The sequence below is a fragment of the Ponticaulis sp. genome (assembly GCF_029210165.1).
Lineage (GTDB): Bacteria > Pseudomonadota > Alphaproteobacteria > Caulobacterales > Hyphomonadaceae > Ponticaulis.
Window position 1 is genome coordinate 6,354 of record NZ_JARGNT010000002.1, and the last position, 115,343, is coordinate 121,696.

102 protein-coding genes and 6 tRNA genes are annotated in these 115,343 nt (G+C 54.4%); 69 read left to right on the forward strand and 39 right to left on the reverse strand.

Annotation, left to right across the window (positions count from 1 at the left end):
• The first annotated feature begins 80 nt into the window (after positions 1–80).
• The 4 genes from P1U45_RS12050 to P1U45_RS12065 all read left to right on the forward strand — a co-directional run bounded on the left by P1U45_RS12050 (position 81) and on the right by P1U45_RS12065 (position 3,097).
• Complete coding sequence (locus P1U45_RS12050; RefSeq protein ID WP_301059301.1) at positions 81–839, forward strand: molybdopterin-binding protein; 759 nt, start codon at positions 81–83, stop codon at positions 837–839.
• 85 nt (positions 840–924) lie between these two features.
• Positions 925–1,704: an enoyl-CoA hydratase gene (locus P1U45_RS12055; protein ID WP_301059302.1), complete on the forward strand. Its 780-nt coding sequence runs from the start codon at positions 925–927 to the stop codon at positions 1,702–1,704.
• 15 nt (positions 1,705–1,719) lie between these two features.
• The gene (locus tag P1U45_RS12060) at positions 1,720–2,931 is read left to right on the forward strand and encodes an acetyl-CoA C-acetyltransferase (protein ID WP_301059303.1); all 1,212 of its coding nucleotides are present in this window, start codon (positions 1,720–1,722) and stop codon (positions 2,929–2,931) included.
• Positions 2,932–3,010: 79 nt separating this feature from the next.
• Positions 3,011–3,097, forward strand: a tRNA-Leu gene (locus P1U45_RS12065).
• Between the two features lie 396 nt (positions 3,098–3,493).
• Here P1U45_RS12065 and P1U45_RS12070 read toward each other — a convergent pair.
• Together P1U45_RS12070 and P1U45_RS12075 are read right to left on the reverse strand one after the other, a co-directional pair.
• Positions 3,494–4,732 (reverse strand): acetyl-CoA C-acetyltransferase, encoded by a 1,239-nt coding sequence (locus tag P1U45_RS12070; protein WP_301059304.1) that lies wholly within the window; start codon positions 4,730–4,732, stop codon positions 3,494–3,496.
• Positions 4,733–4,884: 152 nt separating this feature from the next.
• Positions 4,885–6,942: a 3-hydroxyacyl-CoA dehydrogenase NAD-binding domain-containing protein gene (locus P1U45_RS12075; protein WP_301059305.1), complete on the reverse strand. Its 2,058-nt coding sequence runs from the start codon at positions 6,940–6,942 to the stop codon at positions 4,885–4,887.
• 299 nt (positions 6,943–7,241) lie between these two features.
• Here P1U45_RS12075 and P1U45_RS12080 point away from each other — a divergent pair, with 299 nt between their 5' ends.
• The 3 genes from P1U45_RS12080 to P1U45_RS12090 are packed head-to-tail and all read left to right on the forward strand — an operon-like array spanning position 7,242 to position 12,584.
• Positions 7,242–7,868 carry a hypothetical protein gene (locus tag P1U45_RS12080; protein WP_301059306.1) on the forward strand — a complete coding sequence of 209 codons (627 nt, stop codon included), beginning with the start codon at positions 7,242–7,244 and terminating at the stop codon, positions 7,866–7,868.
• Entirely contained in the window at positions 7,825–9,312 is a 1,488-nt protein-coding gene (locus tag P1U45_RS12085) for a DNA polymerase Y family protein (protein WP_301059307.1), read from the forward strand. Before P1U45_RS12080 ends, P1U45_RS12085 begins: the two co-directional genes overlap by 44 nt.
• The gene (locus tag P1U45_RS12090; RefSeq protein ID WP_301059308.1) at positions 9,309–12,584 is read left to right on the forward strand and encodes an error-prone DNA polymerase; all 3,276 of its coding nucleotides are present in this window, start codon (positions 9,309–9,311) and stop codon (positions 12,582–12,584) included. Before P1U45_RS12085 ends, P1U45_RS12090 begins: the two co-directional genes overlap by 4 nt.
• A 5-nt stretch (positions 12,585–12,589) precedes the next feature.
• Here the strand turns inward: P1U45_RS12090 and P1U45_RS12095 are convergent, their stop codons facing one another.
• The 7 genes from P1U45_RS12095 to P1U45_RS12125 form a co-directional block, all read right to left on the reverse strand.
• Positions 12,590–14,170: a sodium:solute symporter gene (locus tag P1U45_RS12095; protein WP_301059309.1), complete on the reverse strand. Its 1,581-nt coding sequence runs from the start codon at positions 14,168–14,170 to the stop codon at positions 12,590–12,592.
• 21 nt (positions 14,171–14,191) lie between these two features.
• Complete coding sequence (ggpS, locus tag P1U45_RS12100; protein WP_301059310.1) at positions 14,192–15,730, reverse strand: glucosylglycerol-phosphate synthase; 1,539 nt, start codon at positions 15,728–15,730, stop codon at positions 14,192–14,194.
• On the reverse strand, positions 15,723–16,478 hold the full coding sequence (locus tag P1U45_RS12105; protein WP_301059311.1) for an HAD-IIB family hydrolase: 756 nt from the start codon (positions 16,476–16,478) through the stop codon (positions 15,723–15,725). Before P1U45_RS12105 ends, ggpS begins: the two co-directional genes overlap by 8 nt.
• A 14-nt stretch (positions 16,479–16,492) precedes the next feature.
• Positions 16,493–17,548: an NAD(P)H-dependent glycerol-3-phosphate dehydrogenase gene (locus P1U45_RS12110; RefSeq protein ID WP_301059312.1), complete on the reverse strand. Its 1,056-nt coding sequence runs from the start codon at positions 17,546–17,548 to the stop codon at positions 16,493–16,495.
• Positions 17,549–18,063: 515 nt separating this feature from the next.
• Positions 18,064–19,971 carry a DEAD/DEAH box helicase gene (locus P1U45_RS12115; RefSeq protein ID WP_301059313.1) on the reverse strand — a complete coding sequence of 636 codons (1,908 nt, stop codon included), beginning with the start codon at positions 19,969–19,971 and terminating at the stop codon, positions 18,064–18,066.
• A 137-nt stretch (positions 19,972–20,108) separates the two neighbouring features.
• Positions 20,109–20,909, reverse strand: coding sequence for a response regulator (locus P1U45_RS12120; RefSeq protein ID WP_301059314.1), 801 nt, complete (start codon positions 20,907–20,909; stop codon positions 20,109–20,111).
• 44 nt (positions 20,910–20,953) lie between these two features.
• Positions 20,954–21,808 carry a response regulator gene (locus P1U45_RS12125; RefSeq protein WP_301059315.1) on the reverse strand — a complete coding sequence of 285 codons (855 nt, stop codon included), beginning with the start codon at positions 21,806–21,808 and terminating at the stop codon, positions 20,954–20,956.
• Between the two features lie 249 nt (positions 21,809–22,057).
• Here P1U45_RS12125 and P1U45_RS12130 point away from each other — a divergent pair, with 249 nt between their 5' ends.
• The 6 genes from P1U45_RS12130 to P1U45_RS12155 all read left to right on the forward strand — a co-directional run bounded on the left by P1U45_RS12130 (position 22,058) and on the right by P1U45_RS12155 (position 30,334).
• Entirely contained in the window at positions 22,058–25,510 is a 3,453-nt protein-coding gene (locus P1U45_RS12130) for a PAS domain S-box protein (RefSeq protein WP_301059316.1), read from the forward strand.
• A gap of 33 nt (positions 25,511–25,543) precedes the next feature.
• Positions 25,544–25,960, forward strand: a complete 417-nt coding sequence (locus P1U45_RS12135) for a response regulator (protein ID WP_301059317.1) — start codon at positions 25,544–25,546, stop codon at positions 25,958–25,960.
• A 22-nt stretch (positions 25,961–25,982) separates the two neighbouring features.
• Positions 25,983–26,810 (forward strand): response regulator, encoded by an 828-nt coding sequence (locus P1U45_RS12140; protein ID WP_301059318.1) that lies wholly within the window; start codon positions 25,983–25,985, stop codon positions 26,808–26,810.
• A gap of 365 nt (positions 26,811–27,175) precedes the next feature.
• Positions 27,176–28,402, forward strand: coding sequence for a hypothetical protein (locus P1U45_RS12145; protein WP_301059319.1), 1,227 nt, complete (start codon positions 27,176–27,178; stop codon positions 28,400–28,402).
• 43 nt (positions 28,403–28,445) lie between these two features.
• Entirely contained in the window at positions 28,446–29,054 is a 609-nt protein-coding gene (locus P1U45_RS12150) for an ANTAR domain-containing protein (protein WP_293618956.1), read from the forward strand.
• On the forward strand, positions 29,051–30,334 hold the full coding sequence (locus P1U45_RS12155; protein WP_301059320.1) for a CmpA/NrtA family ABC transporter substrate-binding protein: 1,284 nt from the start codon (positions 29,051–29,053) through the stop codon (positions 30,332–30,334). The genes P1U45_RS12150 and P1U45_RS12155 overlap by 4 nt, the downstream gene beginning before the upstream one ends.
• Positions 30,335–30,343: 9 nt before the next feature.
• Here the strand turns inward: P1U45_RS12155 and cobA are convergent, their stop codons facing one another.
• From cobA to P1U45_RS12200, 9 genes are all read right to left on the reverse strand, one after another.
• Entirely contained in the window at positions 30,344–31,093 is a 750-nt protein-coding gene (gene cobA, locus P1U45_RS12160) for a uroporphyrinogen-III C-methyltransferase (protein ID WP_301059321.1), read from the reverse strand.
• Positions 31,094–31,097: 4 nt separating this feature from the next.
• The gene (locus tag P1U45_RS12165; protein ID WP_301059322.1) at positions 31,098–33,797 is read right to left on the reverse strand and encodes a nitrate reductase; all 2,700 of its coding nucleotides are present in this window, start codon (positions 33,795–33,797) and stop codon (positions 31,098–31,100) included.
• Positions 33,798–33,832: 35 nt separating this feature from the next.
• Positions 33,833–34,165: a nitrite reductase small subunit NirD gene (nirD, locus tag P1U45_RS12170; protein ID WP_301059323.1), complete on the reverse strand. Its 333-nt coding sequence runs from the start codon at positions 34,163–34,165 to the stop codon at positions 33,833–33,835.
• A 14-nt stretch (positions 34,166–34,179) separates the two neighbouring features.
• Positions 34,180–36,624 carry a nitrite reductase large subunit NirB gene (nirB, locus tag P1U45_RS12175; protein ID WP_301059324.1) on the reverse strand — a complete coding sequence of 815 codons (2,445 nt, stop codon included), beginning with the start codon at positions 36,622–36,624 and terminating at the stop codon, positions 34,180–34,182.
• A gap of 10 nt (positions 36,625–36,634) precedes the next feature.
• Positions 36,635–37,561 (reverse strand): GAF domain-containing protein, encoded by a 927-nt coding sequence (locus tag P1U45_RS12180; RefSeq protein ID WP_301059325.1) that lies wholly within the window; start codon positions 37,559–37,561, stop codon positions 36,635–36,637.
• 11 nt (positions 37,562–37,572) lie between these two features.
• A complete protein-coding gene (locus P1U45_RS12185; protein WP_301059326.1) occupies positions 37,573–39,303 on the reverse strand; it encodes a nitrate ABC transporter ATP-binding protein in 1,731 nt (576 codons plus the stop codon).
• 15 nt (positions 39,304–39,318) lie between these two features.
• Positions 39,319–40,437: an ABC transporter permease gene (locus tag P1U45_RS12190; RefSeq protein WP_301059327.1), complete on the reverse strand. Its 1,119-nt coding sequence runs from the start codon at positions 40,435–40,437 to the stop codon at positions 39,319–39,321.
• 88 nt (positions 40,438–40,525) lie between these two features.
• On the reverse strand, positions 40,526–41,824 hold the full coding sequence (locus P1U45_RS12195; RefSeq protein WP_366145003.1) for a CmpA/NrtA family ABC transporter substrate-binding protein: 1,299 nt from the start codon (positions 41,822–41,824) through the stop codon (positions 40,526–40,528).
• Positions 41,825–42,362: 538 nt separating this feature from the next.
• A tRNA-Ser gene (locus P1U45_RS12200) sits at positions 42,363–42,452 on the reverse strand.
• Positions 42,453–42,629: 177 nt separating this feature from the next.
• Here P1U45_RS12200 and P1U45_RS12205 point away from each other — a divergent pair.
• From P1U45_RS12205 to P1U45_RS12215, 3 genes are read left to right on the forward strand one after another with little or no spacing between them, the layout of a single operon-like run.
• Positions 42,630–43,022 (forward strand): NADH:ubiquinone oxidoreductase subunit NDUFA12, encoded by a 393-nt coding sequence (locus tag P1U45_RS12205; protein WP_022695302.1) that lies wholly within the window; start codon positions 42,630–42,632, stop codon positions 43,020–43,022.
• Positions 43,015–43,479 (forward strand): MlaD family protein, encoded by a 465-nt coding sequence (locus tag P1U45_RS12210; protein ID WP_301059329.1) that lies wholly within the window; start codon positions 43,015–43,017, stop codon positions 43,477–43,479. Before P1U45_RS12205 ends, P1U45_RS12210 begins: the two co-directional genes overlap by 8 nt.
• Positions 43,479–44,267 carry a DUF2155 domain-containing protein gene (locus P1U45_RS12215; protein WP_301059330.1) on the forward strand — a complete coding sequence of 263 codons (789 nt, stop codon included), beginning with the start codon at positions 43,479–43,481 and terminating at the stop codon, positions 44,265–44,267. The genes P1U45_RS12210 and P1U45_RS12215 overlap by 1 nt, the downstream gene beginning before the upstream one ends.
• Here the strand turns inward: P1U45_RS12215 and aat are convergent.
• Genes aat through aroQ form a run of 4 tightly spaced genes read right to left on the reverse strand, consistent with a single transcriptional unit; the run spans position 44,198 to position 47,150 of the window.
• Positions 44,198–44,863, reverse strand: a complete 666-nt coding sequence (aat, locus tag P1U45_RS12220) for a leucyl/phenylalanyl-tRNA--protein transferase (protein WP_301059331.1) — start codon at positions 44,861–44,863, stop codon at positions 44,198–44,200. The genes P1U45_RS12215 and aat overlap by 70 nt on opposite strands.
• The gene (gene accC, locus P1U45_RS12225) at positions 44,860–46,206 is read right to left on the reverse strand and encodes an acetyl-CoA carboxylase biotin carboxylase subunit (RefSeq protein WP_301059332.1); all 1,347 of its coding nucleotides are present in this window, start codon (positions 46,204–46,206) and stop codon (positions 44,860–44,862) included. Before accC ends, aat begins: the two co-directional genes overlap by 4 nt.
• 9 nt (positions 46,207–46,215) lie before the next feature.
• Positions 46,216–46,695 (reverse strand): acetyl-CoA carboxylase biotin carboxyl carrier protein, encoded by a 480-nt coding sequence (gene accB / locus P1U45_RS12230; RefSeq protein WP_301059333.1) that lies wholly within the window; start codon positions 46,693–46,695, stop codon positions 46,216–46,218.
• Positions 46,696–46,706: 11 nt separating this feature from the next.
• On the reverse strand, positions 46,707–47,150 hold the full coding sequence (aroQ, locus tag P1U45_RS12235; RefSeq protein WP_301059334.1) for a type II 3-dehydroquinate dehydratase: 444 nt from the start codon (positions 47,148–47,150) through the stop codon (positions 46,707–46,709).
• A gap of 69 nt (positions 47,151–47,219) precedes the next feature.
• Between aroQ and thiS the strand changes: the two genes are divergently transcribed.
• From thiS to P1U45_RS12265, 6 genes are all read left to right on the forward strand, one after another.
• The gene (thiS, locus tag P1U45_RS12240; RefSeq protein WP_363258463.1) at positions 47,220–47,420 is read left to right on the forward strand and encodes a sulfur carrier protein ThiS; all 201 of its coding nucleotides are present in this window, start codon (positions 47,220–47,222) and stop codon (positions 47,418–47,420) included.
• A gap of 1 nt (position 47,421) precedes the next feature.
• Positions 47,422–48,213: a thiazole synthase gene (locus P1U45_RS12245; RefSeq protein ID WP_027441691.1), complete on the forward strand. Its 792-nt coding sequence runs from the start codon at positions 47,422–47,424 to the stop codon at positions 48,211–48,213.
• Positions 48,214–48,266: 53 nt separating this feature from the next.
• A complete protein-coding gene (locus P1U45_RS12250; RefSeq protein WP_301059335.1) occupies positions 48,267–49,493 on the forward strand; it encodes an MFS transporter in 1,227 nt (408 codons plus the stop codon).
• A 136-nt stretch (positions 49,494–49,629) separates the two neighbouring features.
• A complete protein-coding gene (locus P1U45_RS12255) occupies positions 49,630–50,154 on the forward strand; it encodes a hypothetical protein (RefSeq protein ID WP_301059336.1) in 525 nt (174 codons plus the stop codon).
• A gap of 3 nt (positions 50,155–50,157) precedes the next feature.
• Entirely contained in the window at positions 50,158–51,654 is a 1,497-nt protein-coding gene (locus tag P1U45_RS12260; RefSeq protein ID WP_293607901.1) for a sodium/proline symporter, read from the forward strand.
• A gap of 102 nt (positions 51,655–51,756) precedes the next feature.
• Positions 51,757–53,301, forward strand: a complete 1,545-nt coding sequence (locus P1U45_RS12265; protein WP_301059337.1) for an NAD(P)/FAD-dependent oxidoreductase — start codon at positions 51,757–51,759, stop codon at positions 53,299–53,301.
• On the opposite strand, the gene P1U45_RS12270 is transcribed toward P1U45_RS12265, so the two are convergent.
• Positions 53,302–53,898, reverse strand: a complete 597-nt coding sequence (locus P1U45_RS12270; protein ID WP_366145004.1) for a DNA-3-methyladenine glycosylase I — start codon at positions 53,896–53,898, stop codon at positions 53,302–53,304. It abuts the gene before it with no gap.
• Between the two features lie 4 nt (positions 53,899–53,902).
• A complete protein-coding gene (locus tag P1U45_RS12275) occupies positions 53,903–54,718 on the reverse strand; it encodes a hypothetical protein (protein WP_301059339.1) in 816 nt (271 codons plus the stop codon).
• A gap of 134 nt (positions 54,719–54,852) precedes the next feature.
• Between P1U45_RS12275 and P1U45_RS12280 the strand changes: the two genes are divergently transcribed.
• Positions 54,853–56,199 (forward strand): dihydroorotase, encoded by a 1,347-nt coding sequence (locus P1U45_RS12280; protein WP_366145005.1) that lies wholly within the window; start codon positions 54,853–54,855, stop codon positions 56,197–56,199.
• Positions 56,200–56,221: 22 nt separating this feature from the next.
• Positions 56,222–57,001, forward strand: a complete 780-nt coding sequence (locus tag P1U45_RS12285; protein ID WP_301059341.1) for a potassium channel family protein — start codon at positions 56,222–56,224, stop codon at positions 56,999–57,001.
• Between the two features lies 1 nt (position 57,002).
• Here P1U45_RS12285 and P1U45_RS12290 read toward each other — a convergent pair whose 3' ends face one another.
• On the reverse strand, positions 57,003–57,293 hold the full coding sequence (locus P1U45_RS12290; RefSeq protein WP_301059342.1) for a thermonuclease family protein: 291 nt from the start codon (positions 57,291–57,293) through the stop codon (positions 57,003–57,005).
• A gap of 231 nt (positions 57,294–57,524) precedes the next feature.
• On the opposite strand from P1U45_RS12290, the gene P1U45_RS12295 reads away from it, so the two are divergent.
• Positions 57,525–59,411: a feruloyl-CoA synthase gene (locus P1U45_RS12295; RefSeq protein ID WP_301059343.1), complete on the forward strand. Its 1,887-nt coding sequence runs from the start codon at positions 57,525–57,527 to the stop codon at positions 59,409–59,411.
• Between the two features lie 17 nt (positions 59,412–59,428).
• A complete protein-coding gene (locus P1U45_RS12300; RefSeq protein ID WP_301059344.1) occupies positions 59,429–60,988 on the forward strand; it encodes an acetolactate synthase large subunit in 1,560 nt (519 codons plus the stop codon).
• On the opposite strand, the gene P1U45_RS12305 is transcribed toward P1U45_RS12300, so the two are convergent.
• Positions 60,985–61,398 (reverse strand): TIGR02301 family protein, encoded by a 414-nt coding sequence (locus P1U45_RS12305; RefSeq protein WP_301059345.1) that lies wholly within the window; start codon positions 61,396–61,398, stop codon positions 60,985–60,987. The two genes, P1U45_RS12300 and P1U45_RS12305, sit on opposite strands and share 4 nt — an antisense overlap.
• Before the next feature lie 108 nt (positions 61,399–61,506).
• Positions 61,507–61,938, reverse strand: a complete 432-nt coding sequence (locus tag P1U45_RS12310) for a MucR family transcriptional regulator (protein WP_022695321.1) — start codon at positions 61,936–61,938, stop codon at positions 61,507–61,509.
• Between the two features lie 185 nt (positions 61,939–62,123).
• Between P1U45_RS12310 and glyA the strand changes: the two genes are divergently transcribed.
• The 10 genes from glyA to P1U45_RS12360 all read left to right on the forward strand — a co-directional run bounded on the left by glyA (position 62,124) and on the right by P1U45_RS12360 (position 71,274).
• Complete coding sequence (gene glyA / locus P1U45_RS12315) at positions 62,124–63,434, forward strand: serine hydroxymethyltransferase (protein WP_301059346.1); 1,311 nt, start codon at positions 62,124–62,126, stop codon at positions 63,432–63,434.
• A 3-nt stretch (positions 63,435–63,437) separates the two neighbouring features.
• Complete coding sequence (nrdR, locus tag P1U45_RS12320) at positions 63,438–63,920, forward strand: transcriptional regulator NrdR (RefSeq protein ID WP_022695323.1); 483 nt, start codon at positions 63,438–63,440, stop codon at positions 63,918–63,920.
• A gap of 5 nt (positions 63,921–63,925) precedes the next feature.
• Entirely contained in the window at positions 63,926–64,576 is a 651-nt protein-coding gene (locus tag P1U45_RS12325; RefSeq protein WP_301059347.1) for a RibD family protein, read from the forward strand.
• Positions 64,577–64,579: 3 nt separating this feature from the next.
• On the forward strand, positions 64,580–65,182 hold the full coding sequence (locus P1U45_RS12330; RefSeq protein WP_301059348.1) for a riboflavin synthase: 603 nt from the start codon (positions 64,580–64,582) through the stop codon (positions 65,180–65,182).
• Positions 65,183–65,220: 38 nt separating this feature from the next.
• Positions 65,221–66,573 (forward strand): 3,4-dihydroxy-2-butanone-4-phosphate synthase, encoded by a 1,353-nt coding sequence (gene ribB / locus P1U45_RS12335; RefSeq protein WP_301059349.1) that lies wholly within the window; start codon positions 65,221–65,223, stop codon positions 66,571–66,573.
• A gap of 1 nt (position 66,574) precedes the next feature.
• Positions 66,575–67,006: a 6,7-dimethyl-8-ribityllumazine synthase gene (gene ribH / locus P1U45_RS12340; protein WP_301059350.1), complete on the forward strand. Its 432-nt coding sequence runs from the start codon at positions 66,575–66,577 to the stop codon at positions 67,004–67,006.
• Positions 67,003–67,503: a transcription antitermination factor NusB gene (gene nusB / locus P1U45_RS12345; RefSeq protein WP_293607916.1), complete on the forward strand. Its 501-nt coding sequence runs from the start codon at positions 67,003–67,005 to the stop codon at positions 67,501–67,503. Before ribH ends, nusB begins: the two co-directional genes overlap by 4 nt.
• The gene (thiL, locus tag P1U45_RS12350) at positions 67,500–68,444 is read left to right on the forward strand and encodes a thiamine-phosphate kinase (protein ID WP_301059351.1); all 945 of its coding nucleotides are present in this window, start codon (positions 67,500–67,502) and stop codon (positions 68,442–68,444) included. The genes nusB and thiL overlap by 4 nt, the downstream gene beginning before the upstream one ends.
• Positions 68,445–68,479: 35 nt before the next feature.
• Positions 68,480–68,917, forward strand: a complete 438-nt coding sequence (locus tag P1U45_RS12355; protein WP_301059352.1) for a hypothetical protein — start codon at positions 68,480–68,482, stop codon at positions 68,915–68,917.
• 197 nt (positions 68,918–69,114) lie between these two features.
• On the forward strand, positions 69,115–71,274 hold the full coding sequence (locus tag P1U45_RS12360; protein WP_301059353.1) for a sodium-translocating pyrophosphatase: 2,160 nt from the start codon (positions 69,115–69,117) through the stop codon (positions 71,272–71,274).
• A gap of 68 nt (positions 71,275–71,342) precedes the next feature.
• Here P1U45_RS12360 and bamE read toward each other — a convergent pair whose 3' ends face one another.
• Complete coding sequence (bamE, locus tag P1U45_RS12365) at positions 71,343–71,807, reverse strand: outer membrane protein assembly factor BamE (RefSeq protein ID WP_022695332.1); 465 nt, start codon at positions 71,805–71,807, stop codon at positions 71,343–71,345.
• Positions 71,808–71,879: 72 nt separating this feature from the next.
• Here bamE and P1U45_RS12370 point away from each other — a divergent pair, with 72 nt between their 5' ends.
• The 6 genes from P1U45_RS12370 (at position 71,880) to P1U45_RS12395 (ending at position 75,546) form a co-directional block, all read left to right on the forward strand.
• Positions 71,880–72,422: a ubiquinol-cytochrome C chaperone family protein gene (locus P1U45_RS12370; protein WP_301059729.1), complete on the forward strand. Its 543-nt coding sequence runs from the start codon at positions 71,880–71,882 to the stop codon at positions 72,420–72,422.
• Positions 72,423–72,498: 76 nt separating this feature from the next.
• Positions 72,499–73,551 carry a phosphate acyltransferase PlsX gene (gene plsX, locus P1U45_RS12375; protein ID WP_301059354.1) on the forward strand — a complete coding sequence of 351 codons (1,053 nt, stop codon included), beginning with the start codon at positions 72,499–72,501 and terminating at the stop codon, positions 73,549–73,551.
• Positions 73,548–74,519 (forward strand): beta-ketoacyl-ACP synthase III, encoded by a 972-nt coding sequence (locus P1U45_RS12380; RefSeq protein WP_301059355.1) that lies wholly within the window; start codon positions 73,548–73,550, stop codon positions 74,517–74,519. Before plsX ends, P1U45_RS12380 begins: the two co-directional genes overlap by 4 nt.
• Before the next feature lie 53 nt (positions 74,520–74,572).
• On the forward strand, positions 74,573–74,881 hold the full coding sequence (locus P1U45_RS12385) for an integration host factor subunit alpha (RefSeq protein WP_022695336.1): 309 nt from the start codon (positions 74,573–74,575) through the stop codon (positions 74,879–74,881).
• Between the two features lie 11 nt (positions 74,882–74,892).
• Positions 74,893–75,405 carry a MerR family transcriptional regulator gene (locus tag P1U45_RS12390; RefSeq protein WP_301059356.1) on the forward strand — a complete coding sequence of 171 codons (513 nt, stop codon included), beginning with the start codon at positions 74,893–74,895 and terminating at the stop codon, positions 75,403–75,405.
• Between the two features lie 63 nt (positions 75,406–75,468).
• Positions 75,469–75,546: transfer RNA gene (locus P1U45_RS12395), tRNA-Pro, on the forward strand.
• A 31-nt stretch (positions 75,547–75,577) separates the two neighbouring features.
• On the opposite strand, the gene P1U45_RS12400 is transcribed toward P1U45_RS12395, so the two are convergent.
• Positions 75,578–77,941 (reverse strand): AsmA family protein, encoded by a 2,364-nt coding sequence (locus P1U45_RS12400; protein WP_301059357.1) that lies wholly within the window; start codon positions 77,939–77,941, stop codon positions 75,578–75,580.
• Positions 77,942–78,092: 151 nt separating this feature from the next.
• On the opposite strand from P1U45_RS12400, the gene P1U45_RS12405 reads away from it, so the two are divergent.
• Positions 78,093–78,169, forward strand: a tRNA-Asp gene (locus tag P1U45_RS12405).
• Between the two features lie 69 nt (positions 78,170–78,238).
• Here P1U45_RS12405 and P1U45_RS12410 read toward each other — a convergent pair.
• Complete coding sequence (locus tag P1U45_RS12410; protein WP_301059358.1) at positions 78,239–79,105, reverse strand: alpha/beta hydrolase; 867 nt, start codon at positions 79,103–79,105, stop codon at positions 78,239–78,241.
• 237 nt (positions 79,106–79,342) lie between these two features.
• On the opposite strand from P1U45_RS12410, the gene tig reads away from it, so the two are divergent.
• The 4 genes from tig (at position 79,343) to lon (ending at position 85,560) form a co-directional block, all read left to right on the forward strand.
• Positions 79,343–80,680: a trigger factor gene (gene tig, locus P1U45_RS12415; RefSeq protein ID WP_301059359.1), complete on the forward strand. Its 1,338-nt coding sequence runs from the start codon at positions 79,343–79,345 to the stop codon at positions 80,678–80,680.
• Between the two features lie 222 nt (positions 80,681–80,902).
• Positions 80,903–81,532, forward strand: coding sequence for an ATP-dependent Clp protease proteolytic subunit (locus P1U45_RS12420; RefSeq protein WP_293607926.1), 630 nt, complete (start codon positions 80,903–80,905; stop codon positions 81,530–81,532).
• Positions 81,533–81,724: 192 nt separating this feature from the next.
• Positions 81,725–82,993, forward strand: coding sequence for an ATP-dependent Clp protease ATP-binding subunit ClpX (gene clpX, locus P1U45_RS12425; RefSeq protein WP_301059360.1), 1,269 nt, complete (start codon positions 81,725–81,727; stop codon positions 82,991–82,993).
• Positions 82,994–83,151: 158 nt separating this feature from the next.
• Positions 83,152–85,560 (forward strand): endopeptidase La, encoded by a 2,409-nt coding sequence (lon, locus tag P1U45_RS12430; RefSeq protein WP_301059361.1) that lies wholly within the window; start codon positions 83,152–83,154, stop codon positions 85,558–85,560.
• 50 nt (positions 85,561–85,610) lie between these two features.
• On the opposite strand, the gene P1U45_RS12435 is transcribed toward lon, so the two are convergent.
• The 3 genes from P1U45_RS12435 to P1U45_RS12445 form a co-directional block, all read right to left on the reverse strand.
• The gene (locus P1U45_RS12435; protein ID WP_301059362.1) at positions 85,611–86,444 is read right to left on the reverse strand and encodes a carbon-nitrogen hydrolase family protein; all 834 of its coding nucleotides are present in this window, start codon (positions 86,442–86,444) and stop codon (positions 85,611–85,613) included.
• 75 nt (positions 86,445–86,519) lie between these two features.
• Positions 86,520–86,595, reverse strand: a tRNA-Asn gene (locus tag P1U45_RS12440).
• A gap of 266 nt (positions 86,596–86,861) precedes the next feature.
• Positions 86,862–86,935, reverse strand: a tRNA-Cys gene (locus P1U45_RS12445).
• 171 nt (positions 86,936–87,106) lie between these two features.
• Between P1U45_RS12445 and P1U45_RS12450 the strand changes: the two genes are divergently transcribed.
• The 6 genes from P1U45_RS12450 to P1U45_RS12475 all read left to right on the forward strand — a co-directional run bounded on the left by P1U45_RS12450 (position 87,107) and on the right by P1U45_RS12475 (position 94,390).
• Positions 87,107–87,757, forward strand: a complete 651-nt coding sequence (locus P1U45_RS12450; protein ID WP_301059363.1) for a protein-L-isoaspartate O-methyltransferase — start codon at positions 87,107–87,109, stop codon at positions 87,755–87,757.
• A 66-nt stretch (positions 87,758–87,823) separates the two neighbouring features.
• Complete coding sequence (locus P1U45_RS12455) at positions 87,824–89,086, forward strand: TolC family protein (RefSeq protein WP_301059364.1); 1,263 nt, start codon at positions 87,824–87,826, stop codon at positions 89,084–89,086.
• Between the two features lie 129 nt (positions 89,087–89,215).
• Entirely contained in the window at positions 89,216–89,776 is a 561-nt protein-coding gene (locus P1U45_RS12460) for a DUF2497 domain-containing protein (RefSeq protein ID WP_022695347.1), read from the forward strand.
• Between the two features lie 73 nt (positions 89,777–89,849).
• Positions 89,850–92,873, forward strand: coding sequence for a valine--tRNA ligase (locus P1U45_RS12465; protein WP_301059365.1), 3,024 nt, complete (start codon positions 89,850–89,852; stop codon positions 92,871–92,873).
• Between the two features lie 42 nt (positions 92,874–92,915).
• Positions 92,916–93,902 (forward strand): DUF3137 domain-containing protein, encoded by a 987-nt coding sequence (locus tag P1U45_RS12470; RefSeq protein WP_301059366.1) that lies wholly within the window; start codon positions 92,916–92,918, stop codon positions 93,900–93,902.
• Between the two features lie 92 nt (positions 93,903–93,994).
• A complete protein-coding gene (locus tag P1U45_RS12475) occupies positions 93,995–94,390 on the forward strand; it encodes a hypothetical protein (RefSeq protein ID WP_301059367.1) in 396 nt (131 codons plus the stop codon).
• On the opposite strand, the gene xth is transcribed toward P1U45_RS12475, so the two are convergent.
• The 3 genes from xth to erpA form a co-directional block, all read right to left on the reverse strand.
• On the reverse strand, positions 94,387–95,166 hold the full coding sequence (gene xth / locus P1U45_RS12480; protein ID WP_301059368.1) for an exodeoxyribonuclease III: 780 nt from the start codon (positions 95,164–95,166) through the stop codon (positions 94,387–94,389). The genes P1U45_RS12475 and xth overlap by 4 nt on opposite strands.
• Before the next feature lie 3 nt (positions 95,167–95,169).
• Complete coding sequence (locus P1U45_RS12485; RefSeq protein WP_301059369.1) at positions 95,170–95,838, reverse strand: nitroreductase; 669 nt, start codon at positions 95,836–95,838, stop codon at positions 95,170–95,172.
• 79 nt (positions 95,839–95,917) lie between these two features.
• Complete coding sequence (erpA, locus tag P1U45_RS12490; protein WP_027441700.1) at positions 95,918–96,250, reverse strand: iron-sulfur cluster insertion protein ErpA; 333 nt, start codon at positions 96,248–96,250, stop codon at positions 95,918–95,920.
• Positions 96,251–96,310: 60 nt separating this feature from the next.
• Between erpA and P1U45_RS12495 the strand changes: the two genes are divergently transcribed.
• From P1U45_RS12495 to secF, 14 genes are all read left to right on the forward strand, one after another.
• Positions 96,311–97,498, forward strand: coding sequence for a deoxyguanosinetriphosphate triphosphohydrolase (locus P1U45_RS12495; protein ID WP_301059370.1), 1,188 nt, complete (start codon positions 96,311–96,313; stop codon positions 97,496–97,498).
• Between the two features lie 65 nt (positions 97,499–97,563).
• Entirely contained in the window at positions 97,564–98,430 is an 867-nt protein-coding gene (locus P1U45_RS12500; RefSeq protein ID WP_301059371.1) for an SPOR domain-containing protein, read from the forward strand.
• Between the two features lie 3 nt (positions 98,431–98,433).
• Positions 98,434–99,468 (forward strand): beta-N-acetylhexosaminidase, encoded by a 1,035-nt coding sequence (nagZ, locus tag P1U45_RS12505; protein ID WP_301059372.1) that lies wholly within the window; start codon positions 98,434–98,436, stop codon positions 99,466–99,468.
• Positions 99,468–100,307: a ScpA family protein gene (locus P1U45_RS12510; RefSeq protein WP_301059373.1), complete on the forward strand. Its 840-nt coding sequence runs from the start codon at positions 99,468–99,470 to the stop codon at positions 100,305–100,307. Before nagZ ends, P1U45_RS12510 begins: the two co-directional genes overlap by 1 nt.
• Positions 100,300–101,076, forward strand: a complete 777-nt coding sequence (gene scpB / locus P1U45_RS12515; RefSeq protein ID WP_301059374.1) for an SMC-Scp complex subunit ScpB — start codon at positions 100,300–100,302, stop codon at positions 101,074–101,076. Before P1U45_RS12510 ends, scpB begins: the two co-directional genes overlap by 8 nt.
• Before the next feature lie 68 nt (positions 101,077–101,144).
• Positions 101,145–101,342 (forward strand): twin-arginine translocase TatA/TatE family subunit, encoded by a 198-nt coding sequence (gene tatA / locus P1U45_RS12520; RefSeq protein WP_293607944.1) that lies wholly within the window; start codon positions 101,145–101,147, stop codon positions 101,340–101,342.
• A 17-nt stretch (positions 101,343–101,359) separates the two neighbouring features.
• A complete protein-coding gene (gene tatB / locus P1U45_RS12525) occupies positions 101,360–101,677 on the forward strand; it encodes a Sec-independent protein translocase protein TatB (RefSeq protein WP_022695360.1) in 318 nt (105 codons plus the stop codon).
• Complete coding sequence (gene tatC / locus P1U45_RS12530) at positions 101,661–102,491, forward strand: twin-arginine translocase subunit TatC (protein ID WP_293607945.1); 831 nt, start codon at positions 101,661–101,663, stop codon at positions 102,489–102,491. Before tatB ends, tatC begins: the two co-directional genes overlap by 17 nt.
• 53 nt (positions 102,492–102,544) lie before the next feature.
• Positions 102,545–103,864: a serine--tRNA ligase gene (gene serS / locus P1U45_RS12535; protein WP_301059375.1), complete on the forward strand. Its 1,320-nt coding sequence runs from the start codon at positions 102,545–102,547 to the stop codon at positions 103,862–103,864.
• Entirely contained in the window at positions 103,864–104,637 is a 774-nt protein-coding gene (gene surE / locus P1U45_RS12540; RefSeq protein WP_301059376.1) for a 5'/3'-nucleotidase SurE, read from the forward strand. Before serS ends, surE begins: the two co-directional genes overlap by 1 nt.
• Before the next feature lie 8 nt (positions 104,638–104,645).
• Complete coding sequence (locus P1U45_RS12545; RefSeq protein ID WP_301059377.1) at positions 104,646–105,305, forward strand: protein-L-isoaspartate(D-aspartate) O-methyltransferase; 660 nt, start codon at positions 104,646–104,648, stop codon at positions 105,303–105,305.
• A gap of 83 nt (positions 105,306–105,388) precedes the next feature.
• Positions 105,389–105,721: a preprotein translocase subunit YajC gene (yajC, locus tag P1U45_RS12550; protein ID WP_293607949.1), complete on the forward strand. Its 333-nt coding sequence runs from the start codon at positions 105,389–105,391 to the stop codon at positions 105,719–105,721.
• A gap of 84 nt (positions 105,722–105,805) precedes the next feature.
• On the forward strand, positions 105,806–107,344 hold the full coding sequence (gene secD, locus P1U45_RS12555) for a protein translocase subunit SecD (protein WP_301059378.1): 1,539 nt from the start codon (positions 105,806–105,808) through the stop codon (positions 107,342–107,344).
• A gap of 10 nt (positions 107,345–107,354) precedes the next feature.
• A complete protein-coding gene (secF, locus tag P1U45_RS12560) occupies positions 107,355–108,377 on the forward strand; it encodes a protein translocase subunit SecF (RefSeq protein ID WP_301059379.1) in 1,023 nt (340 codons plus the stop codon).
• Between the two features lie 75 nt (positions 108,378–108,452).
• Here secF and P1U45_RS12565 read toward each other — a convergent pair whose 3' ends face one another.
• Complete coding sequence (locus tag P1U45_RS12565; RefSeq protein WP_301059380.1) at positions 108,453–109,055, reverse strand: superoxide dismutase; 603 nt, start codon at positions 109,053–109,055, stop codon at positions 108,453–108,455.
• 68 nt (positions 109,056–109,123) lie between these two features.
• On the opposite strand from P1U45_RS12565, the gene P1U45_RS12570 reads away from it, so the two are divergent.
• Complete coding sequence (locus tag P1U45_RS12570; RefSeq protein WP_301059381.1) at positions 109,124–109,792, forward strand: squalene/phytoene synthase family protein; 669 nt, start codon at positions 109,124–109,126, stop codon at positions 109,790–109,792.
• A gap of 3 nt (positions 109,793–109,795) precedes the next feature.
• Here P1U45_RS12570 and trmFO read toward each other — a convergent pair whose 3' ends face one another.
• The gene (gene trmFO / locus P1U45_RS12575) at positions 109,796–111,193 is read right to left on the reverse strand and encodes a methylenetetrahydrofolate--tRNA-(uracil(54)-C(5))-methyltransferase (FADH(2)-oxidizing) TrmFO (RefSeq protein ID WP_301059382.1); all 1,398 of its coding nucleotides are present in this window, start codon (positions 111,191–111,193) and stop codon (positions 109,796–109,798) included.
• 229 nt (positions 111,194–111,422) lie between these two features.
• Here trmFO and P1U45_RS12580 point away from each other — a divergent pair, with 229 nt between their 5' ends.
• Positions 111,423–112,244, forward strand: coding sequence for a hypothetical protein (locus P1U45_RS12580; protein ID WP_293607955.1), 822 nt, complete (start codon positions 111,423–111,425; stop codon positions 112,242–112,244).
• An 18-nt stretch (positions 112,245–112,262) separates the two neighbouring features.
• On the opposite strand, the gene uvrA is transcribed toward P1U45_RS12580, so the two are convergent.
• A complete protein-coding gene (gene uvrA, locus P1U45_RS12585) occupies positions 112,263–115,172 on the reverse strand; it encodes an excinuclease ABC subunit UvrA (protein ID WP_301059383.1) in 2,910 nt (969 codons plus the stop codon).
• Between the last annotated feature and the right edge of the window lie 171 nt (positions 115,173–115,343).

Consider the following 115,343-nt stretch of genomic DNA (forward strand, 5'->3'; position numbering starts at 1 on the left):
TTATATCACAGTATCTCTGATTGTGCGTCGTTATCCGCCAAACTTAATACGTGTCACTACACATATGGGACGAAACCATCATGACTCAACGAAAGACTGCGGCTGTTCTGCTCATTGGTGATGAATTGCTGTCCGGTCGGACGCGCGACATCAACCTTCAGAACATTGCCGGTTTCCTCGCCCCGATTGGCATTCAGGTCGCTGAAGCGCGGATTGTGTCAGATGATGAGAGCGCGATCGTTGCCGCTGTGAACGCGTTGCGTGAGGCATACGACTATGTGTTCACAACGGGCGGCATTGGCCCAACTCATGACGACATCACTGCTGACTGCGTTGCCGGGGCGTTCGGTGACCCGATTGACGTGCGTGATGACGCATTGGCGATCATTCGCGAGCGGTATGAGCAGACAGGCGTTGAACTGACTGAGGCGCGCATGCGTATGGCGCGTATTCCTGACAGTGCGTCTCTCATCAAAAATCCTGTGTCCGGTGCTCCGGGCTTCCAGCTTGGCAATGTGTTCGTCATGGCCGGCGTGCCGTCTATCGCGCGCGCCATGCTCGAAGATGTCGGGCCGCGTCTTGAGGGCGGCGAGGTGATCAAATCAGCCAATCTGCGCGCTAAAGGCATGCGTGAGGGCGATGTCGCGGCCTATCTGAGCAAAGTCGCAGAGGACCATCCGGATACATCTATCGGATCTTACCCATGGTATGGCGGCCCGAAGGATAGCGGCGTGAATATTGTCGTCCGGTCTGCTGACGAGAACGCGCTGGATGCTGCAATGCAAGCCGTAGCGAAAATGATCACAGATGCCGGCTTTGAGCCGGTTGCGGGCGATTAGAATAGGTCGCTACACTTGACCTGACGCGGCGCTACGCTCATTGACGCTGCAAAGCACAATATAAATTCTGTCGAGGGGAGACTGCATGTCTGAAAACGTCATTCTTGTTGAGAAGAAAGGCGCAGTTGCGCTTGTTACGCTGAACCGTCCTGAAGCTCGTAACGCACTCAGCCGCGCGCTGCGTGAAGCGATCTGCGAAACATTCGATACGCTGGCTGAAGACGAGAGCATTCGCGCTGTTGTTCTTACCGGTTCTGGCGATAAGGCGTTCACCGCGGGCGTCGACCTGAAAGAAGCCGGTCAGACCGGTTTTGCGCTGGGTGCTGACGGCGGCAACATTGATATGGCGAAATCACTCGGCAACTATCCGTGGCCGATCATTGGCGCAATCAACGGCTATGCCATCACGGGCGGTTTCGAGCTGGCGCTGATGTGTGACGTGCTGCTTGCGTCTACCAACGCACGTTTCGCTGACACGCACGCGCATGTCGGCATCGTTCCAGGCTGGGGGCTTTCCCAGAAGCTCTGCCGTCTGATTGGTACGTCCCGCGCCAAAGAACTCTCTTTCACAGGTAACTTCCTTGATGCTGAGACAGCAGAGCGCTGGGGCCTTGTGAACCGCGTTTATCAGCCGGATGAACTGGTGCCTGCAGCCCTACAAATGGCTGAAGACATGACGAAGACGCAGCCTGTGCTGCTGAAAAAATACAAGGCGCTCATTGATGACGGCTTCGCAATGCCGTTCGGAGACGCGCTGAAGGAGGAAATTCGCCGGTCCGCTGAACACGCGGAAAGCGTGTCAGCAGAAAGCGTAGAGGAAGCGCGCAAAGCCGTCACAGAACGCGGCCGGACCCTGAACAAATAAATCGAGGACGATGAGATGAGAGACGTTGTAATTTGTGAGCCGCTTCGCACGCCGGTTGGCGCGTTTGCTGGCGGGTTCAAGAATGTAGCTCCTGAAAAGCTTGCGACTGCGGTCGTGAAGCAGATCATGGAAACAACAAAGCTTCCGAGCGAGCTGGTTGAAGATGTGCTCTTCGCCAACTGCTATCCGACAATGGACGCACCAGCTTTCGGTCGCGTGGTATCTCTGAATGCTGGTCTGCCAGTCACAGCGTGTGGCTATCAGATCGACCGTCGCTGCGGTTCTGGCCTTCAGGCTGTGATCAATGGTGTGATGCAGGTTGCTTCCGGCGGTATGGATTGTGTGATCGCGGGCGGTGCTGAGTCCATGTCTCGCGCGCCTTTCTACAGCGTGGATATGCGCTGGGGCGCGGGCGCGCCAGGCGTGATGATGCATGACGGTCTGACACGTGGCCGTATCACAGCTGGCGGTGACAACTATCCTGTCGAAGGCGGTATGATCGAAACTGCCGAGAACCTTCGCAAGGAATACAATGTGTCCCGTGAAGCGCAGGACGAGCTCGCAGTTCGTTCGCACAAGCGTGCGGCTGCGGCTGAAGCTGAAGGCAAGTTCGCGGAAGAGATTGTGCCGATCACCGTGCCGAACCGTAAGGGCGACATCGTTGTCGATAAGGATGAGCACATCCGCCACGACTCAAACCTTGAGTCTCTGACGAAGCTCCGTGCGATCCGCTCCAAGATTGATCCGGAGTCTACCGTTACTGCTGGTAACGCCTCTGGGCAGAATGATGGCGCAGCTGCGTGTCTCATCATGACGCGCGAAATGGCTGAAAAACACGGCGTTAAACCAATGGCTCGCATGAAGTCATGGGGCCTTGCGGGTGTTGGTCCGGCTGTCATGGGTATTGGCCCTGTTAAGTCCAGCCTCGGCGCGCTTGAGCGTGCTGGTCTTACGCTTGCTGACATGGATCTGATCGAGCTCAACGAAGCGTTCGCGGCTCAGGTTCTTGGCTGCACGACAGCGCTGGGCCTCGAAGGCGACGACTTCGACCGCATCAACGTAAACGGTTCGGGTATCTCGCTCGGTCACCCGGTTGGCGCGACAGGCGTTCGTATTCTCACGACGCTCCTGCGTGAAATGGATCGCCGCGAAGCGAAATACGGCCTCGAAACCATGTGTATTGGTGGTGGTCAGGGCCTCGCTGCGATTTTCGAACGCGTCGAGTAAAAATTATTCAGTGTGCAGCGCCTTTTTCAGAAAAGGGGCTGCACATTCTCTTCCGAGTCCGATAATAAGGTCGCCTGTTGCGGGCATGGCGGAATTGGTAGACGCGCCGGACTTAAAATCCGTTGACCGTTTGGTCGTGCCGGTTCAAGTCCGGCTGCCCGCACCAGTTTTCCTGAATTTTTGAAATCAAAAATTCAAAATCGATCCAGTGAATCGATTTTAGGAAAACTTTTGTCTGATTTGCCTCACGCCGCACAGCGGCTCCGGCCGGGCGGGCAAAGCCCGACGGCAGGTCTGCCGCTGTATGGTTTTGAGCTCAAAATTGGTTGTCCCTTCGCGATGGATCGCGCTCAGGGCTGTTTTCCTGAGCCTCTATCGTTTCCACGAAAGCTTTTCGTCATTTGCCTCACGCCGCACAGCGGCTCCGGCAGGCGGGCAAGGCCCGACGGCAGGTCTGCCGCTGAATGGATTTGAGCATTCAGATAAAAACACGGCGTCTGAGCTTTCACCCAAACGCCGTGCTGAACAGATGCAAAGCCGCAGGCTTTGCTGATATGCCTGATTACATACGCTCGATTACGATGGCTGGTGCCATGCCGCCAGCGGCGCACATGGTAACGAGACCATAGCGGCCGCCAGAGCGTTCCAGCTCGTCCAGAGCTGTGCCGATGAGCATTGAGCCTGTTGCACCAATCGGGTGACCGAGTGCCATCGCGCCGCCATTGATGTTCACTTTCTCGCGGTCCAGTTCTAGATCACGGATGAACTTCTCAGCGACGACGGCAAACGCCTCGTTGATCTCCCAGACATCGATATCGTCTTTGGTGAGACCCGCTTTGCCGAGCACTTTTTTAGCCGCGGCAACCGGTGCGTTCAGCATGAGGGTCGGGCAGTCGCCCATATTCGCCATCGCGACGATTTTTGCGCGTGGCTTCCAGCCTTGCTTTTCGGCGTAAGACGGAGAGGCGAGCAGAACCGCGCCTGAGCCATCAACAACGCCGGATGAGTTGCCCGCATGGTGGATGTGCTGAATGTCGAGGTCCGGATACACCTTGTTGATCAGCGAGCGATATGTGTTGCCGTCTTCATCGACGGGAATGTCCGCGAGCATGGTGAAGGCAGGCTTGAGGCCAGCAAGGCTTTCCATGGTCGTGCTAGGGCGTGGGAATTCTTCCTTGTCGAGCGCGACACTGCCATCCTCGTGATAGACGGGTACGAGCGATTTTTCGAAACGGCCTTCTTCGATGGCGCGTGCAGCGCGTTTCTGGCTCTCTACAGCGAGGGCTTCAGTGTCTTCGCGGGTGATACCTTCCATGGTTGCAATCGCGTCTGCACAGACGCCCTGATTGGACTGTGGGCGCAGGGCGCGAAGGGCAGGGTTGTCAGCGTCCAGAAGCGGAAGTTTGCCTGGCTCTGCGCTGGAGGCGGTGTAGCTCATCATTTCCGTGCCGCCTGCAATGACGAGGTCTTCCATGCCAGACATAATAGAGGCGGCAGCCATGTTCACGGTAGAGATGCCGGAGCCGCAGAAACGGTCGAGGGTCACGCCGGAGGCTTTGAGGTCATATCCCGCGAGTAGAGCAGACATACGGCCAAGGTCCGCGCCTTGCTTGCCGCGCTGGGAAGATGTGCCCCAGATAATGTCATCGACTTCTTCCGTCTTCAGATTGTTGCGCTCGGCAAGGGCTTTGAGAACCGTCGCGCCCAGATGTTGAGGATGGAATTCGGCAAGCGCGCCTTTTCCGACCTTGCCCACGCCGCGAGGTGTCCGGCAGGCATCAATAATATAAGCTTCAGGCATCGTTTCTTCCCCGTATGGTGTTTGTCTTTACGTGCGCGGAAAGTGTTGGGGAAATTTCGCGCCTGATCAATCCGTGACGTAAAGGCAGGGGGCAAAGAAAAAGGCCCGCGCAATGGCGGGCCTTCTCTGGATGTTTGAAACTGACCGTCAGCTCAGTTGAATTTCTCGCCTTTAGCGACCTTGTCGCGGAGAAGCTGAGAGATGGTGACTTCGTCGCCGAACTTGTCAGCATGCTTCTCAAGGCCAGCCAGAATTACGTCGAGGCCGACAGTGTCCGCCCAGAACATCGGGCCGCCTGTGTAAGGAGGCCAGCCATAACCGTTCATCCAGACAACATCGATGTCTGACGCACGTTGAGCCATGCCTTCTTCGAGGATTTTCGCGCCTTCATTGACCATCGGGTAGAGCAGACGCTCGAGGATTTCCTGATCGTCGATCTGGCGTGGTGTGTTGCCGGACTTTTTGATGAAGGAATTGATGATCTCTTCGGTTTCTGCAGACGGTGTGCCACGGCGAGCTTCGTCATAGTCGTAGAAGCCTTTGCCGGTTTTCTGACCGCGACGGCCACGTTCGCAAAGCACTTCGCGAACTGTGGAAGAAGAGGTCTTTTCCGGATCCCAGCCAATGTCAAGACCGGCAAGGTCAGCCATCTGGAATGGCCCCATAGGCATGCCGAATTCAGTGAGAACGCGGTCACAATCCCAAGGCTTAGCACCTTCGAGCAGCATTTGCTGGCCCTGTTGCTGACGCTTGGCCAGCATGCGGTTGCCGATGAAGCCGTGGCATACACCCGCAACAACAGCGACTTTGCCGATCTTCTTGGCCAGAGCCATAGAGGTCGCCAGAACCGTGTCGGATGTTTTCTCGCCGCGAACGATCTCGAGAAGTTTCATGATGTTCGCAGGAGAGAAGAAGTGGAGACCCACAACATCTTCCGGACGTGATGTGCACGCTGCGATCTCGTCGACGTTCAGGTAAGACGTGTTAGATGCGAGGATTGCACCTTTCTTCACAACCTTATCGAGGTTGCCGAAGACGTCTTTCTTGATGGACATCAGCTCGAAGACAGCTTCGATCACGAGGTCACAATCACCAAGGTCGTCCATTTTGAGCGTAGGTGTGAGAAGCGACATAGCTTTCTCGACCTGCTCTTCAGTCATGCGACCGCGCTTTGCAGAGTTCTCATAGTTCTTGCGGATGATGCCGACGCCGCGTTCCAGAGCTGCTTCTTCGCGCTCAAGGATGGTGACCGGAATACCAGCAGAGAGGAAGTTCATCGCGATGCCGCCACCCATGGTGCCAGCGCCGAGAATACCGACCTTCTTGATGTCGATCAGCGGTGTATCCTTAGGGATATCGTCGATTTTGGATGCTGCGCGCTCAGCGAAGAATGCGTGACGCAGAGCAGCAGATTGTGTGCCGGAAACCAGCTTCATGAAGAGCTCACGCTCTTTCTGAAGGCCTTCTTCGATTGGCAGGTTCACAGCTGCTTTGACAGCTTCGATACATGCGATCGGAGCTTCGTAACCGCGGATCTTGCGACCATTCTTCTCAAGGAAGTTAGAGAAGACGGACGGATCAGCCGCTGCTTCTTTCAGCTTGTCTGTGCGTTCGCTTGTGCGTGGCAGGTCAGCCGAGCCGGCAACAGACTTAGCAAATGCAATTGCTTCTGCTTCGAGGTCAGCATCATCAACCAGCTTGTCGACAAGGCCGTTCTCAGCGCCGCGGGACGCTTTGATCGGCTTACCAGTAACGATCATGTTCAGCGCTTCTGCAACGCCGATAACGCGTGGAAGGCGTTGTGTGCCGCCTGCGCCTGGCAGAATGCCGAGATTTACTTCAGGCAGACCGAGCTTCGCAGATTTGGCTGCAACGCGGTAGTGACAGCCAAGAGCGACTTCGAGACCGCCGCCAAGAGCTGTGCCGTGGATGGCTGCAACAACAGGCTTCGTGCTGGCTTCGATTGCGTTGATCACGTCTGGCAGGGAAGGAGGAACCGGTGGCTTGCCGAATTCAGTGATGTCTGCGCCAGCAAAGAATGTGCGGCCGTCGCAGCGGATCACGACTGCCTTCACGGAGTCATCAGCCAGTGCTTCTTCGATACCAGCTTGCAGGCCAGCACGGACAGCTTGTCCGAGCGCGTTCACTGGTGGGTTGTTGGAAACGATTACCAGGACTTCTCCGTCCTTGTGAGTGGTAATGACACTCATTCGGGTTCTCCTTTGTTTCTTAAATCCGGTGGCCGTATGGCGGTCATCCGGACCTCTCCCCAAGAAAGGTTAGATAGGGTGCTATCCCCATGTAAGCGACAAATAAACCAAAAACTTGGGCTTCATGTCGAATTTATTTGCCTCAGAGCGACATGCTTTGAAGGCATAGGCGCAATTCTTTTGCGCGGCCCGTGTTTTCGGGGCTTTGAGGGGCGTCTCACATGTTTGTGTGGAAAAGCGAAAAGGGCAGAAACCCTAGCTTGACTCGTTACGCAAGAAAAGAACATAACAAGAACATAATGAGTAATACGGACCTTAAATATGCAGATCGGGGAATGGTTTTCGAGCCCGGTCGTCATGCCAGCGTCAGGCTGGAAGATGGCGTCTTTGTAGCCAGAGGCAAGCTGCATGAAGTGTGTGGCAATGGTTCGCTTGGCTTTGTGGCCTGTCTGGTAGGGCTGGTCGAGGGACCGGTGATCTGGGTGGGCTATAAAGGCCAGCGTGCGACACTGAACCCTGACGGTCTGGCCGCATTCTTTGATCCCTCACGGCTGATAATGGTGCGGGGGCTGAACCGCGCAGATGTACTCTGGGCGGGTGAGCAGGCGCTACGCCATCGCGGGGCAGGGTGTGTCGTGATGGAGCTTGGTGACGGGCCTGATCTGCGTGAGAGCCGGCGTCTGCAGATTGCTGCAGAAGAAGGCGGCGCACTGGGGCTCGCAATGCTTGCGGGCCGGGCACAGACCTCGGCAGCGCATATGCGCTGGCAGTGTGACGCACAGAATAACCGGGATTATCCGGCCAGGTGGGACATAACAAAAAGCAAGGACGGTCAGCGTGGAAGCTGGCGCGTTCGATATACTAATCGGGTGAGAGGCGAAAATGCGCCGGGTCTTGTGTCTCTGGCTTCCGCATCTGCCGCTTGAGCGGCTTGTCCGTAAGGGGGATGCGCGCACAGAGGGTCCATTCGCGATTATTGCCGAGCAGAAGAGTGCATGGCGTGTCACGCACGCTAACGCGCTCGCTGTGCAGGCTGGTGTGACCGAAGGGCAAAGCCTTCCGGATGCGCGGGCGATCTGCCCTGTGCTTCTGAGCGAGCCTGCTGATCCACCGCGTGAACAGGCGTTTCTATATGCGCTGCGTCGCTGGGCAGATCAGTTCTCTCCATCTGTAGCGCTGCAGCCGCCCGAGGCGCTGCTTTTGGACATTGCCGGTGTCTCGCATCTTTTCGATGGCGAGCGGGCTATGGCGGAGCATATTGCCGAAGCTCTGACGGATATGCAGCTCACCTCCCGTATCGGGATTGCAGATACGCGGGCGGCAGCCTGGGCGCTTGCGCGTTTTGGTGACGGAACGTTGCAGATTGCACCTCAAGGTCAGGTAAAGGCTGTCATCGCGTCCATGCCGATAGAGGCGCTCGATTGTCCGGAAGCGAGACGTCAGGAGCTGAAGCGTACAGGCTTTAAAACAGTGGGCGATCTCTATGCGATCAGGCCTGCCGATCTTGCGCGGCGCTATGGCATCGAAGTTGTGAATGCCCTCTCTGCGCTGACAGGCTACCGGCCCGATCCGGTGGAGCAGAGCGCTCTTGAACCGAGCTATGCGGCACGTATGAGCCTGCCAGAGCCTATCGGGCTGGTGAGTGACCTTCAGGAAGTACTCAAGCGTCTTGCCGAACAGGTCTGCGCACGCTTGAGGGACAAAGTGATGGGCGCGCGTCAGTTCTCGCTGATCGTGCGCTGCGTCGATACCGGAGACCATGTGCTGGATGTCGGCTTTGCCAAGCCGTGTGATACGCCAGCCAGTATTGTGAGCCAGTTCACACATCCGCTCGGAAAGCTGAAAATCCAGTTCGGTGCGGACTGGTTTCGCCTGTCTGCCGAACAGGTTGAGCCGGTGCGTAACCGCCAGATGGTGCTGGAACATGCTGACGCGGAAACAGATGCAACGGCGCAGCTGATCTCGACGCTCGGAAACCGGCTTGGCTTTGACCGGATCGAGCGGTTTCTGCCGCGTAATGCGCATTTGCCGCCACGGCGGTTTTCTGTGACGGAGGCGACGCGCGGTGCGGCAGGTGCAGGGTGGATATCAGATCGCGATGAGCGCCCGGTGCTTCTGTTTCAGGAAGCAGAACCGCTGGAGGTGGAAAAGCCCGGCAGGCCTCCGCAAAGTTTTGTCTGGAAGCGTGACACTTATCATGTGGAAGCGGCGAGCGGGCCGGAACGCTATACGCCGGAATGGTGGCAGGACCGCGATTTGCGGACGCGCGATTACTGGCGTGTGCAGACAGAAGAGGGGCCTCGCTTCTGGCTGCTGACCTATCCGGGGGCACAGCCTGCTTCATGGTATCTGGCAGGGTGTTTCGCATGAGCTATGCAGAACTCTATGCCATCAGCAATTTCACTTTTCTGACAGGAGCATCACACCCTGAAGAACTGGTGATACGTGCGCGCGAGCTCGGCCTGTCGGCTATCGCCGTGACAGACCGGAATAGCTTTGCAGGTATTGTGCGCGGGCATGCGGCGGCGAAGGAAATCGGTGTGCGCTATATCGTGGGCGTACGGCTAGTGCTGTCTGACGGTGCGGAAATCCTCGCATATCCTGAAAATCGCGAGGCCTATGGTCGCCTCTGCAGGCTGCTGACGACAGGCAAACGCCGCAGCGAAAAGGGAAGCTGCGAGCTGCATCTTTCTGATGTGTTGGAGTATGGCGAAGGCTCGGTTCTGATTGTGCCAGACCAAAAGCAGGCTTCTCGCATAGGGAAGACGTTGGCGAAGGCTTTTCCTGACCATGTCTTTATCGGGCTGGTGCCGCGCTATAACGGCGAAGACGATGCCCGCTTCAGAGAGGCCGCGCGTTTTGCCAGACGTGCAGAGCTGCCGCTAGTGTCGCTCGGAAATGTGCTCATGCATAAGGCCGCGCGTGTGCGGCTTGCGGATGTCCTGTCCTGTATTCGCGAAAAGACGACGATCGACAAGCTGGGGCAACTGGCGCAGCGCAATGCCGAACGCAGATTGAAATCAGAATTCGAGATGCGGCGGCTATATCATGACTGGCCACAGGCGCTGGCGAATGCAGAGCGTATTGCAGACAGATGCCGGTTCTCTCTCGATGAGTTGAAGTATGAGTATCCGGATGAAGTCACGGACGGTGTCGCGCCGGATAAGCGCTTGCGTATGCTGACCGAGGCCGGGCTGAAGCGCCGCTATCCCGATGGTGTGCCGCTTCATGTGCGCGGGCTTGTCGAGAAAGAGCTGAAGCTGATCGGTGACCTCGATTATGCCCGATATTTTCTCACCGTGCATGATGTCGTCGAGTTTGCGCGCAGTCGCGGTATTCTCTGTCAGGGGCGTGGCAGTGCAGCGAACTCGGTTGTCTGTTATGCGCTGGGCGTTACGGAAGCCTCGCCGGATATGATCACGATGGTATTTGAGCGGTTCATCTCCGAGGCGCGAAACGAGCCGCCGGATATCGACGTGGATTTTGAGCATGAGCGCCGTGAAGAGGTTATTCAGCACCTGTTCGAGAAGTATGGCCGTCACCGCGCGGCGCTTTGCTCGACAGTGATCCACTTTCGCAGTCGCGCTGCCATACGTGAGGTGGGTAAGGCGATGGGCTTGTCGGTGGATGTGGTGAGTGCGCTGTCTTCGCAAGTCTGGGGCTGGTCAGAGAGCGGGATCAGTAATGAGCGTGCCAAAGCCGCAGGGCTCGACATCACCGATCAGCGGCTTCGTATGACGCTGGAACTGACTTCGGAGATTATTGGCTTTCCAAGACACCTCTCACAGCATGTTGGGGGCTTTGTGATTACGCGCGGCCGGCTCGACGAGTTCTGCCCGATTGAGAACGCCGCCATGCAGGACCGGACGGTGATCGAATGGGATAAGGACGATATCGACGTTCTGGGCATGTTGAAGGTGGATGTGCTGGCGCTGGGCATGCTGACCTGTATTCGAAAGGCGTTTGACCTTCTGAAGCTGTGGAAGCGTGAGGATTACACGCTGGCGACTTTACCCAAGGAAGACCCGGCCATCTACGATATGCTGTGTGAGGCAGATACGATCGGTGTGTTTCAGGTGGAAAGCCGTGCGCAGATGAATTTTTTGCCGCGTATGAGGCCGCGCTGCTTTTATGATCTGGTGATTGAGGTCGCGATCATTCGGCCGGGGCCCATTCAGGGCAATATGGTGCACCCTTACATAAAGCGCAGGCGAGGTGAGGAGGCGGTGGTCTATCCTTCGGATGATTTGAAGCCTGCATTGGGTAAGACGCTGGGTGTGCCTTTGTTTCAGGAACAGGCTATGCAGATTGCTCAGATTGCTGCCGGATTTACCGCCTCGGAGGCAGATGCCCTGAGGCGTGCGCTGGGCAGTTTTCGCGGACCGGGGTCTGTCGAAAATTTCCGCGAGCGCTTCATGAAGGGCTGTCTGGATCGCGGCTATGATCTGGAATTCGCGCAGAATTGCTTCAACCAGCTTGAGGGATTTTCCGGATATGGCTTTCCAGAGAGCCATGCCGCCTCGTTTGCCTTGCTGGTATATGCGTCCAGCTGGATCAAATGCCACCATCCGGAGGTCTTCTGCTGTGCGCTTTTGAACAGCCAGCCCATGGGGTTCTATGCGCCTGCGCAGATTATCCGCGATGCGCGTAGCCATGGGGTGAAAGTGCTGCCGGTCTGCGCTGAGCACAGCTATTGGGAGAATGTGCTGGAGCCTGTCGGGGATGGTTCTCTGGCGGTACGGCTCGGCTTTCGGCAGATCAAAGGTTTTTCCGAGGAGGATGGCCTCTGGCTAGCCTCTGCTCGTGGCAATGGCTATCGCAGCATTGAAGCCATCTGGCGACGGGCAGGGCTTTCGCGTCCGGCGCTGTCTAAACTGGCGGGCGCTGATGCCTTTGCCGAATATGGTCTGACGAGGCGTGACGCGCTGTGGGAAGTTCAGGGGCTCGGTGGAGACAAGCCGCTCCCTCTTTTCCGCGATACCGGTGAAGGACTGGAAGATGGCCCCGTTATTCTGCCTGTCATGGATACGCGCGAAGAGGTATTTGAAGACTATGTCGCCATGCGCCTCACACTGAGAGAGCATCCGGTAAAGCTTTTGCGGCCTGATATCGGGCGATTCCTGCCTACATCCCAGCTGCGTGACACGCAGGATGGCGCCTATGTGACGGTATGCGGGCTTGTGATTACCCGTCAGCGCCCCGGCACGGCAAGTGGGGTGATCTTTGTGACCCTTGAGGACGAGACGGGCACGGCAAATGCTGTGGTCTGGCCGAAGACATTCGAGCAGTATCGCAAGGAGGTTATGGCGGGGCGCCTTCTGCGTATCAGAGGGCGTTTGCAGCGCGAAGGCATCGTCACGCATGTCATGTCGGCGGTGATAGAAGATCTCTCATGGATGCTGGATACGCTTGGCTATTCTGCGCGCGCCGATGATCAGATTGATCCGACTTATTCGAACGCAGATGAAGTGAAGAAGCCTGTGCCCGTCCAGCCAAAGGATAAGAAGCAGGTCACAGGGCGGCCTCTGCCTGAAGAGGTCACATACGAGCTACAGAAGGCGCGTCATGCTGCTTATGGTACGGGTGCGCGCCATCCGCGGGAACAGGCGAAGAAGCTATTCTATAGCCGCGACTTCCATTGAGGCGGTTAGCGGAACAGCCAGATCACGAAAAGACAGGCAATCAGAACGAGTGGCGCATGCAAGCGATAGTCGAATAGCAGTTTGCGGTCTCTCATAGGATTGAGATCTGACAGTTTCCAGACATTGTCGGTGGTTGGAAGCATGGATTTCTTGTCTGCGAAACTGATCCCTGCACACAGGATGACTAGGAAGATGGTTGTATAGCCTGAGAGCATCAGGAAGTGCGGCAGGACATCCGGTGTGCCAGTGCTGACGCACCATGCCCGGTAGGCGAATGTGGCCGCGCCGATCAGATGTCCAATGATCAATGTTGCAATGGCGGCGCGACCGGTGACGCCCTTCCAGAACAAGGCGAGTGTCATCACAGCGACTACCGGTGGAACAGCATAGCCGAACACCTGCTGGATATATCCGAAAACGCCCGGAAATTCCCGGATCACCAATGGCCAGAGTGCTGCAATGGTGATGAGGCCGGCGGTGGTCATACGGCCTGCATTGAGGATTTTCTTCTCGCTCCAGTTCTTTTCGGAGACCTTCAGAAAGTCATACAGCATCAGCGTAGAGGCCGAGTTCAAGGTCGAGTCGACGGTAGACATAATGGCCGCGATCAAGCCAGCCAGAACAAGGCCGGTCATGCCCGCTGGAAGGAAGTCTGCGATCAGTGTCGGAAAGACGAGGTCACTATTCTCAAGGCCCGGAATGAGCGAGAAGGCGAGGGCGCCAGGGATGGCCATTACAAACACCGGCAGGATTTTTAGAAGACCGGCAAAACTCGCGCCGCGGCGCGCCTGCTCCATGTCTTTCGCGCCGAGTACGCGCTGCATGACATATTGGTTGGATGACCAGTAGAACCAGCCAAGAATGGGCACACCAAGGATGAGACCCGGCCATGGCAGGGCGGCGTCATCAGCAGGGCGAACAATTGATAAATGGCCATCTGGCAGAGAGGCCTGGGCCGTATTCCAGTCAAATCCGAACTGGCTGAAAACGGCGTATGTGATGCCTGCGGCGCCGATCAACAGAACAATGGCTTGCAGCACGTCGGTGTAGACGACCGCACGAAGCCCGCCCGCCGCAGTATACAAGCCAGCAAAGGCAGCCAGCGCGATACACATAGGCACGAACGGAATGGCAGGGAAGAACGCCTGCAGAACCACAACGCCCGCATAAACGCTGGCGGCCATATCTACAAAAACGGTCAGGAAAAGTGTGACGCCCGAGAAGTATCTCTGGGCCGTGGGGCCAAAGCGTCGCCCAAAGAATTCCGGGATAGTGGTGATCCGGATGCGCAGGAAAACGGGAATGGTCGTAAAGGCCATAATGGCGAGCAGGATGCCCGCCATAAGCTCGTAACTGGCAACTGAAATACCGGACGCATAAGCCTGGCCGCTCACGCCGATCAGTGTCGTACTGGAGATATTTGATGCGAAGAGCGAGAACCCGATCGTCGCGAAACCCAGAGAGCGACCTGCAAGAAACAGATCCTCTCCGCTTTTCATATTACGGCTGACGACCCAGCCAATTACGATCACGATCGCGAAATACCCCGCGATCACACTCCAGTCTAACAGTGTGAGCGTAGCCATAATGCTTTGCGAAGAGGCAGATCAGGCTGCCTCGTCCGCCTTACCTCCTTTGAGCGCGCGAAGTTTAGTCTTCTTGAGCTGGTTAAAGAGTTTGAGGACGTGGTCGGACCAGAAATTGATGTCCCATTTCTCTACCGTGTTTAGCAGCGATTTGCTTCGCTCGAGACGCTCTTCCTTGGACATATCCACTGCGCGATCAATTGCCTCGTCCATGCTCTGTGCAGAGTATGGATTTGTGAGAATCGCATCCGGCATCTCCACCGCAACGCCCGCGAATTCGGATAGAACGAGGGCACCGGGACCACCTTGTTTTGCTGCGATGTATTCCTTCGCGACGAGGTTCAGTCCATCGCGGATTGGTGTAATCCAGCATGTGTCTGCAACCCGGAAATACGGAACCAGTTCAGCAAACGGAATTGGCCGCATGGATAGCATAATCGGCGTCCATCCGAGCGTGCCATACTCCCCGTTGATCGCGCCAACGAGGCGCTCAATCTCTTTTTGCGCTTTCTGATAAATCGTCATGTTCTTGGCGGCTGCTGCGCACACCAACATGAGTTTTACCTTACCGCGTAATTCAGGACGGCGGGCGAGAAGGCGCTGAAAGGCCTCGAGCAGCTGTTTGGCACCCTTTGTATAGTCGACGCGCCCGACAGAGATGATGAAATGCTGATCGCCAATTTCATTTTTGATCTGCGCGACCCGTTCGCCTGCATCATAACGCGACAGGTATTCTTTGATGAGCGTCGGGTTGGTTCCGATCGGCCATGCATCCACCATAATCGTCCGGCCGTTATGCTTAATGCTCTTCGTGACAGAAGGCTCAGACAACGCCATGCCAGAAGAGACCAGTGGCGGCTCGACCGGTTCTTTTTCGCCCAGTTCTACACCGCGGAGTGCGCGCGCGACGCCGCAGAAGTTTTCTGAGTAGCGCGGAATGTGGAAACCGAGCAGATCGGTCTGCAGCAGGCTGTCCACGATCTCTTCGCGCCATGGAAGGATGTTGAACACATCAGCGGCAGGAAACGGCGTATGGTGGAAGAAGGCGATACGCACATTCGGTTTGATCTTGCGAATGAAGTGCGGCGCCATCCAGAGATTATAGTCATGGATCCAGATCAGGCCGTCATCACTGACTTGCTCACATGCGGCTTCCGCAAATAGGCGGTTCACTTCTTTGAAGATATCCCAATCGGCTTCCTCGGTAGAGAAGAGCCATGGGAAGGTATGAAGTATAGGCCAGAAAGCGACCTTTGACGTCACATGGTAGAAGGATTTTACCTGTTCCGCGGTCAGAGCAATTCGGATGACTTCATAGTCGCCATGTTCGTCGTTGATCTGAACCGAGCGATTGAATTTCGCCTGCTCACGGGCGTTGACCTGTTTCCACGCAACCCAGGAGCCTTTCTCAGCATTTCCGCAGAAGCTTTTGAGCGTCGGAACGATGCCGTTCGGGCTCTTATTTTCTTTGAAAACGGTTTTGCCGTTTTTGACTTCCTCTTCATACGGCTGGCGGTGATAGAGGATTACCAGATCAGACTTCTTGATCTTATCAGACATTTGGCAGCTCCAGTTCAGCCAGAAATTCGAGTTTGCGTTTGAGGCCGTCGAATACGCCGCCGGCGCCGTCAAATTCGGAAAAATGTACGTTTGGCAGGCCGCTGATCGACGCGAGCAGCGCTTCTTCTGCGTTGGCGACGACGACGCCGTCCATGCCGGTCTCGAACAGAGAGCGGTCGTTCAGCGTGTCACCCGCGACAAGGATTTTCTGTGCAGGCAGGTCGTGCGCTGCGATGAATTGCTTGAGCGTTGGGCCCTTCTGAACGCCGCGCGGCAGAATGTCGAAATAGATGCCATCTGACATGAGCACGTCATAGCCTTCGGCTTCGAGCGCTTCGGCCGAAACTTTAGCTGCGGCTTCATCTTCGTAGAAATAGGACACGCGACGGCCGCCAAACCCTTCCTGCAATTTGAGGTGGGGCGCATCGCCGAGAATGCGGGACGCATGATCGGCGCCTTTCCAGCGTTCATCGATCCATGATTCAACCGCGTCGATTGGTGAGAAGTCGATACCGCTCACGACTGTGGTGCCTACGTCACCGATGACGGCGTCCGGTCGTGGGACGTCCTTCTGTGTAATCTCGTCTATGAAATCGAGATCGCGTCCTGTGACGAAGACAAGACCCAGCCACTCCCTGTTTTGTTCAATATAATTATACAGGTCGTCTTTTTGCTGGGGCGTTCCTCCCAAAAACGTACCGTCGAGATCTGTTGCCAGTACGACGTGTTTTTGAGTGAGATCAGGCATAAATTCAGGCCTCCTTATGATGCCATGAGTTCGTCCACACGCTCAGGAGCGTTGGACTTGAATAGGGATGGTATGAGCTGGTCGGGTGCAATCTCGCCATTCACGATCTGGCAGACTGTTGCGCTAATCGGAGCGTCCAGTTCGAAGCCTGCTATCAGCTTGCAAGCATTGAGAACGCTGCTCACACCTTCAAAGGTTTTGCTTTGCGTGCTGAACGCCGGATCAGCAAGTGAGCGACCAAAGCTGTAATTACGCGATTGAGGGTCTGTACAGGTGAGGGCAAGGTCACCGGCACCGGCCACGCCAAGCAGGGTCGTTGCCGAGCCGCCCATGGCTTCGGCAAGAGAGGCTGCTTCCTGAAGGCCTCGTGCCATGATCGCGGCGCGTGTGTTTGAGCCGTGTCCAAGTCCATCGGCAAGACCGCATGCGATGGCGATGATGTTTTTCATCAGGCCACCAATCTGCGCACCCACAAGGTCCTCGACTGGCTCGACCTGGAAGGCCGGCGTGCTAAGGCGCGATGACATAAGCTCTGCGGTGGCCATATCACCAGCGAGCACGACTTGTGTCGGCTGACCGGCGGCAACTTCTGCGGCGAAGCTCGGACCAGAAAGGAACATCGGCTCTGCGTGAGGAATGTTGTCTGTAATGGTCTTAGTCAGAAGCTGGTTACGCTCCGGATCGAGGCCCTTCGTGCAGGATACGACAGGCGTACCTTCAGCAATGCGGTCGCAGATAGATAACGATACTAACGGCAGAGCTTTTGAAGGCACCACGAGGAATACCGCGTCAGCGTCTGCGAGGGCTGTATCTACGGAGTGGGTCGGAATGATATTTTGCGGCAGAGTGATATCGCCGATATATTTCCGGTTCTTTCGGGTTTTCGCCATAGCCAGCATTTGTGGCTCGTTTCTTCCCCATAACGTCACTTTCAGTCCCGCGCGCGCGAATGCGATGGCCAGCGCTGTTCCCCATGCCCCGGCTCCGAAGACGGCAACCGATTCCAGCTTTTGAGTGCGGGATTTGGTCGTGTCAGTGCGGAGGAAGTCTCTCAGGTCGAAGTTCAGCAATGTAGTCAGTCCTTTCATGGAATGGGGGAAGTTGGGAAACACGCTTTCTCAGCTGGCGATAAGCTCCCGTGCAGAAGTTGAGGCACGCGTGATCGGGCCCGCGTTAAGCGGGCTGACAGGCGTCGCAGTGGGAAGAAGAAAAAAACCAATCGGTGGGGCAGCAAACCTGGCCTCGTAACCGGCCTTGGTGTGCCCGCGCTTGAGAGCGTCGTGCTTTATTTTGCTGACGGCTAGGATTGGCTTCGCCTCACAGTTTCCGTTGAACTCAAGTCAACATAGTCTGAGGCGAGTAAGGGTTCCAAAATTCTCAGAAAATAGTTTCGGTCTTGCTGCGTTTACCCAATTCGTGTGCAACAAGGCTCAATATTCGATCACTGAAAACTGGATGTGTGTTTTCCGAATAATTCGTATGATCGAATCGCAGTTCTTCAGAAAACTGAGTATATCCGGCGAAATACTTCACGGTCACTTGAAGTGTGACCTGTCCATTTCGCCAGATCTAGTGGTGTATAGAACTAGTCGCGATACTGCTTCTTTGGGCTGCGCTTTTTCTCACCATTCGGCCCGCGTGGCTTTTTAGGGCCTTTGCGAGATGGTTTTTCGTCAAAATTGTTTTGACTTGGGCGTTCACGACGCTCGCCACGATCGCTTCGACCGGCGCGATCACCACGTTCAGTACGTTCTCTACGCGCAGGGCGTTCGCGTGGGCCATCGTCCCGGCGGTTCCCGCGGCGATTAGACGGACCGTTGTCGTCCTGGCGTGCAGTCATGTCTTCAGGACCTGAAACACGCTGGACGTACAGGCTCTTGTCGATGATTTGCTCTGCGCCGGCGCGATCCATCAGTTGAGCTGCAGCGTCCGGGCGGAGTTCAACATGGGTTTCGTTCGGGCTGATCCGGATCGAACCAATCTGATCGCGTGAGAAGCCGCCATTTTTGCACAGCATAGGGACAAGCCATTTCGGATCTGCGCTTTGGCGTCGTCCGACACCCAGAGAGACCCATTCGCCATTCTCAAAGTCAGAGCGTTCGCGTGGACGGCGTTCTTCACGGCGGTCTGCTGTGCGACCATTGCGGTCGCGGCTGTCCTGCAGCCATTTTGAAGGATCGTCAGGTGTGTCGATATCTTCAGGCAAGGCCTGACCTGCACGCGCGAGTCGAACCAGTGCAGCAGCAAGCTGATGCGGCTCGAAGCGAGCGTTAAGTGCGTCCACAAGTTCGCGCTCAGCGTCGGCAATGCCTTCTTCCAGAGCCGGGTGCGAGAGCACGCGCGCGTCCAGATTTTTGCGGATATCGTCCGTTGTCGGCGGTAGCGTCCAATTGCCTTTGATATCGGCGTCGCGCATGACGCGCTCGGCGCGGCGGCGTGCGCGTGTTGGAACGATGAGGACTGAAGCGCCCTTACGTCCAGCGCGTCCTGTCCGGCCTGACCGGTGAAGCAGCGTTTCTTTATTGCTTGGAAGGTCAGCGTGAATGACGAGATCGAGGCCAGGCAAGTCGATGCCGCGGGCGGCGACGTCTGTTGCTACGCAGACCTTCGCACGTCCATCACGCATCGCCATAAGCGCGTTGCTGCGTTCTTTCTGGCTGAACTCACCCGAGAGCGCGACAACCGGGAAGCCACGATTGTTCAGGCGTGCAGTCAGCTTGTTCACACCATCGCGCCGCGAACAGAAGACGAGCGCATTTGGGGCGTCATGATAGAGGAGTAGGTTGATGACAGCCTTCTCGACGTCTTCAGGGGCAACGACGACAGCGCTATAGTCGATGTCGATATGCTGCTCACGCGCGGAGATCGTGTTCAGACGCATCGCGTCGTTCTGATAATTCTCAGCGAGGCGTGCAATCGGCTTGGAAACTGTTGCGGAGAACAGAAGCGTGCGGCGTTCTTCCGGCGCAGATTCCAGAATTTCTTCCAGCTCTTCACGGAAGCCCATATTGAGCATTTCGTCAGCTTCATCGAGGACGACCGCGCGCAGGCTGTCCATGACCAGAGAACCACGGGAAATGTGATCGACGAGGCGACCAGGCGTGCCAACCACAATATGCGGGTTACGAGACAGCGCCCGGCGCTCGTCGCGCATATCCATGCCGCCAATACATGATGCAATCTGGCCACCTGCCGGCTCGTAAAGCCATTCAAGTTCTTTGCGGACCTGAAGCGCCAGTTCGCGTGTCGGCGCGATGATGAGTGCCAGTGGCGCATCGGACACGCCCAGAACGTCAGCGTCATCAAGAAGAGAGCTAGCGAGTGCGAGACCGAATGCTACCGTTTTGCCGGAGCCTGTTTGAGCTGATACCAGCAGGTCGCGTTCTCCAATCTCTGGAGAGAGAACTGCTTCCTGAACCGGTGTGAGGGTATCAAAGCCTTTTTTCTGCAAAGCCGCGGCAAGAGGCGCTGCAATCTGCATTTCTGCGGACATATATAATCTTTCGAAGAGCGGAAAAACCTGACGCAATCAGTGCGAAACACAGGCTCCGAGCGGCCCTCATACGCTGTTTAGCCGAAATTTCCAACCATGGATGTGATTTTCAGCGTTTAAAGCGGGTTTGGGCAAAATCAGACGGGCTCAACCGCGTCCAGAATGTGGAGAATGCTCTTTCGAAGAATCTCCGGTGAAACGGGCTTCTTCAGAAAACGGTCGGCGCCGTTCAGAAGAGCAGATTGCATGGCTTGATGGTCTTGTTCGTTGGTGAAGAAGATCATCGGTGTATCCTTGCGCAGCGGGCTGGCGCCGTTGCGAACACATTGAAGAAGCTCGAGACCGGACACCGGCTGCATTTCCCAGTCTGTGATGATGATGTCAGGCTGGATAGTGCTGGCACGATTGAGAAGCGCCAGACCAGAGTCCGTGGTTTCAATCTGTGTAATGCCCAGGTTTTCAAGCGTTGCACGCATTACCGCCTGCACGTGCTTGTCATCATCTGCGAGAATAACTTTCAGCCCGGATAAGCGCTCGTCGGTATTTGTGCTGTCCGCTGGACTATCAGCATGTTCTGACATGATCTGAAGGACGCGCGAATTGTCAGGTGTGATCTCATCCAGCGTCGGAGCGAGCACTTTCAGCATATCGGACGCTTCAGTGAGCGCCTGAGAGATAGCGAAATCATTCTTTGTCAGCGCCTTGCGAAGCTTCTTGTCGATTTTGGCAATCGACGTACCAAATTTGCGAAAACCCATACAGTGCGCGGCACCCGCCATCCGGTGAAGCTCCGCGCTAAGATTGGTCGCGACGATATCCGGAGATGCTGTGCTGAAGTTACCATAGGCGGCCAGCGTGTTCAGGCTCTCGAACTGATCCCGGATCGACTCGCAATAGCGCGCGACGATTGGAATGAAGCGATCAATATCTCTGGTCATGTTGAGTCAGCTTTGTTTGAGGTGCCTAGGCGCGTCTGGTCCGCTTAGGCTACAGCATTGAGTTTCTTGCGAATGTGGTACTTTTTCTCGACGGTTTGTGCGACGGCCGTCCAGATGGCGTTTGGTAGAACAGGTTTGGTGAGCACTTTGTTTGCGCCGCTGCGAGACAGGAAACGCTGTTGGGCTTTTTCTTTCTCGGACGTGAAGAAGATCACAGGTGTGTTTTCATCGACCGAAACTTTGCCCCCGCGGATCAGTTGGAGAAGTTCATGGCCGTCCAGTGGTTCCATATGCCAGTCGGTGATGATCAGCGATGGCTGAAAGGCATGCAGTAAGGACAGAACTTCAGAGCCTGAGTTGGCGACAATCACGTTTTCGCAGCCCATGCTCTTAATGCATGTTTCGACCATTTCGCGGACGTGCGGGTCATCCTCTGCGATCAGAATGCGCTCTTTCGCCAGAATGCGTTGGAGAGATTCTGAAACTTCGGCCGAGTTAGTCACGCCAACATCGCAGGCTTCATCGAAGCTGCTCAGGTTCAGGCGCTGGAGAAGCTTGGAACGGGCAGGGTTCAGATTGGAAGAAAAGTCTTCCATATTACGCACTTCTGAGCGGATGGATGTCAAACACATCACCAGCTCATTCTGGGGCATGGTGTCAGCCTTTTTAAGGCGGCTTGCAAAATCGTCAAACGCGCGGCCGATATCTTTATAGCCCATGCAATGCGCCGCGCCTGCCATGCGGTGAACAAGACCAAATACATCGCTGGCGCTCTCGCTGGAAATATTACCGGCTTCCAGAGCATGATCGAGTGTTTCGGAAAGCTCTCGCAACTGCCTTGAAAAGTCCGAGCAATAGTGCGAGATCAACGTTTCGAGTTTTGATGTTATCTGATCCATACGGCAGCCTCCCTTTTTGAGTGCGACCTGAAGTTAGCTCAAAAACGTTAATTGAACTGACGATCTCGTTGAGGTTTTTACTTCTACATGTCTGGTCTTTATTAATTAACATCCTGTTTCCGGTCAGGCTTTCCTTAAAGTCCGCGCAAATAGCCTCGAACTTTCTGATCTGCTTAACCCGCTATTAGGTTTCCAGAGGTCGGTGTTAACCAGTTCGTGTCATTCTCGTCTCGTTAAGATGAGGAAGCTATGGCTTTGACATACCTGAAACAGCTCTCATTACGATCTAAGATCGTTGTTTTATCGGCGGTCTTTGCGCTGATGTCTTGTTCGCTGATCATCTGGCAGGGGGCTTTGCGCGCCCATGATCTGTCCGTTGCGAACGCGCAGACATTATTGCGGTCGGAAGCGCAGAAACTCGCTGTCCAGGTTGAGAGTGAGCTTGAGTTCATCGTTGAAGAACTCAATTTCGTCGTACGAACGCCACCGATCGAAGGCATTATCCGTAGTCAACGCAATGGCGGTGTCGATCCGCTGGATGGGTCTACGACGGCGCTCTGGCGTGCGCGCCTGGAGCAAATTTTCACCGCGATGATGGTCAACCAGTCATATTACAGTCAGTTGCGATACGTTGGCATTGAGAATAACGGGCGTGAAATCGTCAGAGTCGACCAGTCTGGCAGTGTGCGTTGGTCGGTTGATGAAGCAGATCTTCAGGAGAAGGCAGGCGAGCCATACATAATGGATGCGATCTCGCTAAACCCAGATGAGGTGCGCCTTGGCGAGATTAGTCTCAATCGCGAGAACGGGGTGATCGATCCGCGTCGCATCCCGATGATGCGTGTGATTACGCCAATTTTTGACGAGAATGATCAGTTGTTTGGTGTCGTAATAGCGAACGTGAATATTGAGCGTCTGATGGCTCATGCATTCGACGAGGCGCGACCCGGATATCCCGCTGTCGTTATCAGCGATAACGGTGAAGTCTTCGAGTACGATCCTGTGCGGCAACAAAGCAGGATGTATTTTACCACAGATCAATCCAGTCTCTATTCCGTCATCTCAGGTTTTGAGGCAGGTCCTCTGATGGATGAAACAATTGAGACGGACGGCCTCGCAGGTGTTCGTCTTGCAGTTTCCGACTTTGGCGGCGCGACGGGACTGTCTTTCGATGTTGCTGTTCTAAGTCGATGGGAAGCTTTGGGAGCGGCATGGAGTAATATTCTATCAGAGAGCTCACTTGTGGCGCTCCTGGCGCTTTTGGTAGGTGTTGGTCTGGTTGCGCTTTTTGCGGGATATCTAACGGAGCCACTTCAGAAGATCACAACGCAGGTAAAAGATTTCGGGATTGGACAGCTCAATCAGGAACTCGTGCTGCCCGTTGAAGCGCCCGGTGAAATCGGAAAGTTGGCGCGCGCGTTCTCAAGACTCGTAACGGACCTTCAGGATAATCAGGCGCGAACAGAGAACATTGTTGCGCACTCGGTCGATGGGATGATTGTTATCAATGAAGTTGGTGAGATCGTGTCCTTTAATCGGGCCGCAGAGAAGATTTTCGACTATCGGCGGTTCGAGGTTATTGGGCGAAACGTCAAAATTCTGATGCCGACGCAGGATGCGCAGAAGCACGATCAGTATCTGGAATTTTACCGGTATCGCGGTGAAGCATCAGTGATCGGTAAGGGGCGTGAGATTACCGCGGTAAAAAAAGGCGGCGAAGAATTCTTTATCGAAATCTCGGTCAGTGAGTTCTACCAAGGTGAAGCACGTTATTTTGGCGCAACTGTACGCGACATTAGTGAGCAGCGCCGTTCAAAGATTGAGCTTCTTCGTCAGAAGGAGACACTGGAGTTCGCGCTCGATGGTGGTGGTCTAGGTATCTGGCAATGGAATATACCGGGTGAGCGTTTCGAATTCTGCGATCGCGCGTCTGGTATGGTCGGGCTGACGCCAGCCACTATGAACCGCCCGAACTTTGACTGGTACGAACTGGTCGATCCGTCACAACGTGAGCGCGTTACCCAAGCGTTGCTGAATTATGTGCGCGGTCTTGCAGATCGCACGCAGTTGGAATTTCGTATGCTCCATACTGACGGCCATTACGTCTGGGTACAGCATACGTTCAAAGTGTCTCGCAGAGACTCTCTTGGGGTGCCGGTCGAGGTCGTAGGCATTCAGCAGGATATCACCGAACGTAAGCGTCACGAATTGGCCTTGGAAGAGCGTACAGACAAGCTTGAATTGGCGGAATCGGTTGCTGAGATGGGGCATTGGAGCGTGGACCTCAGAACCAATAAACTTCATTGGTCGGAAGGTGTGTTTCGAATCTACGGTATTGACCCGGAATGGGGGGAGCCTGAACTGGAAGATGCTATCGAGTTTTATCACCCTGATGACAGAGCAGTAGTCGAAGCCGCCGTTAATTCAGCCATTGAAGAAAATAAGCCTTTTGAGTTTCAGTTGCGCATTGTTCGCGGCGACGGAGAAATTCGTCATGTGATTTCTCGTGGTGAATTGAAAGAGGGGCCGGATGAAGACGAGCGCGTACTTTTCGGCATTTTCCAGGATGTGACCGAAAAGGTCGAAGCGGAGCTTCAGATCAAGGAAAGTGAAAAGAAAATCCGCACAATGATGAACAGCATTGTTGACGGTGTTGTGACCGTGAACAGCGAGAATATCATTGAGGACTGTAACCCGGCCTTTGCGAAAATATTCGGGTACGACAAAGACGAGTTGATAGGAGCAAGTCTTACAACTGTCATACCTCCGGAATATCGGGAACCCCATCTTTCCAGCCTGGAAGATGCCGTGGAAACGGGCGATTCCAAGTTGTTCGACAAAACTCTGGAGCGCCTTGGTCTTCATAAATCAGGAGAAACAATTCCGCTTGAAGTGGCGGTTAGCCGTTCTCGAGCAGCAGGTCGCTTCCTCTTTTTCGGCATCGCCCGGGATATTTCCGAGCGTAAGAAAATGGAGACGCTGAAGAACGATTTTGTCTCCACAGTAAACCACGAACTTCGTACGCCGCTTACGTCTGTTTATGGCTCATTGGACCTCCTCCAGAAGCTTGCCAAAGATCAGCTTGATGAGCGCTGCCAGCGTCTTGTTACGCTCGCTCACCAGGGGTGCGGGCGTCTAAGCTCGCTCGTGAATGATATTCTCGATCTTGAGAAGATCGCTGCGGGCAAGATGGAATATCTGATGGAAGATGTTCAGCTCGAGCCGCTGATCGACGACATTGTCGAGCGTCATGAGGCGCTGGCTGATCGGTTTGGCGTGAGCTTCAAAATCGAGCACGCGGAGACCGAAACGCTGGTGAACCTCGACGCGAGCCGCTTCAATCAGGCGCTGGTCAATCTCATGTCTAACGCCGCGAAATTCTCTCCAATGGAGGGTGAGGTCGTCATAAGAAGCGAGTTAATCGAGACGGGTAAAATCAGAGTGTCTGTCAAAGATAACGGCCCCGGTATTCCTGCCGGCTTCCGCGACCGGATATTTGAACGCTTCGCCCAGGCGGACCGCAAGGCGACGCAGAAGAACGCGAGCGGCAGCGGGCTCGGCCTCAACATCACCAAATCTATCATTGAAGCCTTTGGCGGTGAGGTCGATTTCGAGACTGCCGAAGGTGAAGGAACGACATTCTACATGGACCTTCCGGTAAAGGCCCAATCCAACCTGACATATCTGACACAGGCCTCTTGAGGCCGGACCGCATAACCAAGGAGATTTCTGAAGATGAAGCCCCTGAGCAAAATTCTGTATCTGGAAGACGATCCACACATCTCGGAGATCGCACTGATCGCACTTCGGGATATTGCAGGCTTTGACGTGCATCATTGCGGACAAGGTCAAGATGCAATCAATAGTTTTACCGAATTTCAACCCGATATGCTTTTACTGGATGTGATGTTGCCTGACCTCGATGGGCCGCAGGTTCTTGAAGCAATCCGAAAGCTTGATGGCGGTGCATCTGTGCCAGCTATCTTCATGACGGCAAAAGCCCAGAAGCATGAGCAGGATGCGTACATGCAGCAGGGCGCAATCTCCGTCATTGTAAAACCGTTTGATGCGCTCACGCTTGGTGAAACGCTTCAATCACTCTGGTCGTCGCGCGGTAGTCAGTCTGCCGGAGAGCCGCACTTCGTCGCATAGGCTGAGTATTCAGGAGGCCGCCATGACAAACGTAAGTGTCCCGTCTGATATTGTGAAAAGATACTGCCATTCGCTACCGGCGCAGTTTGAAACGGCAGCGCAGATGCTGCTTTCACTGGTGACGGGGCCTGTTGATGATCGGGAAGTGCATGACCTGTATGGTGAGTTGCACCGAATGGCCGGCACCGCGCAATGCATGGGGTTTCCATTCTTCGGCGATGAGCTGGCGAAAATCGTTTATGATTTCGAAAAGTGCATCTCAGGCGGTCTCAAGGCGGATAAGGTTTTTCTGGGCTCGGTCGCTACGCGCTTTGATCGGCTCAGCAAGCTTCTCGAATACGTGACGACGCGCAATTCTCTGCTTCTTCGTGATCTGGAGCCTCTGGAAGGCGTAGCTGAAACCCGCTTCATTAAAGCGCGTTACCAGCAGGTGTTTTCCGCGCAGCGTGTTCTGTATTGCGATGATGATCCGGCGCTACAGCAGCTTATGTCTGTTATCCTGAATGATCTTGGTGTGAAGGCGGTTGAGACTGCATCTGATGGACGAGAACTGCTTCACAAGGCTTTGAAATTCAAGCCAAATCTGGTGATTACAGACTGGCAGATGTCGCCTATGGATGGGCTCCAGCTGCTTCGCTATATCCGGCAGGGTAAATCCGCGATTGATACCAACTGCCCAATCATCTTTTTGTCCACGGTCAAGACGGTGAACAAGATCGAACAGGTGGTTGGTGAAGGCGTGGCGCGCTTCCTCGTGAAGCCGTTCAACAAAGCCTCGATTGCGCGCGCGATTTATCAGATCGCATCACCAGACGGTAAGTCTGAGACGAAAGTTCGCAAATCTGCCTGACAGCCATTTAGCCTGCGAGTGTGGTCCGAGGCAGTGTCGAGAGTTTTCGAAATCATGGTGTCGGGGGATGGTAATGCTCAGCTTTGAAGCAAAAATAAGCTCTCCAAGCACGAATACTGGACTTTGCTGGTAACCTGATGGCGGGCCACGAGTATTGGCTTGAAAAGTTTTCAGCACTCAGAATAGTTCAGGTTGTCAGCTTTGCAGCGCGCATAGCCTCACGCATTCGATGAAGAGTGCAGACCTTCGGTGAAGAAGAAACAGAGCGCCGTCCAGTTCTACGGGCGGTTTTTTGACTTTCTTGTTCTGGCCTGGATCACTTCCAAATTTCGAGATCGGCCAGTCCTATTCTGAGGACTTCACTCATGTCTGCAACTAAATACGCAGTTTCAGCGCTCCCGTTTATCGCGCTCGCATTTGTTTCACCAATCGCAGCGGCTCAGGACGAGCCGACAGCTTTCGAGACTGCACTATCGGAAACGAAACCAATCTTTCAGGCGCGACTCCGTTACGAAGGCGTAGATCAGACCGGCTTCGCGAATGACGCCGATGCACTCACATATCGTTTCCGTGCAGGGTTCGAGACTGGCGCGTTTTTCGACACCAAGTTTCTTCTCGAATTCGACCACATTGACGACCTTGTCGATGACTTCAACTCGACAACAAATGGCAACACTGCCTTTCCAGTCGTTGCTGATCCGCAAGCAACTGAACTCAACCGCCTCCAACTAACGAACACGAGCCTGCCAGACACGACAGTCACGCTGGGGCGTCAGCGTATCATTCTTGACGACTCCCGCTTTGTGGGGAATGTCGGCTGGCGTCAGAACGAACAAACGTTTGACGGATTGCGCGTTCAAAATCAGTCACTGGGTGAGCTCAAGCTGGATTTCAGCTATGTGAACCAGGTGAACCGAATCTTCGGTGACGAGTCTCCTGCAGGGCGCTGGGAAGGTGACATCACGCTTGTGAATGCTTCACATCCGACCCCTCTCGGAAATCTCACTGGATTTGCGTACTTCCTTGATATGGATGGCGCGGCGATGGGTGTTTCTTCCCAGACGCTTGGTGCACGCCTGAATGGTAGTCAGGAGCTGGATGAAGGCCGTCTGGCGTATGCGGTGTCTTATGCAAATCAGACAGATTATGGGTCCAGCCCGTTTGATTATAGCGCCGATTACTACACCCTCGACGCACGATACACCGTAAATTCCTTCACTTTCGGCGGCGGTATCGAAACACTTGGTGGCGACGCGCAGCGTGCTTTCCAGACGCCTCTTGCGACGCTTCATAAGTTTCAGGGCTGGTCCGATAAATTTTTGGTCACGCCGGTGAATGGTGTGGAAGATATTTATGCAACTCTGGCATATCGCGCTGGCGACGTTGGTTTTCTGAACGCGTTAAACCTTTCAGCCACCTATCATGATCTCTCTGCAGATGTGGGCGGGATGGATTATGGCAGCGAGCTGGACCTTGTGGCGTCCGCACGTGTCGGTGATGTGAATGTTACGCTGAAATTTGCAGACTACAGCTCTGACGGTTTTGCGACCGATACTTCAAAACTATGGATCCAATTTGACTTCGCTCTCTGATCACGACCAACAAATCAAGCCGGTACCGCAGGGGCCCACGAAAGTGGCGCCTCTGCGCGTACTGCTGATCGATGACGACCCGGAGCGGGCCAACATTGTAGAGGTTGGTCTGTCTGAAAACGCGGTCGTGCACATCGTTTCACACATTCACGGGCGCACGCTTCTGGATGAGATTGCGAGCATCGCACCGGACGTAATCATTATGGACTGTGAATCGCCTGATCGCGATACCATCGAAAGTCTTCGCATGGTGGCTCAGTCCAATCCCAAGCCCATTGTTATGTTTGTCGAGGAAGAGGGCTCGGCCCAGATGAACGAAGCGATTGAGGCGGGGGTAAGTGCCTACGTGATTGATGGCCTCACGCCGAAACGCGTGAAACCCCTGATCGAAACCGCTATTGCTCGTTTCAAGCATATGGACAGCCTGCGCAGTGAACTGCGCAAAACCAAAGAGGATCTCGCTGCGCGAAAGACGATCGAGCGTGCCAAAGGTTTGCTGATGCAACACCATGGTATGACTGAGGATCAGGCCTTCGCGTCCATGCGGACCATGTCGCAACAACAGGGTAAGCCTTTGAAAGATGTCGCTGAAAGCGTGCTGACGATCATTGGAATGCTTGCCGGTACGACCGGAAAGGCGAATACGCCATGACAAAACAACAGCTTAATATTGGCTTCGTGCCGCTGACGGACTGCGTGACGATTGCCGCAGCGCAGGAGCGTGGGATTTTTCTGGCCAATGGCCTTGAAGTAAAGCTGAAGCGCTTTGTGTCCTGGGCGGCGATGCGCGATGCGCTTGGTACAGGGGCCATAGATGCAGCGCAAATGCTCTCACCTATGGTCGTTGCGTCTGCTGCAGGGCTCGGCCCGTTCCCTCGGGAGTTTACCTCCGCGTTCACCATTAACCTGAACGGCAATGCGATTACCGTATCTACATCGTTGTTTGAGCAGATGTCGCAAATTGCGCCTGAGACGATTACACGACGTCCGATGTCAGCCTATGCGCTCAAGCAGGTGATAGACAGGCGCCGTGACGAAGGTCGCCGCAAACTCGTTTTCGCGCATGTTTATAATCACTCCATGCATGCGCTTGAGCTAAAATACTGGCTCGCATCTGCCGGAATTTCGCCGGAAACGGATATCGAGATTGTTGTGATTCCACCATCTCTCATGGTCGATGCGCTCGCCTCCGGTCAGATCGATGGTTATTGCGTTGGCGAACCGTGGAATAACAAGGCGGTTGTCGCTGGCATTGGTCGAACCGTGATCACGTCCGGGGAAATTTGGTCGAATGGTCCTGAAAAGGTTCTGGCGGTTCGCAAGGCATGGGCAGAAGAAAACGAGATGGTGCATCTGGCGCTTGTCTCCGCGATGCTTCAAGCGTCTGCATGGGTCGACGATATGGACAACAGGTTGACCGCGGCTCAGATCGTCTCCGGTCCTGATTACGTTAACGTCCCGTTTGATGAGATTGTCGGTTCTCTGACCGGCAAGAACCGTCAGACGGGTGGCGAACTGCGCATGGATATGCCGGACTTCAACGTGTTCCATAGATACGCGGCTAACTTCCCCTGGCGGTCTCACGCAAAGTGGATCCTGTCCCAATTGATCCGATGGGGAGATCTGCCCGATAATCTTGATGTGGACTTTGTTGCCGCACAGGCATTTCTTCCAGACGTCTATCGCAAGGCCGCAGACGCAATGGGCGTAGCTTGCCCGTCGGCAGACGAAAAAGTCGAAGGCGGGCATCAGCATGCATGGTTGTTGACTGATGCGACAGCTCCGCTCGCTATGGGGTGCGATCAGTTTATGGACGGCCGGATATTCGACCCGTCAAATCTTGATGGTTATCTCGCTGGCTTTTCAGTGCGCCATGTAGAAATCCGCCTTGGCGAAAGTGACCGGCAGCAGGTTTCCAGCATAGCGGTTTAAAAGGTCGGGTTAGGCGAGTTCGGAGGCCTGCCCCGTATCCGCTATCGCCGCGCTCATTGGATAGCGGATAATTAGGATGGCGGGATTTTTCACAGCATGTTCACGTGCGTCCATGGCAAGACGGTCGAGGCGCGAAGAAACGTGCCGGACGTCTGGCTTTCCCGCATTCTCAATCCAGTCGCATTGCAATGAACCGGGAACGCCCTTTGCCATAAGCGCAGTCTGAATGCGCCAGCTTTGTGCGACGCTCATATAGAATGCTGCACAAACGCTTGGGCGAACGACAGAGCACCAATCAGGGTCTTTGCCATCTTTTGAAGATTTCCCTGTTGTAACCACAAAGCTCTGAAGTTCGGCCCTCTCGGTGATCGGTATGGACCATTCAGAAGCCGCAGCCAGAGCCGATGTGACACCCGGGACGATTTCGATTTCAGCGTTCCTGGAAACTGCGATTGCCAGTTCTTCGGAAGCTCGGCCGAACACCATAGGATCACCCGACTTCAGGCGTGCGACGGTCAGCCCCTGTGTGAGCGCTTCAGAAATTCGGGCATTGATATCGACCTGTTGACGGCCCCCATCTCCGCAACCTTTTCCAACATATTCGAGGGTGCTGTCAGGGCTTGCGAACGATAGAACTTCCGGGTCCACGAGCCGATCGTAAAGGATGAGGTCTGCAGTTTTGATCCGCTGCATAGCTCGTAGTGTAAGCAGGTCCGCTGCTCCGGGGCCGCATCCGATAAGAGTGAGTTTGCCTGTCATTGTCTTACTCCGCTGCGATGCTTGCTGGCGTGGATGGGGGAGCTTTCGCTGCCGCTGCACGAAGCAGGGCGCGTATTTCAGGTTTGCATGAACCGCATGTAGTGCCTGCGCCTGTTGCAGCACCAATGCCCTCAACGCTTTGCGCCCCTTTATTGATCGCGTCTTCAATCTGATTTACGCCGACGCCGTTACATGAGCAGACGAGTCTACCCGTACCTTCTCCCGAAGGCGGACGCCCAGCGAGAATGCCCAAGCGAATTTGTGGGGTGATGGTTGTTGTAAGCAGAGAAGAAAGCCAGGCGCGATCAGCGAAAACCGGACCGCTTTCGGACAGAGTGATGAAGAGTTCCAGCCTGTCTGCTTCAAACATAGCTGCTGCGTGCTGTCCGTCATGCGTTTTGAACGTGATGGCGGTGTCTGAGGCGATTTTATCAATCATTTTGTCCGCTGGTTCAGATCCCGCGATTTCATAGCGAAATCCCTCGGTCGATGTTGCAACAGCCCAGTAGTCGAGGGCACTCAGAATGTCGTCACTGAGAGGTTGGCGAGAGACCAGAAAACCGTACCAGGCGGGTAAAAGCGGTTTGATGGCTATGGTGCCGTGCTTGGATTCAGGCTGGCCCGAGATGGGGTCGGTATTCGGCGCGATCAGCGCATCAACTCGCGCCGCTGAGCTGTTAGCCGCTGACCAGTGCATCGGGACAAATACAGATTTGCGTTGCATCCGTTTGGTTATCAGCACCCTCAAAACCGCTTCACCATAGGTGTTGGAGATGCGGGCAAGTGAAGCCGTCGAAAGGCCGAGTTGATCTGCGTCTTTCGGGTGGATCTCCAGATATGGCTCAGCGATATGCCCGGATAGCGTGGAAGATTTTCCGGTGCGGGTCATGGTGTGCCAATGGTCACGTACGCGCCCGGTGTTGAGGATAAAAGGCAAGTCGTCTGAAGGGAGCGAGGCCGGTACGGCGAACGCTGTCGCAATAAAACGCGCTTTATGGTCTTGTGTGTAGAAATGGCCATCCTGAAAGAACCGGTGGTCTGAACCGGTGTTGTCCTCTCCGTGACGAGGCGCGTCTCCAGCGGGAGCCGGCCATTGGAATGGCTTCAGTGTGTCGTACTCAGGATCACTTGTGTTGGCATACGCGCCGATGTCAAAGTCACGCAGTCCTTCATTTTCGTAGGCAGAGAGAGCGGCATATTCCCGGAAGATGGAAGCCGGTCCGTCGAAATCGAAGCCGTCATAGCCCAGTCGCTTGCCGAGATCGCACAACGCCCACCAGTCGTGACGCGCTTCGCCCGGTGGCTTCAAAAAGCTGCGTTGACGGGAAACACGGCGTTCCGAGTTGGTGACGGTGCCGGTTTTTTCTCCCCATGTTGTCGCGGGGAGAACAACATCTGCCAGAGCGACTGTGTCTGACGTTGTTGCGACGTCAGAAACAACGACGAGGGGGCAGGCGGCGAGCGCGGCCTTTACCTTGTCGGCGTTCGGGAGAGAAACCACGGGATTGGTCGCCATTATCCAGATTGCTTTGATCTCGCCACTAAGGACGGCGTCAAACATTTCTACGGCTTTGAGGCCCGGACCGCTTGCAATACGAGGTGCCTTCCAGAAGCGTTCTACGCGAATGATATCTTCCGGAGCAAAATCCATATGGCAGGCGAGCTGGTTGGCCAGGCCGCCGACTTCGCGTCCGCCCATAGCGTTTGGCTGGCCTGTGACGGAAAATGGTCCCATGCCAGCTTTGCCAATCCGGCCGGTCACAAGATGGCAATTGATAATGGAATTGACCTTGTCCGAGCCTGCAGAGGACTGATTGACGCCCTGAGAGTAGATGGTGACGGTTCGTTCGGTTGCAGCAAAAAGCTTGAAGAATGTCTGCAGATCACTTTCGGACAAACCGGTGAGTTTGGCTGTTTGCGGCAAGGTAAATTCGCCGGCTACGGAAAGCGCATCGGCGTAACCGTTCGTATGTGTTTCGATGAAACGTTCGTCACGAGCCGCGCTTTCGGACAGGTAATGGAACAGCGCGTTGAAAAGCGCTACGTCCGCACCCGGGGTTATGGCCAGGTGAAGGTCTGCGCCATCCGTGGTCGCAGTCTGGCGCGGGTCGATAATGACCAGCTTTGTGCCACGCTTTTCACGTGCCGACTGAATGCGTTGATAGAGAACAGGGTGACACCAGGCCAGATTGCTTCCGACCATCACAATCAGATCGGCTTCTTCCAGGTCCTCGTAACAGCCCGGAACTGTATCCGTTCCGAATGCGCGCTTATGGCCTGCCACTGACGAGGCCATGCAAAGGCGGGAATTGGTGTCGATATTGGAGGAGCCGATAAAGCCCTTCATCAGCTTGTTGGCGACATAATAGTCCTCTGTCAGGATTTGCCCTGAGACGTAGAAGGCAACACTGTCGGGACCGTGTTGACGGATGGCGTCGCGGAAACCGCGCGCCACTTCGTCCATTGCGTCCTCCCACGAAGCCGTTTGCCCATTCACGCTCGGTTGCAGAATGCGATCCTGCAGAGACAGGGTCTCACCCAGTGCCGAGCCCTTGACGCAGAGACGACCGTAATTTGACGGGTGATCTGGATCACCACGCACAATAGCGCTCTCGCCATCTGAAGATGGCTGAACAAGAACCCCGCAGCCAACCCCGCAATAGGGGCAGGTTGTGGCTATCTCTTTGTTCACTGGCTCGGTCATGGAGTGCTCGATCGAAATCTTTTCAAAGAGGGAGATCAGGACGCAGTTGCGAGGCGCAAATGCACGCGCCCGCCGTCACGAATTTCGACCGGAAAGGTGCGGATCTGACCTTCGTCGGCGCCGCGTGTTTTGCCGGTGGATAAATCGTAGACCCAATTGTGAAGAGGGCAGGTCACTGCGCAGTCATGCACAATGCCTTCGCTCAGCGGGCCGCCCTTGTGCGCGCAGCGGTTTTCCACTGCGAACACTCGGTTGTCGGCGGTCCTGAAAATCGCGATATTCAGTCCGTCTTTTTCGACTCTGCGCGAACCGCGAACCGGAATGTCTTCCACTTCGCAAATGTCGAACCAGCGCTCAAAAGGTGCCATGCCGTCCATCCTTCTCACTCAACCAGTTCAAGGGTTTTGAATTCATGCGCATCGACACCGCCCGTAGCGCGTTCCGCCCAAGGGTCGGTCTGGCTGAATTGCTGTGCGTATTTGAAGCGTTCAAACAGCGACTTGCGGTTTTCAGAGTCGTCGACGATCTGTTCCTTGACCTTATCGACGCCTCCAATCCTCGCTGACCATTTGAAGATGCGTTCGAGATAGAAGCCCTGTTCGCGATAGAGCTGAAGAATGGCGGAGCACATCTCGATCGCTTCTTCTTCGGTCGCAACGGTGGTCAGGAGGTCGGTTTCGCGAACTTCCATACCGGCGGCACCGGCGAAATGGATCTGATAGCCAGAGTCCACACAGACCACGCCGATATCCTTGCAGGTGGCTTCGGCACAATTGCGCGGACAGCCAGAAACGGCGAGCTTCACTTTGTGCGGTGTCCACGAGCCCCACATCAGTTTTTCAAGCTTAATGCCGAGGCCCGTGGAGTCCTGCGTCCCCACACGGCACCACTCCGAACCGACACATGTCTTCACCGTACGAAGTGATTTGCCATAGGCATGGCCAGAGACCATGCCGGCCGCGTTGAGATCCGCCCAAACGCCGGGAAGGTCTTCCTTCTTCACGCCAAGCATGTCGATACGCTGCCCACCCGTATATTTGACCATTGGAATGTCATACTTATCGACCACGTCCGCCACAGCGCGAAGTTCTGCTGCGGTCGTTACGCCACCCCAGGCACGAGGCACGACTGAATAGGTGCCGTCTTTCTGAATATTGGCGTGAACCCGCTCGTTGATGAAACGAGACTGGTTGTCGTCGACATATTCGCCCGGCCAGCTAGCCAGCAGATAATAGTTCAGGGCAGGGCGACACTTGGCGCAGCCACAACTCGTTTTCCAGCTCAGTTCCTGCATGACTGCGGGAATCGATTTCAGCCCCTGTGAAACGATCAGACGACGGACTTCGTCATGACCGAGTTCAGTACAGCCGCATACCGTCTTCTTGGCCGGTGCAGCAAAGGCGTCGCCGAGTTTCCATGCAAGCAGGCTTTCGACCAGACCGGTACACGTCCCACAGGAACCAGACGCTTTCGTGCAGGCGCGAACACCTTCTAGGTCGCTCAGACCTTTTTCATCAATTGCCTGGGTGATCTGCCCCTTCGATATGCCGTTACAACCGCAGATCTCTGCCTCATCCGGCAAGGCTGCAACGGCCGCCATAGGGTCCAGGGGGGACCCTCCAGCGTAGGACTGTCCGAAGATGAGTGTGGCTCGGTCTTCGGCGCTAATTTCCTCGCCTTTTTTGATTTTATCGAAGAACCACGCTCCATCGGCGGTTTCGCCATAGAGTACGGCACCAATAAGTTTGTCGCCTTCCAGCACGAGGCGCTTATAGATGCCTCGTGCAGGGTCACGGAAGACGATCTCATCGCGTCCTTCGCCGTCTGCGAAATCACCGGCTGAGAACAGGTCTACGCCCGTAACCTTCAGCTTGGTCGCGGTTTCGGTATGGATGAAATCAGTGTCTTCGGCTTCTGCGATCAACGCATTGGCAAGCACCTTTGCCTGATCAAACAATGGCGCAACGAGACCATAGCAATTGCCTTCGAACTCGACACATTCGCCAACGGAGTAGATGTTCGGGTCCGACGTCTGCATTTTGCAATCGACGAGAATGCCACGTCCAACGTCCAGACCAGCTTCTTTGGCGATTGCAACGCTCGGGCGAATGCCAACGGCCATGACGATCAGGCTGGCAGGAATATCAGTTCCGTCCTCTAGACGAATGCCCTCAACCTTGCCGTCGCCGTAGATTTCCTTGGAGTTCGCGCCAGTGCGGATTTCAATGCCGCGACCAGCAAGCTCTTTTTCCAGAAGATAGCCAGCAGACGGGTCAAGCTGACGTTCCATCAGCGTAGGCATCAGGTGCAAAACGGTGACTTCCATACCGCGGAGACGGAGGCCCGCCGCAGCTTCAAGGCCGAGAAGACCGCCGCCAATGACAACAGCTTTCGCGCCCGGCTGGCATGCGTCAATCATGCCGTTGGTGTCTTCAAGATCGCGATAAGCGAGCACACCTGGCAGTTCATGCCCCGGCATCGGAATGATGAATGGGCTGGAGCCAGTCGCGATGACCAGCTTGTCGTAAGCCACCATGCCCTTCTCGCCGAGCACGGTTTTATTGGCGCGGTCTACTGAAATGATCCGCTCGCCAAAACGACAGGTTATGCCTTGTTCGGCGTACCAGTCATCGGTGTGGGTGACGATTTCCTCATAGCTCTTCTCGCCGGACAGGACCGGGGAAAGCATGATGCGGTTATAGGTGCCGCGTGGCTCGGAGTTGAATAGGGTGATGTCATATGCATCTGGATTGGCATCAAGGAGATGCTCCAGAAACCGGCCGGCAGCCATGCCTGCGCCAATTATGACGAGTTTTTCTCGGGACATATCCTTTTCCTCAGCAATACCAGGCGACGATGTGAGAGAGCTCACCGCCTTGATGGATAGGAAGGACAACGACAGAGTCGTATCCGGCGGTTTCAGCACTTTTGGAAGCTATGGCTGGGACGCCATTTGCGAGTACGCGTCCGATAATGCCTTTGAAGGCTTCGGCGCGGCGTGGGTTCTCATCGTCCCAGAGGGCACCTTCTTTGGCGCAGATGCCATCCAGCATCAACGCGCCTTTTGAGGCTCCAACCTTCACTGAACGGGCATCCCAGATTTCAAATCGGTTCGCGATTGGAGTGCCGCGCGCGGACAAGAGCGTCAGGACATAAGGTGTCTCCGATGGTGTAGGGACCGGAATTCCGATGCCGTTTGTCAGTCCGGCGCGACCTGCGCTGTCGGCGCGGACGAAGCGGTAGCCCGATCCAAGGTCACGCATAAGCATTGGTGTTTCAGATGCCCAAACGCCACCCGGAAGGCCCTGGCCCCGCGGGAAATGGGTGTGCTGTGATACCCATTCAAAATGTTTTGCTGCGCCGTAATAGCCATCTTCGAGGATTAGCATGCCGTTGTTTTCGGCCCACACTTCAATAGCACCCATACGCTCTTCATCGTCGGCGCAAAGCACGACCAGAATAGCTTTGAGGACCTCTCCGGCGAAGACAGGTACGGCCACAGCACTCGTCAGACCTGCGGTTCTGGCCTCTTCGGTTCGCTTAAAGTACGAGCCGTCGAACTCTTTCAAAACCACCGGCTTGGCGTCTGCCCATGCTTTGCCGGGCAGGCCTTCACCTTTTGAAAAGCTGGTTTGGCGGGAAGCCTCTTCAAAATCGGAAAGCGCGCCGTAATTGCCTGCCGCGAGCTCAAGCTTATCGCCGTTAGGTACCCAAATTTCCGAGACGGAGATAAAGGTCTTTATGTCTATTTGGGGAATGGTCATGGATCCGTCCCTCACGCTGCAGCTTCAGATGCGGCGTCAGAAGTCGTATCACCGGCTGGCTGTTCTTCACCCGGAGGCGTTGGGTTCGCGCCGCCTTCATACTCTTCAAGGAAGCTCAGAACCTGTTCGCGATAAGCGTAATAGTCTGGGTGCTCCAAAAGGGCTTTGCGCGTGCGAGGGCGTGGCAGATCCACTTCCAGAACCTTGCCGATGCGTGCGTTTGGTCCGTTGGTCATCATGATGATGCGGTCGGACAAAAGAATGGCTTCATCCACATCGTGCGTGACGCACATCGCGGTGACCTGCGTGCGTTGCCAGACCTCCATCAGAACTTCCTGAAGTTCCCATCGTGTCAGGCTGTCCAGCATGCCGAATGGTTCGTCGAGAAGGAGTAGCTTTGGAGACAGAGCGAACGCCCGGGCAATACCGACGCGTTGGCGCATGCCGTTGGACATATCTGCGCCAAGCTTATCCATCGCATCACCAAGGCCGACCTTGGACAGATAGTACTCAACGACTTGCTCACGTTCGGCCTGTGCTGCGTCTGGGTAAACACGGTCTACGCCGACTGCTACGTTCTGCTTAGCTGTGAGCCATGGGAAAAGGGAAGGTGCCTGAAACACCACGGCGCGGTCAGGGCCCGCTGCAGAGACCTCTTTATTGTCGAGGATAATACCGCCACGAGATACTTCGTTCAGTCCGGCGGTCATCGTCAGAACTGTAGATTTTCCGCAGCCCGAGTGACCAATGACCGAGACGAACTCACCTTTTTTGATCTTGATATCGAATCCATCGACAACCGTGAGTGGGCCTTTAGGTGTCGGGTAGACTTTATCCACCTGTGAATACTCAAGAAAGCGGTGCTCCGCGACACCAGACGTCTGAGCCGCTTTGGTGTAAGCCTTCGGTTTGCCGAATGTGATGGGTGTGACGTCTGGAAGCGGACGTTCAATTTCCGCGCGCTTTTTGGCGACGCCGACATCCATCAGATAGGCGGTCACGTCACGACGAAGTGTCTTGAACGCGTCATTATGGTTCATTTCTGTGCGGTCACGCGGACGTGGCAGATCAACTTTAAAAGACGGTCCAAAAGTTGCGTCAGGGCCCGGATTGAGCGGAATGATCCGGTCTGCAAGGAGGATCGCTTCATCAACATCATTCGTGATCAGAACGACGGTTTTCTTGTCATTCGACCAGATGTCCGTGATCTCGTCTTGAAGGTTTGCACGGGTGAGTGCATCCAAGGCGGATAGAGGCTCATCCAGCAGAAGGACTTTTGGGTCCATTGCCAGTGAGCGTGCAACTGCAACCCGCTGACGCATGCCGCCTGACAGTTCTGCCGGACGTCGGTCTTTCGCGTGACCGAGGCTGACCATCTCGATATATTTGTCTGCACGAGCGGCGCGGTTTTTCTTGCTTTCCTTCTGGAAAACGCTGTCCACAGCCAGTTGAACATTCTCACGAACGGTCATCCAGGGCATGAGCGAGTAGTTTTGAAAGCAAACCGCCCGTTCAGGACCAGGGCCCTCTACAGGCTTGCCGTCGAAAAGCACCTCGCCAGTGTCAGGAAAGTCGAGACCTGACATGAGGTTGATGAGCGTGCTCTTGCCGGAGCCAGAGAAGCCAACAATCGCAACGAATTCGCCGTCTTCAACGTCGAGGCTGATGTTGTTGAGGATGTTGACCTTGTCGAGGCCTTCTCCAAACCCTTTAGAGACGTTTTTCAGCTCAATGATAGGCATTTCATCTCCTCCAGATTAGCGGTTTACAGAGTGGGTGAACATGGTCTGCAGAGCGACCATGACGCGATCGAGCAGGAAGCCGATAATGCCGATGGTCAGAACTGCGACGATGATTTTCGCCAGAGAGTTTGAAGAACCGTTCTGGAATTCGTCCCAGACGAACTTTCCGAGCCCCGGGTTCTGAGCAAGCATCTCAGCGGCGATGAGAACCATCCAGCCCACACCCAGAGACAGGCGCATGCCAGTAAAGATGAGTGGAAGCGCAGATGGCAGGACGAGCTTCGTCACTTTGGTGTAAGGCGTAAGCTTCAGAACCTTGCCGACATTGACCAGGTCCTTGTCGACCGTGGCAACGCCGAGCGCTGTGTTGATCAGCGTTGGCCAGAGCGAACAAAGTGTCACTGTAATTGCCGACGTCAGGAAGGACTTAGAGATCCCTGAATCTGTCGCTACCGTCGCGGAGACAACCATTGTAACGATAGGCAGCCATGCAAGTGGTGAAACCGGCTTGAAAATCTGGATCAGCGGGTTGAACGCGGCGTTCATGCTAGGGGACATGCCCATGATTATACCTAGCGGTGCCGCGATAAGCGTTGCGAGCATGAAGCCGAAAAAGACTGTCTTCAGGCTCGTCCAAATTTGCTGATAATAGGTCGGACGTCCGGTGTAGCCGGCATCTGAAACATCCCCCGGACGGCCAGCATCAATCAGTGCCTGATTGCGCGCTGCCTGGCGTTCGTAGAATGCATCACGACGCTCCATTTCCTGTGCATGGTCTGCGTTGAGAACCTGAGCCTGTTCCCAGACCTGCGCTGGTCCCGGGATTGCGCCAAGCGAAGTGTTTACCTGTGGTGCAAGCTGGGCCCAGGCGAATAGAAAGACCAGAATAGCGACAATCGGAATGCCAAGGCGTTGCCAGACAAGGCCAAGATTGCGTTTTGGGCTATCACCGGCAGCCATCATCAGAATTGGTGTGACCCATGACAGAGCAAACACATCGAGAAATTTCGATGATTTGTTGATCAAGGAGAATACACGCTCCTGTTTAGCCGCTTTAACGCTCGCGACATCCTGTTCTATAGTGGCCTCGGAAGTGTTCTCGTTGGCCGTTTGAGCAGCAAGAGTGGCAGTCATTGTTCTGGTCCTTTCAAGGAAGAAAAGAAAGGGCGGCGCGCTTGGGTGCGAGGAGTTCGGGGAAAGGCACCGCACCGCCCTTGAGTTCTTATTGGACGACTTCTCCGCCCTGAACGGTTTCACCGTCTTTCAGGCCAATTTCGAGCGTTTCGAGGTATGCGTTTGGCTGACGTCCATCGAAGGTGAGGCCATCAATGAATTCTGACTGCGGCTCGCGATATCCGTCGGTATCCCATGGGAAATCTGCTTCACTTGCGAGACCGTCATCGACCAGTGAGCGTGCGGCTTCGAGATAGATGTCAGAGCGGTAAACGCTGCGTGCGACATCATCATACCAGTCGTCAGGCTGACTTTCTGCAATCTGCCCCCAGCGACGCATCTGAGTGAGGTACCAGACAGCGTCAGAATAGTACGGGTATGTCGCGTTATAGCGGAAGAACACGTTGAAATCAGGTACTTCGCGTACATCACCGGCTTCATATTCGAAGGTGCCGGTCATGGATGCCGCGATCACATCACGATCGGCGCCGACATATTCAGAACGGGAAAGAATATCCACGGCTTCTTCGCGGTTCGCATTGTCGTTTTCGTCGAGCCACATGGCGGCGCGAATGAGAGCGCGTGTGATGGCTTGCGTCGTAACCGGGTTTTCTTCAGCAAACTCTGCTGTGATGCCGAAGACTTTCTCCGGGTTGTTGCGCCAGATTTCATAGTCTGTGATGACCGGCACGCCGATGCCCATGGATACGGCCTGCTGGTTCCATGGCTCGCCCACGCAATAGCCATAGATCGTGCCCGCTTCGAGCGTCGCGGGCATTTGTGGTGGAGGCGTTACAGAGAGAAGCGCATCGGCCATGATCTGACCGGATACATCGTTCGGAGAATAATAGCCCGGGTGGATGCCGCCGGACGCCAGCCAGTACCGAAGCTCGTAATTGTGTGTAGATACCGGGAAGACCATGCCCATATTGAATGGGCGACCTTCTTCCTGGAATTGCTCAACCACAGGGGCCAGAGCTTCAGCGCTGATCGGGTGAATAGGGCGACCATCATCCATGCTCGGAATGTTTGGGCGCATCATGTCCCAGACTTCGTTAGAAACGGTGATGCCGTTGCCGTTCAGGTCCATAGAGAAGGGCGTGACAATGTGAGCTTCTGTGCCGTAGCCGATCGTTGCCGCAAGCGGCTGACCAGCGAGCATATGCGCGCCTTCGAGTTCGCCATCGATCACGCGGTCGAGGAGAACCTTCCAGTTCGCCTGAGCTTCAAGCGTTACGAAGAGGCCTTCGTCTTCAAAATAGCCATTCTCGTAAGCGATCGCGAGCGGGGCCATGTCAGTAAGCTTAATAAAGCCAAAGGTCAGCTCAGTGACTTCGAGCCCTTCCATGGGAATGATGATAGGAGCGGCGTCTGTAGTTGCAGGTGCCGCGCTTGTGGTCGGTTCGGAGCCGGAGCCGCCGCAGCCCGCGACAGCGAGTGTGCAGATTGCAACAAAGCCAGAAACAAAACCGCGCTTGGAGACATCGTTGTTCAGGAAAGAGAGTGTCATGGTTATCCGCCGTGCTGGTCAGAACCGGATAGTTGGCTCTGGTTGAAACTTTTGTTGGACCGTTATCCAGCGCATTTAGCGCCATCCTGATAAGGTCGCTCAAAAGCCCATCGGCGGACGTTTGAAACCTATGACTACTTCGTCATGCCTGATCGAATACTGGAATTATATCCGTCATTCAAACCAATAATGTCGAACCTGCGCGGTGAGGCGAAGCTTTGATTAATTTCCGTGCAGAGATGTGCTGGATGTGATCGTCGAGCGTGCTGAGGGGGATGGTCTGGCGCTGATGAGCGTAAAACAAGGGTGCGTCGTTCGGCGAAAGCCAGAGCTGGCTTGCTGTCTATAGTGACGATTTGGAGAGGGCTGATCAGGGTGGCGGAGAGGAAGGGATTCGAACCCTCGATACGCGTAAACGTATACGCCCTTAGCAGGGGCGCGCCTTCAGCCACTCGGCCACCTCTCCGCGGAAGAGCCTCGTTATCAGAGTTTCTTTCCGTCTGCCAAGTGCTAACCGGCCTAAGATTCACAAAATCGTGCGAAAAAACTGGTAAAACGCGATATTATCGCGCAATTCAGAGGGTGGACCAATTGCCTCGTCTGCACCATATTCGCGCCACAAAGCAGAGGGATACCGACTCGCGTGTTAGATAAGATTTTCACCTGGTGGAGCGGCTGGACTGTCGGCGCGCTCTTTGACGTGAAGCGCCGCTCGGACTTCATCGGAGAAGACGATTACGGCAACCGCTATTTTCAGGACCGTAAGCCGAGCTATGAAGGCCGGCACCGTCGCTATGTGATCTATAAAGGCATTGCCGAGCCGTCCAAGGTTCCTGCGGACTGGCATGGCTGGCTGCACTACACATATGACGAACCTCCAACGGAGCGTCCGCTTGAGCGTAAATCCTTCGAGACAGACCACACGCCAAATTTGACGGGTACGATTTTTGCGTATCGTCCGAAAGGCAGCCTGTCACGCGAGGCTGAGCGCCGCGAAGCGGATAGCGATTATCAGGCATGGAGCCCAGATGCGTAATTCGGTTTTCGAAACCGCGATTGGTGCCATTGTTATTGTTGTTGCTGGCGCGTTCCTTTTCTTCGCGCTGAGCACCACTGATTCTTCCGGCGGTCGTGGTGAGTATCAACTCAGTGCTCGTTTCAACGATGTGACTGGCATTGAACCAGGAAGTGACGTTCTACTGGCTGGCGTTAAAGTCGGCCGCGTACTTGATGTGGAAGTCGATCCTGAAACGTTCGAGGCGAGTGTCGTTCTGTCTATGCAGAATGGTGTCGAACTTCCGGATGATTCTGATGCGCGCGTGATTTCAGGCCTTCTGGGTGGATCGCACATTGCGCTGCAGGCAGGCGGTGGTTTTGATACGATCCCAACCGATGGCAGCGGCGAAATTCTCTACACACGCGGTAGCGTTGACATCATCACGTTGTTTGCGAGTTTTGCCAGCGGGCAGAGCAATAACGGGGACGGCAACTAGTGTCATCGAGACTTCAGAAGCTTCTTATAGTGACGGCGCTGGGCGCTGGACTGTCGGTTTTTGGCGGCGCCACGGCGCAGCAGGACCCGTTAGCTGATCTTCTGAATTCTCCTCAGGCTACTCCGCCTGAGAGCGAAGAACCTGTTATCCCGGATAACAGACCTAACTCTTCTGATTTCCCGGCAGCTGGTCGCGCTGTGTCGCAGGACGAACAGAATAGCTTTCAGGAAGAGATCGAAGAGGGCACTTTTCCGCGTCTCGCACCAATCTTTTCGCCAGATTACGACCCGGAAGATTATATCATTCGTCCGGAAGGATCGGACGACGACGAGCTGACGGAAATCGAGCCGGTAGACGAGGCTGAAGAAGAGCGTGTCGAGGAAGATGCCGAGGCTGAGACAGAGCTGGACTTTGAATACATGGTCCAGCCCGCAGTCACGCTTCGGGGGCTTGATAAGATTACTGGCCGCTCCGTCGATATGGATGTGGCTGTGGGCTCAAACGCGATGCTCGGTGGTCTGCGTGTGACTGTCCGTGCGTGTCATCAGACGCCGCCTACAGAGCCACCAGAATCAATCGCCTATGTGGAAGTCGAAGACTATGGCTTCGTGATTGATGATGCTGAAGAGCTGCAAGAAGACGTTGATATGGAAAAGCGTGTTTTCAATGGCTGGATGTTCGCGTCATCGCCGGGCCTGAATGGTCTTGAGCACGCGATTTACGACGTCTGGGTGATCCGTTGTATCGACGAAGCACCGGTTTTTTCTGACTCAGGCAGCGAGTTGTAAGCGTAAAAGTCGGCATGCCGCCTCATTGCTTCTGCAAGCCGTCGTTTAAAAATGCGCTTCGGAATTTCCTGAATACCAAATTGTTCAAGATGCGGGTTTGTAAACTGCGCATCTAGCATGGCGTAGCCGCCAACGCGGAGGCGATCTACAAGGTGCACCAGTGCGACTTTGGAGGCTTCGCTCACGCGAGAGAACATGCTCTCACCGAAAAACACGCCCTGTAGGCCAACGCCGTACAAGCCGCCCACCAATTCATCATCCATCCAGCATTCCACTGAATGGGCGAAACCGCGGCGGTGCAGCTCATTATAGAGATTGAAAATGGTGGTGTTGATCCAGGTGGAGGAACGTCCGGGCCCGGGAGCGGCGCACGCATCCATCACGCGTCCGAAATTGGTGTCGACACGGATTTCAAACCGATCAGACCGGACGACTTTCCTGAGTTTTCGGGGAATATGGAAATCATCAAGTGGCAGGACACCGCGCATTTCCGGATCTACGAGAAATATCTCCGGATCATCGCGGTGTTCAGCCATTGGAAACACGCCGATTTGGTAGAATGACAGCAAGTCATCGGCGGTTATAGGTCGTGTCATGACTCCTGATCGGCTAGGAAACGTTCCAGCCAGTGAATGTCATAATTACCTGAGTTTACACCTTCTGCATCAACCAGACGCTGGTGCAGCGGCAACGTCGTCTCGACGCCTGATACAACCATTTCGCCAAGTGCGCGCTTCAGGCGAAGCATGCATTCCTCACGTGTCACGCCGTGCACAATGAGCTTGCCGATAAGGCTGTCATAGTAAGGCGGGATCGTATAGCCGGCATAAGCGGCAGAATCGAGGCGTACGCCCAGACCGCCCGGTGCATGGAACTCTTTGATGAGGCCCGGAGACGGTGCAAAGGTTTCAGGATGCTCCGCGTTGATACGGCACTCGATAGCGTGACCGATGAACGGAACGTCTTCCTGAGTGAAGCTGAGCTTCTCACCCTGAGCAATGCGGATCTGCTCTTTAACAAGGTCGATGCGCGTGATCATCTCTGTGACCGGGTGTTCCACCTGAAGGCGGGTGTTCATCTCGATGAAGTAGAACTCGCCGTTCTCGTAGAGGAATTCGATCGTGCCAACGCCGAGATAGCCAAGCTTTTTGATAGCGTCGACGACGGTTTTACCGATTCTGTCGCGTTCTTGGTGCGTGATAACCGGGGAAGGTGCTTCCTCGAAGACCTTCTGGTGACGGCGCTGCAAAGAGCAGTCACGTTCGCCGAGGTGGACCACATTGCCGTGGCTGTCGGCGATAACCTGAATTTCAATGTGACGCGGCTTTTCAAGATACTTCTCGATATAGACTTCGTCGTCACCGAACGCAGCTTTAGCTTCCGAGCGGGCCGTATTGAAAGCCTTGCCCATTTCTTCTTCGCTGCGCGCCACCTTCATGCCGCGACCACCGCCGCCTGATGCAGCTTTGACGAGAACAGGATAGCCCATTTCGGCAGCGACTTTTTTAGCCGTTGCTTCATCAGGTACGCCGCCGTCAGAGCCCGGAACTACCGGTACGCCGACTTCGATCATGGCTTTCTTAGCCGCGATCTTGTCACCCATGAGACGGATATGTTCCGCACGTGGACCAATGAAGTTCAGACCGTGAGCTTCCACGATTTCAACGAAGCGTGCATTCTCGGAGAGAAAGCCGTAACCCGGGTGGATCGCGCCAGCATGGGTAATCTCTGCGGCCGTCATGATGGCTGCAGACTTCAGATAGCTTTCAGATGCGCCAGGCGGGCCAATGCAGACGCTTTCATCTGCGAGGCGCACGTGCATGGCGTTGCTGTCGGCTGTGGAGTGCACAGCCACAGTGGAAAGCCCCATTTCCTTACAGGCACGGTGGATCCGGAGTGCGATTTCGCCGCGATTGGCGATGAGGACTTTATCAAACATGGAAAAGGCCTAGCCTTTTTTCACTTTGAACAGTGGTTGGCCGTATTCAACGGCTTCTGCATCGTTCACGAGGATTTCGATAATCTCGCCAGAAACTTCGGCTTTGATCTCGTTCATCACTTTCATCGCTTCAATGATGCAGACGACGGAAGCCTTGTTCACAGAGCTGCCTTTTTCAACGAAGGTAGACGCATCTGGCGATGGCGAACGGTAGAACGTGCCGATCATTGGCGACGTAATGATTTCTTCGTCAGCGGCTGCAACTGGTGCAGCGCTTGCGGCTTCGGCAGCCGGGGCTGCTGCCGGTGCAGGTGCTGCAGGAGCGGCATAAGAAACAGGCGCTTGAGCAACAACAGGTGCTGCAGGCTTGCTGACGCGAATCTTCAGTTCGCCCTGTTCAACTTCAATTTCACCGAGATCGGCTTCACGCAGGATAGCTGCGAGTTCGCGCACCAGCGCTGGATCTACGGTTGTCTTATCGTTTGCCATGTTTTCGCCTTTCAGCTTGATGGAATCAGGGTGGCAAGTGCCTTAACCGCTAGCACATAGCCAGCTGCGCCAAGTCCTGCAATCGACCCTGTGACGACAGGGCCTATAAAATTGGTAGAACGAAATTCCTCGCGCGCGGCAGGATTCGAAAGATGAACCTCAATTACCGGTAAATCGAGAGATTTCAATGCGTCGTGGATCGCGACGGATGTGTGCGTGTAAGCCGCAGCGTTCAGAATGACGCCCGCTGCTTCGGTTCGGGCCGCTTGCAACAAGTTGACGATTGCGCCTTCGCTATTGCTCTGGTGCATTTGCAGATCAAAGCCATGTAGCGTAGCCTCGTCCCGGGCCATCGTTTCGATGTCCTGAAGCGTCTGGCGTCCGTATATCTCAGGCTCTCGTTGGCCGAGCAGATTGAGATTCGGGCCGTTTATGCAGGAAATAACTCTTGTCATATTGGTCAGGACGCTTAGCACACCTATCGTGATAAACCAGACACTTAATCGACCGCACGGGTGATTGATTTGAATATCAGATTGAATGGTGACTCTTTCGAGGTCAATCCGGGAACGACAATTCTGGGCCTCGTGATCAAGCTTGAGCTTGATCCGAAAGCGGTTGCCGTAGAACGAAACCTTGAGATCGTACCGAAATCACTTCATGGCGACGTGGAGCTGTCGGACGGCGACAATATCGAAATCGTAGAGTTTGTAGGAGGCGGTTGATATGACCGATGCAACCAACCCGAAAAAAGACACGCTAACGATTGCGGGTCGTGAATTCTCGTCGCGCCTCATCATCGGCACCGGCAAGTATAAAGACTATGAGCAGAACCTGCATGCAGCCCAGGCTGCGGATGTGGACATGGTCACAGTTGCTGTGCGCCGGGTAAATCTGACGGATAAGAGCAAGCCGCGTCTTACCGATTTCGTCTCCCCGGAGAAATATACGTTTCTACCAAACACTGCAGGCTGCTTTACTGCCGAGGATGCGATCCGTACGCTTCGTCTGGCTCGTGAAGCGGGTGGTTGGGATCTGGTGAAGCTGGAAGTGCTGTCGGACCAGAAGACGCTTTATCCGGATATGTCCGAGACGCTGCGCGCTGCTGAGCTTCTGATCAAAGAAGGCTTCAAGGTCATGGTCTATTGTTCAGACGATCCGGTCTATGCAAAGCGTCTTGAAGATGCAGGCTGCGTTGCCATCATGCCGCTCGGCTCACTGATCGGTTCCGGTCTTGGCATCATGAATCCGGTGAATATTCGCCTCATCGTGGAGCAGACCCGTGTTCCTGTTATCGTGGATGCGGGCGTGGGCACAGCATCAGATGCTGCCGTCGCCATGGAGCTCGGCTGTGACGGCGTTCTCATGAATACTGCTATCGCAGAAGCTAAAGATCCGGTGTTGATGGCAAGCGCTATGAAGCACGCTGTTATTGCGGGTCGTGAATCCTATCTCGCAGGCCGTATGCCGAAGAAGCGTTACGCTGACCCGAGTTCACCGCTCGCGGGTCTTATCTGACGCTTTAGAAAATAAAGACTGAATTCTGCGGAGAAGCGGTGTAACAGGCGATCATGTCTGGTACCGGCCGCTTCTCAGCTTTCAAGCACAATAGCTATCGCCTCTATTTCGGGGCGCGCTTCTGCACCGCGTTTGCCGCGCAAGTGCTTTCAATCTCCATTGCATGGCAGATGTATGCCGAAACCAGCAGTATGCTGCTGTTGGGCGCGATTGGTCTGGTGCAATTTCTTCCTGCGCTCGGGCTGGTGTTTCTTACGGGTATGGCGGCCGATCAGTTCGGACGACGTCTCGTAATGGGAATTTCGATCGTCGTTGAGCTGGCTTGCGCGTTGACGATTTTGCTTATGGCAGTAAATCGGAGCTTCGATCCGTACGCCGTTCTTTTCGTTCTGCTAATATTTGGTTGCGCGCGTGCGTTCCTCGCGCCTGCGTCTTCAAGCCTTGCAGTCAATCTCGTACCTAAAGAAGACTTTGTGAACGCTGCCGGTTTTGCGGCGGTGTCCTGGCAGGCTGCATCGATTGTGGGCCCGGTCGCAGGTGGTTTGCTGTATGGAATATCTGCGTCGGTCGCGTATTCGGTTGCTGTCGGTCTGTTCTTAACGGCGGCGGTTCTGGTTTTTGCGATACCTAAGCCTGATCAGGTGACAGGGCAGGCGGCTAAAACGCTCTCCAGCGTGTTGGAGGGGTTCCAGTACGTATTCAAAGAGAAAGTTGTACTGGGTGCGATTTCGTTGGACCTCTTTGCGGTATTGCTCGGTGGTGCGGTGGCGATGTTGCCGGTCTATGCGAGTGACATTCTGCAAGTAGACTCACAAGGGCTGGGGCTGCTTCGCGCGGCGCCAGGTATCGGGGCGTTGATCATGGTGGCAATCATGAACATTTTCCCGATCCGCGACCACGCAGGAATTATTCTGTTCGTGAGCGTCGCGCTATTCGGTCTCGCGACGGCGGTGTTCGGCGCATCGACCATTGCATGGTTTTCGATTCTGGCGCTGATGTTCGTCGGCGCATTCGACATGGTGTCGGTCTATATCCGCGAAGTTCTCCTCCAGCTCTGGACGCCGGATGACGTGCGCGGACGTGTAAATGCCGTGAACTCGATCTTTCTCGGTGCTTCAAACGAGTTGGGCGAAGCGAGGGCCGGGTTCATGGGTGCTGTGCTTGGTCCGGTCGCTACCGTTGTTCTGGGCGGCGTGGCGGCTATTGGCATTGCGGCTGGCTGGGCATTCTTATTTCCGCAGATCAGAAAAACGCGGTATCTTGAGCGACCCGAAGACTGATTTCGGCAACCAATGGGCTGCTAAACCGAGTCTTTTGCTGAGATTTTGAATCTCTAGCTTGCCTAATCTCCCAAGTTTTGACAGTTTCTGAGAAAAATAGAGCTGACTATAATAAACATCGGGAGGGCTATAATCCATGATGAAATGGATTTTTGGCGTATTAGTCATCATGGCGGCAACTATTGTTGTCGCGATGTTTGGGGGAGCACCGGACATGGTTTCGGGCGGGCCTCACCCAGAATATGCGGGCATGAGTATTGGTGGCGACAGCGCTGCGCGTCTGGAAGGGTTGTGGATCGAGGGGCTCATCCTTTATTTCGCGACATTCCTCATGGCACCGGCCTTTATGGCTTTTGGCGTCGCAGAACATAATCGAAATAAAATATTCTGGACGATGATGGGCGGCGTGACGGCGCTAAACCTTGTCTTTGCGACATTGCTCATCGTGTTTTACGTGGATTTTCTGAACACGGGCGAGACATTCATGTTGCTCGGCTTTCCTGCGCCAACAGCGATGATGCTTTATGGCTGCTGGGGGACTGCTGCATTGTACACGGCCATCTATATCGCCGGGTTCAACAAGTTCATCTTCACGCCTGAAGACGAGAAAACTTTTGAGGCGCTGATTGCGGCCAAAAATGCCGAAAAGACGGAGGCTTAAGACATGGAAGCGTTCCGTGAACCAATCATCCTCGCCTGTATTGGCGTGTATTTCGTTATTTGTATTCTGGTCGGCATCTGGGCGATGCGTAAGACGCACTCTGCGTCCGACTTCTTTATCGCGGGCAAAGGCCTTGGCCCTGTCGTTGTAGGCCTTGCGGTCTTCTCTTCGACTTTGTCAGGCTTTGGCTTCGTCGGCGGTCCTGGCCTTGTCTATAATATGGGCATGACATCCGTCTGGATGGTGATCGTGTCCACCCTCGGCTATGCGATCGTATTCTACATGCTGGCCAAGCGTATGCGTGTGATGGCGGAAATCAGAGATTCGATCTCGCTGCCGGACATCGTTGCTGCGCGTTATTCCAGTAAAGCTGCTGGCGGCTGGATGGCCGTCGTCGTTATTCTGGGCGTGCTTGGATATCTGGCGACACAGATTCTTGCCATGTCGACGGTTCTTCAGTCGATCCTCGGGAACACAGAAATGTTTGAAGGCATCAGCCTGATTACTTGTGCTGTGATTTCGGTGAGCGTCCTGATCTTCTACGCGGTGACAGGCGGTATTCTGGCGTCGGTTTATACCGACCTCGTTCAGGGCCTCATCATGATGGTCTGTGGCTTGCTCGTCGTTGTGGCTGCCGCGATGGCGGTTGATGGCGGGTTCACCGCAGCATCCAGCTCATTGCTTGCCGATGACCCAGAGGCGATTATGCCGTTTGGTTCTGGTGGCATGTTCGCAGCGGTCGCATGGGCATTTATGTTCGGCGTCGGTATTGCGGGCCAGCCGCACCTCATCACTAAGCTGATGATGAACCGTACGGTCAAAGACACGAAGGTCATTCTGCCGCTCTCAATCGCTGGCTATGCGGTTGCTGCTATGCTCTGGATTTCAGTCGGTCTGGTCATGCGTGCGCTGGTGCTTCAGGGCAATCATGATCCGCTTGGGCTTCCTGATGACGCGGCACCGGAGTTCCTGACAGCGTATGCTAATCCGCTTCTTGCTGGTGTCGTGTTCGCTGGCCTGTTTGCGGCGATTATGTCGACGGCAGACGGCTTCCTGAACATTGGCGCGGCTGCGATCATCCACGATCTGCCGAAAGCTATTCGCGGGAAACCACTCAAGAATGAACTCTGGTGGGCGCGCGTAGCGACGGTTCTGTTGTGCCTGTTCGCTACCGGCTTCGCGCTGTATGCGCGCTACAATAGTGGCGAGCTTGTCGCGCTGCTTGGTGCGTTCGGTTGGGGCACGTTCGCTGCGGCGATCTTCCCGGTGGTAGCACTCGGCCTGAACTGGAAACGGGCGACGGCGAACGCTGCGATCTTTGCAATCATTCTGTCACTGGTCTTCAACTTCAGTGTGAAACTGTTCGGAATTGCGATGCCGTTCGGCATGGATGGCGGGTTCATTTCTATGCTGATTTCGATGATTGCGTTCATCGGTATTTCTTACATTGAGAAGCCAAAACCGCTTCAGAAGGATATCGAAGCGATCATGGACCTCTAGGCCTGACGTTACGTCAGACCTCGTAAAATCGATCTGTAGCTGATAGCCTGAGCATAAATAAAACATGCTCAGGCTATTTGCGTTCTGAGACGGGGAAGAAACATGCCAAGCGAAACATCCACCGACCATTTCGACGTTCTCATCGTGGGCGCAGGCCTTTCCGGCATTGGCGCGGCGTATCACCTTCAGCAGAAATGTCCGGGTAAAACCTACGCCATTCTGGAAGGAAGAGACGCGATTGGCGGCACATGGGATTTGTTCCGTTACCCTGGCATTCGTTCCGACTCAGACATGCACACGCTGGGCTATTCGTTCAAACCATGGCGTCAGGCAAAAGCCATCGCAGATGGTCCTTCTATCCGGTCTTACGTTCGGGAAACGGCTGATGAAAACGGCATTTCCGAACACATCCGCTTTGGGCAGGATGTGAAATCGGCGAAGTGGTCATCTGAGACGTCGAGCTGGCATGTCACCAGCCTTGATAAGGCGAGCGGAGAAGAAAAGACGGTCACCGGCCAGTATCTTCTGATGTGTAGCGGTTATTACAGCTATGACGCAGGCTATACGCCCGACTTTGATGGGATGGAAGATTTCAGCGGTCTGATCATCCACCCGCAACAGTGGGACGAGAGTATCGATTACGCGAACAATAAAGTTGTGGTGATTGGCAGTGGCGCGACGGCCGTCACGCTTGTGCCTGAAATGGCTAAGACGGCAGCCCATGTCACCATGCTTCAACGCTCGCCTACCTATATGGCGACACGTCCCGCGACGGACGCACTTGCAAACAAAATGCGCAAATTCCTTCCAGAGCGTCTGGCCTACAGCCTGACCCGTTGGAAGAATGTGCTGTTCACCATGTATTTTTACAATCTCACGCAAAAGCATCCTGAGAAAACGAAGGAGCAATTGATCGGGATTGTGAGAGAGCAGCTCGGCCCGGACTATGATGTCGAAAAACATTTCACACCGGCATACAATCCGTGGGAGCAACGCCTATGCCTTGTTCCGGACAATGACCTGTTTGAAGCGATCAAAAGTGGTTCTGCTTCTGTTGTGACAGATCATATCGAACGCTTTGATGAGAACGGCGTTCAGCTGAAATCCGGTGAGCATATTGATGCTGATATCGTTGTCACAGCGACAGGCCTCGACCTTAAATTTCTGGGCGGTGTTGAATTGGAAGTGGACGGGCGGCACATCGCGCCGAACGAACTTCTGAACTATAAAGGCCTGATGTTCTCTGGTCTGCCGAATCTGGCAGGCGTTTTCGGATATACGAATGCGTCCTGGACGCTGAAAGCGGACCTGACCAGCGAATTCATGTGCCGACTGATCAATCACATGGACCGTTCTGGCGATGTTGCCGCGACGCCTCACAATGATGATCCGAATGTCGAGACAGAGGACTGGCTGAGTTTCTCTTCCGGATATGTACAGCGTACGCTTCACCGCTTCCCGAAACAGGCATCCAACAAACCGTGGAAGCTGAACCAGAACTATGCCGTTGATCTGATGACGTTGCGTTTCAGCAAGCTGGATGACGGCGTGATGCGTTTCACCAAAGCCGGTGAGCAGGTTCCTGTTTCGGTTGCACCTGTTGATGCCGACACCGAGGCGAGCGCGCAGGAACTCGCGGCAGAGTAATTATCGGGTGTATGTCTGAACCGCTTTGTGACGTGGGCAGACGGTTTCATGATCATTGATCATACCGACTGCCTGCATGAAGGCGTAGACGATAACCGGCCCACAATATTTGAAACCGCGCTTTTTCAGGGCCGTTGAGAGTGCGGCAGATTCCTCGCTATTCGTCGGCGCATCGCGGAAGTTCTCCCACGAATTTACGATGGGGGAGCCGCCGACGAAGTCCCACATCCACTCAGAGAAGGATTGTGGCTCGTTGTTAAAGGCCAGATAGGCCTTCGCATTGCCGATCAGTGCCCGGATTTTCTGAGGCGACCTGATAATGCCGGGATTTTGAAGTGCTTGGTCAATGCGTTCATCGTCCCAGCGGGCGATTGATGACGGATCAAACCCGTCGAATTCTTCGCGCATGCTGTCGCGCTTATAAAGAATGGTCCTCCATGAGAGGCCCGCCTGAAAGCCGTCGAGTTGAAGCTTCTCCCAGAGTGCACGGCTGTCATATTCAGGCACTCCCCATTCTTCGTCGTGATATGCGCGGTACACGGCGTCATCAGCAGGGGCCCAGGGGCAATGAATTTTACTGGCTTCGGTCACAGAAATTCTCTTACGCGGGTGGAAGGTGGCATTCTGCGGGTTTATCATTGATCGTTACCGGTGTCGCAGACTCTGTGGCGTTTGCCAGACGGTCCAGCCTGACTAGTGCGAGTCCTTCTCCCTCAGACCATGATGTCACGGTGCCCACGGTAGAGATGCCAGCTTTGATTTCGTCGCCGCTCTCTACCGTCGCTTCAGGAGCAGAGACGCGTAGAAGGCGTTTGCGAACTTCTGTTTTGCGCTTCATGCGGCTGGCGACTTCCTGACCGACAAAGCAGCCCTTTTTAAAGTCGATGCCGTTGGTAAGATCCATATTGATATCGGCGGGGAAGACCTCGCTCGGGCCATAATCTACCCCGAACTCAGGAAAAACAGCGTCGGTACGGAGCCTGGTGTAAGCCGCGGACGCCTGTTCGGAACTCTCCGTTGAGGTCTCGCTAACGACGCGCGTTACGTCATCACCAAAATTTGGCGGGGTCATGGAGGCCAGAACCGGAATTTCCGGATCACCTTCGCAAACCAGAACATGCAGATCTTCACGACGGGTGAACAGAACGTCGGCGCGAAGCTTTAGCATGGTCAGACGCTTTTGCATGGCTTCGATTTCCGTTTCAGGAAGGTCGATGAGCAATCTATCATCGGTTCTGAATACAAACATGTCTGTCAGAATCTTGCCCTGCGGCGTCAGCAGCGCACCGTAAACACCATCTCGGATGGCAAGTGTCTCGACGTTGCAGGTCAGAACGCGGTTCAGAAAGCTTGTGGTTTCAGTACCTGTTGCAGAGAGGACAGCGCGATGCGAAAGCGGGTAAACAGAATTAGTCATGTGCCAGAGATAGCGAAGCCTGCGCTAAATTCTATGTATAATCTGAGCTTGAATTGTAATTCGTCACGTTGTCAGTGGTTTCGAATAACGTCAAAACGGCATTATGATTGTGACAAGCAGTTAGTCCTGAGGAGATTTCGCTGATGTATGAACTCGTACTTCGCAATGGTCGGGTGATGACTCCAGGTGGACTTGTGTCCACAGACATTGGCGTCTCGAACGGCAAGATTGCTCGCATTGGCGAGATATTCCACTCCGACGCGGCCACGACCTTCGATGCGAAAGGTCTGACCATTTTGCCGGGCGTAATCGACTCGCAGGTTCACTTCCGCGAACCGGGGCTGGAATACAAAGAGGATCTTGAAACAGGCGCGCGTTCTGGCGCGCTCGGCGGTGTGACGTGTGTGTTCGAAATGCCGAACACCAATCCGTCGACCATTACGCCGGACCGGCTTCAGGACAAGTTGAACCGTGCTTTAGGCCGTATGGACATCGACCACGCGTTCTATGCTGGCGCGACGCACGAGAACACACACCTACTGGCTGAAATGGAAGCCATGCAGGGCTGCTGCGGCATCAAGGTGTTCATGGGCGCATCTACCGGCGACCTGCTCGTGCAGGACGATGAGGGCGTTGAGGCGGTGCTTCGAGCCATCAAACGCCGCGCGGCGTTCCACTCTGAGGACGAGTACCGTCTGGCGGATCGTCGTGACCTAGCTGTGACAGGCGACTGGACAAGCCATCCGGTTGTTCGTGACCCTCAAGCCGCAATTCAGTCTACGGAACGTCTGCTTCGTCTTGCGCGGAAAACCGGAAAGCGCATTCACGTGCTGCATATTACGACGGCGCAGGAGATGGAGATTCTGGCGCGCAATAAAGATGTGGCAAGCGTCGAAGTGACACCGCAGCACCTCACGCTCGTTGCGCCTTACGCCTATGAAATTCTGAAAGGCCGCGCTCAAATGAACCCACCAATTCGCGAGCAACACCACGTTGACGCGCTCTGGCGGGCGGTGAATTCCGGCATCGTGGATGTCATGGGGTCTGATCACGCGCCGCATACACTGGAAGAAAAGGCGCGCCCCTATCCTGCGAGCCCGTCTGGCATGCCAGGCGTGCAGACACTGGTGCCTGTGATGCTCACGCACGTGAATAACGGACATCTCAGCCTGCAGCGCTTTGTCGAGCTGACCAGTGCTGGTCCACAGCGCGTGTTCGGCATTGTCGGCAAGGGCCGCATCGCTGAAGGCTATGATGCCGACTTCACTGTTGTCGACATGGAGCGCCGTGAAATCATGACGGATAGCTGGTCGAAAACTAAATCCGGCTGGACACCATTCGATGGCATGGAAGCGCAAGGCTGGCCGGTAGCGACTATCGTGCGAGGACAATTCATTATGCAGGATGGGGAAATCGTTCAGAAAGGCCTCGGCAAGCCTGTACGGTTCCAGGAGACTCTGGCTCCGGAAGGTGCCGCGTAGAGCGCGCTGGAGGGGGACGGGTATGCCTGTAGAACGGCGCGGTCTGGAGCGCATCCTTTTCTGGCTGTATGAAGGCTTCGGGACAGGTCCCTATCTGTTCCGTTGGGTGCTGTTGGCTATAGACGCCGCGGCGGTGGCCTTCTTTCTCTGGGCGCCGTTTCAGGACCGTACACAAGCCTATTACATTCTGGACGTACTGATCGCACTCTTTATCGCGCTCGATTTTGGTGCGCGGTTCTGGATATCACGACCACGCCATATGTTCCTGATCAATCCGTTCAATCTGGCGGATATCGTGGTGTTGATCTCGCTATTGTTGCCGATGTTCTTCTCGAACTTTGCATTCCTGCGGATATTGCGGGCGCTACGCCTCGTGCGCGCCTTCACCTTCCTGCGCCGGATGAAAAACATCTCGTCCTATTTACGAGAGAATGCGGAAATCATTGATCGGGTGGTGAACCTGCTTGTGTTCATCCTGATTATGACTGCGTTCGTATATGGCACGCAGCTCGAGGCGAACGAGCACATCAACTCGTATCTGGATGCGCTCTATTTCACGATCGCCAGTCTCACCACAACAGGTTATGGCGACATCGTTCTGCAGGGCGTGTTCGGCAAGCTGTTATCCATCTTCATCATGGTGCTTGGTATCTCGCTCTTCCTGCGACTGGTGCAGGCCATCGTGAGGCCGTCCAAAGTGACGTCGGAGTGCACGCGATGCGGTTTATTGCGCCATGAGCCGGACGCGATTCACTGCAAGCACTGCGGTGAGTTCATCAGGCTGCCGACGCATAACGAATAGACTATTCGCACCAGCTCGGCTTGGCTTCGCTGCGATCTTCATTCCAGCGTTGAGCCAGACCACGCTGTTCGAGCAAATGTCCGACATGCACCCCGTCCAGATAGACGTGAGCGCGACCGCGGCCGTATTCATCAACCCCGCGGAATAGAATCTGCACGTGATCAGCGTCGCGGAAAATCTCCTGGACGGCAGAGACGGTCTCTTCGCCGAGATCAGCTTCGGCGAGGCATTCGGCATGGGGTGAGGTTTCCGGGCTATCATATCCAATCAGACGGAAGCGACGTCCTTGCAATTGATACGTGTCCCCGTCGACAGGGCGGACTGCGTCGGCTCTTCCTGCAAGACATTCAGGATTATCATCGCACAGATTTTCCGGCGGCGGCGCGCCACAGGACGCAGCTGTCAAAAACACCGCAAAAATGCCTAAGCGATATGATTGTCGCACAACGTTTCTCCCCCTATGCTCTGCATCAATCAAGCAAAAGAACTGGTAACAAGCCAGCCTAAACTCAAAGGGAGACACATGTCCGGTCCAGTCGAGGAATCGGTGCGCACGGATGCACTGCCGTTTCGTGAAATTCCGTACCTTCCACAGAAGCTGAACGTCACGCATCGTGATGATGGCTCCATTATTCTTGAGAATGGTCAGCCATTACGGCCTTATTCGCCACACATGTTGGCGCCGCTGGTCTATTGGGCCGCGAATGATCCTGATCGTCTCTGGCTTGCGCAACGCGATCCAGTCGAGCCAGAAAAAGATTGCTGGCAAAGGCTTACCTATGGCGAAGCGCTGAAGCGTATTCGTCGCCTTGCGCAGGGGCTTTTAAATAATGGCGCTGGCCCTGATGCGCCGTTGATGATTCTGTCGCGCAATTCGATCGAGCACGCTCTGATCATGTATGCCGCGATGTGGGCGGGAAGCCCGGTTGTTCCTGTGACGCCGGCTTATGCGCTTCTCAGTCAGGATTTTGCGCGCCTCAACTATGTCGACGGACTGACCTCTCCAAAGTTTATCTATGTCGATGACGGGCAGGAGTATCAGCGCGGACTGGATGGCATGAAACTGGACAAACGTCTGGTCATACACGCCCGAAATGCGCCGAACGTCGAAAATCAGGTCAGCCTGGATGATCTGGAAACCTCTCCGACTTATCAGGTGGATCTGGCTTACGACCGCCTTGGTCCGCAAACGACGGCCAAGTTCATGCTGACCTCCGGCTCAACTGGCGAGCCGAAAGCGGTGATCAATTCCCATGAGAATATTGCATCTATGGTGAAGATGATCCGGTCGATCTGGAATACGGAGAAACTCGAGCAGCTTACGAATGGCCAGCAGGTCATGGTGAACTTCCTGCCTTGGAGCCACACTTACGGAGCCAATTCCATTCTGCACTCCATGGCTGATTGGGGCGGTGCGCTGTATATCGACTGGGGCGCGCCGACACCGGCCCGGTTGCCGGAAATGATTCGTAATCTCAAAGAGGTTTCACCAACCCAGCACACGACTGTACCTGCTGCGTGGACAGCTATTGCGACGGAGATTGAAAACGATCCCGAGCTTGCTGAAACCTTCTTCAAAAAGCTGTTTGTCATGGCCTATGGCGGTGCAGCCATGGGGCAGGACATATACGAGCGCATTCAGAAGGTGGCGATCAAAACGACGGGTGAACGCATTTCTCTTTCAGCGGGCTATGGTGCGACCGAAACATCGCCGACGACCGCAAATGTACACTGGCCGAGCTCTGTCATGGGCTTGATAGGGCTGCCTTTGCCGGGCTGCGAGATGAAGATGGCGCCCGTCGGCGAAAAGTATGAGTGCCGTGTGCGTGGTCCTCACATCACCAAGGGGTATTACCGGAATCCTGAGAAAACAGCTGAAGCATTCGATGAAGAAGGCTTTTACAAGCTGGGTGACGCCGTGAAGTTTGCCGATCCGGGCGATCCAAATCAAGGCCTGGCTTTCGACGGGCGGATCGCCGAGGAGTTCAAGCTCGCAAATGGCACATGGGTGTCAGCTGGCGCTGTACGCATTGGCGCGATTTCCGAAGTCGATGGGGCACTCGCCGACGCTGTGGTTTGCGGCCTCAACAAGGATAAGATTGGGATTCTGGGTTTCCTGAACGAGAATTTCTGTAAGCGAATTGCCGGTTCCATTCCCCTTGAGGAGATGGCCCGCCACCCTGATATCCGTCAGGCGGTGGAGAATGGTCTGCGTTTCTACAATCAGAAAAATCCAAATTCGTCTTCACGCATCGCAGCCTGCATCCTTCAGCCAGACCAGCCTTCGCAGGATAAGGGTGAAATCACCGAAAAGGGCTACATCAATCAAAGCAAAGTTCAGTCTTTGCGTGCGACAGAAGTTGAACGGCTTTTCCAGTCATCTCCTGACGATGACGTAATTGTTCTTTGAGTTCCGGGAAGAAAAACATGACGACAGAAACAAGAACAGGCGCTGAGGCGCTGGTGAGTACGCTCGCGGACTGCGGTGTGACTGCGTGCTTTGCGAACCCGGGCACTTCAGAGATGAACCTTGTGACGGCGCTCGATAAAGAACCCCGCATTCGGTCTGTGCTTTGTCTTTTTGAGGGTGTGGCGACCGGTGCCGCCGACGGTTTCGGGCGTGTGTCAGAAAAACCTGCCATGACGCTGCTTCACCTTGGCGCTGGATACCTCAATGGTGGCGCGAACATCCACAATGCGAAGCGTGCTTACACGCCAATGATCAACGTGATAGGTGATCATGCGACTTATCACGTGCGGTATGATGCGCCGCTGACCTCGAACATTATCGGGCTAGCTGCGCCAAATTCTATCTGGATCAAGTCCGTGCCTGATTCTGCAAGTGCCGGTCGTCTTGCCGCGGAAAGCTTTCATGCGAGCATGAGTGGCGGACAGGGGCCGGTCTCCCTGATTCTACCCGCGGACGCCGCGTGGGATGAAGGCGGAGAACTTTCAACGCCGTTCGCGCCAGGTGAATCGAAGAAGGTAGCAGCAGATGCCATTTCTTCAGCAGCTGCGGCGATCAAAGCTGCAAAAAAGCCGCTCATTCTGATGAGCGGGAACGCGTTGTCGGAAGACGGCTTGAGCGAAGCGTCGCGTCTTAAGGCGGCAGGCGTTCGTGTGATGACAGATACATTTGTCTGGAAGCAGGCGAGAGGCGCGGGGCGTTTCAATCCGGACCGGATGCAGTATTTTGCTGAAGGTGCGATGGAGGACTTGGAAGGCACTGATCTGATGGTGCTCGCTGGGACTCAAATGCCAGTGGCATTCTTTGCGTACCCGGAAAAGCCGAGTGTGCTGGTGCCTGAGGGCTGCGAGCTCGTCTCTCTTGGCGAACGCGGTATCGATGTGAAGGCCGCATTGAGCGCGCTTGCAGACGAGCTCGGCGCTTCAGAGAAGGCGCCAGTTGCGCCGCGGCAGAGCCCGGACAAGCCAGCTGGCAAGCTGACGCCGGTGACAGTCGGGCAATCGATTTGCCGTCATATGCCGGAAGGCTCTCTCGTATCTGACGATGGCGTTACGGCAAGCCTGCCTATCTTTCTCAGCACGCAGACGGCCGAGCCGCATGAGTGGATGATGCTGACAGGCGGCGCGATCGGGCAGGGCTTCCCGCTGGCTGTTGGGGCGTCGATTGCAAAGCCTGAGGCCCGAACAATCTGCCTCTCAGGTGACGGGGCCGGTATGTATACAGTTCAGGCGCTCTGGACGATGGCGCGTGAGAATCTGAAGGTGGTGAACATTGTGTTCGTGAACCACACTTATCGCATTCTGAATATTGAGCTGAAGCGCACAGGCGCGGGCAATCCGGGCCCAGCAGCGCAGAATATGCTTAATCTTGGAACGCCGGAGATCGACTGGAAATCACTCGCAGAGGCGCAGGGCTTGCACGCCGAGAATGTCACTACAGCTGAAGAATTTGATGAGGCGTTTGAGCGTGCAATGACGGCGGACGGACCGGTTCTTATCGCGGCGCATGTGGCGGGCTAGGGCGTTTCGCCCGCGGCCATGAGGGAGAGATTTTCGGACAGGGTTCTGCCGCGCGCAAATAGCTCTGTCTCTCTCTCGGTCGTTGATGCGTCACACCCTGATACATCGCGCTGCGTATCGAGATAGGCTCGGTTGAAGGTATCAATCAGCCGCGACCGAAGGTAGCCGCTCGAAGGCGCTTCCACATCCAGCATATTGAGCATGTACTCTCGCCAGGTCTGGTCATCCGTACCGTTGCAGACAACACGCATGGCGTGGATCTGGCCAAGTACGCGGGACAGATCAGTCAGAGTGCTCTGATACTGGCGCGTTGTCCGGAATTCCTGTCCGTTAGAGGCACCAACGGCACTGATGGAAAGTGCAACGGCAACTGAGGCGTAGCGGAGCATATGTGCAGAGGTGCTGATCATAGAGCGGACATTATCAAGCTGGATGTTTTTGGCACGTGAATTATCGGCATAAAAAAAGCCCCGGACAGTTTCTGCCGGGGCTTTTTGTCTGATTTATGTTGTAGGATGTTAGCCGCGACGACCGCTGACTTTTCCCAGACCAATCTGCTTAGCGAAGTCGGAGCGCTTCTTGGTGTAGCTAGGTGCAACCATTGGATAGTCCGCAGGCAGGCCCCAACGTTTGCGATACTCCTCAGGCGTCATGCCGTAATGCGAGCGAAGGTAACGCTTCAGCATTTTGAGCTTTTTGCCGTCTTCGAGGCAGATGATATGGTCTTCCGTGATGGATTTGCTGACAGGCACTGCTGGTTTCGGGCGCTCCTGCGCTGGAGCCGCTTCTTGTGAAGCGAGGCCTGAAACAGTCTTGTGAACTGATGCAATGAGATCAGAGAGAGAGTCTGTCGGGACGGGATTGTTCGCGACGAATGAAGCAACAATATCAGTTGTCATCCGCATGATTTCGTCAGCTTCCAAAGAGCTGTTTGAGTTTTCGGGAGTCATTTCGTCCTCAGACATGTTTACTAAGCTCGTCCGTATTACAGGCGACGAAATAGATTTCAAGTATTAAAAAGAAAATCTAATGCAATCTATATTTGTGTTTAATGCTTGGTGATTTTTGCTCAATTGGCTTGCACGAAAACCAGTCGAGGTTTAGACAGTCGCCAAAATATATGGAGATAGTGCCAATGGCAGGTGCCTTCGACGGTGTTTCGCAAACAGCCGGATTTTTTTCAACAGGTCTCGCTGAATCTGATGCTGATGTCGCAGCAATCATTAAGCGTGAAGCTAAGCGTCAATCAGAGAAGATCGAGCTGATTGCTTCCGAGAACATTGTGTCTCAGGCTGTGAAAGCAGCTCAGGGCTCTGTGTTCACGAACAAATATGCTGAAGGTTATCCGGGCCGCCGCTATTACGGTGGCTGCGAATTTGCTGACGAAGTGGAAACACTGGCGATTGAACGTCTGAAGCAACTTTACAATGCTCAGTTCGCAAACGTGCAGCCACACTCCGGTAGCCAGGCGAACCAAGCTGCATTCATGTCTATGATGAAGCCCGGTGATACATTCATGGGGATGAGCCTGTCCGAGGGCGGTCACCTGACGCATGGCGCGAAGGTAAACCAGTCAGGCAAATGGTTTGAAGCTGTTCATTATGGCGTTGACCCTGAAACTCACCTCATCGATTATGATCAGGTTCGTGATGTTGCAAAAGCGCACAACCCGAAGGTCATTATCGCAGGTGGTTCGGCATATTCTCGTATTATCGATTTCAAGAAATTCCGTGAAATCGCAGATGAGATCGGCGCTTACCTTATGGTCGATATGGCGCACTTCTCTGGCCTCGTGGCTGGTGGCGTTTATCCGAACCCGCTTGAGTATGCTGACGTTGTAACATCTACGACGCACAAGACGCTTCGCGGTCCACGCGGCGGTATTGTTCTGACGAATGACGAGAAGCTGGCTAAAAAGATCAACTCCGCTGTGTTCCCGGGTCTGCAGGGTGGTCCACTCATGCACGTCATCGCGGCAAAGGCTGTGGCATTCGGCGAAGCGCTTCGTCCTGAGTACAAGCAGTACGCCCAGCGTGTCGTAGATAACGCGCGTACACTCGCCAAAGCGGTTATGGATGGCGGTCTGGACGTTGTTTCCGGAGGCACAGACTCTCACCTCATGCTGATCGACCTGCGTCCTAAAGGCGTGAAAGGTAATGCTACCGAAGATGCGCTGGGTCGCGCCTTCATCACATGCAATAAGAACGGTATTCCTGACGACCCTGAGAAGCCGGCTATTACTTCCGGTATCCGTGTTGGCGCGCCAGCGGGCACAACACGCGGTTTCGGTGAAGCAGAATTCACGAAAATCGGTGGCTGGATCTGTGAGATCGTCGACGCACTGTCCGCGGGTGGCGACACTGCTGCAGCCGAAGCCAAGGTTCGTGAAGAAGTTCTGGCGCTGACCAGCGAATTCCCGATCTATCCGGGCGAAGAAGGTCTCTAATCGGTGCGCTGCCCGTTTTGCGGATCTGAAAACACAGCGGTCCGGGACTCTCGGCCCGCTGAAGACAATACGGTGGTTCGCCGTCGTAGGTCCTGCGAAGATTGTGGCGCCCGTTTCACAACATTCGAGCGCGTTCAGCTGAGAGAAATTACCGTCGTGAAGCGCGATGGTAAGCGTACGCCTTTCGTTCGCGAAAAGTTGCTGCGTTCAGTGATGATTGCGCTTCGGAAGCGTCCGTTCGAGCCTGAGCAAATCGATCAACTCGTGTCCGGTATCATTCGCCGGCTTGAGAGTTCGGGTGAGTCGGAAGTCAATTCTGAAGATATTGGCGAATACGTAATGGAAGCGCTCGGTGAGCTCGATCCTGTTGCCTATGTTCGCTACGCGTCCGTCTATCGGGACTTCAAAGACGCGAGCGCCTTTGCGCACTTCATTGAAACGCACGCGCTGGAAAAACATATCGACGAGTCCGGCGAAAAGGAGTGACCTCGATGAGAGTCACTTTGAAGATAGCCACGTCTCTTGATGCACGGATCGCAACCTGCACTGGCCATAGCCAGTGGATCACTGGAAGCGAAGCGCGCGCAGCGGTTCATCGTTTGCGCGCAGAGCATGATGCTGTTCTCGTCGGTTCGGGCACTATGCTGGCCGACGATCCAAAACTGACTGTTCGTGGATTTGACGTAGCGCGTCAGCCGGATCGTGTTGTTCTTGATACGTATCTGAAAACACCTGAAAACGCCGCAATTTTTGATGCGCCATCCGGGCGAAGCATCATTTTTGCGGGGCCTGCTGCAGAATCGGGCCGTGAATCGGAGCTAAAAAAGTCCGGAGCAGAGGTGGAACGGGTCGCAATGCGTGGCTCCAGTCTGGACGTTCACGATGTTTTGAGCCGCCTGTCATCCAAGGGCGTGACTTCTGTCTTTATTGAGGGCGGAGGTGTGGTCGCTGCCAGCTTTCTAAAGGCCGGATTGATCGACAAACTTGAGTGGTTTCGTGCGCCCATGATCATTGGCGGGGACGGGCGACCGGCAATCGGGTCGCTTGGTGTGGAAGATCTGGGTGCGGCATTCCGCTTGGTTCGTACGGGTGTACGAGAAGCGGGTGTTGATCTATGGGAAACGTACGAAAAAGGAGAGTGACCCATGTTCACCGGTCTTGTGCGCGACCTCGGCGTCATCGAATCTATTGAAGAAGTCAACGGAAACCGGAAGTTTTCCGTGCGTGGCAGTATCGATCCGAAAGACCTGACCATGGGGGCTTCAGTCTGCCATTCGGGCGTATGTCTGACGGTTGTCGATACCGATTTCTCTGGCGATGTGCCTCTTTGGGTTGTTGAGGCGGTTCCTGAAACACTTCGTCTGACGTCGCTTGGCGCTAAGGTTGCAGGCGACCGTGTGAATCTTGAGCCAAGCCTGCGTTTGGGCGACGAACTGGGTGGCCACCTGGTGTTCGGTCACGTCGATGGTCTTGGAAAAATTCAAAGCATTGTCGAAGAAGGTGACGGGTATCGCGTGTCTGTAGAGGCGCCTGAAGCGCTTCGTCCGCTTATCGCGCTGAAGGGCTCGGTTGCTGTAGACGGTATTTCTCTGACCATTGCTGGTGTGACTGAAACAGGTTTCGAGTTGGCAATTATTCCGCACACCTTCGAGGTGACATCTTTAGGGCGGGCAAAAGCTGGAGACGCAGTGAATCTCGAAGCTGACATGCTCGCTCGATATGTTTCTAGGCAGATGGAATTTCGCTGAGGGTTGTCATCGTACGAAAAAGTCGTACATGTCCGGACATGAATTCGATCCAAAACATAATTGAAGCATTTGGCGGTCTGCGTCCGTTTGCGAGGGCGGTGAATAAATCGCCTTCAACGGTGCAGTACTGGATTGAGCGTGGAAGCATTCCAGCTTCTGCGCAGGCACTCGTTTTCCAGCTTTCGGAAGATCAGGGCCTTGGTTTTTCCAAAGACCAGATTGCCAACGCTGTTTCGCAGCCGGAAACGAAAGGAACAGACGCCGCGATGAGTGAAGATTTTCACAGCGCGATTTCCTCCATTGAGGAGATCATTGAAGATGCCCGTAATGGCAAAATGTACATTCTTGTCGACGCTGAAGATCGTGAGAATGAGGGTGATCTGATCATCCCGGCTCAGTTCGCCACGCCGGACGCCGTCAACTTCATGGCGACACACGGTCGAGGCCTGATCTGTCTGGCGATGACTCACGAGCGCGCGGGCATTCTGAACCTTGAGCCTATGACACGGAACAATCGCGAAAGCATGAGCACGGCGTTCACTGTGTCGATCGAGGCGAAAGACGGCGTTACCACAGGCATCTCGGCTCAGGACCGTGCTCGTACAGTCGCTGTGGCGATTGACCCTACAAAGCACAGTGACGACATCGTGTCTCCGGGCCATGTCTTCCCTCTGGTCGCCCGTGAGGGCGGCGTTCTGGTTCGCGCGGGCCACACTGAGGCTGCTGTCGATATTTCCCGTATGGCTGGCCTCTATCCAGCTGGCGTGATCTGCGAGATCATGAATGAAGATGGCACGATGGCGCGCCTTCCAGATCTGGTGTCGTTCGCGCAGCTTCATAATCTGAAGATTGGTACGATTGCTGATCTGATTGCTTATCGTCGTCGGAACGACCGATTCCTTGAACGCCGTATCGATGTGCCGTTCGAAAGCGAGCACGGCTCCGGTTTCCGCGCGATCGTTTTCAAAAACACGATTGACGGTGCAGAGCATATGGCGCTCGTGCATGGCAAAATCAGCCCGGACGAACCTGTTCTGACGCGCGTCCACCGCATCAACTTCATGAATGATGTTCTGGGTGAGAAGACCGGGCGATCCAATCTCGTTCGCAATTCCATGAAGATGATTGCAGAGGCAGACGAGCCGGGCGTGATTATTCTCCTGAACACCATGCGTAAGGATAGTATCGCTGAGGGACTGGGCGCTGCGACGTCCGGGCCTGTGGACCATAGCCGTCCGCTGCGTGAATACGGCGTAGGTGCGCAGATCATGAAGGATCTCGGGATCCGAAAAATTATCATTCTTACAACGTCCAAGCCGTCAAAGGTCGCTGGTATCGATGGATACGGGCTGAGCCTTGAAGGTTGGCGCATGATTAAAAAGGACGGCTAGTATGGGCCCGAGAGTATTGCTGATTACGTCGCGCTATTATGAGAAGATTTCTCTGGAGCTGGAAGCCGGCGCGATGGAAGTTCTGGAAGCTGCAGAAGCACGTGTCGAAACTGTAGTAGTTCCTGGCGCATTTGAAATTCCGGGCGCTGTGGCCATGGCTGCTGATAGCGACATGTATGATGCGTTTGTAACGATCGGTTGCGTCGTTCGCGGTGAAACTACGCACTATGATTATGTCTGTGGTGAGTCCGCGCGTGGACTTATGGATTTGACTGTTCAACGCCGTCTGCCTATCGGCTATGGTATTATTACAGTCGAAAATCAGGAACAGGCCTGGGCACGGGCCGACAGACAGCAGAAAAACAAGGGCGCAGACGCTGCAACAGCGGCTCTTGAAATGCTGAAGTTCCGTAGGGAAACACTTCGCGGATGAGTAAAGAACAAAAATTGCCGCCTGATATTATCAGAATTCGCCGCTCCGGCGCACGACTCGCGGCGGTTCAGGCTGTTTACCAGCTCGAAATCACCGAGCGGGGCGCAAAAGCGGTTATCCGTGAATTCATGGAGGACCGTCTTGGCCTCGATGATGACGGCCACCCAGTTGAAGACGCTGACCCTGATCTGTTCAAACAGATTGTTCAGGGCGTTGTCGACAAGCAAAGCCTGATCGATGATGCGATCAAGGCGCGCCTGTCGGAGAAATGGCGTCTCGATCGCATCGACTCCACATCACGTGCGATTCTTCGTTGCGCGACTCAGGAACTGGCTACGCGTGCAGATCTTTCAAACGCTGTGATCATCGAAGAGTATGTTGGAATTGCGCACGCATTCTTCGATGGAGATGAGCCGAAATTCGTGAATGGCCTGCTCGATAAGGTGGCCCGCGATGTCCGTCCGGACGGCGTTCCGATCGGTTATCTGGAATCGTGAAAGAGTTTGAGTTCATAAGAACTCTTCTTTCTCCTTTGGCACAAAGCAGAGGCGCGGCGTCATTGAAGGATGATGTCGCGCTACTTGATTCCGGACTTATCGTTACGACAGACACGCTCGTTGAGGGCGTTCACTTTCTATCAGCTGATCCTCTCGAAACAGTCGGCAAAAAGCTGGTCCGGGTGAATGTATCCGATTGTATTGCGAAAGGCGCGCTACCCCATCAGGCTCTGTTTAATCTGGTCTGGCCAGCCAGCCGCTCAGACGAAGAACTTCATGCACTTGTAAATGGGCTCGGATCTGATCTGCGTGCCTTCGATATCGATTTGATCGGCGGCGACACAACATCCAGTCCGGGTCGTCTGGTATTGTCGGTAACGCTCCTTGGGTGTCCGGTCGGTGACAACGTCCCGAGACGGGGCGATGCACTCGAGGGTGACGATATCTGGATTACTGGCGTTATCGGGCACGGTGTTTCAGGGCTGCGCGCGATAGAGCGAAACCTTGAAAGCGATTTCCCGCAAAGCGTCTTGCATTACCGCGTGCCTCAATTGCCATCTTTAGAGATCGCGCATCTGATCGCGCAATATGCCAATGCATCGGCTGATATCTCTGACGGCCTCGTTGCCGATCTTGGCAATATTTGTGACGCGTCCGAGTGCGGAGCGACGATCAGGTTGAGTAATATTCCGTTGGTGCAAAATGTGTCTTCTCTTGATTTGAGTTCAGGAGACCTGCTGTCGGGCGGCGATGATTACCAATGCCTATTCACTGCGCCGCAAGGCCGCCGTGGAACGATCGAGTCGAAGACCAGACAGACAAACCTCGCCGTAACCCGCATTGGCCGCTGTGAAGCGGGTAGGGGCGTGAACCTGTTGGACGCGAACGGGATGCCTATCAAACTGTTAAAAACAGGATGGGAACACGGCGGCAATTCATAACAGTTTTTCAGCCATTATTTCGTATGTATGCTGGAATGAAGAACCTCATTCGTACCTTTTTCGCTGTTATCTTTTTCGCGGGCGTCTCATTTGGCGCAGGCCCAACCGCGTTTGCGGCTGGTGATGAAGGCGGGCAGGGAGGGTCTAACCGGACTGTGGATCTTTCCAACATCGTTGTTCCGGTCCAGCGCGACGGAGAGTTGATCAACTATCTCTTCGTGAGTGCAGTCGTCACGATAGCAAGCGGACATGACCATTGGGGGGCACGTGATCGTGCGCACATTATCCGTGATGGTATTCTTCGTGCAGCGCATCGCACGCCTGTTGGGCTGGCGGGTCATCCAATGGAACTCGATGAGCAGCAATACCTCGATATCGTCCGGATGGTCGTCGAAGAGGAAATGGGCGAAGGCTCTGTTGAGTCGATAGAAATTCTGGCGACCGATTCACAGCTCGTCTTCATTGAAGGCTGATATTCAGAGCCTTTTGAAACGTCAGAAAAATCCACTCAAATCACTGTAATGCGCGGCAGATTCTGCTGCGCAATTAGCATGCTTGCGCACTCATCTACTATTTGCCAACAATAACCTCACAAACAAAAGGGGAGCTGTGCGGAGGTATTCCGTCTCCGTGAAGGGCAGTTCCGATAAAAATACATAGTGAGGAAAAGATGGACTTAACGACTGTCCTGGTGATTGTTGCTGCCATAGCAGCCATCGCCTTCGGCTTTTTTCTAAGCCGGTCAATCATGTCCGCGTCGGCGGGCAATGATCGCATGCAAGAAATTGCCAAAGCAATTCAGGAAGGTGCAGACGCCTATTTGTCCCGACAGTACAAAACCATTGGTATTGTCGGTATTCTGATTGCAGTCGCTCTGCTGATTGCCTTTCAGGGCAACTTTATCATTGTCGTAGGCTTCCTGCTTGGTGCGATTCTGTCAGGCGCCGCAGGCTTTATCGGTATGAAAGTCTCTGTGCAGGCCAACGTCCGAACCACAGAAGCATCCATGAATGGCGGCCTCGCGGCTGGTCTCGACATGGCCTTCAAGTCAGGTGCGGTCACAGGCTTGCTTGTCGTCGGCCTCGCCTTGCTCGGGACAGCCGGCTATTACGCTATTCTCACGTCTGGTATGGGCCTGGAGAGCGGAGATCGCACGTTGATTGACGGCCTTGTTGCTCTCGGTTTCGGTGCATCTTTGATTTCTATCTTCGCGCGCCTTGGTGGCGGTATCTTCACGAAGGGTGCCGACGTGGGCGGCGATATGGTAGGTAAGGTCGAGGCTGGTATTCCAGAGGATGACCCTCGCAACGCTGCGACGATTGCGGACAATGTCGGCGATAATGTCGGTGATTGTGCGGGCATGGCAGCCGACCTGTTCGAGACCTATTCAGTGACGCTCGTCGCAACAATGGTCCTTGCGTCCATCTTCTTTGCTGGAGCTGACGCATCCCTGATGATGCTTCTGCCGCTCGCAATTGGTGGTATCTGTATTATCGGCTCGATCCTTGGCACGTATTTCGTTCGTCTTGGGAAGGACAATAATGTGATGGGAGCTCTCTATAAGGGCTTCGTTGCAACAGCTGTCATTTCCGGTATCGGCGTCGCTGCCGTGATTTACATGCTCATGGGTAGCTTTGATGCCACGGTTGAAACCGGCGCGGGTCTCGTGATCAGCGGCTGGGATCTTCTTTATTGCGGTATTGTTGGTCTCGGCGTGACGGGTCTGATTGTTTACATCACCGAATATTATACCGGCGTGGACAAACGACCTGTGCGATCCGTTGCTCAGGCATCCGTTTCTGGTCACGGCACGAACGTGATCCAGGGTCTGGCTGTGTCTCTCGAATCTTGCGCACTTCCGGCGCTCGTTATTATCGCGGGCATCATCCTGACCTTTAATTTCGCAGGCCTGTTCGGAATTGCGATTGCCACGACGACGATGCTTGCGCTTGCCGGCATGGTGGTCGCGTTGGATGCATTCGGTCCAGTTACAGATAACGCAGGCGGTATTGCCGAAATGGCGGGTCTGGATGAGAGCGTGCGTAGCACGACCGACATGCTTGATGCTGTTGGTAACACCACGAAAGCTGTGACGAAGGGCTATGCGATTGGCTCTGCAGGTCTTGGCGCGTTGGTGCTGTTTGCGGCATACACTGAGGATTTGAACTACTTCACTGCGAACGCGGTGGAAGGATCATTCTTCTATGGCGTTGTCGCCGACTTCTCTCTCTCCAACCCTTATGTCGTTGTAGGTCTGCTGTTTGGTGGTCTTCTTCCATTTCTGTTTGGTGGCATGTCCATGATGTCTGTTGGCCGGGCCGCGCAAGATGTCGTTGAAGAGGTTCGTCGTCAGTTCCGTGAAATGCCTGGCATCATGAATTTCGAGCAGCGTCCGGATTATGGCCGCGCGGTCGACATTCTGACCAAGGCTGCGATTCGCGAAATGATTGCGCCGTCTCTTTTGCCCGTGCTGTCGCCGCTCGTTCTTTTCGGTGCAATTCTTCTGATCGCTGGCAAAGGTGCTGCATTCTCTGCGCTGGGGGCGATGCTGCTCGGCGTCATTGTGACTGGTCTATTTGTTGCGATTTCCATGACCTCCGGTGGCGGTGCATGGGATAACGCTAAGAAGTCCTTCGAAGATGGTTTCGTCGATAAGGACGGCGTGAAGCATGAGAAAGGCTCTGATGCACACAAAGCATCTGTAACCGGCGATACCGTAGGTGACCCTTACAAGGACACGTCTGGTCCAGCGGTGAACCCGATGATCAAGATCACAAACATCGTGGCCCTGATAATGCTCGCGGTTATTGCGCACTGGGGCGCTCACTAAGCTCCAACCGTAGAGCCAAAGAAAAAGCCCGGCATCTCGCCGGGCTTTTTTAGTGAAATTTTCTAGTGTTACTGACCAATCTGGCCTGGATCGCGTTGTTGCTGAGGCAGAGCTACGCGACCGACATTGCCGAAAATCTGCTCAAGCAAGCCAAGCTCGCGACCACGTGTCGGCGTCTCGCGTGACGCGTAGTTGATGACGCGGCCGTCTTCCTGATCGTATTGGAGAACCTCTTCCACAACATCGTCTTCGCCGAATCGGATGGCGACGATTGTGCGTTCAACAACGCGAGGATGGTAGAATGCGAAACGTTCACGTGTCGCGCTCAGGTAAATCCAGGTATTGTCGTCAAACAGGCTGGTCGTGGACGGAGAGCCAAGGCTGCCGAGTACGGTCGAACGGTTGTCTGTGCCGGGCGTGATATCCGCCGGAGCGATTTCATCAGCCACATAACCCTGATAATCTCGTGTCGCATTTGCGCACGCAGACAAAAGCGCTGCAGAAGCAAGTACAAAGAATAATTTGCGCGCCATGGGGCTTCTCCTATCTTCCGGCATGAACTAACGGGACTGATAGCCGTTTGGCAAGCGAAGAGCGTATATATGATGTTTTTGTCACGATTGTTTTCACAGAAGTCAGGACCGAAGTCTGTTGCGGCCCGACTTTTTGACCAACTGAACCGTCAGTCGCGGCAGATTGAGCTCTTTACCGAAGGGCGTGTGCCCGACACGTTTGAGGGGCGTTTCGAGGCCGTAACGCTGCATGCCGCCATTCTGATGCGTCGTTTGAAGCTCGCTGGACCATCCGGCGCGCGCGTCGCGCAAAGATTATTTGAAAATGTTTTTTCCAATTTCGATTATGCATTCAGAGAAGCCGGTGTTGGCGATCTGATCGTTGGTAAAAAGATGCGAAAACTGGCGGAAGGTTTCTATGGACGCATCAGGGCATACGAGTCAGCTTTTGAGGGCGAGGTCAGCATCGCTGAGGTGATTTCGCGTAATTTAATGGTAGACGCATCGGCGGAAGACCTGCAGGCGGCAACCCTTTATACGGAAGCGGCAGTCGCCGCATTGGACGCGCAATCAGAAGACAGCCTTTTCGCAGGAGAGCTCCAATGGCCCGCTGCGACGGAATTTTTCTCCGGATAGACACACTTACGGGCTGGTTATATGGCAAACTGTTGCCTAAAAGCTCATCCGAACCAGTAAAAAAGGCATTTTTAGCATGACAGCTGAAACTCTCGTACTTTCAGTGGATGCCATGGGCGGCGATCATGCCCCGGAAAGCGTGATGCGTGGCGTCGCGCTGCTGGCTGCCGAAGGCCGTCCTGTGAACTTTCTCCTTCATGGGGACGAGGCTCAGCTGCGTCCTTATCTGGATGCTGATCCCAAACTCGCGCGTGTTTGTGAAATTGCGCACACGGACAAGGCTGTCTCCATGGATGCCAAGCCTAGTCAGGCTCTGCGCGGTGGAAAGAACTCCAGCATGTGGAACGCGCTTCAGGCGGTTAAGTCCGGAACAGCGCATGTCGCGATTTCCGCGGGCAATACCGGCGCGCTGATGGCTATGTCCAAGCTGGTCTTGCGCATGGTGCCAGGTGTGCATCGTCCGGCTCTGGCGGCCAGCTGGCCGAGCCCGCGCGGCGCGAGCATTGTGCTGGATGTCGGTGCTAATGTAGAAGCCGATGCCGAGCAGTTGGTCGAGTTCGCGATTATGGGCGCGGCCTATTCCAAAGCGATCCACGGGAAAACTGATCCGAGCATTGGTCTGCTGAATATCGGCTCTGAAGAACTGAAAGGTATCGAATCAGTTCGACAGGCCGCCGACATGCTCAAAGGCAATGAATTCGGTCTGAATTATTACGGTTTCGTCGAGGGTAATGACATCTCGATGGGGACGACTGATGTCGTTGTCACGGACGGCTATACAGGCAACATCGCCCTCAAAACTGCAGAAGGAACGGCGAAACTCGTCGGAGGATTCGTCAGAGAAGCGCTTACCAGCTCTATTCTGTCCAAACTTGGTGCAGTTCTGGCCAGTGCGGGTCTAAAGCAGCTTAAACAGCGGCTTGATCCCGGAAATGTAAACGGTGGCGTATTCCTGGGCTTGAACGGAATTGTTTTGAAGAGCCATGGTGGTACTGATGCAGAAGGTTTTGCGACGACGCTTCGTTTGGCCTATAGCGTTGGAAACAGTACATTTCATCAGGACGTAGAAGCCAGCCTGTCGCGTTTTCAGGCCTCACACCCTGAAGCCGAGGAAGCGGTCAGCACATGAAACAAGTCATTCGCGTAACCGGTGTCGGAAGCTATCTGCCGAGCAGGATTCTGACAAACGAAGACTTGTCGCGTATGGTCGACACGAATGATGAGTGGGTGAAAGCTCGCACGGGTATTTCTCAACGACATATTGCTGATGATGGTCAGTTCACATCAGATCTGGGTGCCGAAGCTGCCAAAGCTGCTCTGAAAGCTGCGGGCCTCACGGCGGACGACATTGATCTTCTTGTGTGCGCGACCGCAACTCCAGACTACACATTTCCGTCCACGGCGACGATCATTCAGAATAAAATCGGCATGCGTCAGGGCGCGGCGTTTGACGTGGGCGCTGTTTGCTCAGGGTTTGTATTTGCGCTGGCGACCGCTGATGGCCTGATGCGCAATTCCGGTTTCAAGAAAGCGCTCGTAGTCGGCGCAGAGACGTTCTCGCGAATTCTTGACTGGTCGGATCGAACAACTTGCGTTTTGTTCGGCGATGGCGCCGGTGCCGTTGTACTTGAGGCCGATACTGCCGAAGATGATGCGCAAATCGGTCTTCTGGGGCACAATCTACGGACAGATGGTTCGTATAAGGACCTTCTCTATGTGGATGGCGGGCCTTCAGTGACGCAGACGGTTGGTCATTTGCGTATGATCGGTAATCAGGTTTTCAAACACGCAGTTGTCAATATTTCCAGCGCGGTAGAGAACCTTCTGGCCACGACTGGCGTCGATCATAACGAAATCGACTGGTTTGTACCTCATCAGGCGAATCAACGCATTCTTGATGGTGTCGCAAAACGATTATCCATAGACTCAGCAAAAATTGTGTCTACTGTTGGTAAACACGGTAATACTTCAGCGGCTTCAGTCCCTCTAGCGCTGGCCGAAGCCATTGATGATGGCCGTGTAAAGTCAGGCAACCTGGTTCTGACGGAAGCGATGGGCGGCGGCTTCGCCTGGGGAGCAAACCTCTTCCGTTTGTAAGAGTTTCGTTAAGGAATCGGGTGTTTTCTGTTAATGCTGTTAAGGAGGTGGGAGTGCAGCACGATAAGGCGGTCACCCGAGCCGAGATCATGGATTCACTGGTACGTGAAGTTGGTCTGACCCGGCAAGACTCAGGAGAATTGCTCGAGCGTGTGCTCGAACTGATCTCCGACGATCTCACAGATGGCCAGACAGTTAAGTTGGCCCGCTTTGGAAACTTTGTCGTGCGTGAGAAAAATGCGCGTATGGGACGTAACCCCAAGACTCGCATTGCCGCGGAAATCTCGGCCCGTAGGGTCGTAGCGTTCCGTCCTTCTCCTCTCCTCAAACAGCGTGTGGATGACTCTCTGAATAAAGATTAGGGACAAATAAAATGACCAGCGCAAACGGCACCGTCACCAAGTCAGCAACTGCATTTCGTTCGATTGGTGAGGCTGCTAAGGAGCTCGGGCTCCCGACGCATGTTCTTCGTTTCTGGGAAACAAAATTCTCAGCACTGAAGCCTGTAAAACGTCGCGATGGTCGTCGAATGTACCGCCCCGAAGATGTGGATACGGCTCGTGCGATTCAGGCTTTGCTGCATGATCAGGGCCTGACCATTAAAGGCGCTCAGAAAGTTATCCGGGAGCAGGGCGTCTCTGCTGTTCTCGATGGCGGCGTCCGCCTTGGCCAACCGATCCGCGAAGTGATTGATCCGTCACAGTTCAATAGTCCGGCTGCTAATCCGGTGCAAAACCTGCAGAAGACAGTGAATGATGTCGTCGAATCAGGCGTCTTTTCATCAACGTCGGCAGCCGTGACCGAAGATCGTCTCTCAAGCTTGCTCTCAGAACTTGATTCTGTGAAATCACGTCTCGATGCAGTGCTCGTAAAAGACGCGGCCTGATCTAACTCATGTAATTCTTGCGCGCCTCATCCGGGGTTATTTATATTTGTGCCTTTCTGGCACCGGAGCGTGGCGCAGCCCGGTTAGCGCACCGGTCTGGGGGACCGGGGGTCGGAGGTTCGAATCCTCTCGCTCCGACCAGAGATTCCAAAACATGCCAGCCGGCCCGCGGTTAATCGCGAGGCCGGTTTATTATGTCTCGCAGAAGATTGCGCGCAGCGTCCTCCGGCGTAGGGGCTTCTTCCTCGTCTGTCGTCTCAGTCTCGGTTGCAGCGGCGGCGCGTTCAGACGCCTGGTTTTCAGAAGACTCATCGGTGCGGTTACGGCTGATACCCAAAGCATCGCCGATTAACCCGCTCACTGCGTCGTCGCCGAGTCTGGAGCGCGCTTCATCCTGAAGTCGGCTTCGAACCGCGCCGGCAGCCAGATCAGCAATGAATTCTGTGTCGAGGCTGCCACGCGGTGACGCCCATCCGCCTGTAATGGCCAGAGGAATGCCGTAACCTTCAAAACCATTATCGGCGCCCGTCGCACTCGTCAGAGCACGCGGATAGAAGTGGATGTCCAGGGTTTGGTTGTAGAGGTCAATCTCGCCTTCCGCTGTCGCACGCAGGAATGGCGCTACCAGATTCATGGTCGAAATCTCAGCGACGCCTTCTCGTATGCGTCCTTCAAGAAGAAGCGATGAGAAGTCTGTTTCCGCTTCTGGGGAGAGAGCATCCGGCAATGTGCGGGTTTCAAGGAATGTCTGAGCGCTCCGTAAAAGCTGGGGCAGGTTTATTCCCAGAATTGCCCCGTCAGCGACTTCGGCACGGTATGTGCCATTCATTGAGCGAATGAAATCAGCCACGCTCTGGCCGGTCATTTGAATATCTGCATCGATGGATGCGACGCCTTGCAGGACTTCCTGACCGGTAAAGAAGCGGACTAGGGCGGCCGCGGTGATGCCGGAGCCACTAGCCTTCACGTTCAAAGCGTTAGAACCGTCTGCGCGTGATGCGAGAACCAGATCTGTATCGAGGCGTCCGGAATAAAACGGATCGATATTGCCGGGTCGACCCGAACGGCCACCTTCCGGTGGAATAGAATCAAGACTGCCAGTGAAGCGCCCGTTGGAAAGCTGGCCATCGATGACGACATCAAGAATGCGCGCGCGTGAATCTGTAAGTTCGCCGATAGAGATATCGAATGCGCCGTTCATCGAATGCAGGAAGCTCAGGTCAATCGGGTCTTCGCTCCAACCGCCTTCGGCCGGAGCTTCGTTCTCGTTTACGCGGCTCTCTGAAAGGTATGGACTGATATCCAGTGTGGGAATCTCGAGCGTAGCATTAATGACAGGAACATTGCCGCGTAGGTTTGCGAGAACCGATCCTGAGACATCAATATCGTCCAGCTGAAACGTGCCGATATTTGTGCGGGTGCTGCCATTCTCATTAAGCAGCGTGATGTCTGCCGCGAAACGGCCGAGCGCATCGGCCTGCATCGGAGGCAGGTCTATCTCCATCGCTTCAAGAAAACGTTTCAGATTTGACGAACGACTTGAGATCTGGCCTGTGATCACCGGCATGTTGCCGCCGAGTGTGATATCGCCACTGAACTCGGTTTCCAGATTTGAGGCATTCTGGGACGCGGTGAGACTCGATATCTGCAGCGCGCTTACTGGACCGGCGATTCTGCCCGAGGCGCGTGTGCGCCCGAGCGCTGTAAGGTTCTGCTCGATAGGAATGTTCGCAAAACCCGTCAGCGCCTGAAGATCGTTTGAAGAGAACTCAAACTCCCCGTTTATGCTCGGATCTGTGCCCAGAGCGGCATTGCCCACGAATGAGAGGTCCACGAGTTGCGATGACACGTCAGCTTGCAGGTCTGTGGGCGCACCAGATGTCAGTGCGTTTATCGAAGACAGCGATGCGCTGATATCAAATCGCTCATAATTGACGGTGATGTCTCCATCAATGGAGGCAGGAGCATCAAGGCCATCGAGACGCGCGACAAGGTTGATCGGGTCTGCGTCGTAAGTGGCGCCTGAAACCTCATCGACATATTGCACGCGCATATTGGTAAATTCAGCACGTGGAATGATCGCGTCAAAAGACTGAGCTGTTTCAGAGGGAGCGTCTGCTTCTTCTTCCGTCGGTTCAGGCGCCTCCGCTCGAGTGAAGGTCCAATTGTTCGAAGTGGCTGTACGTTGGTGAAGGAGAATTTCGCCGCCATCGAAACGCAACGACGCGATCTCTACTCGTCGAGAGAAAAGCGGTATCCACTTAACAGCGACGTTCAGGCTGTCTGCGCGCGCGAAGTAAGGATCATCAAAACCTTCCGCGTTTGCGATCTCGACATTTTCAATTGTTGCGCCGAGGCGCGGGAAGATTGTGATGCTTGGATCAGACGCCAGTGTTACATCCCGTCCCAGCATGGCTTCCAGCTGCTCTTCAGCTACGCGCCCATACGTTGACGCTGGAATTAGAAACGGCGCAGCGGCGACAAGGCCGATGACGACGACAAATATGGCGAGCAGGCCGAAAAGGAATTTTTTCAATGGGGCCTCCGATCAGGGCGGGCTGAATACACTGAAAAGATAAGCACCAATCGAGGCTTTTAAATGACATTCAAAAGAAGTGAGAAAAAATTGATTTTTGTGCTTGACCCAATGGGCTGAGTTACGTATTCACCGCGTCTCCAAACGGTGAGCGGGTGTAGCTCAGTTGGTTAGAGTACCGGCCTGTCACGCCGGGGGTCGCGGGTTCGAGCCCCGTCACTCGCGCCATTTGGAAAAACAAGAAGCCGCTCCTTCGGGGGCGGCTTTTTTGCTTTTGGAAGTTCGGCAGGTGCGGCGCTAAATGAACGCGCGCACGTCCGACATGAAGCGATCAAATTGATCGTGGTGCAGCCAGTGACCTGCGTTTTCATACAGCTTCACTTCGGCGTTTTTGAAATAATCGATACGGCCGTCTTCGGCGGGGTTCGATGCCCAGCTGTCAGCGCCATATAGGAGCAGCGTTGGGCAGGTGATCGCGCCCCAGAGCTTGTGCAATTCCTCCATCGGAATATCGAACGGTGGCCAGACGCGGAAATAGTTGTCGAATTTCCAGGAATAGCTTCCGTCTTCGTTCTGGGAAATGCCGTGGATGGTAAGATGTTTAGCCTGTTCGGCAGATAAATAGCCGTTCTCTTCTTTCATGCGCTGATAGGCTTCATCCAGGCTGGCATATTTCCGTGGAGTCCGACCCGCTGCGCCGCGTTTGTCGTCGACCCATTTGCGAATCCGGTCCGCGTAATCTTCATTCTCGCGCTCTTTGAGAATCTTCGGTGACGGGCCGAGGCCTTCGATAGCCACAATACGCCGGACACTGTCTGGATAGAGCCCGGTGTAGCGCAGCGAGATATTGCCGCCATAAGAGTGAGAGACGATTGTTACTGGCGCGAGCTTCTTCTGGTGGATCAGCTGCGCAAGATCGTAGACGCAGGTCATGACGTTATATGTGCCGTCAGTTGACCATTCGCTGTCTCCATGACCTCGAAGGTCCGGTGCGATGACGTGCCAGTCGTGGCGAAGCTCTTCTGCCACCCAATCCCAGCTGCGGCAGTGGTCGCGTCCACCATGAAGCAAAATCAGGGGAGGGGCATCAGGGTTGCCCCAGTCTACGTAATGCAGGCGAAGGCGCTGCGAATAGTAGGTATGAGAAGTTGGTCCGTGGATCATATTTCAATGATGTCCCTAATAAGATGCGTAATGTCCAGATAACAAAAGTTGATGCCGAGACGCGTTTCCGGAGAATTACCCAGACAAACAGCGCCATTTCTATTGAAAGAGGGCGTGGACACGGGCGATTCCATGTGACATACACCGCCGCTGATCTTCGCGATGGAACCGTATTTGGACGGACCTTCGCTCCCGCTTTCTAGAACGCGCCGAAATCCGGCGGACCTGAGGAATACAATGGAAGTCAAAGAGACGAAGTCAGAAGGCCTTAGCCGCGCCTTTGAAGTAACAATTCCAGCGAGCGAGCTGTCTGAGAAACTTGACGCCAAGATCGAAGAAATTCGCCCGCAAATGAAACTGAAAGGCTTCCGCCCAGGTAAAGTTCCTGCTGCGCACGTGAAGCGTATGTATGGTAAGTCCATCATGGGCGACATCATTCAGGAAATCGTCACAAGCACATCACAGGAAGCGCTCGACGAGCGTGAACTGCGCCCGGCTCAACAGCCGTCTATCGAGCCTGTTTCAGACATCGAGAAAGTCGCCGCAGGCGAAGAAGACCTGACCTACACAATGTCTGTAGAGATCATGCCTGAGTTCGAAACGTCTGACGTTTCTGCGCTCGAGCTTGAGCGCCCGGTTGCTGAAGTCTCTGACGAACAGGTTGATGAAGCGCTCGGTCGTCTTGCTGAGAACAACAATAAATACGAACCACGTCGCAAAGGCTCTAAAGCCAAGGACGGCGATGCGGTCGTTATGGACTTCGTTGGCAAAATCGACGGCGAAGCGTTCGAAGGTGGTTCAGCTGAGAACCAGACAATCGTTCTCGGTCAGGGCCGCTTCATTCCTGGCTTCGAAGAGCAGCTCGTGGGCGTGAAGGCCGAAGAAGAAACAGAACTGAATGTCACATTCCCGGAAGATTACCCTTCTGCGGATCTGGCAGGCAAAGAAGCTGTCTTCGAAGTTAAAGTTCACGAAGTTCGCGAGCCGAAAACGCCGGAAATCGACGACGAGTTCGCTCAGAACTTCGGTCTGGAAGACCTTGAAGCGCTTAAGAAAGTTATTCGTGAGCAAATCGAAGCCGAGCACGCGTCTATGTCTCGCGGAAAGGTGAAGCGCGCGCTTCTCGACAAGCTGGACGAAGAGTACAGCTTTGAGCTTCCAGAAGGCATGGTCGAAGCTGAATTCAACCAGATCTGGTCTCAGTTCGAGCGTGAAAAAGAAGCTGGCAACCTCGACGACGAAGATAAAGACAAGTCCGAAGACGAGCTGAAAGTCGATTACAAGAAAATCGCTGAACGCCGTGTTCGCCTTGGTCTGGTTCTCGCGGAAATCGGCCGTAAAGCTGAACTGGTTGTGTCTGAGGAAGAAGTTGCTCGTGCGCTGAACCAGGAAGCTTCACGCTACCCGGGTCAGGAACGCCAAATCATCGAATTCTATCGTAAGACGCCGGGCGCTCTGGCACAAATCCGTGCTCCTATCTACGAAGAGAAAGTTGTCGATCATATCCTCGAGCAAGCGACCGTTACGGACACGACTGTTTCCCGTGAAGAGCTCGAAAAAGAAGACGACATCTAGTCGTTGTCTTTGAACAGAATATTTTAGAAAGCGGGCTGTTCTTGCAGCCCGCTTTTTTTATGCGGCGTCTACGAAATTACGGTTTTTGTCCGTGATCGATTAACCCGATCGTGAGTAATTTGCCAAACAACAAGAAATCATGACAGAATCACTTGCGGATTCGGGAAAGCACCTCAGATAGTAGTGTCGAGAGACACATATGATACGAGAAAGATATTGGACATGTTGAACTCCCCTGAAATCGCGTTGAACCTCATCCCGAGCGTTGTTGAGCAGAGCAGCCGTGGTGAGCGCGCGTACGACATCTTTTCTCGTCTTCTCAAAGAGCGCATCGTTTTCGTGAGTGGGCCGATTGAAGACAGCATGGCGACAATTGTGACGGCTCAATTGTTGTTCCTCGAGTCCGAGAACCCGAAAAAAGATATCGCGATGTATATCAATTCGCCTGGCGGCGTCGTCTCTTCAGGCCTGGCGATTTACGACACCATGCAGTACATCCGATGCCCGATCACAACTGTCTGTATTGGACAGGCTGCGAGCATGGGGTCTCTTCTACTCGCTGCTGGTGACAAGGGCTCGCGTATTGCGCTGCCTAACGCTCGTGTGATGGTTCACCAGCCTTCTGGCGGTTTCCGTGGCGTGGCTTCCGATATTGAACGCCATGCGGAAGAGATTATTGAACTCAAGCAGCGTCTCAATGAGATTTACGTTAAACACACGGGTCAGGATTATGACACTATCGAGCGTACGCTCGACCGTGATTCATTCATGACGGCGGAAGAGGCTCGTGCCTTCGGTATCGTCGATAAGGTTTTCGAACGTCGCGATAGCGACGCAGCGGACGCAGAATAAGCTTCGCGTCGCGAAGCGGGTATTTTGACATCATCGGCGCTCGGCGAGAAAAACACTTGCTGGCCGGGCGTGCATATGGTCGATTAACTGAGTTTAGAGAACGTCTCGTAAACTCTCTTGCGCCATGATGAGTATTAAAACAGGCGCGAAACCGTCGAATTAGGATGGGGAAACGTCTCCACTGAGGTCTCGATGAATAAACCACCGCAATCTACTGACAGTAAAAACACGCTCTATTGCTCCTTCTGCGGCAAGAGCCAGCATGAAGTGAAAAAGCTGATTGCCGGGCCTACCGTGTTTATCTGCGACGAGTGTGTTGAACTCTGCATGGACATCATCCGTGAAGAGAACAAGTCAGCGATGGTTCGCTCTCGTGAGGGCGTGCCGACACCGCAGGAAATCTGTGACGTTCTTGATGATTACGTGATCGGGCAGGAGCAGGCCAAGCGCGTGCTGTCGGTCGCTGTGCATAACCACTACAAGCGCCTCTCCCACGCTTCGAAAGACAACGAAGTCGAACTCTCGAAATCCAACATTCTGCTCGTCGGTCCAACAGGGTGCGGTAAAACGCTTCTTGCGCAGACGCTTGCTCGTATTCTGGATGTGCCATTCACAATGGCGGATGCAACGACGCTGACTGAAGCCGGTTATGTCGGTGAGGACGTTGAGAATATCGTTCTGAAACTGCTCCAGGCGGCTGACTATAACGTTGAGCGTGCACAGCGCGGCATTGTCTACATTGATGAGATCGACAAAATCTCCCGGAAATCCGACAATCCGTCTATAACTCGCGATGTGTCAGGCGAGGGCGTTCAGCAGGCGCTTCTGAAGATCATGGAAGGCACTGTTGCATCAGTTCCTCCACAAGGTGGCCGCAAGCATCCGCAGCAGGAATTCCTGCAAGTCGACACGACGAACATTCTGTTTATCTGTGGCGGTGCGTTTGCTGGTCTCGACAAGATCATTACTGACCGTGGTGATAAAACCTCCATCGGTTTTGGTGCCAATGTGAAGGCTGAGGAAGATCGTAAAACGGGTGAAGTACTTCGCGGTACGGAACCGGAAGACCTTCAGCGCTTTGGTCTGATCCCGGAATTCATCGGTCGTCTGCCGGTCATCGCTACGCTCGAAGATCTGGACGAAGATGCGCTCATCACAATTCTGACCGAGCCGAAGAACGCGCTTGTGAAGCAATATCAACGCCTGTTTGATATGGAAAATGTTGAACTGACGTTCCGCGAAGACGCACTCTCTGCGATTGCAAAGAAAGCCATCACTCGCAAAACCGGTGCGCGTGGCCTTCGTTCGATCATGGAGGGCATTTTGCTCGACACAATGTTCGAGCTTCCGAACCTGCATGGTGTCGCTGAGGTCGTTATTAACGCCGACGCGGTCGATGCGAGTGGAAAGCCGATTTACGTGCATTCCGAGCGAGAACAGGATCAGGGCGAAGCGTCCTGATACCGCTCTTAAGCATACGTACTGACATTGCTGATAATATCCTGAAGGGCAGAGCTTGAAGCTCTGCCCTTTTGACGCCACATCAAGTGTCAAGGAGAGCTGTTTGTCCTGCCAGACCTGTCAGCGACATAGAGCTCCGAATAAACCGGAGACATAAAATGACGATCACAAAAAAGCTGCCGGTATTGCCGTTGCGAGACATTGTCGTCTTTCCGAACATGGTTGCGCCGCTATTTGTCGGCCGTGAAAAGTCGGTACGGGCGCTCGACATTGTTGAGGACGGTGAGAATGAAATCATGCTGATTGCTCAGCGTGATGCGACCGTCGATGAGCCTGTTGCCGAAGATCTTTACGCTATCGGTACTGTGGCCACTATTCTGCAGCTTCTGAAGCTCCCGGACGGCACTGTGAAGGTGCTGGTAGAGGGTAAGTCCCGCGCCAAAATGGTCACGCTTGAGGATCAGGGTGATTTCTTCGAAGCTGAGGTCGAACTTCTTGAAGACGACACCGAGGCAAATGAAGAGGTAGAGACCCTCGCGCGTGCGGTTGTCGAACAGTTCGAAGGCTATGTGAAGCTGAACCGTAAGGTGCCGCCTGAAGCTGTCGCATCGATTTCCGAAATTGAGGACCCGCTGCGTCTGGCGGATTCGGTTGCCGCTCAGCTGTCTGTGAAGCTCAATGAGAAGCAAGCGCTGCTCGAGCTTAACAACGTGACAGAGCGCCTGGAACGCGTTTTCTCTCTTATGGAAGGTGAGATCGGTATGCTCCAGATGGAGCGTAAGATCAAAAACCGTGTCAAACGCCAGATGGAGAAGACCCAGCGCGAGTACTATCTGAATGAGCAAATGAAAGCCATTCAGAAGGAGCTTGGCGATCAGGATGACGGTCGCGATGAACTCGCTGAACTCGAGCAAAAGATCGCAGAGAAGCCTCTCTCCGAGGAAGCTAAGTCGAAGGCCGAACAGGAGCTGAAAAAGCTTCGCCAGATGAGCCCGATGTCGGCTGAGTCCACGGTGGTTCGTAATTACCTCGACTGGATCCTCGCTCTTCCGTGGGGCGAGAATAAGGAAGTCGCGACTGATCTGATGAAGGCTGAAGAGGTTCTCGACGGAGACCATTATGGCCTAGAGAAAGTCAAAGAACGTATTCTCGAATACCTCGCAGTTCAGGCTCGCACATCCAAGGTCAAAGGACCGATTCTGTGCCTCGTTGGCCCTCCAGGTGTAGGTAAAACGTCACTCGGCAAGTCTATTGCTGAAGCAACGGGTCGTGAATTTGTGCGCGTGTCGCTTGGTGGCGTACGCGATGAATCTGAAATTCGGGGTCACCGCCGGACGTATATCGGCTCAATGCCGGGTCGCATCATTCAATCTCTGAAAAAGGCGAAGACTAACAATCCGCTCTTCCTTCTCGATGAGATCGACAAGATGGGCATGGACTATCGGGGCGACCCCGCGTCTGCGCTGCTGGAAGTGTTGGACCCTGAGCAGAATTCGACGTTCAACGACCACTATCTGGAAGTCGACTATGACCTGTCCAATGTGATGTTCGTGACAACAGCAAACTCGCTCAACATGCCTCAGCCTCTTCTGGACCGCATGGAGATCATCTCGATCGCCGGTTACACAGAGGACGAGAAGGTTGAGATCGCTAAGCGTCATCTGCTGCCGAAGATTGAAGAAAATCACGGCCTGAAACCAGGCGAGCTGACAGTCGATGATAGCGCGATCCGCGATGAAATCCGCTATTACTCACGCGAAGCCGGCGTCCGTAATCTTGAGCGCGAGCTTTCCAAGATTGCGCGTAAGGCGGTTCGCAAGCTGATGCAGCATGACGACGACGCAATTGTGGTGGATGCTGAGAACCTTGGCGACTTCGCGGGTGTACGTAAATACCGGTATGGCCTTGCGGACAAGGAAGACCAGATTGGTGCCGTCACAGGCCTCGTCTGGACGTCCGTAGGCGGCGACCTTCTCACGATTGAGGCGGTCAAAATGCCAGGTCGTGGCAAGATGACGGTTACAGGTAATCTGAAAGACGTCATGAAAGAATCGATCTCTGCGGCAAGCAGTCTGGTTCGTGCGCGCGCGGTGCCGTTTGGTATCCGTCCCGATGTCTTCAACCAGACTGATATCCACGTGCACGTTCCAGAGGGCGCTGTCCCTAAGGATGGTCCGTCTGCGGGTATCGCGATGACCACTGCGATTGTGTCGCTTCTCACTGCGAACCCGATCCATAAGGATATCGCGATGACGGGTGAGGTTACCCTTCGCGGCCGTGTCCTGCCGATCGGTGGATTGAAAGAGAAACTCCTCGCGGCCCACCGCGGCGGTGTTCGGAAGGTGCTTATCCCGGAAGAGAATCTGAAGGATCTCGCCGAGATTCCGGATAATGTGAAAAGCGATCTCGAGATCGTCGCGGTCAGCGACATCAACGAGGTTCTGGAGCACGCGCTTACGAAATCACTGAGTGAAATCGAGTGGAGTGAAAAGGATCAGGCAGCGCTTCAGGCGAGTCTTGCTGGCCGAACAGACGGCGGACCTGATCAGGCGCCTACAACGCATTAAGCGCTCCGATAAAAAATTCGAGATAGCCCCTGCAGTTCGTTTTGCGGGGGCTATTTTTTTAAGATCGAAAAGGGCTGCTCTTTGCTGAGTGAGGGAATGCGCCCACGTACGGCTTCGACTTCCGCCGCGTCGATTTCCGCCAGAATCACATCTTCGCCATTCACGGTACTCTCGGCGACGATCTGGCCCCATGGATCAATTACTAGCGAATGCCCGAAAGTCTCACGACCGTCTTCGTGCAGGCCGCTCTGGGCCGGCGCGATAACATAGCTCCCTGTCTCTATGGCGCGCGCACGAAGAAGCGTATGCCAATGGGCTTGGCCCGTGACTTTGGTGAACGCAGCCGGGCAGGTGATAATCTGTGCCCCGTTCTGTGCAAGTTGTCTGTAGAGGTGAGGAAATCGCAGGTCATAGCAAATTGTAAGGCCTAGCGTCGCATGAGGCGTCTCTGCCAGAACTGCTGTTTCACCTGGGCGATACGTGTTCGATTCGCGATAGGTCTGACCGTCGCCGACCTCAACGTCGAACATGTGAATCTTGTCGTAAGTCGCAATCAGCGTGCCGTCGGGGCTGATGAGGCAGGAGCGATTCGCCATCCGCTCATCATTCTCGGCCTTGAAGGCGAGCGACCCAATAAGAAGGGTGACTTTCAGGTTTTTGGCCAGGTCCTGGAATGCCTTTAACAGGGGATCTTCGGATTGCAGGTAGATGGTGGCGCGTCTGTCGCCGGCCTTGATATTCATGCTTCCGGTCATTTCCGGCGTTGCAATGAAGTGAGCGCCAGCGCGGGCCGCTCGCTCGATCAGGCGCGTGGCGCTTTCAAGATTTATCTGCGGATCAATACCCGTCGTCATCTGTACGCAGGCGGCAGTAAAGCGTCCCATAAAGCATCCTCTATAGTCTGGTTGGTGAGACTAAACGTAAGCCGCTTCGGTACAAAGTTTTGTTTTGGGAAGGGCTGGCTCCGCGAGTAGGACTCGAACCTACGACCGGGCGATTAACAGTCGCCTGCTCTACCAACTGAGCTATCGCGGAACAGCGAGAGGGCCGATATAGCCATCTGAAGTTCTGACGTCAAACGCCAATTTCACTTTTTTTACAAAAAAAAAGGCGGGAGCGAACTCCCGCCGAGGCGTTGGGTGATGGTGGGGTGTCTTCAAAGGAGAAGACAGTATTTAATTCCCACGATTCTCTTAACGAGACGTAAATGGAATAAGGCGGTTCTGTGCCTATTCGTTTGCTATCATGTTAGGAAATGTCTCAAAAACAGGGCGCATAAGGCGTAAAACGTTAATGCGCTCTGGAGGCCCCGCCCGGAATCGAACCGGGGTACACGGATTTGCAATCCGCTGCGTCACCACTCCGCCACAGGGCCTCGGAGCAAGGGTGTCTAAATGCTCAAGTCAGACACAAACGTCAATGGATAATGCGTGATCAGGTGCATTTTTTATTGCACGCGGTTGGTGATTGGCAAACCTTGGTGCTGTAAGCTTGTTCCGTGTAAAAGCTGTGGTAAGAGCTTCACTATCAGACAGAGGTGAGTCCCGTGGATTTGAATATTGCCCGCCGCAAAATGATCGATTCCCAAATCCGTCCGAATGACGTGACGGATGAGCGCGTCATTCAGGCGTTTGAAAAGGTCCAGAAGGAAAACTTCGTTCCGGGCGCTATCAGCGAGCTGGCCTATTCGGAAGCGGAACTTGAAACTGTGGAGGGCCGCAAGCTCTGGCTCGCACGCGATCTCTCAAAGATGCTGCAAGCTCTGGAAGTGAAATCTGACGATCTTGTTCTTGTTGTCGGTGCGGCCGAAGGATACGCCTCTGCGCTGCTCAATGAGCTCGCGGACACCGTTATTGCTCTCGAAGAGAACGAAGAGGTTGTTGAGAAATCATCAGACCGGGTCGTGTCTCTGGAGCTTGACCGTATCGCATTTGTAAAAGGTAGCCTGAAAGACGGATATCCGAGCGAAGGTCCTTATGACGTTATATTCGTGAACGGAATGGTTGAGTATGTGCCAGATGCATGGCTCGATCAATTGTCTGTTGGCGGGCGTCTTGGTGTGGTCATTGGTGATGAGCGTAATGGCCAGGCTCGCGTGTACAAAAAGTCTGCCAAAGCGGTGTCTTATTATTCTGAATTCGAATGCGTTCCGCCTAAACTTCCTGAGATCGTTCAGGAGAAGGGCTTCGTATTCTAATTTAGTGAACACTGTTCACTTTTTGCGTTTTGTATGAGACATCTCTGTTTCAGAGGAGTCTCGGCCATGCGCTATTCAAGCATTTTCCTAGGTGTCGCTGGTTTGGCGATCGTCCAGTCTGCGCACGCGCAGACAGTTCAGGATACGATGCAGCAAGCAATTCAGTATCATCCTGCCATTGAAGCGGCAGAGATTGATATTGAGCTGGCATCAGAAGCGCTAATTTCTGCGAGAGCCGCGCGGTCCATTCAGATTTCGGCCGGGGTTACGTCCCAGCTACAGTCCCAATCGACAGATCGGGCTTTCGGAATTGATATTGGCGAAACCTGGGTCAATCAGGCGAGCGTGGAAGCGTCTGTGCCATTGTTCACTTCCGGTGAGATACCTGCTGGAATTGCTCAGGCGGAGCATGCTTTGGACGCAGCGCGATATGCACTGGGCGCACGCCGACAGGATGTTCTGGCATCTGCCGTCGAGGCGCATCTTAATGTCGATTTTGCGCGGCGTGAGGTTCGTATACGGGAGCGAAACCTCGACAGGCTTCGTCGCCAGTTTGAGGCTGCCGGTGATCGTTTCGAAGCGGGTGTCGTGACACGTACCGATGTATCCCTTGCTGAGGCGCGCCTGAGAGGGGCCGAGGCGGAATTATCGGCTGCCGGGGCGGCTCTATCCGCCGCATGGGCGCAGTATTGCCGTTTGACGGGGCAGGGCGAGGGAACGCTTGCTCCAGTAACGCAGAGCGATCTGAATGAGCTTCCCTCCTCACTAACTGAAGCTTTGGAAATCCTGCGCTTGCAGAACCCCACTCTGAGCCGGTTTAGCGCACTTGAGCAGCTTGCGGGCGCAGCAGTTCAGGTTGCGGAAAGCCAGAGAGGTGTTCGTGTTGAAGCGTTTGGTAGCGCTGCGCTGCAAACTGGCACATGGGATAATGATTTTAATGACAGTAATGCGGTGCTCGGTGCGCGGGCTCGTATTCCGCTCTACACGGGAGGGCGCCTCGAATCTGCGGTTCGACAAGCAAATCTGAACCGGCAGCAAATCCGCTATCAGAGCGAAGATACGCGTTTAAGCCTGACTGCTGCGCTTTCAGAGGTCTGGGCAGCTCATATAGCTGCGCAGTCCGGTGTGGTTGCGGCCACGCAAGAGATTGAGGCGAATCGCACGGCGCTTGAAGGTGCTGAAATCGAAGTGAGTGTCGGCCTGCGTACGACGTTGGATTTGCTGGATCAGGAACAACAGCTCCTCGAATCAGAATTGCGGCTCGCCGACGCTGAGCGCAGCGTTTATGTGACAGCCAGCCGGATTCTCGCCCTATTGGGGAGTTTGTAGCGCGGAGTTAAGGCATCTTAACGATCCGTTATCCAAAGCAGAAAATATTTGTGTGCTGACGCAGGGGTATTCTTTAATTATATTCCGTGTTCTTGTGAGTTTTTAACCCGATTGATTGGGACAAGGAAAATGGCAGCGGACGAAGCCCAAAACGAACCGACGATGGAAGAGATTCTCGCGTCGATCCGGAAAATCATCTCCGAGGATGATGAACCTGAGCAGGAATCTGCTGTTGAAGAGTCTGCTGGCGACGACGTTCTCGAACTCGATATGGAAGCGGAAATGGAACCAGAGCCAATGATGGCCGAGGAACCAGAGCCGGAACCGGAACCGGAGATCGAGTTTGAAGAACCGGTTATGGAAGAACCGGAGCCGGATTTCGAAGACGACGATATTGTTGCCGTAGAAGAACCTGAGCCAATGCCAGAACCTGCGCCGGCACCGCGCTTCACTGCGCCGCCAGCGGATGATGGTGACGCGCTACTGGAAGACGAAGTCGCGGGCAAAGCCGCGGGCGCGCTCGGTCAGCTTATGGGTAGCATGGCAATCGGCAATGGCGCGACGCTCGAATCTATCGTGCGTGAGCTGCTTCGCCCGATGCTGAAAGAATGGCTGAACGAGAACCTTCCGGGGATCGTCGAAGCAAAAGTTGAAGAAGAAGTGAAGCGCATCAGCCGAATGGCGCGTTAAACTCGTCTCTGCATCTCGATTTATCAGAACGGGCGCGCTAGGAGACTGGCGCGCTTTTCTTTATGTGGACCAAATGATCGACCAACATTTCAACCCGACCGAGTCTGAACAACGAATCTATAAACGGTGGGAAGAGGCCAATGCCTTCGCGCCGGACATGGACAGCAGTGCTCAGCCATACTGTATCGTTATCCCTCCGCCGAACGTCACGGGCGTTCTGCATATGGGGCACGCGCTGAACCACACGCTGCAGGACGTGCTCATCCGGTTCGAGCGTATGCGTGGCAAAAAGGTTCTCTGGCAGCCTGGTACAGACCATGCGGGCATCGCGACTCAGATGGTTGTCGAGCGCAAGCTGGCTGCTGAAGGCAACCAGGACCGCCGTTCAATGGGGCGTGAAGGCTTCATCGAAAAAGTCTGGGAATGGAAGGAAGAATCCGGCGGTAAAATCCTTGAACAGGATAAACGTCTCGGATCGTCTTGCGACTGGTCACGCGAGCGCTTCACCATGGACGAAGGACTTTCCAAGGCTGTCCTGAAGACTTTCCTCGATCTCTATAATGACGGTCTCATTTATCGCGATAAACGCCTCGTAAACTGGGACCCGCAGTTCCAGACGGCGATTTCTGACCTTGAGGTCGAGAACAAAGAAGTCGACGGCCATATGTGGCACTTCAAATACCCGTTGGCGGGTGGTGCGACATACACATATGTCGAGAAGGACGAAGAAGGAAACGTCATCCTCGAAGAAGAACGCGACTATATTTCCATTGCGACGACACGTCCTGAAACAATGCTGGGCGACGGCGCGGTTGCTGTGCATCCGAGCGATGAGCGCTACGCATCGATTGTTGGCAAACTCTGCGAAATTCCGGTCGGACCAAAAGAGCATCGCCGCCTCGTGCCGATTATCACCGACGAGTATCCTGATCCTGAGTTCGGGTCTGGCGCGGTGAAGATTACCGGCGCGCATGATTTCAATGACTATGGCGTCGCCAAACGTAATGGCATTCCTCTGTATGCGCTGCTCGACGAAGTCGCCGCCATGCGTAAGGACGGCCTGTCCTACGCCGAGTCTGCAGCGAAGGCTCAGGAACGTTCGGATATTTGGATCAAGATGTTCGAGGAAGGCGATTCCCGCTTCCATTCTCCAGCGGGCAAAGACTCAGCCGGCGATGTTTCCGAGATCAATCTGGTTCCTGAGGAATATCGAGGACTGGATCGTTATGAGTGCCGTAAGCTGGTCGTTGAGACGATTACCGCTGAAGGTCTAGCTGTGATGATTGATGGCGGCGAGGGCGGTCAAAAGCCTCTCGTTGAGAACAAGAAAATCATGCAGCCATTCGGCGACCGTTCCGGCGTCGTCATCGAGCCGATGCTGACCGACCAGTGGTATGTGGATGCCAAAACGCTCGCGCAACCAGCTATTGAAGCTGTTCGCAGCGGTAAGACTGACTTTGTTCCGGAGAACTGGTCAAAGACGTACTTCCAGTGGCTGGATAACATTGAGCCATGGTGTATTTCCCGTCAGCTTTGGTGGGGACACCGTATTCCGGCTTGGTACACCGCTGATGGCGAGATCTTTGTCGCGGAGAATGAAGAGGCTGCTTATGCAGCTGCCCGCGCAAAGCATGGCGCTGATGTTACGCTGACGCAGGATGAAGACGTTCTCGATACGTGGTTTTCCTCTGCGCTGTGGCCGTTTTCGACCCTCGGCTGGCCGGACAAGACACCTGAGGTCTCAGAATTCTATCCGGGCGCTGTTTTGATCACTGGCTTTGACATCATCTTCTTCTGGGTTGCCCGCATGATGATGTTTGGCCTCAAATTCATGGACGAGGTCCCATTCAAAGACGTCTATATCCACGCGCTCGTCCTTGATGAGACGGGTAAGAAGATGTCGAAATCCGAGGGTAACGTGCTCGATCCGATCGACATCATCGATGGCTGCGACTTGCAGGTTCTTGTCGACAAACGTCTGCGCGATGCGCGCACAGACGATAAGGGTAAGTTGAACCAGATCGAACAAAAGACACGTCGACAGTTCCCTGAAGGTCTTCCGGCCTGCGGAACGGATGCCCTTCGGTTCACGCTAGCATCTCAGGCTGCACAAGGGCGCGATATTCGTCTCTCAATCGACCGTATTGTCGGGTATCGGAACTTTGGCACGAAGCTCTGGAACGCCGCGCGTTTCTGCCAGATGAACGAATGCACGCTCTGGAAGCCGGAGGAGTTCGATCCGAAAGCACTTACTCAGCCGATTAACCGCTGGATTGTCAGCGAGCTGTCTCAGGCAGTTCAGTCGGTCACGGCCAGCCTTGAAGGGTATCGCTTCAATGATGCATCTATGGCGTGCTATCGGTTCATCTGGAACACGTTCTGCGACTGGTATGTCGAGCTGATCAAGCCGCTTCTGAATGGCGAAAACGAACAGGCGAAATCCGAGACCCGCCAGACGGCTGCGTGGGTGCTGGATGAAACGCTGAAAATGCTGCACCCATTCATGCCGTTTGTAACCGAAGAACTCTGGGATCAGCTTGCCGAATTCGGCCCGGGGCGCCCTGGCTTCCTGATGCTTCAAAATTGGCCTGCTCTGGACGCGTCGTTCGAGGATGAAGCGGCGTCGGAAGAAGTCGACTGGGTCATCGGTTTTATCACTGAAATCCGGGCTCTGCGCGGCGACCTCAATGTTCCAGCTGGCGCAAAGCTGAAGCTGGCACTTGTTGATGCTGGCCAAGAGATTGTTCAGCGTGCGCGTTCTTATGCGCCACTGATTGAACGTCTTGCGCGTCTTGAGAATTTTGCGTTTGCGGCAGAAGTGCCTGACGGCGCAGTTCAGTTCGTCCACAGAGGCACGCGTGCAGCGCTTGTTGTGAGCGATGCTCTGGATATTGAGGCTGAAAAGGCGCGTCTTACGAAAGAGCTTTCCAAAATCGACGGCGAGATCACCAAGATCGAGAAGAAGCTCGGGAATGAGAATTTCATCTCAAAAGCCCCTGTTGAGGTGATTGACGAACAAAAGTCCCGTCTCGCAGAATATGTCGAGAAGAAAGACAAGCTTTCCGGCGCACTGAAAAGCTTTGAAGATATGGCCTGATCTGTCAGGTCATATCGTCATACATCTATTGGGGACGTAGACATGACGAATTCGGACGCACAGCAGGATGTGTTGAGAGCGCGACTGGCAGAACTGCCTGAAGACTTCGCGTATTTTGCCGATGTGTATGAGAGTGATCTGCGACCGGTTCTGGAGGCGCGTGAGGCGGAGCGGAAATATGCTCTGGATAGCGCGAAAAAGAACAGCGTTATCGGTATCGCGATTGCGGCGATCGCTGCTGTGATTGGCTTCGGCGTCATCAAGGTCGGAGCCGTCGGCATTATTGGCATCATTATCGGATTTATCGTGGCCGGTTGGGGCTATCCGAAGGTCAATGAGATTGCCAAACAGACGAAAGAATTTCTGATCACGCCAATCGCAGAGCGTCTTGGTCTTTCCTACAATTCGGGTGCGTCGCTCAAAGCTGAAGCGCTGCTTATTCAGTCGCGTGAACTGAAAGTCGTGCCCGGCTGGGACCGCAAAGAAGTCAGCGATGAGTTTGTTGGTGAGCGGAATGGAGTTCCGTTTGAATTCTTTGAGGCGCATCTCGAAGAAAAGAGAACGACCCGTACCTCTAACGGCAGGACGCAGACAACATGGGTCACCGTGTTCCGTGGCCAATGCTGGATAATCGAAGCCCCAAAAACGTTTCACGGAACAACCCGCGTGTCTCGCGATTCAGGCTGGTTCAATGCGCTCGGCGCAATCGGAAATCAGTTCTCACGCGCGAAACTGGAAGACCCCGTCTTCGAAAAAGCGTTTGAGGTGTACACCACCGATCAGGTGGAATCCCGATATCTGCTCACACCTGATGTGATGGAAACATTCCTCGAGTTGGAGCGGCAATTCAAAGGCGGTAAATTTCGGGCTACTTTCGACGGTAACCGCATTTATGCTGCGATTGAAGGCGGTGATCTTTTCGAGGGCGGCGGCATGTTCAGCCGGATCGACGACCCTGAGCGCGTTGGTGACCTTTTGACAGACATCGCGACCGTTTTTCACCTCGTTGATGTCCTCGGCAAGAAATAGTCACAAAATCGGTTGATTTTCTCTGTCTAACAGAAGCTGAAGCGCTTATTCAGCCTCTGGTCATTTTAGATGTGCCAGTTTGGCGTTCGAGAATGAAAGGTAGATTTATGCGTTCAGTTCTGAAAATCACAGCTATGTCTCTGGCGTCTATGGCTCTTGCTCAATCGGCGTTTGCCATGAGTGCGCGTGAGTGCCGTGTTGAACAGCGGGAACTTGCTGAGACGGTTCAGGCGCTTCAGGCTGCTCAAGCAGAGCTTGTAGCACTTGGCGAGCAGGCAGAAACTGCTGGTGATGAGTATGTCGCGGCGCAGGAGGTTTCCAGCCTGTCATCTGATCACGCAGCTGAAGCAACGCGCCTTGAGGCTGAATTCGACGCTCTGCGCGGTGAAGTAGCGGCGAAGAACGCCAGCCTTGCAGCTCAAGCTGCAGAATTCACTTCAGCAAGGACTGCATTCCAATCAAACTGCGCGACCTATTTGTCTAACTAGTCGCGAAACGTTCCCACAACAGGCACGTGGTCTGATGGTTTTTCCAGACCGCGTGCTGTTTTGTAGATTTCAATTTTCTCAATACGGTCAGAGGCTTCCGGGCTGATCAGAAGGTGATCGATACGGATGCCGTGATCCTTCTGCCAGGCGCCGCGCTGATAGTCCCAGAACGTGTATGCGTGGCTTTTGCCTTCAAGCGTGTCGAAGGCTTCTGTATAGCCCAGCCATTGTATCTTCTGAAATTCCGCTCGAGACTCAGGTTGTGCCAGAGCATCATCCTTCCAGACATTCGGATCCCAGCAATCTTCGTCAGAAGGAATGACGTTATAATCGCCCGCCAGTACGACAGCTTCTTCATAGCTCAAAAGCTCTTTGGCGCGATTTCTCAGGTGCTCCATCCAGCGGAGTTTGTAATCGAATTTCTCGCCGGGAAACGGGTTCCCGTTCGGCAGGTAGATGGACGCCACACGCATCGGGTTATCGCCGCCTGTCAGAACTTCAATATAACGGGCCTGGTCGTCGTCTTCATTGCCTGGAAGACCGCGCTGCACGTCTTCGATTTGTGTGCGGGAAAGAATTGCGACGCCATTATAGCTCTTCTGGCCGTGCGCTTCGATCTGATAACCGAGCTCTTCCATTTCCATATACGGAAATGCATCGGTCTCACATTTGATTTCCTGCAGACAGACGACGTCGCAGTCGATGTCTTTCAGAACCTGAATAACGGTTGGCAGGCGCGCTTTGATGGAATTGACGTTCCATGTCGCAATTTTCATTGGTCAGTCCCGGAATTCGGCGAACTCACTGAGTGCGGCTCGGGCTGAGCGCATCTGATTCGCAGGGTTATCCCAGTCAGGATAGCCAAGCGCCATGCCGCAATAAAGCATTTCAGTCTCGCCAAGGCCCAAATGTTCTTTGAGGGTAGGGCGCAGAATGCCCCAGCACTCCTGCATACATGTGCCGAGGCCCATTTCTGTCGCCAGCAGCGCGATAGATTGCATGAACATGCCCGTATGCGCCCACTGTCCATGGCCCATACGTTCGTCAATTACGATCATCAAAGCAACTGGCGCACCGAAGAACTGGAAATTGTTCGCAAACCAACCGAGGCGAGCGGCTTTGTCTTCACGGGGGATGCCGAGAGCACCGTACAGGTCTTCGCCGACCTGAAAGCGTCGTGAGCGGTGCGGTTCCCAGAGGTCTTCCGGATAAATTGGGCGGTCAGTTGGCTCGCCCATTGGGCTTTTGGACAGTTTTTCCTGTGCGACGCGAATGAGATCGTTCTTTGACTGTCCGGTGAGGGCGATCACCCGCCATGGCTGGAGGTTGCCGCCCGACGGTGCGCGTTGCGCAGTTGTGAGAAGTGTTTCCAGCGTCTCCCGCGAGACAGGCTTGTCGAGAAAGCCTCGGACTGAAAGGCGTTTGTCGAGTGCTTCAGCAACAGTCATTTATTCGCTCCCATAATTATCTGAGAGCTAGTGTTCCGCGTGGATTGCAGCTTGGCAACGGTGTCGCCACGTCACCCGTCTAAATGGAGAAGCTTGTTCCGCAGCCGCAATTGGCTGTGGCATTCGGATTGTGGATTTTAAAGCTTGCGCCGATCAGCTCGTCCACAAAATCGATTTCGGACCCCTCGAGAAATGGGAGGCTGACAGAATCGATTGCGACTTTCGCACCATCACGTTCAATCACGAGATCTTCAGTCTCAATTGTGCGGCCGAAATCGAATTTGTACGAGAAGCCAGAGCAGCCGCCACCTTCAACGGACACCCGAAGGAAATCGGCGTCGCCGTTTTCTGAAAGAATCGCGTTAATGCGCTTGGCAGCGCTGGAAGAGAGAGTGACGGGAGTGTCCATCATTTTGTCCTTTTGTCCGGCGATATACAGATAATCACGATTTCCGTAACGAAAAGGCAAACCATGACAGGATCTCTGATTTCACCGCGTGTAGATTATGCGAGTGACCCTGCCAGAAGTCGAGGCCGGTTTCAGATTGAGCCTGAATCGCGCAACAGAACGCCTTTTCAGCGTGATCGTGACCGGATCATTCATGCGAGTGCTTTTCGACGCCTTAAAATGAAGACGCAGGTCTTCGTGGCGCATGAGGGTGATCATTTCCGCACGCGTCTGACGCACTCTCTGGAGGTTGCTCAGATTGCCCGATCTGCTGCCCGCACGCTGGGCCTGGACGAAGACCTGGCAGAAGCGCTCGCGCTTGCGCACGATCTGGGGCACCCGCCATTCGGGCATGCTGGTGAAGATCAACTCGATGAATGCATGGAAGCGTTTGGCGGTTTTGATCACAACGCCCAGACTCTGCGCGTCGTGACACGTCTGGAGCAGCGTTATCCGACCTTTGATGGTTTGAACCTGACGTTTGAAACACTCGAAGGGTTGATCAAGCATAACGGCCCTGTCCTCAAAAACGGAAAGCGAATGCAGGATCTCCCGCAGGCCTTTCTCGATTTTGAGCATCTGGAGCAACTCGATCTGGATACCTATGCGGGCCCTGAGGCACAGGTTGCAGCGCTGTCCGACGATATTGCTTACAACAATCACGACATTGATGATGGCCTGTCAGCCGGCTTGTTCACGATCGAGGATATTAAGGACGTTCCGCTCGTCGGGCGTATCTTCCATCAGGTGCAGAAAGACTATCCGCTGCTTGATCGCCAGCGCATCATTGCAGAAGCTGTACGCCGTTTGATTGGTGTCTGGATTGATGATCTCACGGCCGAGACAAGCCGACGCGCCAAGCGGCTCAATCCAAAATCAGTCGAAGCTGTGCGCAATCTTAAAGAGCCGCTCGTCGCTTTTTCAGAAAAACTGGATGCCGAGCAGAAAGAGCTACGTCGCTTTTTGATGGAGCGCATGTACCGGCATTACAAGGTGAACAGAAAGCGCAGTCAGGCGAAGCGTATTTTGAAGGAGCTTTTCGGGCTATTTCTTTCAGAGCCTGACACATTACCGCCACCTTGGAATGAGACAGCTCAGCAGATGACGAAGGATGCACGCGCCCGTGTGGTGTGTGATTACATCGCGGGCATGACAGATAATTACGCGATTGATGAGCACCGAAGACTCTTCAATCTGGATGCGATGATCTGAGTTATCGTTAGCGCACCGTTAACAAAACTTATAATATTCTTAATGCGAGTAGAAGGATTCGCGTTATGGCCGATGATTACGAAGCCGAAACTGGGCCTCGAGAGCGTTCGACATATTCCGCTTTTGGAGACGAGTATAAAGGGTTTGATGCCCGTGAGGATGATGGTGGTGGCAAGGGGCCGTTGATCGTGATTCTTGCGGCTGGCGTCGTTCTTGTCTTCGGTGCTGTGGTCTGGAATGCGTATCGTCAGGGCATTCGTACAAATCCGAATGATGCGCCGATCTTTGCCGCCGATGATGACCCTTACAAAACCCGCATGGAGGAGGAAGGCGATGATGGCGTGTCTGAAGCCAATATGCGCCTGTTTGACTCCATCGATAACAATGATCGCTCGTCCGACGCTGAAGTAACCGAAGTGTCAGGTTCGCCGCCGGATGGAGAGCCACGAGAGCTTCGTCCGGGTGCCGCGCGCACGGGATCAACGACCCAGCCTTCAACTTCGACTGCGACACCTCCGTCCAACACCGCTCCGGTGAGAGAAGAGCCTCGGGCTGCGTCTCATGAGCCGACTTCAACTACGACACCAACAGCTACGCCAACGCCAACTGTTGTGCCACCACGTCCATTGCCGCCGGTAACGAATGACGTGCCTGACAGCTCCAATTCAGTGTTCGATGCTAATGGCAATTATCTGGTTCAGGTTATGGCACTCCGGGATCGTTCTGACGCAGAGACCGCGTGGGCACAGCTGCGCGAAGCGCATTCCGATCTGTTTGCGGGCGCTGTCATGGACATTCAGCGCGCAGATCTTGGGTCGCGCGGTATTTTCTATCGACTTCGTGTTGCGGCTTTCGCGACGCGCGATGATGCTGACCAATTCTGCAATGCGCTTCAGACCCGCAACCAGTCCTGTATTGTGATTACGAGATAATCGATGAAAGCGTGTATCCTCAGCGTATCCGGCCCTGTCCTGACCAACGAAGAGAAGGCTCTTCTGAGCGATACTCAGCCATGGGCTATCATTTTGATGGGCCGCAGCTGTGTCAGCAAAACTCAGGTCAAGAAACTGGTCGATGATATCTGGGGTGCGCTCGGAAGGGCTTGCCTCATCTTTATCGATCAGGAAGGCGGACGCGTTGCACGTCTCAAGGCACCCGAATGGCCAGTTTTTCCGCCAGCTGCGCGCTATGGTGCAATCTATCAGAAAGACGCGCAAAAAGGGCTGGAAGCGACACGTATCGGCCATACGCTGATGGGGCTTGAGCTCTCCAGTCTTGGCATCCATGCGGACTGTTCCCCGTGCGTAGATCTTCCTGTGCCTGGCGCACATGATATTATTGGCGATCGCGCCTTCGGTCTTGAGCCGGTCCAGGCTGGACAGCTTGGGGCCGCTGCGTTGCAAGGTCTCCGTGATGCTGGCGTTGCTGGCGTGATCAAGCACATTCCGGGGCATGGGCGGTCTAAAGCCGACAGCCATGAAGAGCTTCCGGTGGTTTCTGAAGGTGCGAATGAGCTGGCCAAAGACTTTGCGGCATTCGAAATGGTGAATGACGCGCCAATGGCGATGACAGCGCACATTCTATATCCGGCGTTTGATGCAAACGAGCCAGCGACCACTTCATCCACAATTATTTCAGACGTCATTCGCGGGCGGATTGGCTTTGATGGTCTGCTCATGAGCGATGATCTGGGCATGAAAGCCCTCGGCGGACCGCTGAGTGAACGCGCGCAACGCGCTGTAAATGCTGGATGTGATGTTGTTCTGCACTGCTCAGGGTTTGAAAAAGACCCGCAGGTGATTTTGGCAGAGATGACGGAAGTCGCACATGCGGCACCTGAACTTCAAAATAAAGCTCTCTCTCGCGCTAAGAGGGCAGAATCAGATAGCACTAAACAGAAAGATGTAGATGTGCTCGCGCTGAAAGAGCAATTCGACGCTCTGATGACGGAGACAGAAACGGTGAGCTGATGGCGGCAGACGGACTAGTGACGGGAAGCGGATCGCTGGATTCCTCGGACTTTGATTTCGATCAGGCAGATGCCTTTCTGGTCGATGTCGATGGTTTTGAAGGGCCGCTCCACCTGTTGCTTGGCCTCGCCCGTAAGCAGAAGGTGGATCTGCGTAAGGTCTCGGTTCTTGAGCTTGCCGAACAATATCTCGCTTTTGTGACCGACGCCCGTGAGAAGCGGATCGACCTTGCTGCCGATTATCTGCTCATGGCGTCCTGGCTCGCTTTCCTGAAGTCCCGGCTGCTTTTGCCAAAACCTGAAAAGCAAGCTGACGATGAAGTCAGCGCTGATGATCTGGCATCACGTCTCGCGTTCCGTCTGCAGCGGCTGGAAGCCATGCGCGACGCTGGCGAGGCGCTTATGAATGGCGATCTCCTCAACAGGGATGTATTCCCGCGAGGTCTGCCCGAGCGGCCCGTCGTTGTTAAACGGGCGCAGTACAATACCCGCCTGATTGATCTCATGGCGGCGTTTGCAAAAATTCAGACCCGACAATCCCGAGAGAAACCGCATGAGGTGGTGAAGCAGTATGTTCTGCCGCTCGAAGAAGCGCGTAAGACCATAGTGCGGGTGTTGCCGACAATGGGTGACCGCTGGGCGAGCCTTAATGAAGTCGCGCACACGGGCGGTCGATCTGAAGAAGACCATGCTCCGAGTAAGTCCCGCCTTGCGAGCCTTTTCGCCGCGTCGCTCGATCTCACAAAGGCTAAACGGATCGATTTGCGGCAGGATTCTTACAGCGAGCCTGTGATGGTTCGTTATATGGAAGATGCTGACGCGGAGGCAGAGAATGCCTAAGTCGGAAGCTGAACGGCTCGAAGACATTCGCTCTGCCGTAAAGCAGATGAGCTTCGCCTATAAAGGGCAGGAGCGCAAAGCTGTAGAAACTGAAGCCCGCTCCACGCCGTATCTGGAAACCGAGGCAGAGGCATTGCGTCGCGCAGAAGCTGTTCTGTTCGCTGCGGGTGAGCCTCTGACGGCCGATGAGGTTGCTGCCTCCATGCCTTCGGGTGTCGATGCGTCTGAAATCCTGATGACCCTTCAGGAAGCCTACATGAAACGCGGTGTGAACCTCGTTGAAGTCGGCGGGAAATGGCGCTTCCAGACTGCGCGGGATTTGAGTTTTCTTTTCACTGAATATCGCGACGAAGATCGCAAGCTTTCATCAGCAGCGCTTGAGACGCTCGCAATCATCGCTTATTGTCAGCCCGTTACCCGTGCCGAGATTGAAGATGTGCGCGGCGTAGCCGTCTCCAAAGGGACGCTCGATATCCTGCTTGAATGTGGATGGGTGCGCCTTCGTGGTCGACGTCGCACACCAGGGCGTCCGGTAACGTATGGAACTACGGATGCATTCCTTGAGCATTTCGGGCTCGAGAACCTCGATACGCTGCCAGGCAAATCAGAGTTTCAGGCGGCTGGACTGCTGGATAGTGCGCTGCCGGTTGGCTTTGAAATGCCACGTCCGACCGATGAAGATAATCTGGATGATGGTGACGCGATTTCTGTCGATGATGAAGAAAACGCAGAATTCCACACCGATTTTCTTGCAGACGATGACAATTAGGTCCAATGACGTGCATTGTCCTAACGGCACTTCCTGTCTATTTTAAGCAGGAGTAAGGGAGAATTACTATGGCCCCAAGTTGGATGCAGCTCTTGATTGTCGCTGCAGTAGCTCTGCTGCTGTTCGGCGGTCGCGGAAAAATTTCTGCAATCATGGGTGATATGGCGAAAGGCATCAAAAGCTTTCGTTCTGGCCTTAAAGATGACGACGACGAAGATGCGTCTCCGGATGCAATCAACGTAACTCCGGAAAAAGACAAAGCGTAAGCGCGCTTTGATCTGCAATGCTTCCACAGTTCGGTCTATCTGAATTTCTGCTTATCGGCATTATCGCCTTGATTGTTGTCGGTCCAAAAGACCTGCCGCTTATGATGCGGCGTATTGGTCAATGGGTCGGGCAAGCCAAGCGTATGGCGAACGAGTTCCGCGGCGCCTTTGATGATATCGCGCGTCAGGCGGAGCTCGACGAGTTGCGACAGGAAATCGAAGCGCTGAAGAAAAATAATCAGCTGGAGCAGGCCGTGACCGACCTGCAGGATGCTGAGCGGGATATCAATTCCTCCGTCATGAGCAGTGAGACCTCTGGTGAACGACAAGCCTGATAAGAGCGCCGCTCAAGCTGACGACGACGTCGAAAATTCCAGCGCACCGCTTCTTGAACATCTGAAAGAACTTCGCACGCGCCTTATCTGGGCGATGGTGGCGCTGGCAGGTGCTGGGATACTCTGCTTTGTCTTTGCAGAGCCGATCTATAATTTTCTACTGTCTCCGCTGGTGCGTGAAGCCCAGTTTGAACGCGGCGATGCCGACTTCCGTCTGATCTATACCGGTCCGTTGGAGGTGTTTTTCGCGCAACTGAAATTGTCACTGTTCTCTGGCCTGTTTCTGGCGTTCCCGTTCATCGCCTGGCAGCTCTATGCCTTTGTTGCCCCGGGCTTGTACAAGAATGAACGTGGCGCGTTTCTCCCGTTCCTCGTGGCGGCCCCGTTACTGTTCACGATTGGCGCACTGTTTGTTTATTTCATCATGCTGCCGCTCGTCTCGCGTTTTGCCCTGAGCTTTCAACAGATGGGAGGCGAGGGCATTGCGGCTATCGAATCGCAAATTCGGGTTTCAGAGTATCTGTCCCTCGTAATGGCGCTGATGCTCGCGTTTGGCCTGTCATTCCAGCTTCCTGTTATTGTGAGTCTGCTGGGCAAAGCCGATCTCGTGTCATCAGATACGCTCAAAAGCGGACGCAAATATGCGGTTGTCGGCATCCTTGCCTTTGCAGCCTTTTTCACACCGCCTGATATCATCTCTCAGGTGATGCTGGCTGTGCCAGTGGCCATTCTTTATGAGATCTCGATCTGGTGTGTGGTACTGATTGAGCGTGCGCGTGATCGTGAAGAGGAAGAACGCAACGCAGCCCAGTAGACCTGAGCTGCGCATGGCGTTAAGCAATCTCCCAATTCAACAGGGCAGATTCCATGCACGATATCCGTTTTATTCGCGATAACCCGACGGCTTTTGATGATGCGATGGCGCGCCGCTATTTTGCAGCGCCTGACGACGCATCCAGCTGGTCAGAAAAAATCCTGAAGCTCGATGCTGACGTGCGCGCTGCAGTCGCGCAAAAGCAGGAAGCCGAGCAAATTCGTAACCAGTCTTCTAAGCTGATCGGTAAAGCTAAAGCGACTGGCGATGAGGCCGAAGCTCAACGCCTTATGGCTGCGGTTGCTGATGCCAAGGCTACGATTGAAAAAGCGGGTGCCGCGGAAGAAGACGCGCAGAATGTCCGAGATGGCATTCTCATGTCTCTACCGAACCTGCCGTATGAAGATGTTCCGCTTGGTGAGGGCGAAGAGCAGAACGAAGAAGTGCGTCGCTGGGGCGAACCGACCAAGCTGTCATTTGAACCAAAGTCTCACGACGTCGTTGGCGAAAATCTGAAAGCGGGCGCGGCTGGCGCGCAGATGGATTTCGAAGCCGCTGTCGCGATGTCCGGTTCGCGTTTTGTAGCGCTGAAAGGACCGATGGCAAAACTGGAGCGCGCGCTTGCGGCATTCATGCTCGACCTTCAGACAGAGACGAATGGCTATACTGAGGTTAGCCCGCCATTGCTGGTGCAGGACCGCGCACTTGTGGGCACAGGACAGTTGCCAAAGTTTGGCGAAGACCTCTTCTTGACCACTGCGGGTCACTATCTGATCCCGACAGCTGAGGTCTCGCTGACAAACCTCGTACGCGAAACGATTATGGCGGAAGATCAACTGCCGCTTCGTATGACCGCACACACGCCGTGTTTCCGCTCTGAAGCCGGCAGTGCCGGCCGTGATACAAAAGGCATGATCCGTCTTCACCAGTTCAACAAGGTTGAGTTGGTGTCTGTTACGATGCCTGAAGACAGCGATGCTGAACTCGAGCGCATGACAGGCTGTGCTGAAGCGGTTCTGCAAAAACTTGAGCTTCCGTATCGCGTGATGAAGCTGTCGACCGGCGATATGGGATTTGGCGCGCGTCGTACTTATGACCTTGAAGTCTGGCTCCCGAGCCAGGACACGTACCGGGAAATCTCGTCCTGCTCTACGTGCGGTGACTTCCAGGCGCGCCGTATGGATGCGAAGTTCAAACGGAAAGACGCAAAGAAGCCGGAGTTTGTTCATACGCTCAACGGGTCTGGTCTCGCGGTCGGTCGCACACTGGTAGCGGTGATTGAGAATTATCAGAACGAAGATGGCAGCATCACCGTACCTGAGGTTCTGCGCCCATATCTTCGTGGTCTCGAGAAGATTGAGTCCGTTTCGTAATGCGTATTCTTCTAACGAACGATGACGGCATTCACGCTGAAGGCCTGGAAGTGCTTGAGGATATCGCCCGAACCGTTTCGGACGATATCTGGATCATTGCGCCAGAGGTGGAACAATCCGGCAAGTCGCGCGCAATGACGCTTACCGATCCGATTCGCGTTCGAAATCTTGACGACAAGACGTTCGCGGTTCGTGGCACCCCTACCGACTGTGTTTTGCTAGGCTTGCTCGAGCTGATGGGCGATCAGAAGCCTGATCTGATCCTTTCAGGCGTCAACCGCGGGCAAAACATCGCTGAGGATACGAGCTATTCTGGTACAATTGCTGCTGCCATGTGTGGTATGCAGCATGGCGTGAGATCTATCGCCTTTAGTCAGTCGCGTGGCTTCCAGGCTCCGGGCTCTCTGCCATGGGAAACCGCTCGTCATTGGGGCAGTGAGGTTCTCGAGCGACTCGTGGATATGACATGGGCTGACAATGTCGTGGTGAATGTGAATTTCCCTGACCGTGCACCAGATGCTGTTACGGGCGTTGAGGTTACCCGTCAGGGATTCCGTGACGAAAATATCGTCCATGCCGAGCAGCGGCTCGACTTGCGCGGCGATAGCTATTTCTGGATCGGCTATCGGGGTAAGCTGTCAGATCCAGCTGATGGAACCGATCTCAAGGCGATTTACGAGGGCAGGGTGTCCATCACGCCTTTGCATGTAGACCTGACCCATGAAAACACCCTACAGTCTTTCAGGGCGGAACTGGGTGATATCGGGAAGTAGTGACGAGAGTGTCTGAGGCTGAGCACGATCCATTTCGCAAAATGCGACTGATACTCGAGCTTCGTCGTTCGGGTATCACCGATAACGATTTGCTCAATGCCATCGAAAAGCTTCCTCGGGAACAATTCGTTGATCCCGAGTTCGAAGAATATGCCTATGACGATGTCGCACTACCGATTGCCTGTGGCCAGACAATTTCCCGTCCTTCCGACGTGGCGACGATTATTTACTCGCTTGAATTGGGAAAGGACCGGTCCTGCACGATTCTGGAGATCGGCACGGGCAGTGGCTATCTGACAGCTTTGATGTCTCGTCTGGCGCGCCGAATCAATACGGTTGATCGATACAGAACGCTCGTCGAATCTGCGAAGCAGCGGTTTGACAAACTCGGGCTTACGAACATCATCTCGCAATGTAGCGATGGTGCGCTTGGCTGGCCGGCATCTGCGCCGTTTGATCGTGTCGTCGCGACGTGCGCGCTGGAGGAAGTTCCGCAAGTCTGGCTCGACCAGCTAAAGGCGGGCGGCATGCTGATCATGCCTGTGGGGACAAACGAAGATCAGCGTCTCATGCAATATCGCAAGGACAAATCGGGCAGGATTTCTTCTGACGCGGTTGGTCTTTCGAACTTTCTTCACCTCGTGGAGGGCGCCGCCAAGGAATTATAGAGGTGGCGATTACCTCTTGTTTGCAAAATGCGGGGCGCCCAAGTATAGCCTCGCGTCTGATGTAACTCTTAATGGACCGTCTAATGACCGATTCACTTATTCTATTCGCGCAAGCAGCTGATGGCGCTGGCAACATCCTTACGGGCCTCGTGCTTCCGTTTGGTGCCATGGCCGCAATCATGTACTTCCTGCTGATCCGTCCGCAGCAGCAACAACGCAAGAAACATCAGGAAATGCTCAGCAACCTGAAAAAGAACGACCGCGTTGTGACGTCTGGCGGCCTCGTCGGTAAAATTGTCAAAATCAACGACAGCGAAGTCGTTCTGAACCTCGGTTCGACTGAAGTGACTGTTCTGCGTCAGATGGTTATCGACGTACGCGATAAGAGCGCTGCAGACACACCTGCAAACGACTAAGATACAGGTTTTCCAATGTTACAATTCCCACCCTGGAAGGTCGCACTGATCCTCTTTGTGTCGGTTTTCGGAGCACTGTTTGCTTTGCCAAACGTTCTCAATGAAGACCAGCGCGAGAGCATTCCGAGTTTCCTGCCTTCTTCGCCAGCTAACCTTGGTCTGGACCTTCGGGGCGGGGTATCGCTGCTCTTGTCTGTTGATGCCGAGCAATCGGTCACAAAGCAGCTGAATGATCTGTTGCGTGAGGCGCGTGCAAAACTTCAGACAACGCGCGGAGATAACCGTATTTCCTATACGGCTCTGCGCGTGGAAGATGACGCTGTGCGTTTCCGTCTGCGCGACAACTCAATGTCCGATCGCGCAATCGCGCTCATGCGTGAAATGAACCAGCCTATCGGGGGGCCGCTTGGCGCACCGAGTATCGAGGTCTCGCAGGCCGGTAATGGCGAGATCGAGATCAGTTTCACGCCGCAGCGTGTGGAAGAAATTATGGCGGAAGCAACCCGCCAGACTGTTTCCAAACTCGGTCCGCGTCTTGACCCTGACGGCCTCGGTGAATTTCTCGTCCAGCCCTCAGGTGAGTCAGATATCATAGTTGAAGCGCCGGGTGAGAGTGATCCGGAACGCCTAATTCGGCTGATCGAACAGCCGGGCGTCCTGACCTTCAATCTCGTTGTCGAAGACCAGAATGCACTGAGCGAAGCGCTTCGTACAGGTCAGCCGCGCGTGGGCAATATCATCAGACAATCCGTCACTGGAGAAACTCTGCTTCTCGAGGCGGATCCGATTATTGAAGGCGATATGGTTCGCAGTTCAAGTCAGGGTTTCCACCCTGAGAATAACTTGCCGGTTGTGAACTTTACTTTCAACTCCACCGGTGCACAGCTGTTTGGTCAGGCGACGTCTCAAAATCGTAATCGACGTTTCGCTATTCTTCTGGATGACGTTGTGCAGTCCGCTCCCCGTATTAATAGACCGATCTTGGGAGGATCGGGCTTTATCGAAGGTTCTTTCACCGTCGAATCCGCCCGCGAACTTGCAACAGTCATTCAGGCGGGTGCTCTTCCTGCGCAGGTGAATGTTGAGAGTGTACGTGTGGTTGGTCCGACGCTTGGTCAGGACTCGATTGAAGCAGGTGCACTTGCCTCCATCATCGGCCTCATCCTCGTTGCGATCTTCATGCTCATTGCGTACGGCCTGTTCGGCATCTTTGCCGTTGGGTCGCTGATCGTGAACATTCTTCTGATCTTTGGTGCGCTTTCCGGTCTCGGCGCGACGCTGACCCTTCCGGGCATTGCAGGCATCATTCTGACGATTGGTATGGCGGTCGATGCGAACGTTCTGGTGTTCGAGCGTATTCGTGAGGAATCCCGAAACGGACGAAAGCCTATCTCTGCGATTGAGTCAGGGTATCAGCAGGCTCTGTCTACGATCCTCGACGCAAACATTACGACGCTTCTCGCTGCCTCGGTCCTCTACACGCTGGGCTCTGGCCCTGTGAAAGGCTTCGCGGTGACGCTTGCGATCGGTATTTTCACGTCTGTCTTTACGGCTTTCGTTCTGACACGCTGGTTCTCTGTGATCTGGCTTCGTGCAACACGCCCAACCAAGCTGCCGATGTAGGAGACCTGACATGCTTATGAAACGTCTTCCGATTGAGGGTAAAGTCGACTTTATGTCGGTTCGAATGTTCGCATTCGCTTTGTCTGCTGTAGCGCTGGCTGCATCGGTTATTCTTATCCCTATGAAGGGCCTGAACTTTGGTATCGACTTCGCGGGCGGTATGCTCGTGGAAATCACAAAGCCGGAAGGTGCGGAGATCGAAGATATCCGCGCGCTGGCAAACGAGCTTGAGCTCAAGGCGCCGAATATTACTGAGGCGAGCGGCACCGGTGCCAACGCTGAGGAAACATTCGTGATCCGAGCTGCACTTCCTGATGAGGATGAAGTGGCTGCAGACGCAGACACAAATGCTGATGAATCTGCTGCGACTGATCAGGAAATTGACGAGGCTCAGCGTTTTATCGACGCTCTAGAGGCCGCCTATCCGCACAGTGACGTTGAAGAACGCGACTGGGAAATCCTGCGCCGTGATAGCGTTGGCCCACGCGTATCAAATGAGCTGCTGCAAGCCGGCATCACGGCTCTCGCTGTCTCTCTCATCTTCATGCTGGCTTACATCTGGTTCCGCTTCCAGATTGCGTTCTCAGTAGGTGCGGTTATGGCCCTGCTGCACGACGTTATTCTGACTGTGGGGGTGTTCTCGCTTCTGCAGATCGATTTCGATCTGACGACGATTGCCGCGCTTCTGACGATTATCGGTTACTCGATGAACGACACGGTTGTTGTGTATGACCGCGTTCGCGAAGAGCTGCGAAAATACAAGAAGATGCCGCTCAAGGATGTTATCAATCTGTCTCTGAACAAGACCTTGTCCAGAACGTTGCTGACATCCGGCACGACGCTTCTGGCGTTGATCTCGATCTACGTGCTTGGCGGTGAGGTTCTTCGCGGCTTCTCGTTCGCTCTGATCTGGGGTGTCGTTATCGGTACGTATTCTTCGATCTTTATCGCTTCAGCGCTTCTTCTTCACACCGGTCTTACCCGTGATCCGGAAAAGCTGCAGAGCGCGGACGAGATTTTCTCCAAGTCCTGATAGGGCTGATGAGTTGATAAATAAAAACCCCGCCAGGCAACTGGCGGGGTTTTGTTTTAAAGCTGCGTGTCAGACTTACGCGTCAGCGAGGTTCTGGTTTGCAAAGTCCCAGTTCACGAGTTCGCTGAGGAATATCTCAATGTATGCAGGGCGCGCATTCTGGAAGTCCAGATAGTAAGCGTGTTCCCAGACGTCCATTGTAAGAAGCGGCGTAACACCGTCTTCTGTCAGTGGAGTTTCCGCGTTTGGTGTTTTGCGAACTTCGAGTTTGCCGTTGGCAAGCACCAGCCATGCCCAGCCTGAACCGAACTGTGTTGCGCCTGCTGTCGCGAAAGACTCTTTGAATGCGTCGTAAGAGCCAAAGTCACGATCAATGAGTTCAGCGATCTTACCAGTAGGAGCGCCGCCACCAGCGGGCTTCATGGAGTGCCAGTAGAATGTGTGGTTCCAGACCTGAGCCGCGTTGTTGAAGACGCCAGCTTTAGAGGCATCACCTGCCGCGTCCTGAATCACTTCTTCCAGAGAAGCGTCAGCAAGCGGACCACCTTCAACGAGCTTGTTGAGGTTCGTGACGTAAGCCTGATGGTGCTTCCCGTAGTGGAAGTTCAGAGTTTCCTCTGAAATATGTGGCGCGAGTGCACCACGGTCGTATGGAAGGCTTGGAAGGTCGAAAGCCATGTTTAACTCCTCTTCTATTAACCGAGTTGGTGTGTCAGAAATGACTCAATTGGGATATTGTGATCGTCATGCCTGAGACCAAGCGTAAAAGTCCAGATTTCTTCAAAAGTTTGAATTCTTTTGCCCGACATAGTCACCAAACGATCTGGTTGGCGACCGGGTTCCTTGAATCTGGGCAACGTCAGCGGTCTTTGATGATTCTTTGTCTGGATGGAGAGTTTCATCGCATCGCGACGACGATCAGCGAGGCGATGGTTGCGCAGATCAGGTTGCAGTGGTGGCGCGACGAAATTGAAAATATTTTGGCCGGGAAAGAGACGCAGCAAACCGATCCAGCTCTGTCGCTCGAAGGGCTGCTCCTGGATCACAGAGTGGATCCCCAGCGCATTCTGGATCTCATCAATGCGTATGATGACGTCATTGCGGGCGACGAGCCCGACTATGGCGGAGCGCTTTTCCGGCTGTTGATGGATATCGCTGACACGGAAGAGACCAGATGCGCCAATTTATTGGGCCGCTATTTTCAGACGGCCAATGCCGGCGCGCCAGACCGTCAAAGCCTGGATGGGCTTAAACAGTGTTTGCAGGAAAAAAATGACGCCCGCTGGCCGTGGATGTGCTTGTTGGAATTTGCAGCAGATTGGCAGAGCAAAGCTGAAGCTCACGCTCTGGTTCGGCGTTGGCGTTATTGGAAGGCGTTCCTCGCGGGTGAGAAACGCCTTCTCAGAAAATTGTAACGGCTATGACGTCGCCATAAACTGTCGGGCCCAGTTATCGATATCCAAGAGCGCACGCTTTGCCATTTCGCGCTTTTTCGCGCGGCCTTTTTCTTTGCCGCGCAGGCGCTTCCCGTTCTCATCCTTATTCGGAACGGTTTCGGGAGCAGGGAACAGGCCGAAATTGACATTCATAGGCTGGAACGTCCCACCTGCTACAAGGTGACCGCCGGTAATATGGCCAAGCAGAGCACCCAGCGCCGTTGTTTCAGGTGGCGGTGTCATGTCCATGCCAAGGCGTTCGTATGCCGCGAAGCGTCCCGCAAGAAGGCCCATAGCAGCGCTCTCAACATAGCCTTCCACACCGGTAACCTGACCCGCAAAGCGGAGGCGCGGCATTTTCTTCAGGCGCAGCTGATTGTCGATCAACTTGGGTGAATTGATGAAGGTGTTGCGGTGAATGCCGCCGAGACGAGAGAAGACAGCATTCTCGAGGCCCGGGATCATTCTGAAGATGTCGGTTTGCGCGCCATACTTCAGCTTGGTCTGGAACCCCACCATGTTCCATAGCGTACCGAGCGCGTTGTCCTGCCGGAGCTGGACAACCGCATGGGCTTTGACATCCGGTTTGTGTGCATTGGTGAGGCCGATTGGTTTCATTGGTCCATATCGAAGCGTTTCACGACCGCGTTCCGCCATCACCTCGATAGGAAGACATCCTTCGAAATATGGGGTGTCTTTCTCCCAGTCTTTGAATTCGGTCTTTTCGCCATCGAGGAGGGCGTCGATGAAGGCGTTGTACTGGTCTTCATCCATTGGGCAGTTGATGTAGGCTGCGGTGTCGCCGTGAGGACCCGGTTTGTCATAGCGGGACTGTCGCCATGCGATATCCATATTCACGGAATCGACCTGCACAATTGGCGCAATCGCGTCGAAGAATGCCAGGTCTTCCTCACCCGTTACGCCGCCAATCGCGTTCGCCAGCGCTTCGGAGGTGAGCGGACCAGTTGCAATGATGACCGACGACCAGTCTTCTGGAGGAATGCCGCCAATTTCTTCGCGGACAATTGTGATGTTCGGATGCGCTTCCAGTTTAGCTGTAACTGCGGCGGAGAACCCATCGCGATCTACAGCAAGAGCAGAGCCCGCTGGCACCTGATGGTCAGCTGCTGTCGAAATGATGATGCCGTTCAGACGACGCATTTCCTCATGCAGAACGCCTACGGCATTCGTCTCGTGGTCGTCTGAGCGAAAAGAGTTGGAACATACAAGTTCTGCAAGATGGTCGGTCTTGTGCGCGTGAGTGCCTTTGACGCCCCGCATCTCGTGCAGAATTACAGGAACGCCGAGATTGGCAGCTTGCCATGCGGCTTCAGAGCCGGCCATGCCGCCACCGATGATATGAATAGGTTCTTTGGTCATGTCGCTAAATTGTGGAAGAGGTTGATCAGGTCAACCATGGAATTGCGGGAAACGATATCGTTCGTAACAAATGTCATGGCATGATTGAGCCGAATATGGCGCGATTTCAATTGAATTCTATCCGCTTCTGTCCCAATTGAATGGTGCTTTTAAAACGCAGGAGACCGAAGTGGCGGAAAACAGCCAATTGCCGATTGTTGGAGCAGCGACATACAGCTGGAGATTTGCAATGGGCGCATTTCTGACGACGCTTCCTGCCTATATGGTGCGCGCAATTGTAACCGGTGCGGTATCGGCTGCGGCAGTGTCGGGAATGGCTGGAGGTGTTTTACCTCTCGATTTTCTTGGACAGGTTCTGGCGCTTCTGGTGACGGTTAGTTGCCTCGCCATGACTATCCGTCTTGCCATGACGGGTGAAATGAAGGGCCTGACCGGCCTGAAGTTCGACATGGAAGAAACGCGATTGCTTTTCGCGAACCTGATTTTCATCGCGGTTGCATTTTTTCTCGCATTTGTTGCCATTATTCTCGCAAGCATTGTCATGGGTATATTGATCGCCATGCTTGTTCCCGATCTCGAAGCAATCGCTCAGAACCAGCGCGCGGCCGAAGCGTTTCTGGCGGACTTTTTCGTCACTCCCGCAGGCATTGTGATTATGATTCTGATGTTCCTGATGGTCGGGTTTCCTCTGCTTTATATCTCAGCGAGGCTGGTGAATTTCCCCGCCGCAACAATTGCGCGTCAGAAGATGATGATCTTTGAGACATGGGATTGGACGAAAGATCAGGTGTGGCGTGTGATCGGTGCAATTGTGCTTGCAATGGCGCCCGTCGTGCTGATTTCGTTTTTGGGCGTGTGGGTCGCTGGCGCTTTGACCGGTTTACCGGTGCTTGGCGATGCGGGTACTTTGGCAACCATTTCACCGTTTGCGGCATTTGCATTCGGTGTGATCACCGGCCTGTTTAGTATCCCATCACAGCTCGTAGGTGCGGCGCTCGCTGTGTTTATGTATCGCGGATTTGAGCCGGACCGCAGAACAGAACAGTTCTGAGCGGTCCGACCAGACTTTTTACTCCGCCTTCTGAGCTTCGCGGATACGCGCCTTTGCACGCGCGGCCCTGCGTTCTTCCTGCCGCTCGAAGGTCTCTTTCAGGAAGCGCCCCGTCCAGCTTCGCTCGACTTTGATGACATCTTCCGGCGTGCCCGCAGCAACGAGCTCACCGCCGCCATCGCCGCCTTCAGGGCCAAGGTCGAGTATCCAGTCAGCTGTCTTGATGACATCCAGATTGTGCTCGATCACGACAACAGTGTTTCCATTGTCGACAAGCTCATGAAGGACCTCCAATAGTTTGCGAACGTCTTCGAAGTGTAGACCGGTTGTCGGCTCATCAAGAATGTATAGCGTTCGGCCCGTTGCGCGCTTCGAAAGCTCTTTAGCAAGCTTCACCCGCTGGGCTTCACCACCTGAAAGCGTGTTCGCCTGTTGCCCGACCTTGATATAGGACAGGCCGACGCGGTTGAGGGTTTCCATCTTCGTCCGGATGCTCGGAACCGCAGCAAAAAATTCTTCTGCTTCCTCCACAGTCATATCCAGTACGTCCGCAATGGACTTGCCCTTATAGAGAACTTCGAGCGTTTCGCGGTTGTAGCGTTTGCCTTTGCAGACATCGCAGGTGACGTAGACGTCCGGCAGGAAGTGCATCTCGATCTTGATAACACCGTCGCCCTGGCAGGCCTCGCATCGCCCGCCCTTCACGTTGAACGAGAAGCGGCCAGGCTTGTACCCACGTTGCTTGGCTTCCGGCAGGCCAGCGAACCAGTCACGGATTGGGCCGAATGCGCCTGTGTAGGTGGCTGGGTTTGATCTCGGCGTACGCCCGATTGGGGATTGGTCAATATCGATGACTTTATCAAGGTGTTGCAGACCTTCCAGCCCGTCATACGGAGCCGGAACGGTTTGCGCCTTCATCAGCTTTCGCGAGAGCGCTTTTTGCAGTGTCTCAATAATGAGTGTGGATTTGCCGCCGCCGGATACACCTGTCACGCATGTGAAAGTCGCAAGCGGAATTTCGACTGTAACGTCCTTGAGGTTGTTGCCGCGCGCGCCGGTGAGCTTGATGGACTTAGTCTTCTTGCCCCAGCGCCGGCGATCAGGAATGGCAATTTCACGTGCACCGGAAAGATACGCGCCTGTCATGGAGTTAGGATCGGCGATGATCTCCTGCGGCGTGCCCTGGGAGACAATCTCGCCGCCATGCACACCTGCAGCTGGTCCCATATCGATGACATGGTCAGCGGTCAGAATAGCATCTTCATCATGTTCGACCACGATGACGGAATTGCCGAGGTCGCGCAGATGCTTCAGCGTCTCCAGAAGGCGTTCGTTATCTCGCTGATGGAGACCAATGCTTGGCTCGTCGAGGACATATAGCACGCCGGTCAGGCCCGAGCCGATCTGGCTGGCCAGCCGGATACGCTGGCTCTCGCCGCCTGAGAGCGTGCCGGAAGACCGCGACATGTTGAGGTAGTCGAGCCCGACATCATTCAGAAACTTCAGGCGGTCTTTGATCTCTTTGAGAATACGTGAGGCGATCTCGAGTTTTTGCGATGTGAGATGACCTTCAACGTCGCGGAACCACTGGTCTGCGTCCTTGATAGAGAGGGACGCAGTTTCCGAGATGTCTTTCATCCCGATCTTAACAGCGAGTGCCTCGGTCTTCAGGCGCTTGCCGTTACAGGCCGGGCAGGGCTGTGCGGACTGGAATTTGGCGATCTCCTCGCGCACCCAGGCGCTATCAGTCTCGCGCCAACGGCGTTCCATATTCGGAATGACCCCCTCGAAAGGCTTTTTGACCTCGTAGCGGCGCATGCCGTCATCATAGACGAACTTCACCTCGTCCCCGCCAGTGCCGTGTAGAATGACCTGCTGAACATCGTCAGACAGGTCAGACCATTTGTCCTGCATTTTGAATTTATAAGCCTTGGCCAGTGCTTGCAGAGTTTGGGTCTGGTAAGGGGATGTTGTCTTCGCCCATGGCGCAATCGCGCCATCTTGCAGTGACTTATCGCGTTCCGGAACGATGAGGTCCGGGTCGATCTTTAGCTGCTCGCCAAGACCGTCGCATGTCGGACAGGCACCGAACGGGTTGTTGAATGAAAAGAGGCGCGGTTCGATTTCAGGGATTGAGAAGCCGGACACCGGACACGCGAAATTCGCGGAGAATGTGATCCGTTCCGGGGCCTTGCCGTCTTCGGCATCCGCATATTCGGCGATGGCAATTCCGTTAGCGAGGTCCAGAGCAGCCTCAAAGCTCTCAGCGAGGCGTTGCTCCATGCCTTCGCGAACAACGATCCGGTCAACAACGACGTCGATGTCGTGCTTGAACTTCTTGTCGAGTGTTGGCGGCTCTTCCAGTGAATAAAACGCGCCATCAACCTTCACCCGCTGATAGCCCTTCTTCAATAGCTCGGCCATTTCCTTGCGGTATTCGCCTTTACGGCCGCGCACGATAGGCGCCAGCAAGTAGAGTCGTGTGCCTTCCTCCAGCGACAGGGTTCTGTCGACCATCTGGCTGACAGTCTGGCTCTCGATCGGGAGCCCTGTTGCTGGCGAATATGGCGTGCCGACGCGCGCCCACAACAGGCGCATATAGTCGTAAATTTCTGTGACGGTGCCGACCGTTGAGCGCGGATTGCGGCTCGTTGTTTTCTGCTCGATGGAGATTGCCGGTGAGAGACCTTCAATGCTCTCAACGTCAGGCTTTTGCATCAGTTCAAGAAACTGGCGCGCGTATGCAGAAAGGGATTCCACATAACGTCGCTGGCCTTCGGCATAGATCGTATCAAAAGCCAGCGACGACTTACCGGAACCGGACAGGCCGGTCATCACAACCAGCTCTCCGCGCGGAATGTCCACGTCGATATTTTTCAGATTGTGTTCTTTGGCGCCGCGAACACGGATTTCTGAGAGTTCACTCATCGGGTCATTCTGCCTGTTTAGCTTCGATCTGCTGGACGTATATGCGTCGAATCGCGGTTGACATCCAGAACATATAAAGAACAAATAGCGAGAATTTTATGGAAACTGTCAGGAAGTTTCCGTTGCCCCTCGCGAAGTGTGTGGGTTTTCCGTAAGTAACTACGGAATCGC

Bases quoted from the DNA above. Each gene is read 5' to 3' on its own strand.
- P1U45_RS12090 (WP_301059308.1), top strand. From the start codon at position 9,309: ATGAGCTATGCAGAACTCTATGCCATCAGCAATTTCACTTTTCTGACA.
- P1U45_RS12570 (WP_301059381.1), top strand. From the start codon at position 109,124: ATGCCTGAGACCAAGCGTAAAAGTCCAGATTTCTTCAAAAGTTTGAAT.
- P1U45_RS12260 (WP_293607901.1), top strand. From the start codon at position 50,158: ATGGAAGCGTTCCGTGAACCAATCATCCTCGCCTGTATTGGCGTGTAT.
- bamE (WP_022695332.1), bottom strand. From the start codon at position 71,807: ATGGCGCGCAAATTATTCTTTGTACTTGCTTCTGCAGCGCTTTTGTCT.
- P1U45_RS12130 (WP_301059316.1), top strand. From the start codon at position 22,058: ATGGCTTTGACATACCTGAAACAGCTCTCATTACGATCTAAGATCGTT.
- P1U45_RS12475 (WP_301059367.1), top strand. From the start codon at position 93,995: ATGAAAGGTAGATTTATGCGTTCAGTTCTGAAAATCACAGCTATGTCT.
- P1U45_RS12580 (WP_293607955.1), top strand. From the start codon at position 111,423: ATGGGCGCATTTCTGACGACGCTTCCTGCCTATATGGTGCGCGCAATT.
- P1U45_RS12155 (WP_301059320.1), top strand. From the start codon at position 29,051: ATGACAAAACAACAGCTTAATATTGGCTTCGTGCCGCTGACGGACTGC.
- P1U45_RS12185 (WP_301059326.1), bottom strand. From the start codon at position 39,303: ATGCCTATCATTGAGCTGAAAAACGTCTCTAAAGGGTTTGGAGAAGGC.
- scpB (WP_301059374.1), top strand. From the start codon at position 100,300: ATGCCTAAGTCGGAAGCTGAACGGCTCGAAGACATTCGCTCTGCCGTA.
- aat (WP_301059331.1), bottom strand. From the start codon at position 44,863: ATGACACGACCTATAACCGCCGATGACTTGCTGTCATTCTACCAAATC.
- P1U45_RS12300 (WP_301059344.1), top strand. From the start codon at position 59,429: ATGACGACAGAAACAAGAACAGGCGCTGAGGCGCTGGTGAGTACGCTC.
- P1U45_RS12485 (WP_301059369.1), bottom strand. From the start codon at position 95,838: ATGACTGTTGCTGAAGCACTCGACAAACGCCTTTCAGTCCGAGGCTTT.
- P1U45_RS12370 (WP_301059729.1), top strand. From the start codon at position 71,880: ATGTTTTTGTCACGATTGTTTTCACAGAAGTCAGGACCGAAGTCTGTT.
- surE (WP_301059376.1), top strand. From the start codon at position 103,864: ATGCGTATTCTTCTAACGAACGATGACGGCATTCACGCTGAAGGCCTG.
- P1U45_RS12250 (WP_301059335.1), top strand. From the start codon at position 48,267: ATGTCTGGTACCGGCCGCTTCTCAGCTTTCAAGCACAATAGCTATCGC.
- lon (WP_301059361.1), top strand. From the start codon at position 83,152: ATGACGATCACAAAAAAGCTGCCGGTATTGCCGTTGCGAGACATTGTC.
- P1U45_RS12105 (WP_301059311.1), bottom strand. From the start codon at position 16,478: ATGCCTGATCTCACTCAAAAACACGTCGTACTGGCAACAGATCTCGAC.
- tatA (WP_293607944.1), top strand. From the start codon at position 101,145: ATGGCCCCAAGTTGGATGCAGCTCTTGATTGTCGCTGCAGTAGCTCTG.
- P1U45_RS12145 (WP_301059319.1), top strand. From the start codon at position 27,176: ATGTCTGCAACTAAATACGCAGTTTCAGCGCTCCCGTTTATCGCGCTC.
- nirB (WP_301059324.1), bottom strand. From the start codon at position 36,624: ATGTCCCGAGAAAAACTCGTCATAATTGGCGCAGGCATGGCTGCCGGC.
- accC (WP_301059332.1), bottom strand. From the start codon at position 46,206: ATGTTTGATAAAGTCCTCATCGCCAATCGCGGCGAAATCGCACTCCGG.
- P1U45_RS12500 (WP_301059371.1), top strand. From the start codon at position 97,564: ATGGCCGATGATTACGAAGCCGAAACTGGGCCTCGAGAGCGTTCGACA.
- P1U45_RS12285 (WP_301059341.1), top strand. From the start codon at position 56,222: ATGCCTGTAGAACGGCGCGGTCTGGAGCGCATCCTTTTCTGGCTGTAT.
- P1U45_RS12465 (WP_301059365.1), top strand. From the start codon at position 89,850: ATGATCGACCAACATTTCAACCCGACCGAGTCTGAACAACGAATCTAT.
- P1U45_RS12135 (WP_301059317.1), top strand. From the start codon at position 25,544: ATGAAGCCCCTGAGCAAAATTCTGTATCTGGAAGACGATCCACACATC.
- P1U45_RS12245 (WP_027441691.1), top strand. From the start codon at position 47,422: ATGACCGATGCAACCAACCCGAAAAAAGACACGCTAACGATTGCGGGT.
- P1U45_RS12305 (WP_301059345.1), bottom strand. From the start codon at position 61,398: ATGATCAGCACCTCTGCACATATGCTCCGCTACGCCTCAGTTGCCGTT.
- P1U45_RS12565 (WP_301059380.1), bottom strand. From the start codon at position 109,055: ATGGCTTTCGACCTTCCAAGCCTTCCATACGACCGTGGTGCACTCGCG.
- P1U45_RS12310 (WP_022695321.1), bottom strand. From the start codon at position 61,938: ATGACTCCCGAAAACTCAAACAGCTCTTTGGAAGCTGACGAAATCATG.
- P1U45_RS12075 (WP_301059305.1), bottom strand. From the start codon at position 6,942: ATGAGTGTCATTACCACTCACAAGGACGGAGAAGTCCTGGTAATCGTT.
- P1U45_RS12050 (WP_301059301.1), top strand. From the start codon at position 81: ATGACTCAACGAAAGACTGCGGCTGTTCTGCTCATTGGTGATGAATTG.
- serS (WP_301059375.1), top strand. From the start codon at position 102,545: ATGCACGATATCCGTTTTATTCGCGATAACCCGACGGCTTTTGATGAT.
- tig (WP_301059359.1), top strand. From the start codon at position 79,343: ATGGAAGTCAAAGAGACGAAGTCAGAAGGCCTTAGCCGCGCCTTTGAA.
- P1U45_RS12180 (WP_301059325.1), bottom strand. From the start codon at position 37,561: ATGACCATTCCCCAAATAGACATAAAGACCTTTATCTCCGTCTCGGAA.
- tatB (WP_022695360.1), top strand. From the start codon at position 101,360: ATGCTTCCACAGTTCGGTCTATCTGAATTTCTGCTTATCGGCATTATC.
- xth (WP_301059368.1), bottom strand. From the start codon at position 95,166: ATGAAAATTGCGACATGGAACGTCAATTCCATCAAAGCGCGCCTGCCA.
- P1U45_RS12255 (WP_301059336.1), top strand. From the start codon at position 49,630: ATGATGAAATGGATTTTTGGCGTATTAGTCATCATGGCGGCAACTATT.
- trmFO (WP_301059382.1), bottom strand. From the start codon at position 111,193: ATGACCAAAGAACCTATTCATATCATCGGTGGCGGCATGGCCGGCTCT.
- P1U45_RS12275 (WP_301059339.1), bottom strand. From the start codon at position 54,718: ATGACTAATTCTGTTTACCCGCTTTCGCATCGCGCTGTCCTCTCTGCA.
- P1U45_RS12165 (WP_301059322.1), bottom strand. From the start codon at position 33,797: ATGACCGAGCCAGTGAACAAAGAGATAGCCACAACCTGCCCCTATTGC.
- P1U45_RS12510 (WP_301059373.1), top strand. From the start codon at position 99,468: ATGGCGGCAGACGGACTAGTGACGGGAAGCGGATCGCTGGATTCCTCG.
- nusB (WP_293607916.1), top strand. From the start codon at position 67,003: ATGAGTAAAGAACAAAAATTGCCGCCTGATATTATCAGAATTCGCCGC.
- ribB (WP_301059349.1), top strand. From the start codon at position 65,221: ATGAATTCGATCCAAAACATAATTGAAGCATTTGGCGGTCTGCGTCCG.
- yajC (WP_293607949.1), top strand. From the start codon at position 105,389: ATGACCGATTCACTTATTCTATTCGCGCAAGCAGCTGATGGCGCTGGC.
- P1U45_RS12140 (WP_301059318.1), top strand. From the start codon at position 25,983: ATGACAAACGTAAGTGTCCCGTCTGATATTGTGAAAAGATACTGCCAT.
- aroQ (WP_301059334.1), bottom strand. From the start codon at position 47,150: ATGACAAGAGTTATTTCCTGCATAAACGGCCCGAATCTCAATCTGCTC.
- ggpS (WP_301059310.1), bottom strand. From the start codon at position 15,730: ATGTCTGATAAGATCAAGAAGTCTGATCTGGTAATCCTCTATCACCGC.
- P1U45_RS12095 (WP_301059309.1), bottom strand. From the start codon at position 14,170: ATGGCTACGCTCACACTGTTAGACTGGAGTGTGATCGCGGGGTATTTC.
- P1U45_RS12295 (WP_301059343.1), top strand. From the start codon at position 57,525: ATGTCCGGTCCAGTCGAGGAATCGGTGCGCACGGATGCACTGCCGTTT.
- P1U45_RS12210 (WP_301059329.1), top strand. From the start codon at position 43,015: ATGCGTAATTCGGTTTTCGAAACCGCGATTGGTGCCATTGTTATTGTT.
- secF (WP_301059379.1), top strand. From the start codon at position 107,355: ATGCTTATGAAACGTCTTCCGATTGAGGGTAAAGTCGACTTTATGTCG.
- P1U45_RS12360 (WP_301059353.1), top strand. From the start codon at position 69,115: ATGGACTTAACGACTGTCCTGGTGATTGTTGCTGCCATAGCAGCCATC.
- P1U45_RS12435 (WP_301059362.1), bottom strand. From the start codon at position 86,444: ATGGGACGCTTTACTGCCGCCTGCGTACAGATGACGACGGGTATTGAT.
- P1U45_RS12460 (WP_022695347.1), top strand. From the start codon at position 89,216: ATGGCAGCGGACGAAGCCCAAAACGAACCGACGATGGAAGAGATTCTC.
- P1U45_RS12410 (WP_301059358.1), bottom strand. From the start codon at position 79,105: ATGATCCACGGACCAACTTCTCATACCTACTATTCGCAGCGCCTTCGC.
- P1U45_RS12195 (WP_366145003.1), bottom strand. From the start codon at position 41,824: ATGGAAGGGCTCGAAGTCACTGAGCTGACCTTTGGCTTTATTAAGCTT.
- P1U45_RS12115 (WP_301059313.1), bottom strand. From the start codon at position 19,971: ATGTCCGCAGAAATGCAGATTGCAGCGCCTCTTGCCGCGGCTTTGCAG.
- P1U45_RS12380 (WP_301059355.1), top strand. From the start codon at position 73,548: ATGAAACAAGTCATTCGCGTAACCGGTGTCGGAAGCTATCTGCCGAGC.
- nirD (WP_301059323.1), bottom strand. From the start codon at position 34,165: ATGGCACCTTTTGAGCGCTGGTTCGACATTTGCGAAGTGGAAGACATT.
- P1U45_RS12125 (WP_301059315.1), bottom strand. From the start codon at position 21,808: ATGGATCAGATAACATCAAAACTCGAAACGTTGATCTCGCACTATTGC.
- cobA (WP_301059321.1), bottom strand. From the start codon at position 31,093: ATGACAGGCAAACTCACTCTTATCGGATGCGGCCCCGGAGCAGCGGAC.
- P1U45_RS12060 (WP_301059303.1), top strand. From the start codon at position 1,720: ATGAGAGACGTTGTAATTTGTGAGCCGCTTCGCACGCCGGTTGGCGCG.
- accB (WP_301059333.1), bottom strand. From the start codon at position 46,695: ATGGCAAACGATAAGACAACCGTAGATCCAGCGCTGGTGCGCGAACTC.
- glyA (WP_301059346.1), top strand. From the start codon at position 62,124: ATGGCAGGTGCCTTCGACGGTGTTTCGCAAACAGCCGGATTTTTTTCA.
- uvrA (WP_301059383.1), bottom strand. From the start codon at position 115,172: ATGAGTGAACTCTCAGAAATCCGTGTTCGCGGCGCCAAAGAACACAAT.
- P1U45_RS12420 (WP_293607926.1), top strand. From the start codon at position 80,903: ATGTTGAACTCCCCTGAAATCGCGTTGAACCTCATCCCGAGCGTTGTT.
- erpA (WP_027441700.1), bottom strand. From the start codon at position 96,250: ATGATGGACACTCCCGTCACTCTCTCTTCCAGCGCTGCCAAGCGCATT.
- plsX (WP_301059354.1), top strand. From the start codon at position 72,499: ATGACAGCTGAAACTCTCGTACTTTCAGTGGATGCCATGGGCGGCGAT.
- P1U45_RS12390 (WP_301059356.1), top strand. From the start codon at position 74,893: ATGACCAGCGCAAACGGCACCGTCACCAAGTCAGCAACTGCATTTCGT.
- ribH (WP_301059350.1), top strand. From the start codon at position 66,575: ATGGGCCCGAGAGTATTGCTGATTACGTCGCGCTATTATGAGAAGATT.
- P1U45_RS12070 (WP_301059304.1), bottom strand. From the start codon at position 4,732: ATGCCTGAAGCTTATATTATTGATGCCTGCCGGACACCTCGCGGCGTG.
- P1U45_RS12120 (WP_301059314.1), bottom strand. From the start codon at position 20,909: ATGACCAGAGATATTGATCGCTTCATTCCAATCGTCGCGCGCTATTGC.
- P1U45_RS12325 (WP_301059347.1), top strand. From the start codon at position 63,926: ATGAGAGTCACTTTGAAGATAGCCACGTCTCTTGATGCACGGATCGCA.
- P1U45_RS12330 (WP_301059348.1), top strand. From the start codon at position 64,580: ATGTTCACCGGTCTTGTGCGCGACCTCGGCGTCATCGAATCTATTGAA.
- P1U45_RS12055 (WP_301059302.1), top strand. From the start codon at position 925: ATGTCTGAAAACGTCATTCTTGTTGAGAAGAAAGGCGCAGTTGCGCTT.
- P1U45_RS12190 (WP_301059327.1), bottom strand. From the start codon at position 40,437: ATGACTGCCACTCTTGCTGCTCAAACGGCCAACGAGAACACTTCCGAG.
- P1U45_RS12495 (WP_301059370.1), top strand. From the start codon at position 96,311: ATGACAGGATCTCTGATTTCACCGCGTGTAGATTATGCGAGTGACCCT.
- P1U45_RS12355 (WP_301059352.1), top strand. From the start codon at position 68,480: ATGAAGAACCTCATTCGTACCTTTTTCGCTGTTATCTTTTTCGCGGGC.
- nagZ (WP_301059372.1), top strand. From the start codon at position 98,434: ATGAAAGCGTGTATCCTCAGCGTATCCGGCCCTGTCCTGACCAACGAA.
- P1U45_RS12085 (WP_301059307.1), top strand. From the start codon at position 7,825: ATGCGCCGGGTCTTGTGTCTCTGGCTTCCGCATCTGCCGCTTGAGCGG.
- P1U45_RS12455 (WP_301059364.1), top strand. From the start codon at position 87,824: ATGCGCTATTCAAGCATTTTCCTAGGTGTCGCTGGTTTGGCGATCGTC.
- P1U45_RS12265 (WP_301059337.1), top strand. From the start codon at position 51,757: ATGCCAAGCGAAACATCCACCGACCATTTCGACGTTCTCATCGTGGGC.
- clpX (WP_301059360.1), top strand. From the start codon at position 81,725: ATGAATAAACCACCGCAATCTACTGACAGTAAAAACACGCTCTATTGC.
- P1U45_RS12470 (WP_301059366.1), top strand. From the start codon at position 92,916: ATGACGAATTCGGACGCACAGCAGGATGTGTTGAGAGCGCGACTGGCA.
- P1U45_RS12080 (WP_301059306.1), top strand. From the start codon at position 7,242: ATGAGTAATACGGACCTTAAATATGCAGATCGGGGAATGGTTTTCGAG.